The sequence below is a fragment of the Sphingopyxis sp. NFH-91 genome, assembly GCF_021401285.1.
In the GTDB taxonomy this organism is placed as follows: Bacteria; Pseudomonadota; Alphaproteobacteria; order Sphingomonadales; family Sphingomonadaceae; genus Sphingopyxis; species Sphingopyxis terrae_A.
In genome coordinates, this window is record NZ_JACBGA010000003.1 from 1 (window position 1) to 112,206 (window position 112,206).

The following is a 112,206-nucleotide window of genomic DNA, read 5'->3' on the forward strand; positions in this document are numbered from 1 at the left end:
CTACGCCCGCCCTCCGCCGCACGCAGCGCAAGGCCATCTTCAACAAACCAGCATCATATTATCCGAAAAGGGGGTCCCTCTTCGACGCCGATCGGGGGTCCCTTTTGAACGCCGTTTGACATGCACTCCCAATTTGACATGAAATATTGGCCATCGCTGAGCGATTTCATGTGGGTGATTGCGCACGATGCCCGCGATGCCGAGATCGATGCGACAGACCCTCTTACGGCCGCCGCCGCGACCGGCCCTCGCTCGTCGCAAGCTGATTTCCTGAAGGCGCTGTACGCGGCGATCGAAGATAACAGCGGCGGAAACTTTATCAAAATTCCCTCGGGCTTCAGGCTGACCGACAATAGCATCGCATCGCTGGCCACCTGCGCTCTCGACCTGGAGCCTGATCGTCCGATCGATGGTGCGCATATCAAGCGCTTCCGTCAGCGCGTGAGAAAGGCAGCAAAGCAGGGCTGAATTGGCGATTAGTGGAACGCTCGCGTGCGCCGCGGGCCGACGAGTTTGACTTGAAAACGCCGGGATGTGGCTCGCGGAGCCGCCATCCCGGCGGGAGAATCTTGTACCTTGGAAAGTGGTTATGGGCGCGCTAGCGACGGCTGAAGCAAAATGGCTACGGGGTAGGAAGCAAGTTGGATATTGCCGTCATCGGTCCTGAGAAATTCGCGTTCCAGGATATGGCATGCATCGAGCTAGCGTTAGGTTGTCGCCAGTTCGGCACTTTTGAGCTCGTGCCGGAACCCAAGGGCGGCGAAGACGCCAACCTCATTTGGAGCCTGCCGGAAATCCGAACTCTTGAGGTTCAGGTAAAGGGAGCCAGCGGCACAGTCGGCGTCGCTGAACTAGCGAGCTACCTTTCGCATTATCCCGCCCGCAAGTCGACCGGCTCGCTTCTGGAGCGCCTGTTCGACCAAGATACAAGGCACGCGCTTTTCATATTAACGGCTCGATGCAACGACGACATTGCTCCACTTCTAGAGCGGCTTCCGCTCGGTAAATTGTCACCCCCAAGGCCGGCACCTCGCGTGCTGGCGATAGCCCTGCGGAATGAACTAACTAGGATGGCGGCCGCGAAGCCGCCTGCACGCGCTACCAAATTGGTACTAGCGAGACTCAAGGACGTCGCCTCGCTCGCGGCGCACCCGATCGCTGATTTCGAGCGGGCTCTGTCCCGGACTTGGATCGCCGATCTGGAAACAGCAGAAACGGTCGAGGTGCGGCTGCACTCCATGATGCGCGCCGACAACTTCGATACTCTGTCAATTCGCGGTATGCTTGCTCGCCTCAGCGATCTCCTTGCCAACGCAAAGCGGACCCAGAAGGACGCATTCGTCCCGATGCTGCGCGAGCTTGCCGAGCACGCTCCACGCGCTGTCCGACCCAATGGTTACCTGGATCGCGGCATCGAAGCGGATCTGGAAATGCGGCTCCGCGAAGCCGGTGTCCTGCTGCTCGCCGGGCCGCCCCGCGCAGGCAAATCCTGGACTGCGCGGGCGATTGGCGGGCGGCTCCAAGCCGAAGGCTTCGAAGTCAGGCAGGGCGCGTTTGTCGAGGAAGCTGAACGCTTCCTCACGGAAATGGTGGGAGCTGAGAGGGCCTATGTGCTCGACGACCCACTGGGCGTGCGCGAGCCAGCGGTCGACGCCAGCGCGCGGCTCGCCGCGCTCCGCGCCTTGAGCGAGCGGATTCCGGCCAACCGACGCTTGATCGTCGCTCAGTCCGAGCATGTTCTGCTCCAGACCAGGGCGGCGTCGGAACTTGGCGCCTGTGCGCTTGGGGCTCAGCAATGGCTCCGTCTGGAACCCTTGACGATCGAGCGCGCCCAAGCGGTCTGGCGCGAGGCGGCCCTCCATCAGGAGATGCCAGCCGCAGCCGTTGCTCAAGTCGAGCAGTTTATCGCGCGCGAACCGGCGTTGCGCGATCCTGGCGCACTCGCTTATCTTGCCCAGACCTGGAGCGAGCTCGCGCAGCCAGCGCGCGACGAGGAAATATTGCTCCAAGCGCGACGGGATGCCACCGATTTTGCGCGGGCATTGACGATGCAGATGCCTGCGATCGGCGATCTCCTGACCGCCTCTGCGCTCGCAACGACCGCATCCGAAGGCGCTCACGATACGGAACTCGCGTTCATCATCAATGGCGGCGAAACACGCCCCGGGCTGGAGCGATCGTCGTTCATAATCGCTCTGGGGGGAGAGCGGCGCCCGCCGCCCAGCTATCCTATGCAACCACAATTGGACGACGGCCAGCGCTTCGCGCTTGAAACCCTGCAACGACGCCGGGTGATCGAAGAACGTGGAACTCGGCTAAATTTCTCGCATCCCTATCTTCGCGCCGGCGCGCAAACACTGATCACGCCCGATATTCCGTCCGATAGAAAGCGGATCCTAGAACAAGTTGAGCGCTCCATTGCCTGCGCGTCTCCCGGGACATCGCTCGCGGCGGCGCGCAATTTATGCTGGTTGCGTCTGTCATTGCCGGACGATCAATCCGGTGGCGTTTTCGCTATAGCGCGGAAAGGTATCCGCTCGCTTTTTCCAGCGACCCGCGATTGTTGTTTTCAGTTCCTCATAGAGTCCGCCGACCAGTTGCCGGATGCGCTCAGGGAAGAACTCCCGCGCTGGTCGGAACGGATGGTGATCGACCTGGACGATATCGACGTGGCGCATGGCATGGGATTCATATCCGATCAGCCGGACTGGCCCGCAGATGCCTCACCAATCGCGGTGATTCAGCCCTACTTGGAGGCACTCGACGCAGGTCAGCCGCTCGGATTGGATCTCTCGCTATCTCACCGTCTGCTGAAGACCCTCGACGAGAATTCCGAAGCGCTCACAGCAGTAGCGGCACGCCGTTTCCTTCGCGCGGACGAAGCGGTGATCCGCGCGGCAGCCGCCCGAATATGGTGCCGGTTGCCGCGCGATGACGATGCAGACATTCTCGATCGACTTGAGAATGACGTAACTCCTGCCGTCAGCCTCGGACTGCTAAAAGAGTTGGCCGGCGCCTGGACGGTATTGGACGCGTCGCGCCGCGAGCGCATCCTTGCCATCCTCATGATACATGCGCGTTCACCGGGCTGTGCAAGCGTTCTGTTCAGCAGACTGGTATTGTTCAATCGCGTCGAGCATTTTGGCGAGCGTCCCCCTTGGGACATTTTCCTGACCCTGATGCCGATCGTCATCGCGACCCTCCCTTTAAGCGTCGCTTTCGACGATGGGCGGTTCAATGCTGCTCTCGACGACGCGCTTGACGCGGTCCCAGCAAACAGTGTGTCACCCGTTATCGAGGCTTGGGCTTCACGCGTGTTGCAAAGGGTCGATCGCTACTTCCTCTGCGAATTCGAGCTCGCGATAGCCGAGCCGCTTATGCGGGGCATGACAGCAGAAGCGCGGTTGCCGATCCTGCGCCGTCTGTTCGGTGTAGCCGATACTGGCGTGCGCATTGTAACGATGAGTTGGCTCGTCACCGACTGGGATGCACTTAGCGCAGAGGAACAGTCCCTCCTTCAAGACGCGCTTGCCGAAGACCGCGTCGACCGCCACTGGTTGGCGGCAACAATGCTCACCCGGGCCACGCCGCCACCCGCGCTCGTCGCAACTCTTGTAGGCGATCCTGCAGTGCTCACGCTTGCTCCCGAGGAAATCGAGCGACGGCTGGGCGTGAAGCTGTTCGCAGCTTGCATTCATATGTTTGTCGGCTGGCCGCAGCCTCTGTGGTGGTATGCAACCCATCACTCGGATAGTCCGGCTTGGAGGCGGGTGATAACAGGTCTGGCACAATTACCGGATCATCCGCTCCATGCTGTCGCGTTCTATGAGATCGCGAATTTCGGCGAGGGCACCGAACTCGCCGATCTGATATCTGATCTTCCCGATGCGAAGTTGCCGAACGTTTTCGCGCTAATGCTCGACTTCAAGATTGCACATGTCGGTGATTGGCGCCGAGCCGCGTGGCAGGTCCTGCTTGACCGCGCCGAAGCGACCGGGTTGCTTGATGGTTTCGTTAAGCAGCTTGACGTTGAGCTCGAAGGCATCCTCGAGAACGTATCCGACATCCGGCATTGGGTGGGGGAAGAAGGGATGGGGATGCGCATCTTGAACCTCGTCCAATTCGACGCACGAGCGCTTCTGCGCGCCCGCAATCTTAGCAAGACGCGCGCAATGGTGGACGGGCAATTGGCGGCGACAACTAACAGGGATGTCGCCGACGAGGCTTTTGCGACATTGTGCGCCGACGAGCTGGTAACTCTTCAATCGGAGTTGCCCCGCCTTCACGGCACTTGGAGCCAGATCTGGGATATCTTCAAGAAGATCGGTGCAAGTGCCGAAGTGCTTGCCGCACTTGAAACGAGACGCCTCGAAGCCGTCGAACGTCATCAAGCATTCCGCAAGCGGTTCAAAGGAGCGCCGCCGGAGGAGCCCTTAGACGGCTGGATTGACCAGGCTAGAATCGGCGGCGTCCCATCTGTTTAAAGTGGTTCCGTCGAGAACGTCAGCTTTCTACCCTTGCTCGCCTGATAGCTGCCCGTCTCCAACCGGCCACCATCAGCACGACCGCGTAAGCCTCCAAGACAGCGACTGCAGAAATGTTGCAGCGCCGGCGAGCGCCAGCCCGATTGCCACGGTCCCTGGCCATCCGAAGGCGAGCCAGGCGGGGGCAGCAGCAGCTGAACCGGCCGCGCCGCCAAGAAACATGGTGCCCATGAAGATGGTGTTGAGACGTGCCCGGGCATCGGGGCGGAGCGCGTAAACGAGGTGCTGGTTGGAAACGAGCGAAACCTGCACCGCGAAATCGAGCAGGATCACTCCGACGATCAGCCCTGCCAGCGAGGTCCAGAGACCGAAGATCGCCCAGGAAGCGAATGTCAGCGCTGTGCCTGTCAAAATCATCCGGTGCGGTCCCTGCCGGTCGACGATGCGCCCGGCGAGCGGCGCTGCCAGTATACCGACGGCGCCGACAATACCGAATAGGCCAGCGACATCGGCACCAAGCCCGAAGCGCGGCTCTTCAAGACGAAAGGCCAGGATCGTCCAGAAAACAGTGAACGATCCGAATACGAGCGCCTGCGTCACGGCGGCGAGCCGCAAGGCCGGAAATTCGTTCCACAGATGGATCAGCGAGCGCATCAGCGAACCATAGGTCAGGCTGGTCTCGGGCCTGCTTATGGGCAGTTTGCGGGCCATCCAGGCGCCGCTCAGCAAGGCGACGGGCGCAGCAATCCAGAACATGGCTCGCCAGCCCGCAGTCGAGACGATGAAGCCGGCAATGGTCCGGCTGAGCAGGATGCCGCAAAGAAGGCCCGCCATGACCCGGCCGATGATCGCTCCGCGCCGCTCGGGCGGAGCGAGATGTGCAGCAAAAGGTACGATTTGCTGGGCGACCGTCGCCGCCGCGCCGAGAAACAGCGATGCGAGGACGAGCATGGCTGCTCCCGGTGCGATTGCAGCGGCGGCGAGCGCGAGAGCCAGGGCTCCAAACTGCATGGCGATAAGCCGCCTGCGCTCGACAAGGTCGCCGAGCGGTACGAGCAGGAAGAGGCCGGCGGCATAACCAAGTTGGGTCGCGGTCGGGACGAGTGCCGTAACCGGTCCGGGCAGATCGCGCTCCATTATCGCAAGCATCGGCTGGTTGTAATAGATGTTGGCAACCGCGATTCCGGCGGCAGCGGCCATCGAAAAGGTCAGCGCATTATCCATCGATGGACGAAGATCGTTGGTCATGGGGATCTCCTGTTCAGCAGGTTTGGTCATCTTCGCGGAACATGATCGGCCGGACATGGCGGGGTGCGGTCATGGTAGAATGCTTTCGCGATGAGGGAGAGGCGAAGGTCGCTCTCCGGATTGCTGCGGAGGCTAGGTGGGGGCGGACGAACCGCCAATCATACGAAGATATGCAAACCTTTGTTTGGATTGGATGGGGCCTTTTCGCCTGTATCTAAACCTCCGCCGGACGGCATAGGGCCGCCCCGACCAGGAGAATCAAGATGGCGGATCAACACCAGCGCTCCTCGCTAGCCGAGCGCTTTCTCGGCACACCCACAGATCTCGGCACCGATGCTACCCGCGATATTTCGGCGGGTCTTGCGGGTCTGCTTGCCGACGTCTTCGCGCTCTATCTCAAGACCAAGAATTTTCACTGGCATATGAGCGGGCCGAATTTCCGCGACTATCATCTCCTGCTCGATGAGCAGGGCGATCAGATTTTCGCGATGACCGACATGATCGCCGAACGCGCGCGCAAGATCGGCGGCACGACGATCCGCTCGATCTCCGACATCGCTGGCCGCCAGCGGATCCTCGACAATAACGCCGCCTACGTCGATCCCAAGGACATGCTCGCCGAACTGCACGGCGACAACAAGCAGCTCGTGGCGGAGATGCGCCGCGTTCATGAGCTATGCGACGAATATGCCGACGTCGCCACCGCGAGCCTGCTCGAAGTGTGGATCGACGAGACCGAACGGCGAAGCTGGTTCCTTTACGAGAGCTGCCGATCGCCGAAGATCCTCTGAGGACTTCGGCCGCGGCGACCCGCCTGCCTCCCGCTCTCCCCAGGCGGGTCGCCGCATCCTCCAATCGAGAAACCTGACAGACATATGCTCCCTGTTGCTGTCGGTCTCATCTTGTTGATCACCGGCTGCCGGAATACCAACGGCGCGGCGATCAGCGGCTTGCGCGCTTGCGATGCGGCGGCGGGTGCGAGCGATATCGCATATTTCCTGTTGCGGACGATCCTGCCGATGTGGCGAGGAAGCGCGCGATCACGGGGTTCCGCAAGGCCCCCAGTGCCGCCTTCCGCGTCCGGATTGACGCGCCGCTCGGCGACAAACAATCTCCCTTTTTAAAGCTTCGGCGTCGTCGCGGCTTCGGCGCCCCTCTATCTGATCGCGTCTTCGATCGCGTCGAGCAGGCGATCGGGGTCGACCGGCTTGGTCAGGAATCCGCAAGCGCCTGCCCTCGTCGCCTGGTCGCGGGCGGCGTCGGTTGGATAGGCGGTCACGAGAATGAAGGGCGTCCGCCAGCCGCGCGCGCCCATTTGGGCCTGCAACTCCAATCCTGTCATCCCGGGCATGTGCAGATCGGTCACGATGCAGGCGAGCTCCTCATGCCCGCCGCTCGCCAGCATCTCTTCGCCACCCGCATAGCAGCGCGGCGTCATGCCGGCCGAGCGGAGCAGACTGTCGAGGCTGCCACGGACATCGGGATCGTCGTCGACAATGGCTATGATGGGGGAAGAAGACACGAAAGCAATTCCAGTGAAATAGCGGCACGGGGGCACGGGGGACTTTCTGAATGCGCCCGCCCACGCCGTTTTTCCATCATACTCAGATGTTAAACCGGTGGATGCTGTCGTCGCGCACGCCGAGCTGTTCGGCCATGCGGACGAGGTCGGCGAGCGACTGCGCCGCCATCTTGCGCATCACATTGCCGCGGTGGATCTTGACCGTGATCTCGGACAGATTCAATCGCGCTGCGACCTGCTTGTTCATCAGGCCCGTAACGACCAGCGCCATGACCTCGCGCTCGCGCGGGGTGAGCCTGTCATGGGCCTCTTTCACGGCAATAGCTTTGGCGGCTTCGGCGCGCTGCGTCCGGCTGGCTTCGATCGCCGCCGCGACCGCCGTCAGCATCTGATCATCGCTGAACGGTTTGGGGAGGAAATCGACCGCGCCCGCCTTCATTCCCCGCACGGTCATTGGAATATCGCCATGTCCCGTCATCAGGATGACGGGTATCTGGATTCCCTGCTTGGCCAATCGCTCCTGGAAATCGAGACCGCTTTCGCCGCGGAGCCGGATGTCGAGGACCAGGCAGCAGGCCGTGTCGGGTTGCCCGGACGCGAGGAAATCCTCCGTTTCCTCATGAAGCGCAACGTCATGGCCGGCAGAGCGCAAAAGGCTCCCCAAGGCGCCGCGCACCTCGGCATCGTCGTCGATCACATGAACGCGGGCCGCATTGCTCATATCGCTTCGGCTCCCTCGCGCGCGATCGGCAGACGAAACCAGAATGTCGCGCCGCGATCGCCATTGTTCGCGGCACCGAGCGTGCCGCCATGCTGCTCGATAATCGAGCGACAGATCGAAAGGCCCATGCCGAGGCCAGTCGTCTTGGTGGTAAAGAAAGGCGCAAAAAGGCTTTCCGGATCGGCCGCGATACCCGTGCCCGCATCGCAGACGTCGATCCTCACCGCGTCGCCATCGCGGCGCGCTTTGAGGTCCAGTGTTCGACGCTCGACCGGAACCTCGCTCATGGCCTGCTCCGCATTCAGCATCAGGTTCATCAGCACCTGCTGGACCTGGACCCGGTCGCCCGCCACGCGGGGAAGATCGCCGGCAACAGTCAGCTTGATGGCGACCCCATGCGTTTGCAGGTCGCGCTGCAACAGGGCGACCGTTTCTTCGATCAACGGCGCAAGCGCTATTGCCTCCCGGCGCGGATCGGCCTTGCGCGCGACATCCCGGATGCGCGCGATCACATCGGCGGCGCGTGTGCCGTTGGCGGCAATATGATCGAGACAGTCGGACACCTCGGCGGCATCCGGCGCCTCGCGCGCGAGCCATCTCTTGCCCGACTTGGCATAGGTCACGACCGCCGACAGCGGCTGGTTGACCTCATGCGCAATCGAGGCGGCAAGCTGGCCGAGCGTGGTGAGACGCGAGACATGGGTCAACTCGGCCTGTGACTGCGCGAGCCGCGCCTGCGCGCGTTTGCGTTCGGTAATATCGAGCGCCATCACAAGAACCCGTCCCCAGCCATCGCTGCCGGGCGGAATAGTGACACGCAACAAGACGTCAACGGGCTCGCCGGATGCATCGAGGAACTGGGTTTCCTGCTCGATCGTCTGATCACCCGAGGTCAGCGCCCGCGCGATATCGCCAAAGGTCGCCTCGGCCGCGGGGGTGTGGTGCGGCGCGAGCGTCTGACCAACCAGTGCGTCACGGCCCTTCAAGCCGAACAGGCGCGCCGCTGCTTCATTTGCGTCGCGTATGACGGCCGCTCGGGCTGCGCGCTGGATCCTGGCTGGTTCCGGCTCATCGACGTCTGCCAGAAGGCTGTGAGCCGCCGACCAGTCGCTTTCCCAGATCGGGAGACCGGCAGCGTTGAAGATGGTGCGATACCGTGTTTCCGAGCGCCGGCGCGCTTCGGCCAATAGCTGATGTCGCACGCACAGCAAGGTCGTGATGCCGATCGCGACGAGGCTGACGCCGAGGCGCATCGCCGCCGAATCGAGCGGTTCGCCCCAATGGCTGATGTAATAGCCCGTTACCGCAAGCAGGATCGTCAGGCTCCCGGCCGCCCATATCAGCGCGCGCATCTGACTGCGCGATGCGACAAGTGCAACGGTCGTATAGAGCACCGCTACTGCACCCTGCAGCGGGCTCAGAATATCGAGGGCAAAAATAACGAGCGCGAGGGTCGCCGCCATCGCGCCGTGCAACTGCGCGCCCAGCCTCCTGGCGTCCGCATCCCCGCGCATCAAAGCCTCCCGCAGCTGGCCCGGCGAGGAGAGCCGGCCCCAGGGGAAGCTGGACGAGCCAGGGCGCAATCGCAACAGCGAAGGCGGCTCGAGACCGAAATTCAACGTGGTTCGACGCATAATGTGAACCGCGTTCCTGGCGCATTATCGTGCCACCTATGCGCCGCTCGCAGACGCTGCGCCATTATCGTTACGAGCTGCGAGCCTACACCGGTGCCTCGGGACGGCTGGCCGCGCTCCATGCCGCGGCCGCGGTCCGAAACCTCGAGCCAGTAGCCGCCGTGCGGCAGAGCGCGCAGAGCGATTCTGACGAGACCCGGCGCGCCCGGGGCATAGGCATATTTGAAGGCGTTGCCGACCAGTTCCGAGACGATGATCCCGACCGCGGTCGCATCTTCGGCGGGGACATCGACCGCAGCCGGCTCGACCCGGATCCGGCTTTCGCCTTCGATAGCGGCTGCCGCCGCATCAAGCTCTTCGGCTAGCTCGCAAAGATAGGCGCCGAGGTCCACGAAGGCCTTGTCAGGTGCAATATAGAGCTGGCGGTGAACATTGGCGATCGCGCCGATGCGCCGCTGCACTGTGGCGAACCAATCGCGCATCTCGGGGTCGGCTACCCGACGGGCGTCCAGGGAAATGAGCGCGCTCAGCAACTGGAGATTATTGGCGATGCGGTGATTGGCCTCGTCGGCACGGCTCGGTCCCCGCAGGGGCGGCAGGACCGCGACAGGGGACGGCGCAAAGATCGGGACTTGATGTTGCTGGGTCATCGGGCATCCTTTCGGTCCGCCGCCAAGCGGCATGCCCCCCTTGTTTCCCGATCGCGCGGGCAGGCGCCATCATACCTAGGTTTGCCGGCATCAACGGGCGACCCGAAACCTGCGTATAATATCGCCGCGGAGCCGCAGCGCCGATGGTTCGATCACCGGACGGACACGTCTTGCCGTCCGCTGCATTCACAGGAGACGATCATGGCTTTTGTTACCACGCCCGACGGCACCGAAATCTTCTACAAGGACTGGGGTCCGAAAGACGCTCAGCCGATCATGTTCCATCACGGCTGGCCGCTGTCCGCCGATGATTGGGACGCGCAGATGCTCTTTTTCCTTGCCCATGGCTATCGCGTGATCGCCCATGATCGCCGCGGACATGGCCGGTCATCGCAAACCGACATCGGCCATGATATCGATCATTATGCGGCGGACGCCTCGGCTGTCGTCGAGCATCTCGATCTTCGGGGCACGGTGCACATCGGGCACTCGACCGGCGGCGGCGAGGTCGCGCGCTATGTAGCGCGGTTCGGTCAGCCGCAGGGGCGCGTCGCCAAGGCCATTCTGGTGGCTGCGATTCCGCCGCTGATGCTGCGAACCGACGCGAACCCGGGGGGAACTCCGATCGAGGTTTTCGATGGTTTTCGCGAGGCGCTTGCAGCCAATCGTGCCGCCTTCTTCCTCGATGTCGCCGCCGGGCCCTTTTACGGCTTCAACCGTCCCGATGCCGTCGTGTCGGACGCGGTGATCCGCAACTGGTGGCGGCAGGGCATGATGGGCAGCGCGCTGGCGCATTATGAAGGCATCAAGGCATTCTCCGAAACCGACCAGACCGAGGATCTCAAGGCGATCACTGTGCCGACGCTGGCGGTGCAGGGCGATGACGACCAGGTGGTGCCCTACACCGACGCCGCACTGCTTCAGGTCAAGTTGTTGCAGAACGGAACGCTGAAGATATACCCGGGCTTCCCGCACGGCATGCTCACCACCCACGCCGATGTCATCAACCCCGACCTGCTCGCCTTCATCACGCAATGAGCTTTGCATGAAGGGGCGGCGCGCGGCGCCGCCCCTACCCATCCAGGGAGATGATCATGACCGACCCCGATACCCGCGCACCCCAGATGTTTCCCGTTCTGAGCCATGCGCAGATCGAGCTTGCGCGGCGTTTCGCCAGCGGTCCGGAGCATCGCTTTGCGCCCGGTGAGACCGTATATGCGATCGGCGAGCGCGGCGCGCCAGCCTGGCTCATTCTCGATGGCGAGATCAAGGTGACGCGCGGTGACGGGCTCGATCGCACGGCGCCGATCACCGTCCATGGCGCGGGGCAGTTCACCGGAGAGGTCAATCAGCTTGCCGGCCGTCCTTCGATTGCCGGGGGACACGCAGGCGACCTAGGATGTACAGCGCTCCCTTTCGATCCCGCGCATCTCCGGGCCTTGATGATAGGGTCTGCCGAGATCGGCGAAATCATCATGCGGGCGCTGATCCTTCGGCGCGTCCGGCTTATCGAACAAGGAGGCGCCGGCACGATCCTGATCGGTATTCCCGGGAGCGCCGAGATTATCGCGCTACAGGAGTTTCTGACCCGCAGCGGATTGCCCAATCTTGTTCTCGATGTTCGCGTCTATGGCGAGGGACGCGCGCTGGTCGAACAGGCTGGGGTTTCGTCTGACGAGCTTCCCCTCGTCGTCTGCCCCGGCGGGGCGCTTCTTCGCCGGCCGACGAGCGTGGAGCTTGCCGCCTGCCTGGGGATCATCCCGGACCTCGATCCCGATCACCTCTACGACGTCGCGGTCGTCGGTGCGGGCCCCGCAGGTCTCGCAACCGCGGTCTACGCCGCGTCGGAGGGGTTATCGGTTATCGTTCTCGATGCGCGCAGCATGGGCGGACAGGCGGGGGCCTCGGCCAGAATTGAAAATTATCTCGGCTTTCCCACCGGCATCTCGGGACAGGCGCTTGCCGGACGCGCCTTCAATCAGGCGCTCAAGTTCGGAGCCGAAATCGCGATCCCGGTCGCCGTCGAGCGGCTGGTCTGTGACGCAGGTCCGCTGACCCTGGTCTGCGCGGAGGAACGCCGTGTCAGCGCGCGCTCGGTGGTAATTGCCTCTGGCGCGCAATATCGCCGGCCCGACGTCCCCAATCTGGCGGCCTTCGAAGGAAAGGGTGTCGCCTATTGGGCGTCGGCGATCGAGGCACGGCTATGCGCAGGCGAAGACATCGCCCTTGTCGGCGGCGGCAATTCGGCGGGACAGGCAATCGTATTTCTCGCACCCTTTGTGCGTACGCTTCGCCTGTTCGTTCGGCGCGATCTTTCGGAGACTATGTCGCGCTATCTGATCGACCGCATCGCTGCGCTCCCGAATGTGGAAATCCATTCCGGCGAAGAATTGTCTGCACTTGAAGGAGATGAGGCCGGAAATCTTGCTGCGGCGACGTTTCGTAGAGCGGCCGACGGCAAGGCCCGCCGCTACGCGTTGCGACACCTTTTCCTGTTCATCGGTGCCGACCCCAATGCCGGCTGGGCACGCGATTGCGTGACCACCGATGCCGATGGGTTTATCGTAAGCGGTGTCGGCAGCCGATCGCTCGAAACGAGCCGCGCCGGCGTCTTTGCAATTGGCGATGTTCGTGCCGGATCGACGAAGCGCGTGGCCGCCGCGGTCGGCGAGGGCGCGGCGGTCGTTTCGCAGATTCATTCTTTGCTCGCACAATCCTGAAGGAATTCGCTGTGTCTGGATGTTCTCACCTGCCGCATGTTCACGACGTTACACCGAGTGCACGGGGCTGCGAGGAATGCCTCAAAATTGGCAGCCCATGGGTGCATCTGCGGCTCTGTCGCGAATGCGGACATGTCGGTTGCTGCGACCAATCGCCAAATCGCCATGCCCGCGCGCACTTCGAGCGTTCGGGCCATCCGATCATCGAGGGATATGATCCGCCTGAAGGTTGGGGCTGGTGCTATGTTGATGAGGTCCAGGTAGCGCTTCCTGATCAGACCAGCCAAATCGGGCCCATTCCTAGCTTTATCTAGCCCTTGTTTCTGACACCGGGATTGCGTTGCAACTGTCCACTGTTCTCGATTCTTCACTGAAATCTGCCAGTCCGAAACCGGCCACCTCAAGCCCAACGCAGCAAGAAGTTGGTCAAGGCGACGTGCGGATATCGGGCGTCGTCCCAAGGGATCGGGCGGTCGAGGGGATCTTCGTTCAGCGGACCATCGATATTCTGGAAATCGAGCGACAGTGCGGTGAGCGTCCGACCTGCTTGCATCATCGCGAGCAGCCGGTCGAAGGCGGCGGACGACAGATCGATCGAAACCACATAGTCGGGCGCGTCCGGGGTGCCTGTCCCGAATGCGCTCCTGCGGATGCTGCCGCTCCAGTCGGAGCCGTCCTCTTCGGCGTCGAGGACGACCAGCATTCCCTGAAGCGCGCCGAGTAGCCGCGGCGCGCTGGTGATCGGCTGGCCCGCGATTGCACTGAGCGGAGCGGTCATGCACCGCTCCAGCCGTTCATACTCGCCATGCGCACCGCCCAGCTCGAGGCCGATCGCGCCGACCTCGAAACGGAGGAAATCCGGAACGATGGCGTAGGTGGCCGGGTTCGTCATGCCATCGTCCGAGGGCCTGACGACGAGCTCTTTTCAGAGATCACGGACTTTTTTCCAGTAGAGCGCCGAAATCTGGCTTCCATCGTCGGCCGTATACCAATCGACGACCGCCTTGCTGTGCTCGACCCGAAAGACGCGGTACCCCTTCTCCGTCCGCAGATAGTCGACCTTTTGTACATAGCCATATCCAGCGACCATCTTGCTTTCTTCGGCGCGTTTGGGATCGACGATGCGGCGCAGCGACGCGGACATGTGGATCGTGGAAGGATAGTCGCTGCGGAGCCAGTAGAGGAGGATGGTATCCTCCAGCATCGCGCGAGACCGGGCGTTCGGATCAGCTGCAACGGGCGTGAACCGGATAGAGTCGTATATGCGCGTTGAATCGGCGGGAACGTCGCCGGCGTCACCCCATACCCAGTTGAATGTGTAAAGCTTGTTTCCTCGCGCCACGATCAGATAGCGGTGGGTTGCCGGGGTGTTGAAATAGTCGATGGTGAACGAGAAGATGACCTCGCGCGCCGGGAGACCCTGGAAGGTCAAGGGACGGTTTTTCAGGACCTTGAAATTGTTGAGGCCGCCGCTGGCGATCTGATCGGCCTGGTCCTTCAGAAGGCCGGCGACGTCGGAAATTTCATAAATGCCGAAATCCACGACCCCGAAGTTGAAGCTGCTGCAGCGGCCGCCGATCTCTTTCCCGGGCCGCGCGCGCTCGGTTACCTCGACATTGACGAAATCTTCGGCCCCCAGGCTATAGGTTTGATGCACATCGGTGCTGACGTCGAGCGTCACGCCGAGCCGCGGATCGGTGAAGCGTTGCCATTCCGGCCCGTAGCAATTCATCGTCGCGGCGGCTGGTGATGCGGCCAACACGCCCGCGAGAGCCACGAGGCCAAGGCGCCATTTCGTCATTTTCATTTCCCCAAAGCGCTTGCGATTAGCAAAAGCAGCAACCCCTTGGTCTGCATTGCCTATATCGTCGCCGTTCGCAACATGCCTGTCTCTCGAAGATGACGCTCTGCCTGCCGCGATCTTAGTCCGCTGCATCGGGCGGACGGTCGATGGCGGCTGTGGATCACGCCTTCCCCGGCCGATCAACCGGCATATCTTTGATTGGCTTCATAGGCCTCGAGTTCGAGTGGGGATTTGTCGTGGCCATATTGGATCAATTCCGAGACATATTGGCCCGCATAGGCCGCGAAGCTCGTGCTCCGCTCGATCTGCCACACATGAACGAGCTCATGTGCGAGGCGCGGCTGGTCGAGCGTGAAGCCCTTCCGCACCCAGATTGTGTATCCAAAGGCCTGGGCGTTGTTGACGATGCCCGGACCGATGAAACCGAACGTCTCGCCGGCAAGCGAGATCTCGGGATTCTCCCTCGGGAAGGGGATTTCGTCGACGAAAACGAGGCGCACTTTTTCGGGATGTTTTATGCCGATCTCTGCGGCGAGGCGCGCTTGGTCCGGATCGAGAGGGATGCCCGTCGCTTGGCCGCGCGCTTCAATTTCCTCCGCCCATTTGACATAATAGGCCATGAATTTGCTCAGAAACTCTTCCTGGTTGGCCGAGACCGCTTTCTGACCTGCCTGCACTTCGGCTGCCAGAAGTGTGGCTGAGGGGGGCAAGGTGCACCCAACAAGTGCCGCGACCATGATGGCTTGCCTCAGCACGGAATGACGCTCTGGCCGTCCTGCAAAAGCAAGATGGGTGCTGATATGCTGCAATTTTTCGGCCTCCTGTTATGGAATGGTCTTCAGTGTTTGCGGGCGGCGTAGGTGCCGCGCCGCCGTCGACTGATGGAGCCGGCTGCTACGGCTTATTCATCGCTTCGTCGAGACGGGAAGCGCGAATGGCTCGCAAAGTCATTCATGCCATTGCAGCTGCGAATCCGGCGAGCCTGCTTCAGTTCGCAAGCTGGACCGAGGGGTTGGTCTGCAATAACGGCTTTTCGCAATCCTGTGGCTTTCGCCCCCGCGCCTCTCCAAGCTTATCTAGAAAGTCACCCACGCGCGCCACGACCTTTTCTCTGCCCTCGGGCGCAATGGCCGTGAAGGTCAAGCCCGCTGCGGCCATGAACTTATACTCTAAAAACCTCCCGCACCGCCGGAGCCATTCCCAGCCAGCGCGCCACCCGCGGCAGGCGCGGCAGGATCAGCCGGTCGACGAGCCACAACAGGATCAGCGACGCCGCAAGCAGCGGCAGCAGCGCGGCAAGGCACAGCACGATCGCCGCCACACCCTTAAGCCGCGCCGGATCGCGCGGCATGGGCGGCGCGCCGATCGCATCATAGGGCTTGCGGCGGCGCCACATCAGGAAACCCGACACGGCAAGCGTGATCATCGCAAGCGTCGTTGCGACGCCGACGAGTTGATTGACGACACCGAATAGCTGCCCTTCGTGCCAGGCGATGCCATAGCCGACGGCGCGGTCGATCACATGCTTGTCGGCAAAACCGCTGCGTGCCACCTCGATCCCGGTCACCGGATCATAGCTGACCTTGCGCACGAGCGGGCGGTTCTGCGTCTGCGTCGTCAGCGTCCAGACATTGCCGTTGGGCGGCCCGAACATATTGGGCGCCCCCGGCGGCTGGATGATCGCCGGCGCGGGCATATGTTCGGCCTGCGCGCGCAGCACGATCCGATCGAGCTTGACCCGCGGCGCATCGTCCGCATTCGCCATCCGATGCGCCGGCGTCGCCCGGTTCATTGCCTTGGCCATCGCGCCATGATCATGCGCGGCGTGCGGATCGAGCCCCCCCTTCCAGTCCTGCACCCCCGACACCCAGCCCATCTCGGCGCGCACGGCGCGAAAGCCCGTTGCCCAGATGTCGGTCCACGGCAGCGCGGTGGTGAGGAGGACGAGCGCGAGGCCCGAAACCCAGAATCCCGTGACGGCGTGCAGATCGCGCAGCGCCGCGCGTCCGCCAAGGCGCAGCCGCGGCCAGACGACCCCGGCCAGTCCCCGCCCGCGCGGCCACCAGAGATAGAGGCCGGTCAGGATCATCACGATTGCCCAGCTTGCGGCAAGTTCGACCAGAATGCCGCCCCCCAGCCCAAGGAGCAGCTTGCCGTGCAACCGCGCGAGCCACGCCGTCCAGCGCAGCTCGGGATCGGCCGACCCGATGACGCGCCCCTGCGGCGACACCGCCACATCGCGCATTGTGCCGCCGGGCAGGCCGAGGTGGATCACCGCGGCGTCGCCCGGCGCTCCCGGGATGCGATAAGAGTGAAAGGCCGCGCCGGGAAAGGCGGCGAGCGCCGCCGCGACCTGCGCGTCGGCATCGACCGGCTGCGCGGCGGCGAGCCCGCGCCAGTCGCCCTCCTCCCACCGGTCGATCTGCGGCTTGAACAGATAGGCCGCGCCGGTCAGCGACAGGATCAGGATGAAGGGGATGACGAACAGCCCGGCATAGAAATGCCAGCGCCAGATCGTGCGATAGAGCGGCATGCGGCTGACGTCGGCCATCCCCTCCTCCCCCTCAGAACCGCGCGCGAAGGCCGGCCGAAATGGCACGGCGTTCGACGGGGTAGTAGATCGCCGACGCCGGTGCCGCGGTGATCGTCGCGCTGATATCGCCGATGGCCTTTTTGCCGGCGATGTTGCGCACATCGACGAACGCGTCGATGCCGTCGGTAATCCGCGCACCGCCGGTGATACCGATCAGCGCATAGCCCGGCGTCCGCACCAGATTGCGATAATCGGCAAAGGGGCCGTCGGGTACCCATTCGACATTCGGCGCGACGTGCAGCGCCTCGCTCCCCAGCCGCAATTCGGCGCGATAGACATGCTTCGGCACCACCGGCAGGCGGTTGTTGCCGAACTGGCTGTCGCCGCGGAAGCGGAAGTCGCTGTAGGTATAGATCTGGCGCAGCCGCACCCACGGCGCGAAATTGAGCTCGAGCGCCGCCTCTATCCCCTGATGCAGCGTCCGGTCAGCGTTGAAGGTCGCGGCCGGAATGCTGCTGTTCGTCGAGAATTGCAGCATCTCACCGGTCAGCGTCGAACGGTAGAGCGCCAGATCCCAATGCGCGATGCCGACGCTGCCGCGCGTACCGATCTCGGCCGTCCACGCACGCTGCGGGCGGATGGCGGAGACGACAGCGCTGGTCGGCGGGGTGCCGATCGTCTGGAACACCTCGCCGAAACCGGGGAATTCGGCCGAACGACTGTAGTTGGCGAAAATCTGGATGCGGCTCGATGGTTCGAACAGCAATCCGAATTTCGGCGAAAAGGCGTCGAGATCGACGCGCCCGTCGCTCGCCGGAGAGGCCGAAAAATTGACGTGCCGCTTGCGCCAGCCATCGGCATAGACGCCGCCCGCGATCAGCGAAAGCTGGGGCACCGGGCGCACGCGGACCTCGCCATAGAGGCTCGCCGTCTGCGCTTTCTGGTCGGCATCGAAGGTCAGCGCGCCGCGCGACCCGCTGATGTTGACGAACTGCTTCGCCTTGGTGCTGCCATGGCGAATTTCGCCGCCCAGCGTCAGTTCGACCGGCCCCGCCGCATAGTCGAGCCGCGCGAAGCTGCCGACATCGGTCGACTTCTGGTCGATCACCTGAAAGATCGGGTGGAACAGCGATTTGGCGTTGACGAAGCCGCCAACCTCCAGCGTCGCCGATCCGAAATCGAAGGTCGTGCGATTCTGCAGGCGCAGCGAATCGATGTCGCGCTGCTGATCGCCCGCCGCGCTGCCCGCGTTCGCCATTTTCGGCGTCGTGAGCGCCTGATCATAGGTCAGCGCGCCGGGAAGCTGCTGGTTGATATTGTTGAAGCTGGCGTAAAAGCGCGTCGAGACGGTATCGCTGAGCCGCAGGCCAACATTGGAATGAAAGCGAAAGCTCCGCCGCTTCGCATGATCCCGATCCCCGTCGGACGTGTCGGCGCTGACCGCGCCCCAGGCATCGACCGCATCGCTCGCCACCCCGGCCGAGACGAGGCCGCGCAGCATCGAAAAGCTGCCCGCGTCGGCGCGCAGATAGACGCCCTCGGCGGTGCGGCCGGTCGGCGTCACACCATTGATCGCGCCGCCCAGCGTGCCCGACCCGAAGCGCAGCGCATTGGCGCCGCGATAGACTTCGAGATGGTCGAAGAAGATCGGTTCGAGTTCCTGAAAGTCGCCATTGTCGTCGGCGAGATTGATGGGCACGCCGTCCTGGAGCAGCGTGATGCCGCGCATGTGGAAACCGCGCGACAGGCCCGAACCGCGGATCGACAGGCGCACTTCCTGCCCATAGCGCGGCTGGAGATAGACGCCGGGTGAAAAGGCCAGCGTGTCGCGCAGGCTGACGATCGATTTGTCGGCATAATCTTCATAGGAAACGACATCGGTGCCGCCGGGCGTCCTCGCGGCGCGCGCTTCGGCCGCGTCGGTAAGCTGCGGCGCGGTGACGATGATCGTCGACTGGTCTTCGGCGTCCGCGGCATGGGCGGCAGGCGCCAGGGAAATGGCGAGCGCCAGCAACGGCGCCGCACGGGTAACGTGACTCTTCATGGAAAATCCTTCGCTTGAACACAGGCAGAACCGCGCCGCGCGAGGTGCGCGGACGGTCATCAAACCGGGTCAGGCGAAGGCGGGTGGTCCGGTGCTTGGCGGTAGCGGCGACGCGATCCCGGGCGCATAGCCCAGCGCGGGAATCGCGACCGGCGCGGGATCGGCCGCGGCGAGCGCGACGGGGAGCACGGGCGTATCGGGAACGATCGGCGCGACCGCGAGCGCGCCCCACGGACAATGCTGCTGCCCCTTGCCGCTGTCGTGGTCGCCCGCCTTTTCAATGGGGATGGTCAGCGTCGCGCCGGGATTGGCGGGGTCCGAACAGACGCGCACCGTGATCGCGCCCTTTGCGTCGCTTTCGATCATCCAGCCGGGCGCGACGAAGACGCGCGCCGCCAGCGCCAGCAGCACGGGTAGCAGCAACAGGATGCCGGGACGGCGCAAGACGGCGAGAACCCCCACGCGCCGCGCCTTATGCCCGTCCACGCGCGCTGGCAAGCGGGCATAAGCCCTATTCGGCGGGCGCCTCGTCGATCTTCTTGCCCGTCCGCGTCCACGGATAGAGGAACTGGCTGCCATAGCTGCGCGGTACATCTTCCGGGATGCCATAATTTTCGGGCCAGCGATCCTTCGGCAGATGAAAGGTGCCGAACAGCTTGTCGAGAAAGGGAAAGTGGATCGCGAAATTGACGTCGAACGCCTCGCGTTCCAGCCCGTGGTGCCAATGGTGAAAGCGCGGCGTTGCGATCCAGTGCCCCAGACGGTTGAAATCGCCGCCGACATTGGCGTGGAGCAGCGACGACCAGACATAGACGAAGCCGATATAGGCCTGCATCACCGACGGGCTGAACCCGAGCGTGAACAGCGGCAGCGAGGTGATCGAACGCAGGAGGATGATCTCGACGAAATGCATCCGCGATCCCGCGAGCCAGTCCATCGATTTTGCGCTGTGATGGATCGCGTGGAATCCCCACAGAAAGGGGATTTTGTGGAACAGCCGGTGATACCAATATTGCGCGAGGTCGGAGACGAGAAGGACGATGGCGAACTGCGCGATCCACGGCAGCGCCGCGACCCCGGCGCGGAATGCCGCCCAGCTGCTCGTATGATCATTGACGAACGCCTGCGGGGCGAGCGCAAGAAAGCCCAATATCTGCACGAACATCGTGCTGACGAGATAATAGAAAAGATCCTCGCGCCACTCGGTACGGAACAATCGCTGCGCACGGCGGTGCGGAAAGGCGCGCTCGAGCGGCGCGAACATGAAGCCGGTGACGAGCAGGTTGACGACGAAAAAGTCGAGCCCGAAGAAAATGCCCCAGTCGCGCGTCTCGGCGGGCTGGACATTGGCGCCGCCCATCAACGCCGCCGCAAGCCCGATCATCAGCGCGGTCAGCCCCAGCACCTTGCGCGGCCGCAGCAGCAGGCTGAGCAGCGACAGGCCATAGCTAGCGAGCAAAGTCAGGTGGACCATCCCGCGAAATCCGGTCCAGCCCTTGACGATCTCGAGCTCGGGCGTCGCGAACCAGTCGGGAAAGCGCAGCGCGACGACCATGAAAAACCCGCTGATCGCAAACAGCAATCCGAAGAAGCCCGAAAGCCACCCGCTCCCGAACCGTCGCACCTCGGTATGCGATTCCAGATCGCGCATGAGGCTTTTCAGATAGTCGCTCTTCGCCATTTTGCCCCCCTCGCCCCCTCCGCATGACCATATGCGCCGCGGTGCTATCCCGCCGCCGCCACAATTTCCGCCCACGCCGCTTCGTCGATCACGCGGATGCCGAGCGCGGCCGCCTGCTTGAGCTTCGATCCCGCGCCCGGCCCGGCGACGACGAGGTCGGTCTTGGCACTCACCGATCCCGCCGCCTTGGCGCCGAGCGCCTCGGCCTGCGCCTTCGCTTCGTCACGGCTCATCGTCTCGAGTTTGCCGGTAAATACGACGGTCTTGCCCGACACCTCGCTCTCGCGGGTTTCGACGACATAAAGCGGCGGAGACACTTCGCTGAACAGATCGTCCCAGAGCGCGCGGTTGTGCGGCTCATGGAAGAAATCGCTCAGCGCCTCAGCGACCGCGGGACCGATGCCGTCGGCGCGCACCTCGAGGATGGCCTTGATTGCGTCGAGCTTGCGGCTTGCATATTTGCCGTCGGATTCGTCCGAATCTTGCGGGTTCGCCTCGGTCCAGGCCCGCAATTGCTCGGCCTTTTCGGGCAATCGCCGGATGTCGCCGATCCCCTTGAGCAGATCGCGCGCGGTTACTGCGCCGACATGACGGATCCCGAGCCCGAACAGCAGCCGCGCAGCATCGGGCTGCCGCTTTGCCTCGATTGCGGCAAACAGCTTGTCGACCGATGTTTCCTTCCACCCTTCGCGTCCGAGCAGTTCGTCCCGGTGCGCCTTCAGGCGGAAGATGTCGGCCGGGCCCTTGTCGAGCCAGCCGAGGTCCATGAATTCCTGAATGCTCTTCTCGCCCAGCCCCTCGATATCGAGCGCGCCGCGGCTGACGAAGTGGCGCAGCCGCTCGAACTTCTGCGCCGCGCAGATCAGCCCGCCGGTGCAGCGGACATCGACCTCGCCCTCCTCGGCAACCGCTTCGCTGCCGCAGACGGGGCAATGATCGGGGAAGATATAGGGGTCGCGCGCCGTGTCGCGGGTGAGATTGTCGACCACTTGCGGAATCACGTCGCCCGCCCGCTGGACAATGATGCGGTCCCCCGGCCGGACACCGAGCCGTTCGATCTCGTCGCGATTGTGCAATGTCACGTTCGAGACGACGACGCCGCCGACGGTAACGGGGGTGAGGCGCCCGACGGGCGTGAGCTTGCCCGTCCGGCCGACCTGGATGTCGATCGCCTCGAGCGTCGTCTGCGCGCGTTCGGCGGGGAATTTATGTGCAATCGCCCAGCGCGGCGCCTTGGCGACGAAGCCGAGCCGCGCCTGCCAATCGAGCCGGTCGACCTTGTAGACGACGCCGTCGATATCATAGGGCATCTCGGCGCGCTCGGCCTCGATCGTCCGGTAGTGCGTCAGCACGCCCTCGACGCTGTCGAAACGCTTCAACAGCGGCGATACGGGGACGCCCCACCCCGCGATACGCTTCATCATCGCATATTGCGTCGCCTCCGGCACCGCGCTGACGTCGCCCCAGCCATGTGCCAGGAAGCGCAGCGGGCGCGACGCGGTGACGCTGGCGTCCTTCTGACGCAATGATCCCGCCGCCGCGTTGCGCGGATTGGCGAACTGGCGCGCCTTTTCGGGATCGTCAGCCTCGGCAAGCAGGCGCGCGTTAAGCGCCGCGAAATCGGCCTTGGCCATATAGACCTCGCCGCGGATCTCGAACACGTCGGGTACTTCGCCGCTCAGCATTTCGGGAATGTCAGCGATGGTGCGGACATTGGCGGTGACATCCTCACCGACCGTACCGTCACCGCGCGTCGCCGCCTGAACCAGCTTGCCCATTTCATAGCGCAGCGAGCAGGACAATCCGTCGATCTTGTCCTCGGCGGTCAGCGCAATCGCCTCGTCCGCGTCCAGATTGAGGAAACGCCTTACGCGCGCGGCAAATTCTTCGACATCTTCCGCCGCGAAAGCATTGTCGAGGCTCATCATCCGCACCGCATGCGTCACCTTGGCGAGGGGCGACGCCTCGACTGCCGCGCCGACCAGCCGGTTCGGACTGTCGGCGCGGACGAGATGCGGGAACGCCGCTTCGATCGCATTGTTGCGGCGGACGAGCGCATCATAATCGGCGTCCGAAATCTCCGGACTATCCTCGGCATGATAGAGTTTATTGTGATGCGCGATCTGTTTCGCGAGGCGCATCAGTTCGTTGGCGGCGTCGGCTTCGGTCAGCGATTCAATGTCGATCATGGACGCGCTTTTGCCACCGGCACGAACTCGGCGCGAGCGCCAAATCCGGAAATCAGCGGTCGCCCCTTCGCAATCGCCGCCTGAACCGACGGCAATTGCAGCGAGGCGGCATGGGCATCCTTGTCAGCCCAGAGCTCGACGATCCACAGCGCATCCGGATTCGCGCTGTCCTCGCCGACCAGATAGGCGAAATTGCCGGGCATCGCGTCCGTATCCTCGGTCAGGATCGCAGCCAGCGCGGCGCGCTGGCCGGGCAGCGCGATCATCTGGCCGATCAGGCCGTAATGGGGCTGTTCTTCGTCCATGATCGTCTCCAAGGCCAGCAGGTCGCGCGGTGCCAGAACGGCTGCTGCGAACGTCGCGAGCGCGGCAAGATGGGTGCGTCTGCCGATCACCGTGCAATCACCAGCACATGCACCTGTCGCCGTTCCCGAAAGCCGAGCGATTCATACAGCGCGATCGCGCCTTCATTGTCGGCATAGCTGTGCAGAAAGGGCGTCTCGCCGCGCTGCGCCATCGCGCGCATGACATGGCCGATCAACGCGCGCGCCAGTCCGCGGCCGCGGCAATCGCCCAGGTCGCGACGCCGCTGACCTCCGCCATGCCGGGAACAAGCATGCGCTGCCCCGCCATCGCAAGCAGGCGCCCCTCTTCGCGTACGCCGAAGAAGGGGCCGTAGAGATGCGTCTTCGGCCCCCACGGCCCCGGCTTCGCATGCTCGGCGAGTGCGGTCATTTCAGCCGCATCGGCTTCGCCCAGCGGCACGATGAGGGGATCATCCGCGCGCGGTTCGGACGGTGCTCCTTCCGCAACCATCTGCGTCAGAATGGCGCGCTTCATCTCGCGGGTTCCCGGCGGCAGCGGCCAAGCCTCGCCTTCGACCAGCCACAGCTCGCCGTGCTCAGGAACAAGCGCCGCGAGCGCGGCTTGCGCCGCCGCGCCGGTGTCGGCGGCGGCACCGAACGGCCCGTAGTCCCCATCGATCCGCACCGCCCGCGCGTCGCCCTGTGCCAGATGTGCCTGTCGGCCGGTCAGGATGCTGAGGATCGGCCGGTCGAGGGGGTGCGCGCTCACCCCGCTACCTCGAGCAGGCGGTCTGCCTGTGCCCGCGCCTCCGCGGTCACTTCGACCCCCGACAGCATCCGGGCGATTTCTTCGCGGCGCCCCGCTTCGTCGAGCGCGCGTACGCCGGTGCGCGTCACCGTTCCTTCGCTCGACTTGGCGATCATGAAATGCGTCGCGCCCTTGGCGGCGACCTGCGGGCTGTGCGTCACCGCGAGCAATTGCTTGCCCCCGCCCTTTCCGCTTCCGCCGGCCAGCCGCGCCAGCCGCTCGCCGATCGCGCTCGCGACCGCACCGCCGACACCGCGGTCGATCTCGTCGAAGATGATCGTGTCAGCGCCGCCCTCTTCGGCAAGCGCAACCTTCAGCGCGAGGATGAAGCGCGACAATTCGCCGCCCGAGGCAATTTTGGCGAGCGGAGCAAAGGGTGCGCCGGGATTAGTCGCGATCAGAAATTCGACGCGGTCGATACCGTCCGCACCCCAACGCTCGGCAGGCAGGCGTTCGACGAGCGTGCGGAAGCGCGCCGCATCGAGCTTGAGCGGCGCCAGTTCGCCGGCGACCGCCGCATCGAGCCGCGCCGCGGCCTTCGTCCGCTGATCCGACAGCGCGGTCGCGGCATGAGTGTAGGCGGCGGCACCTTCGGCGACCGCTGCTTCGAGCCGGGCAAGCCCCGCGCTGCCGCCTTCGATCGCATCGAGCCGCGCGGCAAGGTCGTCGGTCAGCGCCGCCAGTTCGTCGGGCTGGACGCCATGCTTGCGCGCCATCGCGCGCAGTTCGAACAGCCGCGTCTCGGTCGCCTCGAGCCGATCGGGATCATATTCCAGGGCGCGTGCAGCCTCGTGCAGCTTGGCCTCGGCATCGTCGGCATCGATGATCGCGCGATCAAGGCTGGCGAGCGCTTCGGCAAGCAGCGGATGGTCGCCCGCCAGCCGGTCGAGCCGCCGCGCGGCACCGCGCAGCAGGGCGGGACCGCCGGCGCTGCCGTCGAATGCCTCCATGATCGTCGACAGGTCGCCCGCAATCCGCTCGCCCTTCTGCATCGCGGCGCGCGCCTCGGCGAGTTCGGCTTCTTCGCCCGGCTGCGGTGCCAGCGTTCGCAACTCGGCGACGCAATGTTCCAGCCATTCGCGGTCGCGCTCGGCCTCGGCAATCGCGGTCCGTGCAGCCGCCAGTCGCTCCTCGGCGCTGCGCCAACTCGCATGCGCCGCCGCCACCGCGCCGGCATCGGCGCGCGCATAGGCATCGAGCAGCGCGCGATGCCCCGCGGGCGCGAGCAGGCCGCGATCATCGTGCTGCCCATGAATTTCAACGAGATAGCTGCCGACTTCGCGCAGCAGCGCCGCCGAACAGGGCTGATCGTTGAGAAAGGCGCGGCTGCCGCCGTCGGCCTTGACGGTGCGGCGGATGAGCAGCGGTTCGCCATCCTCCAATATGACATCATTGTCGGCGAGCAGCGCGGCGAGCGGCGTGCCTGCTGCCGGCGGCGCAAAGCTGGCGGTGACCTGCGCGCGGTCGCTGCCCTGCCGCACCAGCGCCGTGTCGGCGCGCGCACCCAGCGCAAGTCCCAGCGCGTCGAGGAGGATCGACTTGCCGGCGCCGGTTTCGCCCGTGAGCACGCCCAGCCCGCCCTCGAAATCGAGGTCGAGCCGTTCGATCAGAACGATATTCGATATGGACAGCGCGGTCAGCATCCGGCCCCGCCTTACAATAGAACAAAGCGCGAATCTATCGCGCGATGCATCAGGCGCTGGGCGCGTGCTTTTCCATCAGCTTGTACGCGCGTTCGTACCATTTGCTGCCGGGATAATTGGCGCCGAGGACGGCCGCCGACTTCTTCGCCTCTTCGGGAACGCCGAGCGCGAGATAGCATTCGGTCAGCCGGAACAGCGCCTCGGGGGCGTGGCTGGTGGTCTGATATTTGTCGACGACTTCGCGGAAGCGGATCGAGGCCGCGAGCCAGTTCGAGCTGCGCTCGTAAAAGCGGCCGATTTCCATCTCCTTGCCCGCCAGATGGTCGCGGACAAGGTCAAGCTTCAACCGCGCATCGGCGGCGTAGCGGCTGTCGGGATAGCGGCGCACAATCTCGCCCAGCGCGGCCTGCGCCTGCTGCGTGATCTTCTGGTCGCGGGTCACGTCGCTGATCTGCTCATAATAGCTGAGCGCGATCAGATAATAGGCGTAAGGCGCATCCTTGTTGCCCGGGTGGATCGACAGGAAACGCTGCGCCGATTCGATCGACGGCGTATATTCGCGGTCCATATAATAGGAAAAGGCGCTCATCAGCTGCGCGCGGCGCGCCCAGGGCGAATAGGGGTGCTGACGCTCGACCTCGTCGAACAGCGCCGCGGCAATCTTGTACTGGCCGCGGTCGAGACGATCCTGCGCGGCGCGATAGAGCGTATTCACGTCACGCGCGACGTAGCGCGTGTCCTTCTTGACCCCACCCCCGCCGGCGCAGGCCGCGAGCAGCGGCGAAATCACGAGGGCGGCGGCGATCAGGCGCACGGCGGCGCGAGAGGAAGGGCGCTGAGTCATGGGCGCGGTATAGCCACAGCGCAGATGAACGCAAAATAAATGATCATGTCTTTCGTCGGCATCGCGAACCAAATCGTCCGGCGGCGCCCGGGGGCGTCACGGCGCCGGAACCGGGGGCGCCTTCACCACACAGCCCTTGGGTGCATCGGCAGGCGCCGGAACGCGGCGCGCCGACAGGATGGTCACGGCCGGATCGAGGATCTGGCCGCGCATCACGCCCTCGCCCGCGGTCTCGGAAACCGGCATCGCGAAGATTTTTTCGGCGACGTCGCGCCCCGAAGCAATCTCGCCGAATACCGCGAAACCCGCCCCATCGCCGCCGGGCGCGTCGGCGTCGAAGCCCTTGATGCCGGACAGCAGCAAAAAGAAATCGGTCGTCGCATCGCCCGGGCGCAAATGCGCCATCACCAGCGCACCATCGCAATTGGTAAGGCCGGTTTTCGTTGTCGGCTCATGCGCGATGGGTGGGAAGTTGGTCCGCGGGTCGCCGCGGTTGCCCGCCTGAATCAGCTTGTTTCCCTCGCCCCAGCTGCGCGTGGTGCGATAGAATTTGAAACCGTCCATCCGCTTGCTGTCGACATAGCGGAGGAAATTGGCGCTGGTGATCGGCGCCCGCTTGTCCTCCAGCCGAACGACGATCGTGCCCGCGTCGGTCTTGAGCGCGACATAAGGCCGCGTATCGGGCGCCGCGACTTCGACCGGGGGCGTCACGGCCGCCGGAACGGGCGGCGGCGGCGGGGGCAACTGCGTGGTCTGGGCTGGAACCGACTGTACCGCAAGGACGAGCGACAGGATCAGGGGAGCGAACATGGATCTCTCTGCGGACCTCTCTCTGGTTGGCGGGGGGTCAGGCTAGACGCCCCGGCAGCGAACGCCAAGCCTTTGCGCCGACACCTATTCGACGAAGGCCGCCGCCACGGTCACGCCCTCGGGGTTCCAGGCAGGAACCGCCTGCGCGGTCATCGGCACCATGAAGCGCTTCGGCTTGTGTCCCGCTTCGGCCGGACGTTCGATTTCCAATATGTCGCCGGCGCCGAAATTCTCGACCGCCACGACATGGCCGACAGCCTCGCCGTCGGTCGAAACGCAGGGCAGGCCGATCAGATCGTGATGATAATATTCCCCCGGCGCGAGCGACGGCAGCGCCGAGCGCGGGACTGTCAGCACCGTGCCGCGCAGCGCTTCGGCGGCGCTGCGATCGGCGATTTCGGCAAAGCTTGCCACCGCGCCCTGATTGGCGGGGCGTATCGATTTCAGCGTCAGCTTGCGGGCGCCGGCGTCGAAAACGGAAAAGGCGCGGAGAGCCTCCGCGCCTTCACCGAACAATTTGAGCCGCACCTCGCCCCGGACCCCGTGCGCGCCGGCAATGGCGGCCAGGGTGACGGGACGATCGGCGGCGGCCAAGGGTTTAGCCTTCGGCCTTTTCTTCGCCGGCTTCGGCGACGGGGCCGCCTTCGGCAACTTCTTCGGCGATCGCAGCCGCGTCGTCGGCGCTCGCGTCGGCCGGAACTTCCTCTGCAACTGCGTCGGCAACCGCTTCGGCGGTTTCTTCGCTCTTCACCGAGCCGGTCGCATCCGATTCAGCCGCTTCGGGAGCCGCTTCTTCGGCCGGAGCCGGAGCCGCAGCGGCGGCCGCCGCAGCTTCTTCGGCCTCGGCCAGCTTCGCGGCCTTTTCTTCGGCGCGTTCCTTGGCCTTTTCACCCGGGACAGCCTTGTTCGGGTTGTTGCGGGCCGAACGTTCCTTCACGCCTGCGGCGTCGAGGAAGCGGGCGACGCGGTCGGTCGGCTGCGCGCCAACCGAAACCCAATGCTTCGCACGTTCGGCGTCGAGCTTGACGCGGTCCGGATTATCCTTGCCGAGCAGCGGGTTGTAGCTGCCGATGCGTTCGATGAAACGGCCGTCGCGCGGGCTGCGCGAATCGGCAACGACGATCTTGTAATAGGGGCGCTTTTTCGAACCGCCGCGCGAAAGGCGAATGGTGGTAGCCATGATATTTTCCTTCTGACTTGCTAACTTTGACTTTGATTTTTAAGGGTTATTTCTTCTTGTTCAGCAGATTGGCGAGATCGGGCGGAAGTCCGGCACCGCCAAGGCCGGGCAGTCCGCCGGCACCGCCGCCGCCGCCCATGCCGCCGCCGCCCATTCCGGGGATACCGCCGCCGCGGCCGAGGAGAGCGCCAAGGCCCTTGAGGCCGCCCATCTTGCGAATCTTCTTCATCGCGGTGGACATTTCCTGATGCATTTTCAGCACCTTGTTCACCTGCTGCACCGTGGTACCCGACCCGTTGGCAATGCGGATCTTGCGCTTCGCATTGATGATTTCGGGTTTCGCGCGTTCCTTTGGCGTCATCGAGCCCATGATCGCGTCGAAATGGACGAGCACCTTGTCGTCGGTGCCGCTCTGCGCCATCGCCGCCTGTGCTTTTTTGAGGCCGGGGATCATGCCCGCCAGCGCACCCAGCCCGCCCATGCGGCGCATCTGGTTCAATTGCGTGCGAAGATCGTCGAGGTCGAACTGACCCTTCGCCATCTTCTTGGCCATCGCCTCGGCCTCTTCGGCCTGAATCGTCTCGGCGGCGCGTTCGACGAGGCTGACGACGTCGCCCATGCCGAGGATGCGGCCCGCGATGCGCGAGGGCTGGAAGACTTCAAGGCCGTCAAGCTTTTCGCCGGTGCCGGCGAATTTGATCGGCTTGCCGGTGACGGCGCGCATCGACAGCGCGGCGCCGCCGCGCGCATCGCCATCCATGCGGGTGAGCACGACGCCGGTCAGCGGCACCTGTTCGGTGAAGCGCTGCGCGACCTGCACCGCGTCCTGACCGGTCAGGCTGTCGACGACAAGCAGCGTTTCGGCCGGATTCGCCGTGCGCGACACCGCCTGCATTTCGTCCATCAATTGCTGATCGACGTGGAGGCGGCCCGCAGTATCGAGCATCAGCACGTCGAAGCCCTGAAGCTTGGCCGCCTGCATGGCGCGCTGCGCAATCTCGACCGGCTGCTGCCCGGCGATGATCGGCAAGGTCGCGACGTCGATCTGGCTACCGAGGACGGCGAGCTGTTCCTGCGCGGCGGGACGATTGACGTCGAGCGACGCCATCAGCACCTTCTTGCGCTCCTTGTCCTTCAGCCGCTTCGCGATCTTCGCGGTCGTCGTCGTCTTGCCCGACCCCTGAAGGCCGACCATCATGACAACGGCGGGCGGCGTGACGGCAAGGTCAAGTTCAGCAGCTTCGGAGCCGAGCATTTCGGTCAGCGCGTCGCTGACGATCTTGACGACCTGCTGCCCCGGCGTGACCGAGCGCAGGACATTCTGACCGACCGCAAGTTCGGTGACCTGGTCGACGAAGCTGCGCACCACGGGCAGCGCGACGTCGGCTTCGAGCAGTGCGATGCGCACTTCGCGCATCGCCGCGCGCACGTCGGCCTCGGTCAGCGCACCGCGGCCGCGGAGCTTCCCGAATACATCGCCTAGCCGATTGCTCAGACTGTCGAACATGCGCTTCCAAATCCTTCTCTCGATCCGCAACGCAAAAGACGCCGGTGAGCGAAACCTCGCCAACCAGCGGCTATCCGTGGACAGAAATTCCGTCGCGGATGTCGATATGCCCACCCGAATCCAATAGGCGGACAGCGGCTCCTTAGGCGAGATCGCCCGCAAAGGCAAGTCGGACCGCCCGCTGGCTTCGCGATCGCCACCAAGCCCCACTTAACGCAAATTTCACCGCTTTGCCGGCATATGCGAGGGAATGGTGGGGACTATAGCATGAATTCGACGATGAAGCCGCGAAACCGTAGCGAGGACGCCCGACGCGACATGATCGCAGGGGGAATCGTCGTCGCCGCGATAGTGATGTTCGTCGGCACCGGCGGCAATGTGATGCAGGCGGTGGTGCAGACGCTGATCGGCATCGGCGGCGGGCCGGACAAGGTCTTGTCGGCGGCGCTGATCCTGAATGTCGCGCTGATCCTGTTCGGCTGGCGCCGCTACGAAGACCTCAACCGCGAGATTCGCGAGCGCACCGAGGCCGAACAGCGCGCGCGCTATCTGGCCGACACCGATCCGCTGACCGGATTTCTGAACCGCCGCGCGCTGATCGTTGCGGGGCAGCAGCTCATCGCCAGCGCCGCGGCCGAAAAGCGCAATGTCGCCCTGTTCCTGCTCGACCTCGACCATTTCAAGACGGTCAACGATATTCACGGCCATGCCGCGGGCGACCGTGTGCTGCAGGTCGCGGCCGAGCGGATCACCGCCATCCTGCCGCCCAATGCGACCAAAGCGCGGCTCGGCGGCGACGAATTCGTCGCGATGATTCCGTTCGAGCCCGCCGCGCGCGCCAACATCGACGCGCTCGCCGCGGCACTGGTTTCGTCGCTCGAGGATTCGGTCGCCCATGATGCGCAGCATATCCGCATCGGCGCCTCGCTCGGCATCGCACTTGCCAATGATGCCAGCATGACGATGGAGACGATGATCCGCCAGGCGGACATCGCCATGTATCACTGCAAGGACGAGGGCCGGAACCGCTATTGCTGGTTCGAGCAGGGCATGGAAATGGCGGTCCAGGTCCGCAACCAGATCGAAAACGGCATCCGCGAAGGCATGCCGCGCGGCGAGTTCATTCCCTTTTTCGAGCCGCAGGTCGACATCGCGACCGGCCGCCTTGTCGGCTTCGAAATGCTGATGCGCTGGGATTCGCCCGAATATGGCATGATCCCGCCCGAACGCTTCATTCCAATCGCCGAGGAAAGCGGGCTGATCGGCGAATTGTCCCTGCTGGTCATTCGCCGCGCGATGGAAATCGCCAAAGGCTGGGATCCGTCGATCATTCTCGCGGTCAATATTTCTCCGCAACAGCTCAAGGATCCCTGGTTCAGCCAGAAGCTCACCAAGCTGCTGGTCGAAACGGGTTACCCCGCCAGCCAGCTCGAGGTCGAGATCACCGAAAGCTCGCTGTTCGAGAATCTGCCGCTGGTCCGCTCGATCGTCACCAGCCTCAAGAATCAGGGCGTTTCGCTCAGCCTCGACGATTTCGGCACCGGCTATAGTTCCTTGTCGCACCTGCGCGCGCTGCCCTTCGACCGCATCAAGATCGACCGCAGCTTCGTCGCCGCGATGCGGGGCAGCCCCGATGCGCAGGCGATTGTGGTGGCAATTGTCCGCCTCGGCGAAAGCCTGGCCATGCCGATCACTGCCGAGGGCGTCGAAGACGAAGCAACCGCCACCGAACTGACGCGGCTCGGCTGCGCGAAGGGTCAGGGCTGGTTCTACGGCCGCGCCGCATCGGCCGACGACACGGCGCGCATGCTTGCCGACCGCGGCCTTCTCCGCTCGCCCGCGCTGCCACAAACGCCGTCCCCCGACGTCGACGAGGAAGTGCTGCGCAAGACGGCCTGACGCCGCCACATCGCTAGACTTCGCCCGTCGGCGCCCTTACATGCGCGGACTATGGCGGACCGCTTCACCAAGATGCACGGCCTCGGCAACGACTTTGTCGTGATCGATGCGCGCGCGAACAGCGTCGAGATGACGCCGGCGCGGGCGCATGCGATTGCCGATCGCCGCCACGGCATCGGCTGCGACCAGCTGATCCTGCTCGAACCGTCGTCGAAGGCCGACGTCAAAATGCGGATATTCAACGCCGACGGCAGCGAGGTCGAGGCGTGCGGCAACGCGACGCGCTGCGTCGCCACGCTGATCGGCAAGCCCGCGGTCATCGAATCGCTGGGCGGGATGCTGCGCGTGACCCCCGCCGACGGCGGCGCCGAAGTCGTGCTGGGTGAACCCGTCTTCGATTGGGAGCATATTCCGCTCGCCATGCCGATGGACACCCGCGACATGCCCGTCGCGTGGGACGAACTGGAACATGGCGCGGCGGTCAATGTCGGCAATCCGCACATCATCTTCTTCGTCCCCGAAGCCGATGCAGTCGCACTGGGCGACCTCGGCCCGCGGATCGAGACCGACCCCCTGTTTCCCGAGCGGGTCAACGTCAATGTCGCGAGCCTCGACGGCGAAAATCAGCTCCAGCTTCGCGTCTGGGAACGCGGCGTCGGGCTGACGCAGGCGTGCGGCACGGGCGCGTGCGCGACCGCGGTCGCCGCAATCCGCGCCGGCATCGTCAAATCGCCCGTCACCGTGTCGCTTCCCGGCGGCGATCTGGTGATCCGTTGGTCGCCCGGCGAGCCGATCGTGATGAGCGGCGCGGCGACCCGCGTGTTCGAGGGCGAGACCGACTGGGCGCAATTCGGATGAGCGTTGCCGAAGCCGGCCGGGTCGAGGTCGTCAATTTCGGGTGCCGGCTGAATCTGGCCGAAGGCGAAGCGATCCGCGCCGCCGCAACGCGCGCCGCAGCGCCCGACACGATCGTGTTCAACAGCTGCGCGGTGACCGACGAAGCGGTGCGCCAAGCTCGCCAGGCCGTGCGCCGCGCGCTGCGCGAGCGCCCTGACACCGCGGTGGTCGTTACCGGCTGCGCCGCCGAACTGGAGGCCGAGCGCTTTGCCGATATGGGTGCGCGGGTGGTCGCCAACGATGCGAAGGGGCTAACGGCAAGCTACCAAGTCGAAAATATTGCTTCGTCAAGCTCGGCACGAGCAGAGATGGATGACGCAGCTCCTCCTCCACCCTTCGCCCTGAGCCTGCCGAAGGGCCGTTCTTCCCTCCCCTACCTGCCTGCTCTTTCCGGCGCTGACCACGCCCGCGCTTTCCTGGGCGTCCAGACGGGCTGTTCGCATAGCTGCACTTTCTGCGCGACGGTGCTGGCACGGGGAACCGCCCGCTCGGCCACGGTCGGTTCGATCCTGACGGCGGCCCGAACGGCGATAGACCGCGGCCAGCGCGAGATCGTGCTGACCGGGGTCGATCTTGCCAGCTATGGCGACGACAGCGGCACCAGCCTTGCTGCGCTCGTCGAAGCCTTGCTGCGCCTGCCCCTCGAACGCCTCCGCCTTTCGTCGCTCGATCCGGACCGCATAGACGATGCGCTGTTCGCGCTGCTGACGCAGGATGCGCGGCTCATGCCGCACGTTCATCTCTCGCTGCAGGCGGGCGACGACATGGTGCTGACGCGCATGAAGCGCCGCCACCGCCGCGCCGACGCGGTGCGGCTGGTCGAAAGGCTGAAGGCCGCGCGCCCGGAAATCGCGATCGGCGCCGACCTGATCGCCGGTTTTCCGACCGAGGATGCCGCCATGTTCGCGAACAGCCTGGCGCTGATCGACGATTGCGACATCGTTTTCGGTCACATCTTTCCTTACAGCGCGCGCAGCGGGACGCCCGCGGCGCGAATGCCGCAGGTCGGACGCAGCGCGGCGCGCGACCGGGCGGCGCGGCTGCGCGAGGCCAATGCGCGGCGGCGTCATGCCTGGCTGGACCGACTGACGGGATCGACAACAACCATGCTGGTCGAGCGCGACGGCCGAACCGGCCATGCCGAAAATTTCGCCGCGCTGATATTGGCCACGCCCGCCGAGCCGGGCGCCATCGTGCCGGTCCGTGCGGGCGCACGCGACGGCGACAGAATGACTGCGGAAAGGATATCGGGATGAGCGGACCGAGCTGGAGCGAGCGGCTGCTCGGCGGCTTTCGGCGCACGTCGGAACGGCTTGGCGAAAATCTGGCCGGGCTGACGGGCAAGTCGCGCCTCGACGAAGACGACCTCGACCGAATCGAGGAAGCGCTGATTACCGCCGACCTTGGCCCCGGCATGGCGGCGCGTATCCGCGACCGCCTGTCCGAACGCCGCGACATTGCCGCTAACGGCACCGACGAATTGCGCCGGGTCGTGGCCGAGGAGATTGCGGCGGTGCTGCGTCCGGTCGCCGAGCCGCTGGAAATCGATGCTTTCCCGCGCCCCCAGGTCATTTTGGTGATCGGGGTCAACGGGTCGGGCAAGACCACGACCATCGCGAAGCTCGCGCATCTGTTCCAGGAACAGGATTATGGCGTGATGCTGGTCGCCGGCGACACCTTCCGCGCTGCCGCGATCGGCCAGCTCAAGGTGTGGGCCGAACGGCTGGGCGTGCCGATCGTCACCGGACCCGAAGGCGGCGATGCGGCGGGCATCGTGTTCGATGCGGTCAAGCAGGCGACCGCGACGGGCATCGACGTGCTGATCGTCGACACCGCCGGGCGGCTTCAGAACAAGCGCGAACTGATGGACGAGCTTGCCAAGATCAAGCGCGTGCTCGGCCGCCTCAACCCCGCAGCACCGCACGACGTCGTGCTCGTTCTCGACGCGACCACCGGGCAGAATGCGCTATCGCAGATCGACGTGTTCCGTGACGTGGCGGGCGTGACCGGGCTCGTGATGACCAAGCTAGACGGCACCGCGCGCGGCGGCGTCCTCGTCGCCGCGGCCGAACGCCATGGCCTGCCCATCCACGCGATCGGCATCGGCGAAACGATCGACGATCTGCGCCCCTTCGACCCCGACGAGATCGCGGGCATCATTGCAGGAAATATCCGATGAGCGAACCGCTCGACCAGCTACCCGGCGGCCCCGAAGCCGTCCCCGCCGCGCCGCCCGCCAAGCATGGCTGGCTGAACTTCGCGATCGATTTCGGGCCGCTGCTGGTGTTTTTCCTGACCTACAAGTTCACCGCCGGCGGCCAGGGCGCCTTCGCGGCGACTGCGGGCGCGATCAAGGGCACGATCGCCTTCATGGTCGCGATCCTCGTTGCGATGGGCATCTCGAAATGGAAGCTCGGGCGGATTTCGCCGATGCTGTGGATGTCAGGTATCCTCGTCATCGGGTTCGGCGCGCTGACCGTCTATCTCCACGATCCCAAATTCATCGTGATGAAGCCGACGATCATCTATGCCGTCTTCGCGCTGATGCTGCTCGGCGGCTGGTGGTTCAAGAAACCGATGCTCAAATATCTGCTCCAGTCGGCGCTCGACGGGATGACCGAACGCGGCTGGCTGCTGCTGTCGCGCAACTGGGGCCTGTTCTTCGCCGCGCTCGGCATCGCAAACCATGTGATGTACGTGCTCATCGAAGCCGGGCGGATGAGTTTCGATACTTGGCTGACGATCAAGGTCTGGGGCGTGACCGCCCTGTCCTTCCTCTTCACGCTGACGCAGGTGCCGGTGATGCTGAAGAACGGGCTGGCGGTTCCGGAAAAAGATTAACTTCTCCCTCCCCTCCCGCAATCGGGAGGAGGGAAGATTCAGCCGTCGATCGCCGCCTTGTGCATCCGTCCGTTGAGGACATAGTGGGCAACGCCCATCTGCATTCCCGCCGCCTGCGCGTCGCCGATTTCGCGCACCCGGCGCGCGGGCGACCCGGCCCATAGTTCGCGGTCGGGAATCTCTTTATTCTCGGTCAGCAGCGCGCCCGCCGCGAGCATCGCGTCGCTGCCGATGCGGCAGCCGTTCATCACCGTCGCCTTCAATCCGACGAAGGCGCGGTCGGCGAGCGTACAGCCATGCACCATCGCCATATGACCGATCAGCACATCCTCGCCGATGATCGTCGGATAGCCTTCGGGGCGGCCCGGCATCGGGCCGTCGCAGTGCACGACGCTGCCGTCCTGAATATTCGACCGCGCGCCGATAACGATACGGCTGACGTCGGCGCGCAGCACGCAATTATACCAGATGCTGACATCGGCGCCGATCGTCACGTCGCCGATGATCCTGCAACCCGGCGCAATGAAGGCGCTCGGGTCGATCTGCGGCGACTTGCCGTTGACGCTGATGATGCTGACGTCGGTGTAGGTCATTCATGTTTCCCGATCAGATTGCCCCAGAGAAGTATCGGTAGCGTGGACGCATAATCGTCGGTCCAGCGCTCGAACCCCGCCTCGCTACGCAGCGCGACCCAGGTATCGTTCGCGGCGGCATTCTGACGGGGGCGCAGGCCGTGCGTCAACTGGCCAAGGCGGGCAGGCGTCGCCGTCAGCGCCACCCAGTTCGATCCGGTGAGATCACCGAACTCGCTATCCTCCGGGCCGGGGTCGAGCCGGATCGCCGCGCTCCACCCGCGGCCTCGCGCCTCGGCGGCGAGCACGGGTTCGAGATCGAAGAAGCGGTTCGAGATATGGACGAGCAGGATGCCGCCGGGGCGCAGCGCGCGCGTATAGGCGTCAAACGCCTCGCGCGTCAGCAGATGCAGCGGGATTGCGTCCGACGAAAAGGCGTCGATGACCAGCACATCGAAGCGCGCGGGCGGCAGCTTCGCGATCTGCAGGCGCGCGTCGCCGATCACGATCGGCGTATCGGCGGCGCAGCGCGACAGGAAGGTGAATTTGGTGGGATCGCGCGCGATATCGGCCATGACCGGGTCGATTTCGAAGATCGTCCAGTGCTGCCCCGCCTTGCGATAGCAGGACAAGGTTCCCGTCCCCAGGCCGACGATGCCGACCGCGGCATCGGGCCCGGCGAGTTCGGGCAGCCTGTCGAGCGTCAGGCCGACCCCCGACTGATGGCCATAATAGGTGGTCGGATCGAGTTCGTGGCCGGGCGTCGTGCGCTGGAGTCCGTGCAGCGTCGTGCCATGCGCGAGCCGCCGCTGCTGATGATAGCGATCGTCGGTGACGGTGTAGATGCCGAAATAGCTGCGCACCCGCATCCCGTCGCGCCCCTTTTCGAGCGTCTGGACGCCCCCGAATCCGAGCATCAAGAGGAAGAGCGCGGCAACATAGGCCCAGCGCCAGCGAATGACGAGCAGACCGACCGCCACGATGATCGCCGCCCAGACGACATGCGCGCCGTGCAGCGTCCCGTCCCAGCTCGCCACAAGCTTCCACGATGCGAAGGCGGCAATCGCGACCAATGCGACGACGACGGGTAGCGGGCGGCGCAGTCCCAGCCATTTTTCCCACGGCAGCAATGCAGGCAACGGCAAAAGCATCGCCGCGGCAAGCACGAGCACCGGATGCTCATAGACCCAGTTGAAGACGAGCGGCGCCACCAGCGCCGCGAAGGCGCCGCCAAGGACGCCCCCCGCCGACATGATCAGATAGAACAGGGTCAGATACCGCGGTCCCGGCCGCAGGAAATAGAGATAGCCGTGAAGCGCGGTCGCGACGACGAACAGCATGACGAGGCTCGCCAGCGCAACGAGCATCGTTCCGCCGCCCGTTCCGAGCAGCGCCTGTCCGCCGACGACCAGCAGCAGCGCCGGGGCGATCGTGACGATGACGTTGGTGAGCGACGTCCAGCTGGAAAAAGCGATCACGAAGCTGAACAGATACAGCCCGAGCGGCAATACCCAGAGCAAAGGCATCGCGACGATATCGGTCGTAAGATGCGTCGTCGTCGACAGCATCAGGCCCGACGGAACCGCGGCGATCAACAGCCAATGCACCTGTCGCCGCCAGTCCGGCCTGGCTTCGTCGCCGGCCGTGTCAGTCGGCTGGGCGCTTTCCGGGCCGCGCCCCCAGCGCGCCGCGGCGGCGGCCGCAACCAGCATGAACAGCAGAACATAGCCCAGCGTCCAGCCGATGCTCTGCTTCTCGAGCGGCAGCAGCGGTTCGACGAGCGCGGGATAACTGATCAGCCCGGCGAAGCTGCCCAGATTCGAAGCCGCATAGAGGAAATAGGGATCGCCGGCGCGCGGATCGGCGGCGAACCAACGCTGCATCAACGGCGCCTGCGCCGAAACCGCGAAAAAGACCGGTCCGATGGAGGCAAAGAGCAGGAGCGGCACCCACAGCGCCTCCTGCCCCGGCGCCGGCGGTGCGATCCGTGCAAGGCCGACCGGCAGCCACAGCGCGGCAACGAGCAGCAGGCCGAGATGGATCATCGCCTGCCGCCGCACCGCGAAACGCCCGAGCCAATGCGCATAGGCATAACCGCCAAGGAGCAGCGCCTGATAGACGAGCATCGCGCTGTTCCACACCGCCGGCGCCCCGCCGAGTCGCGGCAGCACCATGCGTGCGACCATCGGCTGAACGAGGAAGAGCAGGAAACTGCCGACCAATATGGTCAGAACGAACAGGAGCCGACGCGGCCCACGGTCGGCGACGGTCATACGCGAAGCCAATCTGCGCGAGAAAGCGAATAGGTAACATGGCGGCGCAATCGGTCGCCCGCGTCGAGCTTGGGATGATCGAAGTCGAGCCCGGTGCAATAGCCCATACCGAGCCGCTCCATCACCGCGCGGCTGCGACCATTGCCCTCCCACGTGATGGCCCGAATTTCGTCATCGTCACGATTGGCGAAACTCCACGCCGTTGCGGCCTTGGCAGCCTCGCTCGCATAGCCGGCGCCCCAACAATCGCGTGCCAGGCGCCAACCGATTTCGAGCTTGTCCCGCACCGGATCGATGTCGCCGCGGATCACGCCGCACCATCCGATCAGCCGCGCATCGTCGCGGCGTTCGAGCGCCCAGAAGCAATGGCCATGCTCGCTTTCGTGCCGCTGCATCCATTCGATCCGCGTCGCCGTAGCCGCCATGTCGAGCGGTGGCCCAAGCGTTGCCATCACATCGGGATCGCTGCAAATTTGCTGAAAGGGCGCGAGATCGCTTTCGCGCCAAGACCGCAAAACCAGTCGCTCGGTTTCGATCATGCAGCGAGGAGCCTCGCCGCGTGCAGTGCGTGATAGCTCAGAACCCCCGACGCGCCGGCGCGGCGGAAGGCGAGCAGGGTTTCGAGGACGAGCGCGTCGCGGTCGCCCGCGCCTGCCGCGGCGGCGGCCTCGATCATCGCATATTCGCCCGACACCTGATAGGCATAGACCGGCACCGCGAAAGCGTCCTTCACCGCGCGCACCACGTCGAGATACGGGAGGCCCGGCTTGACCATCACGCTGTCTGCGCCCTCGGCCAGATCCTGTTCGACCTCGCGCAGCGCCTCTTCGACGTTGGCGGGGTCCATCTGATAGGTTTTCTTGTCGCCCTTCAGCAACCCGCGCGACCCCACCGCATCGCGGAAGGGACCATAGAAGGCCGACGCATATTTGGCGGCATAGCTCATGATCTGGACATGACCGAAGCCCTCGATCTCCAGCGCTTCGCGGATCGCACCGATGCGACCGTCCATCATGTCACTGGGCGCGATGATGTCGGCGCCCGCGCGCGCCTGGTTGAGCGCCTGGCCGACCAGCACCTCGACCGTTTCATCGTTGAGGACATAGCCCGCCGCGTCGATGAGCCCGTCCTGCCCGTGGCTGGTATAGGGATCGAGCGCGACGTCGGTCAGCACGCCGATCGCATCGCCGAGCGCGTCCTTGATCGCCGCGGTTGCGCGGCACATCAGATTGTCGGGATTGAGCGCCTCGGCGCCGTCTTCGCTGCGCCGGTCGGGCTGCGTATAGGGAAAGAGGGCAAGACAGGGGATGCCCGCATCGACCGCATCGCGCGCGCGCGCCACGAGCAGGTCGACTGACCATCGCGAAACGCCGGGCAGGCTGGTGATCGGTTCTTCGACGCCGTCACCCTGACAGACGAATAGCGGCCAGATCAGATTGGCGGAAGTCAGCTGCGTCTCGCGCACCATTGCGCGGCTCCAGGCGGTTCGGCGGGTGCGGCGCAGGCGCAGGTCGGGGAAAGCGGCATGAGTCATGCCCGTGTGCATAGCGGCGCTTGGTCGCCGGGCAAATGGATATTGGATATCGGTGCGCCCCGCGCACCGACGGGAAAGCCCGACGTCAGATCCCTTCGCCGGCCCGCTTCGACGCAGTGTCGGCGAGCGAACCGAGCTTCCGTCCTTCGGCAGGCCGGGCGGCGACCGGCGCCAGCGCGGCGCCGACCGAGACCGAGGTGAGCTGGCGAATGCGGGCACGGAAGTCGGCGAGCGCCTTGCCTTCGAGCTGTGCGCGCGTCACGAAGCTGACCGACAGCGGGTTCACCGCGACGCCGTTGCGATAGACTTCATAGTGAAGATGCGGGCCGGTCGACAGGCCGCTCGACCCGATATAGCCGATGACCTGACCGCGATTGACATGCTGGCCGGGGCGCACCGCAATGCGGCTCATATGGCCATAACCGGTGCCGAGACCGGCGCCATGGTTCAGTTTCACATAATTGCCGAAACCGCCGGTCCGCCCCGCGATCGTCACCACGCCGTCGCTGACCGCATAGATGGGCGCGCCGTAACCGCCGCCGAAATCGACGCCGCTATGCATGCGCGTATAGCCGAGGATCGGATGGCGGCGCATGCCGAAGGTCGAGGTGATGCGGCCGTTCGTCGGACGGATCATGCCGCCGCGCTGCTGCCCGATGCCCGAGGCCTCATACCATTGGGTTCGGCCGTCGACGGTCCATTCGATCATCGACAGCTTCGGCTTTCCGCCGCGCACCAGCCCGGCATAGAGCAGCTTGCCAGTCTCGCTCTCGCCCGTTTCGGCGCGGCGATGGTCGAGGATGATGTCGAATTCGTCCGATGAGCGAATATCGCTGCCGACCGAAATCTGGCGGCTGATCACGCGCAGATAGGATTGGATCGCCTCGGGCGGCGCGCCGGCGGCGCGCGCCGAGCGATAGAGGCTGTCGCCGACCCGGCCGCGAATGCGCAGCGGCGTATTGTCGACCGCGATCGGGATGCGGCGCATCACCAACCGGCCGTCGATGCGCTCCATCTCGATCCGCAGATCGAAACGCGCCCGCATCGCAAGCGCATCGACCGGGCGCGGCATCGTGCGCGCGGCGCGGCGGCCGAGGATCAGGTCAATGCGCGTTCCCGCGGCAATATCGGCCAGCGGGACGGCGCCCGCGACCTGGCTGGCGATCGCCTGCGCATCGGGGCTGCCGACGCCCGAGCGTTCGAGTACGCGAGCGAAGCTGTCGCCTTGCCCCAGTGTCGCGGTGAGTTCGATCTGCGGCCGTTCGGGCGTCTGGGCCAGCGGGCGCACCGCGTCGGTTGCCGCCATATGGCGCCCGGTATCGCCGCCATAGGCGATCGGCACGATCATCTGCGCACGCGCTTCGTTGAAGTCCGATGCGTCGAGCGCCGGAGCGCCGCCGATCTCGAGCGGTTTCAGCCCCGGAAAGGTCGATATGGCCGTGCCGCAGAGCAAGGTGAGCGTGGCCAGCCCGCGCCACCATTCCGCCGATCCGATATTGTCGCCAAGGTCGGGGACGAGGTCGATATGCGCGAAACGGTCGCGCAGCGCGTCGATCCAGGACAGCGCGCGGGGCGGTTCGTCGGCAGCACGGCGCAGCGAAATCGCCTGCGACATCGACAGGGTCGCGGCATTGCCCGACATACCCGCGATGGGTTCGTGACGCTGAAACAAATCGCAATCCCCGCTCGACGGGCCCCCAAAGCCCGGCCGTCGATCATGTTTTCGACCCGAGGTCTGTAAACAAAGGCCGTTAAAGTCAATTTAACGGCCACGCGAACGCGCGGGCTTGCGGCCAGTCGTGGCGCGTGCGGGTTATAATGTGCCGCAATCGGGAAATCGACCGGATCGACCCGCCTTCGTCGATCCGCTGTTGCGCCGCCGCGCCGCCCGTGCCAGCGTTGCATCCAAGAAAATGCCGTCCCACTCCTCCCACCCGGTCAAGGCTGTCCTTGGCCCCACCAACACCGGCAAAACCCATTTGGCGGTCGAGCGCCTGACGGCGCACGCCAGCGGAATGATCGGCTTTCCGCTGCGCCTGCTGGCGCGCGAGGTCTATGACCGGGTTGTGGCAATCAAAGGGCCGGCGCAGGTCGCGCTCGTCACCGGCGAGGAACGCATCTGGCCCGCCGAAGCGCGCTATGTGCTGGGCACGATGGAGGCGCTGCCGGTCGACCGCGACGTCGCCTTCGTCGGCATCGACGAGGCGCAGCTCGGCGCCGACCCCGAGCGCGGCCATGTCTTCACCGACCGCGTGCTTCGCGCGCGCGGCCGCGAAGAGACGATGATCCTTGGTTCGGCGAGCATCAAGGGGCTGGTGCGCGATCTGGTTCCCGAAATCGAGGTGATCAGCCGGCCGCGCTTTTCGACGCTGAGCTATGCTGGCGCCGCGAAGCTGTCGCGCCTGCCCAAGCGATCGGCGATCGTCGCCTTCTCGGCCGAGGAGGTCTATGCGATCGCCGAGATGCTGCGCCGCTTCTCAGGCGGCGCCGCGGTGGTCATGGGGGCGCTCAGCCCCAAGACGCGCAACGCGCAGGTCGCGATGTTCGAAGCGGGCGAGGTCGACTATCTCGTCGCCACCGACGCGATCGGCATGGGGCTGAACCTCGACGTCCAGCATGTCGCTTTCGCGAGCTTGCAGAAATTCGACGGCCGCCGGGTCCGCCGTCTGACCATATCGGAAATGGCGCAGATCGCCGGACGCGCCGGGCGGCACCAGCAGGACGGCAGTTTCGGCACTGTCGGTCAGCCACAGGGCGGCTTCACGCCTGAAGAAATCGCCGCGATCGAAGGGCATCATTTCCCGCCGCTGACCAGCCTGTTCTGGCGCAATCCGGCGCCGCGCTTCGATACGCTCGACACGCTGATCGCCGACCTTGCGCGGCCGCCGGAGCACAAGGCGCTGCGCCCCGCCCCCGAGGCCGTGGATATTGCGGTGCTCAAGCATCTGGCGAGCGACATGGAGGTGCGTGCACGCGCTGGCGAAGCCGCTGCGGTTCAGCGCCTGTGGGACGTGTGCGGCCTCCCCGATTTCGAACAGCTCGGCCCCGAACATCATAGCCGCACCGTCCTCAAGCTGTGGCAGTGGCGCACGAGCGGCAACGGGATGATCGACCCCGACTGGTTCGCGCGCCGCCTCGCGCGGCTCGACCAGGTTGACGGCGATATCGACCAGCTCGCAAGCCGCATTGCCGCGGTCCGCACCTTATGCTTTATCGCCCAGCGCGGCGACTGGATCGAAGGCGGCGCCGGATGGACCGAGCGCACGCAGGACCTCGAATCGCGATTGTCCGACGCGCTGCATGCGGCGCTCGCGCAGCGCTTTGTTGATCGCCGCCTTGCGCTGCTGATCCGCGATGCGGGGCAGCGCCACGCCGCGCTGCCGGTCGCGGTCGGCGCCGACGGCACCGTCGCCGTCGACGGCGAAGCGATCGGGACGCTCAAAGGCTTTCAGTTCAAGGTCGACCCCGGCGCGCGCGCCAGCGATCACCGCCTGTTGCTCGCCGCCGCCGAGAAGCATCTGCGCGCCGAACTCGCGCGCCGCGCCGCGCTGCTCGCAAGCGGCGAGGACAAGGCGATCGAACTGGTCAGCGAAGCCGGCGCCCCGCCGCGGCTCGCCTGGCACGGCCAGACGATCGCGACACTCGCGCGCGGCCCGACGCTTGTACAGCCGGCAATCCAGATCGACCCGTCGCTGCGGCGGCTCGAACCGCAGCAGGTGCAGGCGATTGCCGAGCGGCTGCAGATTTTCGTCGCCGAACAGCTCGCGCGCCACGCCGCGCCGCTGGCCGCGATGGGCGAAGCGGCCGGCGACCTCTTCACCCCGCCGCACGTCCGCGCGCTGCTCGCCGCGCTCGTCGATGGCGGCGGCATGGCGCCGCGCGCGCAGGTCGAGGCGCAACTGGGCGCGATGAGCGCGGACGAACGCCCCTATTTGCGCAGGCTCGGGCTGACCGTCGGGTCGCTCGACCTATTTCATCACCTGCTGCTCAAGCCCGAAGCGGTGCGCTGGCGCGCCGCGCTGCTCGCGGCGCAACAAGGAAGCGCGCCAATCCCGGCGCTGCCGCCGCAGGGCGCGGTGCTGCAGAAGACCGGCAACCACGGCGGGCTGCGCATTGCAGGCTTTCGCCGCTGTGCTTCAGGCTGGCTGCGCATCGACATGGCCGAAAAGCTGGCGCGCCAGGCCCATGCCGCGCGCCTGAAGGCCGCGCACCCGCCGACCGAGCCCGTCGCGGGTGCAGCCGAACATCATGCCGACCATTCTGACGGCGCCGACGAAGGTCAGGGGGTTTCGGCCGCGCCGCCGCCCGGTTTCGTCATCGACCCGGCGCTCGCCACATCGCTCGGGCTTGACGAGGAAACGCGCCGCGCGCTGCTGCAGGCGTTCGGCTTTCGCAGCGTCGGCGATCCCGCGCTCCAGCGCTGGCGCTGGTCGGGGCTTAAGGCCGCCGACAAGCGCAAGCGGCGCAAGCACAAGGTGGGCGACAATCGGCCTGAAGCAAAGGCCGCGCCCTCTACCGACGGACACCCCGCGCGGCACCGAGCCAAGCCGGGCAAGACCGACAAGCCGACCACGGCAAAGGGTCAGCGGCCCCAAGGACAGCAGCAGGGCAAAGCCGGGGTGCGGCCACCACGAACCGACCGTCCCGAGCGCCCGGTCCGGCGCGGCCCGTCGCCGAACAGCCCCTTCGCCGGGCTGGCCGCGCTAATGGCAGAGGCGCGCAAGGACTGATGGCGAGCCCCGGCGCAGCAGGCAGCATCCGGCTCGACAAGCTGCTCTGGTATTTGCGCTTCGCGCGCTCGCGCAGCATCGCGCAGGCGATGGTCGCGGCGGGCCATATCCGTCTCGACGGCCGCCGTGTCAGCCGCGCGTCGGTCGCGGTCCATCCCGGCGCGACGATCGTGCTGCCGGTCGGCGAACGCATCGAGGTGATCCGCCTCCTGACCCTGCCGCCACGCCGCGGTCCCGCGCCCGAAGCGCAGGCTTGTTACGAACGACTGGCCCCTGCGCCGGCCTCCCGGGGAAATGAGAGTGATTCGCAACTGGCGGCGGACCATTGACGCATCGCCGCCACGCGGCATAGGAGGCGGGGAATCGCAACAAGGGGCGGCAGCAATCCGCCACGAAGGGAGCCCTTACCCATGACCTATGTCGTCACCGACGCCTGCATCCGCTGCAAATATATGGATTGCGTCGAGGTTTGCCCCGTGGACTGCTTCTATGAGGGCGAGAATATGCTCGTCATCAACCCCAATGAATGCATCGATTGCGGCGTGTGCGAACCCGAATGTCCCGCCGAGGCGATTCTGCCCGATACCGAGAGCGGCCTTGAAAAATGGCTGGAAGTGAACAGCAAGTTCAGTGCCGAATGGCCGAACATCACGACCAAGAAGGACAGCCCTGCGGACGCCGACGAATATAAGGGCGTCGACGACAAATATGAAAAATTCTTCTCGCCCGAACCGGGCGAAGGCGACTGAGACCCAGAACAGGGCGAATTGTTAAGTTAAGACTATGTGATTGAAATAATTTTTCAAATCACATCCGCGTAATTTCAGACCCACACGGCCCCACCGCGCATCTGAATTCACGATACAGTCCGTTCCGTTCAATTCCTCTGCTATTATTGTCTGAGATTGTCTATTCTACTCCATCGCGCAACGACAATAGGCCAAAGTATTTATCGCCATAAGATTTGAGGTCTGAAGTTGTCATGCGCAGCCTCGGGGGAGCGACCAGCGGGGAGGCGCGCGATGGGTAGGATTGGCCGATTGCGCTCGGGCGGCTTTCAGTGAGCAGACAACGAGAACGGACGTTCTGAGTTGCTGGAGAATGATTAGTCGAAAGCCGCCTCCCAAGTGCGACCGTCAATCAATCAACGCGCGGCGGGCAGCTCGGCCGTTGCCTCGCCGTTCAGCGCCCGTGTTACGAGGTCCGCGAGAAACTCGGCAAACGGCACAATATCCTGCTCGCTGCTCGCTGCTTCCAGTGCGACCATATAATCCTTGCGACGCTCGACCGGAATGACAGTCCAAGGGTAGCCGCCGGCCGCGAGCATGAGATTCATGAGGAAGCGGCCGGTTCGTCCGTTCCCGTCCATATATGGGTGAATATAGACGAATATGAAATGGCCGAGCACGACACGAACCGAGGCGTCTTTCTCCTCTCTCAAAAGCTCGAAGAACACTGGCATAGCATCACGCATCGCATCCGGACTCAGCGGTACATGAAGCGCTCCGCTCAGATAAACCTGTCCGCTGCGATATCCCGCAAGATCCTTCGCTTCGACCAGCCCCGCCTGAACGTTGGGGCTGAACATCGCCCGGTACCAGTCGCCATGATCCGCATCAGCGACTTCGCCGGGATTGGCACCGCCAAGCACATCGCGGACGCTATCCAGAACCGCTTGATAGGCGAGCCAGTAGCCGCGGGCTGCGAGGCCGTTCTTTAGCTCGCGGTCGGCGGCATCGGCATCGGGGTTCCAAGCGCCGCTGCGCACACGGTCGATAAGTTCGGGGCTTACGCGATATCCCTCGATCGACAGCGAGTGATAAGCGTCAGTAATATAATTGTCCTGAACGCTTTTGAGAAAGGCCTCGACGTCACCCGGAAGCCCGGGCGCCCTCGGAAAGCGCTCGATGATCGGGCCGCGCATCATATCCCACATGAGCCGAATGCGCCCGGCATAGGGCGAACGCTCGCGCGGCGGCATAACGGAAAGCTTTTGCTCGAACGGATCGGTTTCTCGAACCCGGTATCCCGCCCCGTCCATCGCCTTTAGAATATCGTCTGCAATCCGCCCGCGCCCGATGTTGCGGAATGCGCCGGCAAGCCGACCGGCAACGGTACTTTGCCCTTTATCCAGCAGGCGCTCGAGAAGCTCCGACGCGTCACGGATCGTCGCCAGCGCCGCGCGCGCGTCGATTGCATTGGCTTCGAAATAGCCCGGACTCGCCGCGATCAGCGCAGCGGGGATCGAAAAAAGCCTTAGCCCGTCCTGCACGACGAGGTCGTTTCCTTCAGGGATCGCAGCCCTCGTGTCGAAGAGCGATGTGCCGAGTAGTAGCCCGGTTGCCTTGTTACCGGCTTTCTTGGCCCGAACGAGCAACTGGCGGGGAATAGTCCGGTTGCCGGTCTGCAATGCGAGAGAAAGCTCGGGCGTAAGCGACCATGTTTCGCCGAACCGCTCGGCGAGATATTGGGCGCAGAAGCTCCAATAGGCGGTGTACCAGATACCGCTTTCGCCTTGCATGGTTTCCGGCGGGCTGGCGATGTACCAGCCTTTCATCACGGGCCTTAGAAACCCGCGCCGAATGAGGAGTTCACGCTGCGGCCTGTCGAGATCCTCGCTCCGAATTGCCACACGCCCATCATTTTGCAGCTGATGAAGCGCTTCGAGCGCGTTGGCCAATTTTTCCTGCGGGGTCGCCATTTGCATCTCTTGGAGTGATTTTAGGTTATTCGGTGGCACAGTTTTTAGGTTATTCAGATGTACGCTTTTTAGGTTATTATGCAAGACGAATTTTAGGTTTTCTTGTGGAGCGATTTTTAGGTAATTAAGATAGCCGCGAACAGCCGAGTCCACTACTCAGCTTGGCTGCAGGTCACGCTCATGGCTGCGCGGAAAGATGGCGCGCTGAGCGAGGAAGATTATCTGCGGGCCGTTCGGTGATCTTGCTTATATTCTGGCTCATCTGACACCCACCGGAGCAGATATCTTTTGGATCGAAAGCCCGGCTGGAGTGATATCGCACGATGACATAAGGACGGCTTACAAAGCAGGGCAGATTCATCGCGTAAATTAGCCAGTTGCTGACCACCTCGCGGGAAGCCGTCGCGCAACAACCGCGAGGATCGAGAGTGATGCGATAGGCCGAATTGGCGGCAGATACCCGAAACGCCTCTCGACCCCGCAGCAAAGCTGGAGTTCTGAAAAACAGTTCGGGACTATAGGAGATTAGAAGGCCGCGGACAGGGCGGATTTCCCCGCCCTTTTCTTTTGCAGTTCCCGCCGCTGATACGGGGAGTGCTGCAAGGCCGCGCACCGCCTGTCGTTGAAGCGCCGCGGCACGGCGGCACCGAACGGGCTTTGCGCCATGGCTATGCGCGCCTATATCATGCGCATGACAAGCCCCACCGATCCCCGCCGCTTCCTGTACCGCACCGATGCGCTCGACCCCGATCTGGCGCAGAAACTCGCGCGCGAGGCACTGGCGAAGGCCGACGATGGCGAGCTTTATCTGCAATATCGCGCGACCGAGAGCTTCGGCTTCGACGACGGGCGCCTGAAGACCGCCGACTATTCGACCGACGCCGGCTTCGGGCTGCGCGCCGTGTCGGGCGAAATGACGGGCTTTGCGCACGCCAGCGACGTCAGCGCCGGCGCGATCCGCCGCGCCGCCGAAACGCTCGCGTTGCTCGATCCCGCAAAGCAGGCACCCGCCGGCCCGCCGCCGCGCACCAACCGCCACCTCTATGACGAGGCGAACCCGCTCGACCTTATCCCCTTCGCGAAGAAGGTCGACCTCTGCCAGAAGATCGACGCCGCCGCGCGCGCGCGCGATCCGCGCATCGTCCAGGTCTCGGTCGCGCTCGCGGGCAGCTGGTCGGTGGTCGAGATCGTCCGCGCCGACGGTTTCCTCGCAACCGACATACGCCCGCTCGTCCGCCTCAACGTCTCGATCGTCGTCGAGGAAAACGGGCGGCGCGAGAGCGGCTATTTCGGCCTTGGTGGCCGCTACATGTACGATCATCTGTTCGAGGATGCGCAGTGGAACCGCGCGATCGACGAGGCGCTGAACCAGGCGCTCGTCAACCTGCGCGCGGTCGACGCCCCGGCGGGCGAGTTCACCGTTTTGCTCGGCCCCGGCTGGCCAGGCGTGCTGCTGCACGAAGCGGTCGGCCACGGGCTTGAGGGCGATTTCAACCGCAAGGGCACCAGCGCCTTTTCGGGCCGGATCGGCGAGCGCGTCGCAGCGGCGGGCGTCACGGTGGTCGATGACGGCGCGATGGAAAGCCCGGTCGGCGGCGGCCGCCGCGGGTCGCTCAGCATCGACGACGAGGGCACGCCGACCGGCGAGACGATCCTGATCGAGGACGGCATCCTCAAGGGCTATATGCAGGACCGCCTCAATGCCCGGCTGATGGGGGTCGAGCCCACCGGCAACGGCCGCCGCGAAAGCTTCGCGCACGCGCCGATGCCGCGAATGACCAACACCTTCATGCGGGGCGGCAACGACGATCCCGCCGAGCTGCTGAGCCGCGTCAAGAACGGCATCTTCGCCAAGAGCTTCGGCGGCGGACAGGTCGACATCGTGTCGGGCAAGTTCGTCTTCAGCTGCACCGAAGCCTACAAGATCGAGAACGGCAAGATCGGGGACCCGATCAAGGGCGCGACCCTGATCGGCGACGGGCCGAGCGTGCTGACCAAAGTCAGCGGCATCGGCAACGACATGGCGATCGACGAAGGCATCGGCATCTGCGGCAAGGGGGGCCAGAGCGTCCCTGCGGGCGTCGGCCAGCCGACGCTGCTCGTGAACGGCCTGACGGTGGGCGGGACGGCGTGACAATCGCCTGACTGCGAGGAAAAGTGAAGAAGCAATCTCGATCGGCTGGCCTTGCGTGGCGGCGATGACTGGAGATTGCGTCGCTTCGCGCGCAATGCCGAAGACTGTGACTGCCCTCACTTGGCGTTCGCCCGATCCGCGCATATAGAGGGGCAAACAGAATAGATTTCGGTCGCATCATCCGTGGGGCACCCCCACAACAGGGAGGTTTGCATGCGTTCGAGTCTGCGTTTCGTGTCCGTCGCCGCCGTTGCCGCGATGCTCGCCGCCGTTCCGGGATCGGCGCAAAAGACCACCGGCCCCAAGGAACGTTATGAAATGGACGTCGCGACGATGTCCGGTTTCGCCGCAATGGCCGGGGGCGGTCGCGGCGGCCTGGGCGGCGCGATGAGCATGATGTTCGGCGGCGACCCGTCGAGCCGCGTCGCCTACACGCTCAACCTTCGTCTCGGCTCCGATCAGTCGCCGACCGCGCCGCCGCCCAAGGGCGATCATTATTTCGAACCGCAGGCCAAGCTCGGCAAATCGGTGCCGCTGATCGCGCCGCCGCGCGCCGAAGGCAGCTACACCACCGAATTCGAACGGCCCAAGGGGCGACTGCTGCTCTATTGGGGCTGCGGCGCCAAGGCCGGTCCCGGCCAGCCCGTCATCATCGATTTCGCCAAGGTCGCGGCCGGACAGGTTCCGCCGGGCCTCTTCTCGAGCGCGGTGCCAATCATTCGCGAGGTCAGCCAGGCGAACAGCAAATCCTATGTCGACTGGCCGAACAGCAAGGGCGGCAAACAGCCGCAGGCGGGATCGTCGCTGATCGGGGCGCACCGGATCAACAGCAATGTCGGGTCGGACATCAATTTCAATCTGGCGCAGGATTATATGCCGGGACTCCAGGCGTCGACCGCGCAACAGGCCGACGGATCGGTGATGATCCGCTGGGGGTCACTCCAGCCCGCGACCGGTTACGTCGCATGGACGATCGGCGGCATGGACCGCGGTGGCGGCAGTGGCGACATGGTCTGGTGGACGAGCAGCGCATCGAAGGAATTCGGCGGCGGCCTGTGGGATTGGCTCCCCCCGTCGGTCGTCGCCAACCTGATCACGAAAAAGATCGTGATGCCGCCATCGCAGACGAGCTGCCAGATCCCGGCCGAGGTCAAGAAAGCGTCGGGCGAAATGATGATCGGCAACCTCAACGCCTTCGGCCCCGAAGCCAATTTCTCCTATCCGCCCAAACCCGCGGGCAATGCGGTGTGGAATATCGACTGGACCGCCAAGGTGCGCTTCCGGTCACACACCATGCTGCTCGTCGGCGCCGATATGGGCGGCATGGGCGCGATGGGCGGCAGCGCCAGCACCCCCGCCGAACCGCCCAAGAAAAAGAAGTGCAAAGGGCCGCTCGGTATCCCGCTGCCCGACGGCGCCTGCTGATTTCCCCCGGCGCTTTCAGGCTCGGTTCACGCGTCTCCGTCTATGGGGTGGGGAAGGGTAGGACAATTCGAACCGCAGGAGCCCTGTCATGCGTCCGCTGATTACCGCCATCATCGCCGCCGCCGCCGTAGCGGCGGTTCCCGCTGCCGCCACCGCGCGCGAAAAGCTCGCGCCCGAGGCGCAGCTTGCCAAGCTGCTCGAAGGCCGCGTCGCCGGCAAGGCGCGCGACTGCATCTCGCTCTCGGCGGTCACGAGCAGCCAGGTCATCGACAAGACCGCGATCATCTATCGCATCGGCGACACCCTCTGGGTCAATCGGCCCAAAAATGCCGACAGCCTCGACGAGGATGATATACTGGTGACCAAGACAACGACGTCGCAGCTCTGTTCGATCGACACCGTCGAACTGCACGACCGCAGCAGCCACATGTATAACGGTTTCGTCTCGCTCGGCGAATTTACCCCCTATCGACGCGCGGGATCGAACTGATAGATAAGGGGAATGTTCGACGACGACCTCCCCTCTCCCCCGCCGCCGCCCGCCGACTGGCCGCATCGGCTGCTCGCCTTCTGGTTCGACAGCCACGGAATGGACGACTGGTACGGCGGCGGGGCTGATTTCGATGTCGCAGTGCGCGATCTGGCAGCCGACTGGCTGGCGGCGCTGCGCAGCCAGCCTGCCGAAGTCTTCCTGACCGACCCCGACACCGCGCTCGCCGCGACCATCCTGTTCGACCAGGTGCCGCGCAACATTTTTCGCGGCAGCGCAGAAGCCTTTGCATCCGACGATCTGGCGCGCCAGATCGCGCGCGGCATCGTCGCGCAGGGCTGGGACCAGCACTGGCCCGACGCACGGCGTCAATTTGCCTATCTGCCCTTCGAACATAGCGAGGATATCGCCGATCAGCGCGAATCGCTGCGCCTGATGTCCGAACTCGCCGATCCCGTCTTCCACGACTATGCGCAGAAGCATTTCGACATCATCGACCGTTTCGGACGCTTCCCGCACCGCAATGCTGCCCTCGGCCGTGAAACGCGTGCCGATGAGAAGGGCGCGATAGAAGAGGGCAAGAATTGGTGATAGACCGGCGGCCGAACGGAGCTTTGCCATGGCCGAATTTTTCGACGCGCTGACCGAAAAGCACGTCGCTTTCATCGAGAAGCAGCCCATATTTTTCGTCGCGACCGCGGCCGCCGACGGGCGCGTCAACCTGTCGCCCAAGGGCTATGCCGACAGCTTCCGCATCCTGTCCGGCAGCCAGGTCGCCTATCTCGACCTCGGCGGGTCGGGGAACGAAACCCATGCGCATCTTGCGGCCGAACAAGCCGAGCGCGGACGCATCACGATCATGTTTTGCGCCTTCGACCGCAGCGCGCTGATCCTGCGCCTCTATGGCCGCGGCCGTGCGGTGCTGCCGCAGGATGAGGAATGGGATGCGCTCGCGGCGCATTTCAGTCTGCTCCCCGGCACGCGCCAGATCTTCGTCATCGATATCGACAGCGTGCAGACGAGCTGCGGCTGGGGCGTGCCGATGATGGAACTGCAGCACGAGCGCGACACGCTGCAGAAATATCATCGTCAGGCCGATCCGGTCGAATGGACCGAAAAGTTCAAGGGCCGCACGCGCAGCATCGACGGACTGCCAACCCGGCCGACCGACCGCTATATCGCGGGCGAAGCCTGAATGGCGCTGGTCGAACTGGTGCGGATGCCGAACGGTGCCGAGGCCGAATTGCTGCGCGGCCGCCTCGAAAGCGCCGGGGTTCCCGCTGTCTGCTTCGACGCGGGGATGAATATCGCCGAAAGCGTCGGCCTCGCGATTCCCGTCCGCGTCATGGTGCTCGACGAGGATCTCGCCGACGCGCGCGCCTTGATGGCGGAGTTCGGGATCGCTTAGGATGCGGATGACGGCTGCAACCCGGAGCCGCCGCCGTTCGTCTTTACCGCAATGAAAGCAGCCCGCCCTCTCCCATGATCCCGCCCCCTCCCACGATCAAGGTCGCCAGCTACAATATGCGCAAGGGCATCGGCCTCGACCGTCGCCGCGATCCGGGGCGGGTGCTGTCGGTACTCGGCGAACTCGATGCCGACATCGTCGCCTTGCAGGAGGCCGACCGCCGCTTCGGCACGCGCGCGAGTGCGATCCCGCCGCACATGTTCGAAGATCATAGTGACTATGTTCCCGTCGACCTGCTGGACGGCCGCCCCTATGCGATCGGCTGGCACGGCAATGCGCTGCTCGTGCGCAAGGGCGTCGTGGTCGAGGAGAGTCACGCGCTCCATCTGCCGACGCTCGAACCGCGCGGCGCGGTCGCCGCGACGGTGCGCGTCGGCGATACGCGGCTCCGCGTCGTGGGCATGCATCTCGACATTTCGGGGCTGCGTCGGCGCCAGCAGGCGCGCGCCATCCTCTCGCATGTCGCCGAGGGCGAAAAGCTGCCGACGGTGCTGATGGGCGACTGCAACGAATGGCGCAATCGCGGCGGCTGCCTCCATGATTTCGGCGAGCATCACCGCCTCGTCGACACCGGCCACAGCTTCCACAGCCGCAAGCCCGTCGCGCGCCTCGACCGCATCTTCGCCTCGCCCGATCTCGAAGCCCTGGATGCCGGCGTCCATCAGAGCGCGCTCGCCGCGCGCGCATCCGACCATCTGCCGATCTGGGCGCGGTTCAAGCCCGCCGGCTGACCGGCCGCGCCCTCCCAAGTCGGGCGGACAGGCATAAGCGCGAGGAGCGCATCGCTGCTCAAAATTTAGGCAAATGCCTGCCTCGCCTGCCCAGGTTGCGACCGATTGCACCTGCGGGGCGGTTGAAAATCGTCACAAAATGTTAACTTTCCCGCCCTCGCCGCAATTTGGCACGGCTGTTGCACCGCAACATGGTGCCATAAGCAAAAGGGGGCATCATGAAGCTGATCCTTGCTATCATTAAACCGTTCAAGCTCGACGAGGTGCGCGAAGCACTGACCGGGCTGGGCATCGCGGGAATGACCGTCACCGAGGTCAAGGGGTTCGGCCGGCAGAAGGGCCAGACCGAAATCTATCGCGGCGCCGAATATGCAACCAACATGGTGCCCAAGGTGAAGATCGAGCTCGTCTGCGACGATGCGCTCGCACCGCGGGTCGTCGAAACGCTTCAGCAAAGCGCCGGAACCGGGTCGATCGGCGACGGCAAGATTTTCGTCCTCGACGTCGGGCAAGCCGTGCGCATCCGCACCGGTGAGACCGGCGAGGCGGCGCTGTGATGACGAAGGGGGAAAATATGACGTTCGCAAAGAAAATGGGGGTCGGTAAGATCGCGGCGAGCGCCGCGGCTGGCGGCCTCGCGCTGTTCGCGGCGCTGCCCGCCTGGGCGCAGGAAGCGGCCGAAGCTGCACCCGTCGTCGACAAGGGCGACACCGCCTGGATGATGACCTCGACCGTGCTCGTCCTCGCGATGATCCTGCCCGGCCTTGCGCTTTTCTACGGCGGCCTGACCCGCAGCAAGAACATGCTTTCGACGATGACGCAGATCGGCGCGGTCGCCTGTCTCGCGATGATCGTCTGGGTTTGCTACGGCTATGGCCTTGCTTTCGGCCCCGAAGGCAATGCCTTCATCTCGTGGGGCAAATTCTTCCTCGCCGGCGTCACGCCCGACAGCCTTGCCGATACCTTCTCGGACGGCTTCAAGCTGCCCGAATATGTGTTCATCTGTTTCCAGATGACCTTCGCCGCGATCACGCTGGCGCTGGTCCTGGGCGCGACGGTTGAACGCATGAAATTTTCGGCGGCGCTCGTCTTCGGCGTCATCTGGCTGACGATCGTCTATTTCCCGATCGCGCACATGGTGTGGGCAGCCGGCGGCTTCCTTTTTGAAGGCAAGATGTTCGGCACCGACCTTCCGGCGGCACTCGACTTTGCCGGCGGCACCGTCGTCCACATCAACGCGGGTGTCTCGGCGCTCGTTGCGGCGATGATCCTCGGCAAGCGCATCGGCTATCAGAAGGAAATCATGGCGCCGCACTCGCTGACGCTGACGATGGTCGGCACCGGCCTGCTGTGGGTGGGCTGGTTCGGCTTCAACGCCGGCTCGGCGCTCGAAGCCAATGGTTCGGCGGCGCTCGCGATGATCAATACCTTCGTCGCCACCGCCTCGGCCGGTCTCGCCTGGATGCTCGCCGAAAAGCTGGGCGGTCACAAGCCGTCGGCCCTTGGCTTCTGCTCGGGCATCATCACCGGCCTCGTCGCTGTCACTCCCGCGGCGGGCAATTCGGGTCCGTTCGGCGCGATCGTCCTCGGCGCGGTTGCAGCGTTCATCTGCTTCTATGTCGTCACGGTCCTCAAGCCCAAGCTCGGCTATGACGACGCGCTCGATGCCTTCGGTATCCACGGCGTGGGCGGCATCGTCGGCGCCATCGGCACCGGCATCGTCTACGCGCCGAGCCTCGGTGGTCCCGGTGGCGAGGATTTCGCGATGGGGCCCCAGGTCGTTACCCAGATCGTCGCTGTCCTCGTCGCGATCGTCTGGGCCGCCATCGGTACCGTTATCGCGGTCTATGTCGCCAAGGCGCTCACTGGGCTCCGCGTCACCGAAGAAGTCGAACGCGAAGGCCTCGACCTCGGCGAACATGGGGAACGCGCCTACAATATGTAATCACGAGACAGGATACCCGCCGCCGCTCTCTCCTCTTTCAAACGGGCGGCGGGGTTCTAACCAGGTTCCTCCTGCGAACCACTCATGGCCGGGATGCGAAAGCGCCCCGGCCATTTTTTTGTGCGGATTGCGCTGCACAATAAAAGGGCAGCGCTGCCGCGAAATTAGGCCTTCCCATCATGACATTAATATGGCATTCAGCCTGTCAACAGTTTCAGGAGGGGAGAGCCTGAAAGGCTGGGCCAGGACGCAAGTCCTGGCCCTCTTTTTTTGCCCATTTCGCAGGCACCCCCGAAAAGCCGGGCTTTTTCAGGCCTCTCGAATAGTGAGATATCGCTGAGGGCTGCATGCCCCGGTCCGCCGAATCGGTCGCGCCCAGCGCCTCCGCCGCGAAAGACTCCGGCCGCCGCGATGCTTTTGCGCGCGGCGGCAAAGGCCGCTTATTGCAGCGCGGATTTGACGAAATCGGCGGCGCGTTCGCCGATCATGATGCTCGGCGCATTGGTGTTGCCGCTGACGAGGCGGGGCATGATGCTCGCATCGGCAACCCACAGGCCATCGACGCCATTCAGCTTCAGCGTCGGGTCGACAACCGCGTCGGCGTCGCTGCCCATGCGGCAGGTGCCCACCGGGTGATAGACGGTGTCGGCGCGGCTGCGGATCAGCGCGTCGAGCGCGGCGTCATCGTCGATATTCACCGGATGGCGATCGACCCCGGCATAGTCGGACAGCGGCGGCGCAGCGACGATGCGGTGCATCATCCGTACCCCGGCGCGCAGCGTTGCCATGTCGCGGTCGTCGGTCAGGAAGCCGGGATCGATCAAGGGCGCCGCCGCTGCATCGGGCGAGGCGAGCGTCACGCTGCCCCGGCTTTCGGGGCGCAGGACGCAGGCGTGGCACGAAAAGCCATGCCCCTTCACCTTGGTACGACCATGATCCTCCAGCATCGCGGGAACGAAGTGGAACTGGATATCGGGCGCGGCGACGTCGGGCCGCGACTTCCAGAAGCCGCCCGCCTCGGCGAAGGGCGTGGTCATGATGCCGGTACGCCCGGTGCGATGTTCAAAGATCGCCTTCAGCATTCGCCAGCTGCCCGCCAGACTATCGCCGAAGGGGTCGCCCGAGCGCGTTTCCCAGCTCGACACATAGTCGATATGATCCTGCAGATCGGCCCCCACCGCCGCACGGTCGGCGACCGGATCGATCCCCATCGCCTTCAGATGGGCGGCGGGTCCGATGCCCGACAGCATCAGCAGCTGCGGCGACCCGAAAGCACCGGCGGACAGGATCACCCCGCCCGCGGCGCGCAGCGTCTCGCGCGCTTTGCCGCGGCGGATCGCCACACCCGTCGCGCGGCCGTTTTCGACGATGATTTTTTCGACCAGCGCGCCGGTGCGAATGGCGAAATTGGCGCGCCCGCGCAGCGGTTCGACATAGGCGCGCGCCGCCGACCAGCGCTCGCCGCCCTTCTGCGTCACCTGATACAGGCCAAAGCCTTCCTGCTGCGCGCCATTGAAATCGGGGGTGCGCGGCAATTGCAGCGCCGCCGCGCTCTCGACGAAGCGGCGGCTCGTCACATTGGGCCAGCGCTGGTCCATCACGTTGAGCGGGCCGTCGCCGCCGTGCCATTGGTCGGCGCCGCGTTCATTGCCCTCGCTGCGCTTGAAATAGGGCAGCACGTCGGCATAGCTCCACCCGCTCGCGCCAAGCGCCGCCCATTGGTCGTAATCGAAAGCGTGCCCGCGAATATAGATCATCGCGTTGATCGCGCTTGATCCGCCCAGCCCGCGCCCGCGCGGCTGATATCCTGTGCGGCCGTTCAGCCCCTTTTGCGGGAGCGTATCATATTGATAATTCGACTTCTTGGGGATGAAGGGCATGAAACCGGGCGTCTTCACCCACATATTGTCGTTCGATCCGCCGGCCTCGATCAGGCAGATACGCCGCGTGCCGTCCTCGGCAAGCCGCCCCGCCGCCGCGCTTCCGGCGCTGCCGCCGCCGATGACGATGATGTCGAACTGATCCATAAAGCCGCTCCCCTCGCCACCCGATCGGTGGTCAATTGCGACTTACATGAATGTCATTAGCCCGCGAGGCAAGCGCGTTGTCGCGGCGGGCGAGGACTATTCCGCAGCCGGCTCCTCGGCGGGGCGCCCCCCTGCCCATCGCTCCTTGATCATGGCGCTGGTCATCCGGCTGCCGTCGTGGCTCCAGCCGGGTTCGCGCCAGATATAGGACAGCTTGTGCCGCCACGGCGCGCTCCACACGTCTTTGGCGATCCCGACCCATTCGTGGACCGCCGCCCACAAAAGGTTGAAGCTGCCGAGCTGTTTGACGATGCCATAGCGAACCGGATCGTCGTCGCGTTCGGGAACGAAGCTGCCGAACATCCTGTCCCACACGATGAAGACCCCGGCATAGTTGGCGTCGAGGTAGCGCGGGTTGACGCCGTGGTGGACGCGGTGGTGCGATGGCGTGTTCATCACCGCCTCGAACCAGCGCGGCATCCGCCCGATCGCCTCGGTGTGAATCCAGAACTGGTAGATCAGGTTAAGCCCGCCGCAGAAGAAGACCATCGCGGGTGGAAAGCCGATCAGGAACAGCGGCAGACGGAACAGGAAAGCCAGGCTGAAAAAGCCGGTCCAGGTCTGCCGCAGCGCGGTCGACAGATTATAATGCTGGCTCGAATGATGGATGACATGGCTCGCCCAGAACCAGCGGACGCGGTGCGCGCTGCGATGAAAGGCATAATAGGCCAGATCGTCGAGGACGAAGCAGAGGATCCACGCCCACCACCATTGTTTGAGCGCGATGCCGATGTCGAACAGGTGGAATTGATAGACCCACACCGCCATGCCGACGACCGCCGCGCCGACCGCTGCACCGGCCACTTGACTACCGGTACCAAGCAGAAGCGAGGTCAGCGTGTCGCGCGTTTCGTACCGGCTCTTGTCGCGGCGCAGCGACACGATCATCTCGGCGATCAGCAGCAGGATGAAGGCGGGCACCGCATAGGTCACCGGGTTGGGAAGATCATCCATGCGCCACATCCCGCATCCGCGCCGCCCAGACGCCCGCCTCTTTCCCGAGTTGCAGCGTCACCGACCCGAAGCTTCGCTCGGGCATCGTCAATGTCAGGAAATCCTTGTCGAGCCGCCCGACCACGGCGGCATCGACCGGCCGCGCCGCGAAATGATTGCCGTGCGCACGCACCAGCATCATCTGACCGGCGGCGTTGCGGACGATCGCCGCAAAGCCCGCGCGGTCGCGCGCGACCTCTACCCCTCCGAACCCCGTCTCGGCCTCGTCGGCAAGGCGGATCGCATGAGCGGCGTCGGCAATCCGCGGATCAGCGCCCAGACCCATGCGCTTGACCAGCCAGGCGACGAACAAGACCGCCACCAGCGATCCCGCGAGCTGGATGAGGTCGCTCACCGTCATGGCTAACCTGCGAGCGCGTCCATCATCGGCCGCAGCGCCGACAGATCATAGCCGCCGTTCGCGGCCGCATCGCACAGCATGTCGATATCGTCGCCGGCCCGCGCGCGCGTCAGCGCCCACAAATGCGTCGAGCGCGTGCCCGACCGGCAATAGGCGAGCACGGGCCCGGTTGCATCGCCCAGCAGCGTATCGAGCGCGTCGAGCTGCGGATGGCTGAACCCCGAATGGCCGATCGGGATGGCGGCATAGGCCATTCCCTCGGCGGCGCAGGCATGCGCGATGGCATCGCCCTGCGGCGCACCCGGGTCCTCGCCGTCGGGGCGGTTGTTGACGATCATCGCAAAGCCAGCCGCCTTCGCCGCGGCGACGTCCTCGATGCTGATTTGCGGCGCGACCGAATAGGTCGGGGTCAAGGCTCGAAAGTCGCTCATGCCGCGATCTATAAACCTGCGCCGATTGCTGACAAGCGTGAAGGTGGCAACAAGGTCGGGCGATAACGATCTTTCCTAGAACCGCCGGATCACCTCCAGAAAGGCATCGCCCCACGCTTCGAGCTTCTTGGCGCCGACGCCGGGAATTGACGCAAGGTCGCTGCGCGAGGCGGGACGCTCGCTCGCCATCGCGCGCAGCACCGCGTCGTGGAAGATCACATAGGGCGGCACGCCCGCCTCGCTCGCGAGATCGCGCCGCGTCGCACGCAGCGCATCGAACAGCGGGTCTCCGACCGGGTTCGCCGCCGCGCCGTCGCCGCGCCCGGCGCGCGACAGGCGGCGCGCGGGCGGCTCGGCCATCAGTACGGGCACCTCGCCCTTCATCACCGCGCGCCCGGTGGGGCCGAACATCAGCCCGCCATGTTCGGTCGCGGCCAGCGCCTCGCGCGCCATCAGGCTGCGCACCAGCGGTTTGATCAGCCGCGCATCCTCCCCCTCGACGATGCCGAACACCGACAATTTGTCATGGCCGCGCGCGGCGATGCGCTCGTCACGCCGCCCGGTGAGCACCGCCTCGACATGCCCCGCGCCATAGCTTTGCCCGGTTCGATAGACCGCCGACAAAAGCTTCTGCGCCAGCACCGTCGCATCGACCTGCTTCGGCGGGTCGATGCAATTGTCGCAATTGCCGCAGCGCAGCGGCGGGTTTTCGCCGAAGTGGCGCAGCAGCAGCGCGCGGCGGCACTCGACCGTCTCGACCAGCGCCGCGAGCGCATTGAGCCGGGCGCGCTCGCCCGCCAGCCGGCCTTCGGGCAAATCGCCCAGCCGCATCCGCGCCCGCGCGAAATCTTCGGCGCCCCACAGCATCAACGCCTCGGCGGGATCGCCGTCGCGCCCCGCGCGCCCGGTCTCCTGATAATAGCTCTCGATCGATTTCGGCAGCCCGGCATGCGCAACGAAGCGCACGTCGGGCTTGTCGATCCCCATGCCGAAGGCGACCGTCGCGGTGACGATGCCATCTTCCGAAGCGACGAAATCATGCTGCACCCGCGCGCGCCGTTCGGGATCGAGCCCGGCATGATAGGCGGCGACGCTGCGCCCGATGGCGGCGGCGAGCTTCGCGGCCATCCGTTCGGTCCCGTCGCGCGTCGGACAATAGACGATCCCGGGTCCCGGATTGGCGGCGATGAATTCGGTAAGCTGTTTTGCCGGCGCGCCGCGCGGCGCGATGCGATAGCGAATGTTCGGTCGGTCGAAACCCGCGAGAATCAGCCCTTCGGCGGGGATGCCGAGCTGGACCAATATATCCTCGCGCGTGTGCTTGTCGGCCGTCGCGGTCAGCGCGAGCCGCGGCACCGCTGGAAAGGCGTCGAGCAGCGGGCGGAGCAGGCGATAGTCGGGGCGGAAATCATGCCCCCATTCCGAAACACAATGCGCTTCGTCGATCGCGAACAGCGCGGGCGCACGCGCCGCCACCAGCGACCGAAACCCCTCCCCCGTTGCCCGTTCGGGCGCGATGTAGAGGAGGTCGAGCTGTCCGTCGCGATAGGCCTGACGCGTGTCGGCGAAATCGGCATCGACGCTGGTGAGACTGGCGGCGCGAATCCCCGCCGCACGCGCACCGCGCAGCTGATCGTGCATCAGCGCGATCAGCGGCGATACGACGACGACACAGCCGTCGAGGGCGACAGCTGGAAGCTGGTAGGTCAGCGACTTGCCGGCGCCCGTCGGCATCACCGCCAGCGTATGCGCGCCCGCCATCACCCGCGCAACGACATCGGCCTGTCGCCCGCGAAAGGCGTCGAAACCGAATGTGGATTTGAGCAGGGGGAGAAGAGCGTCGGGAGACATCGCTCGGGGCGATAGGGAAGATCGGGATCGAGGGAAACCCCAACCGCGCCTTTGCCGGCGCTCAGGCTCTGGCCAGCATCGCGCGTTCGGCCATCCGCGTCGCGGTTTCGCGTTCCGCCATCACCACATGGTCGGCGCCGCGGCGGACGAGATCGCCCACCTCCTCGTCCGAATGGGCTCGCGCTACGATGACCAGCTGTGGGTTGATCGCCCGCGCGCGCCGCACGATCGCGCCCGCCTCGACGCCTTCAGGGATGGCGATCAGCAGCGTCGCGGCGGTGTCGATCTTCGCTTGGCGCAGAACGCTTTCCTTGGTCGCGTCGCCGACGATCACCGTCGCCCCCGCGGCGCCGGCGGCGGCGGCCATATCCTTCTGATCTTCTATCACCACCAGCGCCTCGCCGCGCGAACAGAGCAGGGAACAGATATGGCTGCCGACGCGGCCGAAGCCGATCAGCACGGTGCGTGACGGCTCAGCCGCGGGCAACGCGGCCGCTTCTTCGGCAATATCGGGAAGATGCTCGGCGCGCACACGGCGAACGACGAGCGTGAAGAAGATCGGGTTGAACAGGATCGACAGAATCGACCCCGCCAGGATCAGGTCGCGCGCCATGTCAGGCATGACCTTGAGCCCCACCCCCAGCCCGGCGAGGATGAAGGAGAATTCGCCGATCTGCGCCAGGCTGACCGAGATCGACAGCGCGGTCTGCGTCGAATGACCGAAGGCGCGCACGATGGCAAAGGCCGCGAGCGATTTGCCCACGATGATGATCGCAACGGTCGCGAGCACCGGTACCGGATGCTCGATCAGCACCCAAGGGTCGAACAACATGCCGACCGAGACGAAGAAGAGGACCGCAAAGGCGTCGCGCAGCGGCAGCGTTTCCTCGGCAGCGCGCCGCGAAAGCTGCGTCTCGCCCAGAATCATTCCGGCAAAAAAGGCGCCCAGCGCGAAGCTGACATCGAAGATCACCGCAGCACCGAAGGCGACCCCGAGCGCGGTCGCCAGTACCGCGAGCCGGAACAGCTCGCGCGAGCCAGAATGGGCGACCCAGTGCAGTACCCACGGCAGGATACGGCGCCCGAGGACGAGCATCATCGCGACAAAACCCGCAACCTTCAGAAAGACGATCCCTGCCGACTGAAGCAAGGCGGCGCTGTCCCCCGCGCCGCCCTCGTCGCCGCGCGCGCCGAACATCGCGGGAAGCAGGACGAGCGCCAGCACCATTGCCAGATCCTCGACGATCAGCCAGCCGACCGCGATCCGCCCCTTTTCGGTCTCGACCATGTTGCGCGCCTGGAGGGCGCGCAGCAGAACAACGGTACTCGCCACCGACAGCGCCAGACCGAAGATCAGGCTGCCGGCGAACGACCAGCCGAGCCACAGACCCAGCGCGGTCCCGAGCGCGGTCGCGGCAGCAATCTGCACGATCGCTCCGGGCACCGCGATCCGGCGCACCGACAGGAGATCCTTGAGCGAGAAATGAAGGCCCACCCCGAACATGAGCAGGATCACGCCAATCTCCGCAAGCTGGAGCGCCAGCCCAGTGTCAGCGACGAAACCCGGCGTGAACGGCCCGACAAGCACGCCCGCCAGCAGATAGCCCGCAATTGGCGAAATGCGCAGCCGATGCGCCAGCGCCCCCATCAGAAATGCGACCACAAGGCCCGCGACGACGGTTCCGATCAAGCTTGTGTCATGCGGCATAGGGCAGCGTAAAAGCCGCGAATGCGCATGGTCAAGCAACTCAAGCGATTTTGTTGCATTTTAGGGCTTAGTCGCGTGTAGGAATGGCCGCTTTGAGGTGGGTTTCAGCCGGTCTGCTTTTCCGATAGCGATGCAGAAAGCTGACATAGACAAGCGTAAAAACGGAAGGATAGGCAATTGGAGTCGCGGAAGGACAAGTTGCCTAAGGGTCGCTCATATCCTTTGAAGCCATCAGAGCTTGAAAGGGCAGTCTTGGAGAGCGGGCTACAGCTAAGGGTGGAATTTACAAGATGGGACAAGTTCGAGGCCGTCCTACAAGCCAATTACTATCCTGATGGCAGTTGGTCCGGTCGGTCAGGAGACTTTATCTGGATTTACTGCAAAGCGGTGGAATCAGGCTCTGCAAACGCCATCAATGCCCGCCTGCTAACCAAAGCACTTCCACGGCTTCTAAAATGGGCAAAGCATATTGAGGGCTTGGATACGCGTTCGCCAGTTCGCCGAGAGAAGCAGAGCTTCAGCTTTCCGCTTGAGGTAACTACCAACTGAGCGTCCGCAATCGGTCGCTAGCCGTCGAACCTATTATCGCGTTCGTTTCGAGCGAAGCCGAGACACCCATCGGCGCGACGCCTAGCCCGAGGAGCATCTCGACTTCGGCCAAACGCCGAAGGCTGTGCTGAGCGCCTGCGAGGGCCGTCGAAGAGCTCGATGCGAACGGATCAGGATAGACCAGAAATTCCCCTCCCGCTCGAAAGCATCCGCCCGACTTCCATTCTCCCAGCCTAAACCGTGCCCTCTTCCTTTTCGGCCTGCTGACGCGCCCACATGTCGGCGTAGAGGCCGCGCATCGCGAGCAGTTGGTCGTGAGTTCCCGTTTCGGCGACGCGGCCGCGATCGAGAACGATGATGCGGTCGGCGCTCGTGACGGTCGACAGGCGATGCGCGATCACCAGCGTCGTGCGCCGTTCGGCGATCCGTTCGAGCGTGTCCTGAATCGCCGCCTCGGTCCGGCTGTCGAGAGCACTCGTCGCTTCGTCGAGGATCAGGACCGGCGGATTCTTGAGCAGGGTGCGCGCGATCGCGACGCGCTGCTTCTCGCCGCCCGACAATTTGAGCCCGCGCTCGCCGACTTCGGTCTCATAGCCCTGCGGCAGCATCGCGATAAAGCCATCGATCGCCGCGCCCTTCGCGGCCTCGGCGATCTCTTCGACGTGCGCATCGGCGCGGCCATAGGCGATATTATATCCGATGCTGTCGTTGAACAGCACCGTATCCTGCGGGACGATCCCGATTGCGGCGCGCAGGCTCTGCTGCGTTACCGCGCGGATGTCCTGCCCGTCGATCAGGATGCGGCCGCCCTGCGGATCGTAGAAGCGAAAGAGCAGCCGCGCGATCGTCGATTTGCCCGCGCCCGAAGGGCCGACAATAGCCAGCGTCTCGCCTGCGCCCACCGCAAAGCTGACGCCGTTCAAAATGGTGCGGTCGGCCTCATAGCCGAAGACGACATTCTCGAACGCCACGGCACCGCCCGCGACGTGCAGCGCGGGGGCGCCCGGCGCGTCGGTGATCTCGCTCGGCGTGTCGATCAGGCGGAACATCGCCTCCATGTCGATCAGCCCCTGGCGGATCGTGCGATAGACCATGCCGAGCATGTCGAGCGGACGGAAAAGCTGCGCGAGCAGCGTGTTGACGAGCACCACGTCGCCGACCGCGAAGATGCCGCGCGACCAGCCCCACACCGTGTAGCCCATCGCCCCCGCCATGGCGGCATTGGTGATGAAGCTCTGCCCGATATTGAGCCAGGCGAGGCTGTTCTCGCTTTTGACCGCGGCGCTCGCATATTGGCCCGCAACCTCGCGGTAGCGCGCCGTCTCGCGCTCCTCGGCGCCGAAATATTTGACCGTCTCGTAATTGAGCAAGCTGTCGACGCTGCGCCCGACGGTCAGCGTGTCGAGGTCGTTCATTCGCATCCTGAGCGCGGTGCGCCAGTCGGTCACCTTGCGCGTGAAGGCGATGTAGACGACGACCATCAGCGCAGTCGCCGCGGCAAGGCCGAGGCTGAATTTGGTCCAGAAGATGACGATGACCGCGGTCAGTTCGATGATTGTCGGCGCGATATTGAACAGCAGGAAATAGAGCATGGTGTCGATGCTCTTGGTTCCGCGCTCGATCACCTTGGTCACCTCGCCCGTCCGCCGCGCGAGGTGGAAACGCAGCGACAGTGCATGCAGGTGAGTGAAGGTGGCGATCGCGAGTTCGCGCGTCGCATCCTGCCCGACGCGTTCGAAAACAACATTGCGCAGATTGTCGAACAGCACCCCGGCAAAGCGCGCGCCGGCATAGGCGACGACCAGCCCGATGGTCAGCGCGATGCCTTCCTGCATCCCCGGCGCCATACGGTTGATCGCTGCGCCATAGACGAAGCCCATCGACAGTTGCACCGCCTTTGACGCCAGCACCAGCAGCCCGGCCCCGATAATGCGCAACTTGTGCTCGCGATGCCCCGCCGGCCAAAGATAGGGCAGGAAGCGCCGCAGCGTCGCCAGGATCGGCGGCTCGCTGCGCGGGCTGGCGGAAGAAGCGGTGTCAGGCGGCATGAGCGCTCCATGTAGGGCGCCGGTCCCGCTTCGCCAAGCATGGGCGAAGACAATGCTCCCTTTTGCGTGAAAGGCGCGTGATTCCGGTCCGCCGCCGCCCGATCACGGGAATCGGGCGAGCGGGCATCCTGTCAGCCGCCGTTGGCGCGAATCCATTTTTCGACGACCGGTGCAATCTCTTCCCGCCACTTGCGGCCGTTGAAGATGCCGTAGTGGCCGACGCCTTTTGCCATCAGATATTTCTTCTTGGCGGTCGGCAGTTCGGTGGCGAGGGTCAGCGCCGCCTTGGTCTGGCCGATCCCCGAAATATCGTCACGCTCGCCTTCGATCGCGAGCAGCGCAATATCGTCGATCTTGCCAAGGTCGACGATCTTGCCGCGATGCTCGAATTCGCGCTTGGGCAACAGATGGCGCTGGAAAACCGCATCGACCGTCTGGAGATAGAATTCGGCGGTCATGTCGCAGACGGCGCGATATTCGTCATAGAATTCCTTGGTCTTGTCCGCACTCTCGCCATCACCGTCGACCAGATGCTTGAACATTTCCCAATGGCTCATCATGTGATTGCCAAGGTTCATCGACATGAAGCCGGCAAGCTGCAGGAAGCCAGGATAGACGCGGCGCCCGGCGCCCGGATACCAGGCCGGAACCGTTGCGATCACATTTTCCTGGAACCATGCATAAGGCCGCGTCGTCGCATGCTGGTTCACCGCGGTCGGCGCCTTGCGCGTGTCGATCGGCCCGCCCATCATCGTCAGCGTGCGCGGGCGGCACTTGTGCTTGTCGGCCGCCATGACAGCTGCGGCGGCGAGGCTCGGAACCGAAGGCTGGCACACCGCGAGCATATGCGCACCCGGCCCGATATGCTCGAGCCAGCCGATCAGATAGTCGATATAGTCATCGAGATCGAATTTGCCCGCTTCGAGCGGGACATTGCGGGCATCGCGCCAGTCGGTGATCCACACATCATGGTCGGGGATCATCCGCTCGACCGTGCCGCGAAGCAGCGTCGCATAATGGCCCGACATCGGCGCGACGATCAGCAGCTTGGGCTTGCCGGCGCTTGCCGCGTGCCGGAAATGCTTGAGCTGGCCGAAGGGCTTGCGCGCCTCGATCGCTTCATCGACGCGCAGCGTCTCGCCATCGACGAGCGTCTCGTACAGTTCGAACCCCGGTTTGCCGCGCGGCGCCGAGGCGTGTGCAAAGACCTCGAGCGCCGAGGCGAACATCGGGCTCGCGCTGAAATAGCCGAGCGGATTGGCGGGATGCTGGATGACCTGCGCGCCCGCGGTCGCCAATGCGCTCGCGCCCGCGAGCCAGCTGCGCTGCATGTCAAAAGCGTGGTACAGCATAATCTGAATTCCTTGCGTCCGGTCGGGCGCTCTTCCGGCATCCCTGTTGGAGCACAGTCTAGGGCAACATCGCCATTGTGCAATGCATCAAAATCATTGCGCGGCGCCTGATGGATAATATTCCGGGACAGCGGCGGCCTCGGCCTGTTCGAGCACCTTCCGCCGCCGCGGCTTCATCGCTTCGCGCAGCGGCATGCCCTATCGCATCACGCAGGCGGGCCTGCGTGCGGTGCCGGCGCGCAACTCGACAATCACTGAGCCGCAGGGCACGCGGGCAATCCGGCCCCGCGCTCCCTTTACGCAGCCTGGCTTCATGGTCCTTGAAGCAGATCGCCATTCTGCATCGTTGAGCGGCATCGGCGCGGCTGCTAGGGCGATGATCAATGGCGACCAAATCCGATAAACCGAACCCACCCCGCAAGCTATCGAGCCTGCGCATGGTCTGGCATCATGCCAGCCGCTATCCGCTCCAGCTGCTGATCGCGGCGATCGCGCTCGGCATCGCGGCGATCGCAACGCTCGCGATCCCCTATCAATTCAAGGAGATGATCGATTCGGGCTTCGTCGCCGGCGGCGGCGATGTCAGCCCGCATTTCCGGTTCTTCTACGTGATCGTTCTCATCCTCGCGATTGCGACGGCGCTCCGCTTCTATTTCGTGAGCTGGCTCGGCGAACGCACCGTCGCCGATATCCGCGAGGCGGTGCAGCGTAACCTTCTGCGCCTGGCCCCCGGCTTCTTCGAAGAAAACCGCCCGTCAGAAATCGCCTCGCGCATGACGGCGGACACTGCGATCATCGAACAGACCGTCGGAACCACGGTTTCGGTCGCACTGCGCAATACCGTTATGGGGATCGGCGGGATTGCCTATCTCTTCTCGCTCTCGCCGAAACTTACGGGCGGGATTCTGCTCGGCATCCCGATCATCATCATGCCGATCGTGCTGCTCGGGCGCCGCCTGCAAAACGTCTCGCGCTCAAGTCAGGATCGCGTCGCCGACATCGGTGCGACCACGGCCGAACAGCTCGGCGCGATGAAGATCGTCCAGGCCTTCGGGCAGGAAACGCGCGAGGCCGAACGCTTCACCAGCGCCGTCGAAGCCAATTTCGCCACCGCCAAGCGCCGCATCCGGCTCCGCGCCACGATGACCGCGATTGTTATCGGGCTGCTGTTCGGAGCCATCACCACTTTGCTCTGGTACGGGGCCGAAGGCGTGGCCGCGGGCACGATCACGGGCGGCACCATTGCCGCCTTCGTCCTGACCGGCGGCCTTGTCGCGGGTGCGTTCGGCGCGCTGACCGAAGTCTATGGCGATCTGCTTCGCGCGGCCGGTGCCGCCGAACGCCTCAATGAACTGCTGATCGCCGAGCCGAGCATTGCCCCGCCGCCGGCCCCTCGCGCTCTGCCGGAGACCGCGACCGGTACGCTCGAATTTGATCATGTCGAATTCCGCTACCCGACGCGCCCCGACGCGCCCGCGCTGCACGATTTCAGCCTATCCATTCGCGCGCGCGAAACGGTCGCGATCGTGGGCCCCTCGGGTGCCGGCAAATCGACGCTCTTCCAGCTCGCCGAGCGCTTCTACGATCCGCAAGGCGGCGAAATCCGCCTCGACGGCGTCGCGCTGCCCGAGCTCGACCCCGCCGACCTGCGCGCCCGGATCGCGATGGTGCCGCAGGAAACGGTGATATTCGCGGCGTCGGCGCGCGACAATCTGCGCTATGGCAACTGGCTGGCCACCGACGACGAGCTATGGGCCGCCGCGCGCGCGGCCAATGCGGAAGAATTTCTGCGCAAGCTTCCCGATGGCCTTGATACTTTCATGGGCGAAGGGGGCGCCCGCCTGTCGGGCGGCCAGCGTCAGCGTGTTGCAATCGCCCGCGCGCTGCTCCGCCGCGCGCCGCTACTGCTACTCGACGAGGCCACCTCGGCGCTTGACGCCGAGTCCGAAAAACTCGTTCAGGATGCGCTCGAGGCGCTGATGCACGATCGCACCACCGTCGTCATCGCGCACCGCCTCGCGACCGTCCGCGCCGCCGATCGCATCATCGTGATGGACGAAGGCCGTATCGTCGAGGAAGGTCGCCACGACGATCTCGTCGCCGCCGACGGGCTCTATGCACGGCTCGCGCGCCTGCAGTTCCAGGATAATCTTGCCGCCGATCAGGCAGCCGTGATGGAGAAATAGCGATGTCGCTCTATGATCTGACCGTTCCCGCCTACGTCAATGCGCTCGGCGCGCTCTCGGCGCAGCTTGCAAAGGCGCAAACATGGGGTGCCGACAATGCCGTGGGTGAGCTGCAATTCGCCGCCGGCCGGCTGGCCCCCGACATGTTTCCCTTGCCGACGCAGATCCGTTTCGCCTGCGGCCAGGCCGTCAGCGGGCTTGCCCGGCTCGGCGCATCGGGCGGCCCCGATTTCCCCGATGACGCCGCGGACTTTGCGGAAATGCAGGATCAGATCGCGCGCACGCTGACTTTTCTCGATACGATCGACCCCGCGTCGCTCGGCGAGGACGATGATCGACCGGTCAGCTTCGATCTGCCCAACGGCATGGTCTTCGACCTTACCGCCGCGACCTATGTTCGCGACTGGGCGCTGCCGCAATTCTACTTCCACGTCGTCGCGGCCTATGCCGTCATGCGTCATCTTGGGGTACCGCTCGGCAAGGCCGATTATGCCGGCTATATGATGCAACATCTGCGCCCCGGCACAGCGCCGGCCGCCTGACCGGCGCGCCCGACATCGGATACCCGCGCAGGGGGCTGTAAGTCAGACCAGACCGCCGTACCGCTGAATGCCGGGAAACGCGATCTTGCTGCCCCCGTTGCGACGGATCGCGCCGATGGCCTGATCGACCCGCAGATAGCGCGCCTGCGCGTCGGGTTCGAACAGCAGCGTTGCCGGAACCGCCCGCTCGGACGCTGCCTTCACCAGTTGGCCCAGTTCGGCGAGGTCGACGGCGTTGCCGTTCCAGCGAATGATGTCGCTGGTGTCGATGCTGACGCGATTTTGGTCGCGAACTTCGAAAGGCGCCGGGCCGGAGGGCAGCGTGACATCGACCTTGTGCGTCGGCGGCGGAATGGTGATGACGAACATCACCAGCATCACGAGCATGACGTCGATCAGCGGCGTGGTGTTGATGTCGGGGCTGCCGTTCGGATCGGCGCGAAAGATGCTGCGGCGTCGACGCATTCTGTCTCTCCCTGTCCATCGGGAGCGCCAACATTTCATCCTCGCGTGCCAGCGCGCCCGCCTTGTCCGAGGCAAACCCGCTCATCGAGGCGCCTCACAGATATGATATATCATTTATCCTGAGGAGCAAGGCTCAAATTCTGCGTCGTCGCCCCGGCAAGCCCCGCCATCAGCCGCAGGTGTCATCGAAGAGCCCAAATAAAGAAAGGGCGGCACCTTGCGGTACCGCCCTTCTTTTTCGTCCAATCCCCGTCGGGGATGGAAACCGGTCTTACATGCCCGAGTTCGGACCGTAAGTGATTTCCACGCGACGGTTCTGGTCGTTGCGGACGCCATCGGCGGTTGCAACGGCCGGGCGGGTTTCGCCGAACGCCTGCGTCGTGATCGAGCCATCGGCGACACCACGAGCCGTCATGTACGACTTCACGGCATCGGCGCGACGCTGCGACAGACCGACGTTGTACTTGGCCGAACCCGAACGGTCGGCGTGACCGGCGAGCATGACCTGCTGGCCACTGCAGCCACGGTTGTAAGCGCTGATCGCGTTGTCCAGCGTTGCAGCCGCTTCCGGCGTGATCGCCGACTGATCCCAGTCGAAGTACACGATATACGGTCCGGGTTCGCAAACCGGCGGCGGCGGCGGCGGCGGCGGGGGAGCCGGCGGCGGCGGCGGCGGCGGCGGCGGCGGAGCCGGCGGCGGCGGCGGCGGAGCTTCTGCGCCACCGAAGTTGTAGGTCAGCGTTCCGAGCAGCGAGTGCGAACGGAAACGACCCGAAACGTCGCGGCCAAGCTGGTCGACCATCTTCAGATCGCTGACATTGAAGAAGCGATACTTCAGACCGGCATCCCAATGCTTGGTCAGCGGCGCGCGAACACCGGCGATTGCCTGCCACGCGAAGCGCGTGTCGGAATCGTCGAGGAAGTTGGTTGCGAAGACCGGCTGAACCGAAACGCGCGCAACACCGGCACCACCGCCGACGAAGCCCTGCAGACCATCGTCGTCACCGAAGTCGAACATACCGTTAGCCATGAAGCTCAACGCGTTCGAGTCGCCATTCAGCGGCGTATTGCCGGTGAAGAGCCCGCCCGTCGAGCTCGCCGGAATCCCGGGAGTCGAAAAACGACCACCGGTGATGTCGGCTTCACGATAGCCGACTTCGACTTCAGCGCGGAAACCGCCGAAGTCATAACCGACAGTGCCTTCGAAATCATAACCGGTACGATGATCGAGCGTTCCCGCATTAGCGACGGTGCCGATATCGAGGTCGATGTCCTCGACGATCATAACACCACCACCGACACCAACATACCACGAGTTGTCGCGCGCCACAGCAGGCGACGCAAGGGCAGTGGAGGCCAACGCCACAGCGACGGCAAGCTTCCTCATAATGGATTCCCCTTTCAATTGAGATTACGTCTCGACAGACGTCCTACTCGTGCCTTTGGTTCCACGCAAGTAAACAAATCGACAATCTGTTGCCAAAAAGTCGCACTTTCTGCGCGAACAGAAGCAAAATCAGTCAGCGATCATAATACCATGCGCCACCATAAGCGCAAGCAGCGCGTCTATTGCCGCACGCGCTTCCAGGTCGATCGTCGTGCCCCCATCGGGATTCGCAATAGCGATGGGTAGAGTCCATTTGGAGCCGCCGAAACGTAACGCGGCACCGTCGCTGATCCGTCTGACACGCATCCCGGACAAGGGCGCGACAATTCGCCATCCGCCCGCGGTCCAGAGCGCCAGCCGACCCGCCTCGCTGGCCCATGCACCGGTCGCGGCTCCATCCACGATCCAGCAATTGCCCGCGGCAGGGGCTTCGGGCGGGGTTGCCAGCGGCCCATCAACGGCGGCGGGGAAAGGCGGAAATCGCCGACCTGTTGAACGGAAAGCGCGCTTCCCGCCGGTATTGCTGCCAGCAGCGCGGCATCCAGGACCAGCTGGGATCCAGTGCAATCCCACGGGCCGAGCCCCGGCATCAAGGGCACCAGCATCGTCTGCCACAGCTCGCGGCCCTCGCCGGGCAGATCGACCTGGCCGCGCCAGCCGTTACTGGCGCGGCTACGCCGCACCCTATGCGCCTCGATCGCGCCATCGGCAGCCGCGCACACATCTCCATGCAGCGGCGACAGCGGCCGCAGCGCTCGCGCCGCCGATGGCACCGGCACATCGACCAGTTCGATGCCACCTTGCGCCGTTGCCGATCTGCAGCAGAAAGGCGCTCCCATTTTTAATAGCCATCGTCTACATCTCTTCGCACATAATCATCCGCAAACTGGGGAGTCGCAGGATGCTTGTTTTTTCCATTCTTCTCGCTGCCATGGCGCCGTCGCCCGCCGCCGCCGTCGACAATTCGCGTGCGGTCTTCACCAAATGCCTGCGCGATCACATGAAGAAGTCGCTCGAGGCAAAGATGGGCGAAGCCGAATATGAACTCGCGCTCAAGGAAACCTGCGGCACCGAACGCGATGCGTTCCGCAGCGCAATAGTCGCGCTCGATCGCGCCGATGGCGACACTGCCGCCGAAGCGGCCGAAGACGCCGATTCGCAGGTCGAGGATTACCACGCGACCTTCATCGACAAGTTCAAGGATTATACCGAAACCAAGACAATGCCCGCCGACTAGACGCGGGACGAGGCGGGCGGACCAATTCGGACCGTCCGGCCATCACCCGCCATGCGGTGGCGAACGACCCGACGGGTCTCGGCCGGTTGCGGAATTTCTGCCACCCTCCCGCAGGGGGGAGCGGTTGGCGGTGGGCTTGCGACTTTGAATATACCCACTGCGCTGCGGCTAGCGAGCAAGCTCGCAACGCTCACTGCCGCTCCCCTTTGCGGGAGGGGAGGACAGCGGACGCTTCAAGGCTCCGCTTCCCATCCCATCCCCGCCGCACTTGATTATTCCCTACCCTAACCATCCCCAAACAGGCAGCGGCATCGCAGCGCCATCTCGTGCCACCAGCCGCCGTCGCGCCCGAAGCGCGTTCGCGTCCGTTCGACCCGCGCCCCCGCCATCGCCCGGCCGTCGGCACCGCCGCGCAGCGCCCCCGCGATCGCCCCGCCGCGCCGGCAATCGTATAAGGGAAACATCTAGCGACAGGCTCGGCGCCCGCGAACCGGCGTTGGCCGGGCACCGCGCCGCTCGGCGTCAGCGAGCCGGTCCCGCCCTCGTTGCACAGCGCGCGCACCATATCGGCGAAAAAGGGGGTCGGCATGGCAGGACCATCCTGTCGAATATAGACCTAATTTTGGAGTGGAATGCCGGCCGGTAGGCGCCCGGCCCGTCCCGAAAGGGAAGGGAGCCGGGACCGGGCGCCCTCGCGCACCAGCCGCTTTAGCTGGCGGCGAACTTAAACAGCTTGATGGCGTTCGAATCGATGATCGCACCGCCCACCCTTTTGGTTGCATAGAAATGCACGAAAGGCTTGTTGCTTAACGGATCGCGCAAGATTCCCGTCACCCGCGCCGACGCCGCGACATTCGACGATTCTGCCAGCGATGCCAGAAAAATGTCCATCTGACTGCGAGCCGGACGTGGCCTGCCACCCGTCTCCCAAAACAAAGGGCCGGAACGCCCCTCCCGCATCGAAGGGTGCCAGCCCCAAACGCAGTTCTTCATGATGTGGCCTCGTGCCATAAGAGCGTGGTAATATCAATAGAAAATAACCTATATGGCTATTAGCTTGTCCGACCAGAAGATGGCGCCAAGGTCGCGCGCTGATTTCCCCTCCTGCAGGCGGGAGGGGAGGAGAAAATCACAACCCACCATCCCTTTCCCACCCGCTCGATTGACGCGCCGCGCCAGATGGTTACACCCTCAACCATCCACCGGAAAAAGGGGCACCCATATTATGCGCAAACTCGCCTTGCTCGGCGCGAGCCTTCTCACCCTCGCAGCGCAGCCGCTTCACGCGCAGCAAGGCGCCGTTTCCGAGCCCGCGAGCGCGCCCGCCGCAACCGCCTCCGCGCCGGATGACGCAACCGGCAGCGCACAGACCGGGCCGCAGCGCCGGTTCACCGGTGAGGATCTTTTCGGCCTCGCCGCCGCATCGGACCCGCAGATCAGCCCGGACGGGCGCCACATCGCCTATGTCCGCCGCGCGAACGACATCATGTCCGACCGCGCGGTCAGCACGATCTGGCTGGTCGACACCCAGACCGGCGCCGAAGTCCCCGCTGCGGGACGCGGCGGTGATGCCTTTTCGCCGCGCTGGTCGCCCGACGGCAAGCGGCTTGCCTATGCATCGACCGAGGGCGGCAGCGTCCAGCTCTGGGTGCGCTGGATGGACGGAGGCGAGGCGGTAAAGCTCACCGGCCTGCCGACCAGCCCGTCGAGCATCACCTGGTCGCCCGATGGCCGGTCGATCGCCTATACGATGCTCGTCAAGGACGATGCGCCGCGGTTCGGCAAGGCCCCCGCGAACAAGCCCGAAGGCGCCAAATGGGCCGCGCCGCTGGAGGTCCACGACCTGCTCACCTACCGCGCCGACGGCCAGGGCTATATCGAACCGGGGTTCGAAAAGATCTTCCTTGTCTCGGCGACCGGCGGCGCGCCGCGCCAGCTGACCTTCGGCCCCTATCATGACGGCGGTCCGCTCAGCTGGTCGCGCGACGGCGCGATGCTCTATTTCAGCGCCGACCGCCGCCCCGACTGGGAAAGCGATCCGCTCGAAAGCAACATCTATGCGCTCGACGTCGCAAGCGGCTCGATCACCCAGCTCACGACGCGCAAGGGCCCCGATGCCAATCCGCTGGTATCGCCCGACGGTCGGATGATCGCCTATCTCGGTTTCGACGACCGGCTGCGCGCCTATGAAAACACCGGCCTCTACGTGATGAACCGCGACGGATCGAACAGCCGCCGCATCGCCCCCGACTGGGATTTCAGCGTCGACGGCCTCGCGTGGGACGCCGACGGGCGGGGCCTCTATGCCCAATATGACGAGCATGGCGAAACCAAAGTGGCACGCATCGGCCTCGACGGATCGGTCCGCACCGTCGCCAGCGGATTGACGAGCAGCGGACTCGACCGGCCCTATTCGGGAGGCAGCTTTTCGGTCGCCGACAATGACGCGATCGCCTTCACCGGCGGCGGCCCGGCGCGGCCGGCCGAAGTCGAACTGGCGGCCGGCGGCAAAACGCGCGTCCTCACCGACCTCAACCGCACGCTGCGCGAGGTGAAGGCGCTGGGCGAGGTGCGCAAGATCACCGCCACGTCGAGCGTCGAGGGGCTGTCGATCGACGGCTGGCTCACCCTGCCGCCGGGCTATCGCGAGGGGCAGCGCGTACCGCTGATCCTCGAAATCCATGGCGGGCCGTTCGCCGCTTATGGGCCGCATTTTTCGACCGATAACCAGCTTTATGCCGCGGCGGGCTATGCCGTCCTCTCGGCAAACCCGCGCGGCTCGACCAGCTATGGCGCGGCCTTCGCCAATGCGATCGACAAAAATTATCCCGGCAATGATTATTTCGACCTGATGAGCATCGTCGATCGCGCGATCGACCTCGGCATCGCCGACCCCGACGCGCTCTTCGTCACCGGCGGGTCTGGGGGCGGCGTGCTGACGAGCTGGATCGTCGGCAAGACCGACCGCTTCAAGGCCGCGGTAGCCCAAAAGCCTGTGATCAACTGGACGACGCAGGCGCTCACTGCCGACGGTCCCGCCTTCTTCGGCCGTTACTGGATCGGCGCGATGCCGTGGGAGGATCAGACGCCGTTCTGGAGCCATTCGCCGCTGTCGCTGGTCGGCAACGTCAAGACCCCGACCATGGTCGTCGTCGGCAGCGAGGATTATCGCACCCCGGTCAGCGAGTCGGAGCAATATTATACCGCGCTGCGTCTGCGCGGCATCCCGACGGTGCTGGTCAAGGTGCCGGGCGCCAGCCACGGCGGCATCGCAGCCCGCCCGTCGCAGGCTGCCGCAAAGGCATCGGCGATCCTCGCCTGGTTCGAAAAATACAAGAAGGGGTGGACGCCGGCCGCCAAGGATTGAGCGCGGGCTGGCGCCCGCGCGAGACTTGCTTGGTCGGACAGGTGGGCGCCTCTCGCCCCCGCCGCTCTACGGCGGTTCCAATTGCCGCGCATCCTGCTAGGGTCGGCGCTTCCCCAACCAACGGAGCCCGCTCCCCTGATGTTTCTGCGCCCTCTCGCCGCCCTGCTCGCTGCCGCCTTTGCCGTCCCCGCGCTTGCGCAGGATATCAGCACCGCCAATCTGACCGAGACTGTCCGCACCCTCGCGTCGGACCAGTTTCAGGGCCGCGCCCCCGGAACGGTCGGCGAAGAGCGTACCGTCGGCTATCTGATCGGCCGGCTTCAGGCGCTCGGACTCGAACCCGCCGGCCCGAACGGCGAATGGACGCAGCCGGTGCCGCTGCTCCATACGCGCCTCGGCACCCCGACCGCGCTCGCCTTCGACCGGCAGGGCAGCGCCACCCCGCTCACCCTCGGCACCGACATCTATGTGTCGAGCCAGCAGGACAAGGATGTGGCGGCGATCGCCGATGCGCCGATGGTTTTCGTCGGCTATGGCGTCCACGCGCCCGAACGCGGCTGGGACGACTTCAAGGGCGTCGACCTCAAGGGCAAGGTCGCGGTCTTTCTGGTCAACGACCCCGATTTCGTCGCGACGAAGGGCGAAGACAGCTTCGGCAAATTCGGCGGCCGCACGATGACCTACTATGGCCGCTGGACCTACAAGTTCGAAGAAGCGGCCCGCCGCGGCGCCATCGCGGCGCTGATCGTCCACGACACCGACGGCGCAGGCTATGGCTGGAACGTCGTGAAAAGCCCCGGCGGCGAAAACTACAGCCTCGTCGTACCACCCGAAAAGGCGACCAGCCTTGCGCTTCAGGGCTGGATTTCGGGCGAGGCCTCGACCCGGCTGTTTGCATCAGCCGGTCAGGATCTCGCAAAGCTGCGCATTGCGGCCCGGCGCAAGGATTTTCGTCCCGTCGACCTCGGCACCGGCTTTCGGGCGTCGATTCCGGTCACGCATGAGGTCGTGCGCAGTCAGAATGTTCTCGCCAAAATCTCGGGCACCGACCGTGCTGACGAGGTCGTGATGTATGGCGCGCATTGGGATGCCTATGGCGAGGGCAAGCCCGACGAAAAGGGCCGCATCTACCGCGCCGGTGCGAACGACGACGCGCTCGGCGTTGCGGCGCTGATCGAAATCGCACGCGGCTTCAAGGCCGCACCGCCCACCGATCGCACGCTGCTTTTCGCCTTCTGGACCGCCGAAGAGCGCGGCCTTCTGGGGTCTGAGGCCTATGCACAGGCGCCCGTCTATCCGGTTGAAAAGACGGTCGCGAACCTTGGCATCGACATTCTTCAGACGGCAGGCAAGTCAAAGGACGTCATTCTCGTCGGCAAGGGCCAGGGCACGCTCGAGGATGATCTCGCCCGCGTCGCCGCGATGCAGGGCCGCACCGTATCGCCCGAAAGCCTTCCCGAACGCGGCCTCTTCTTCCGCGCCGATCATTTCAGCATGGCCAAGCGCGGCGTCCCCGTGTTGCTGCTCATGGGCATCGCCGGCGTGTCCGACCTTGTCGAAGGCGGCAAGGAAGCAGGGCAGAAATGGGTCGATGACTATACCGGCCGCTGTTACCATCAAGCTTGCGACGCATGGGACGAAAGCTGGAACTTGGCAGGCGCCGCGCAGGATATCGCGCTCTTCTACACGATCGGCGACGAGCTCGCGCGCTCGGGCAAATGGCCCGGCTGGAAGAGCGGCAGCGAGTTCAAGGCGCTGCGCGACCAGACCGCCGCTACCCGCAAATAGCATCTTGGCTGCGAGGCGGCCGGGCGGTCGGTAGAGAGAGAAGACGCCCCGTCGCCGCGCCTTGCCCGGCGCTTCGCCTGCGTATAACTCCGGCCCATGACCACCGACAAGATCTACATCAGCGCCAACGACCTTCTTGCCGATTCGTTGCGGCTCGGGATGCAGGTGATCGACAGCGGTTTTGCGCCGACACATCTCGTCGGCATCTGGCGCGGCGGGGCGCCCGTCGGCATCGCGGTCCAGGAATTGCTCGAATATCACGGCGTTCACAGCGACCATATCGCGATCCGCACCTCATCCTATCACGGCATCGACCGCCAGGACACGCAGGTGAAGGTCTTCGCGCTCGGCTATCTGATCGATACACTCGATCCCGAGGACCGGCTGCTCATCATCGACGATGTTTTCGATAGCGGTCGCAGCATTCGAGCCTTTCTCGCCGAACTCAGGGCGCGATGCCGCCACAACATGCCGCGCGATATCCGGATCGCGACCGTCTATTACAAACCGCGCCGCAACGTCACCGATCTCAAACCTGACTTCTTCGTCCATGAGACCGACCAATGGCTGATCTTCCCGCACGAAATCGACGGGCTGACGATCGACGAGATACGCCGCCACAAGCCCGAGGCGGCGATCATCCTGCGCGAAGAAACGGAGACGCCGCATGGCTGACGATTTTGCTACCCCGGCGGACCGGGCGGCCTTCATCGCCGCGCTCCCGAAGGCGGAGTTGCACCTTCATATCGAAGGGTCGCTCGAACCCGAACTGATGTTCGAACTCGCGCGGCGCAACGGCATCGCCATCCCGTTTGCGACGATCGATGATGTCCGCGCGGCCTATGCCTTTTCGAACCTGCAGGATTTTCTCGACATCTATTATCAGGGGATGGGCGTTCTGCAGACCGAACAGGATTTCTATGACCTGACGGCCGCCTATCTCGCGCGCGCGCATGCCGATGGCGTTCGCCACAGCGAGATCTTCTTCGATCCCCAGGGCCACACTGCGCGCGGCATCCCCTTCGCGACCGTCATCGGCGGTATCACCCGCGCGCTCGACGATGCGCAGGCCCGTTATGATATGAGCTCGCGGCTCATCATGTGCTTTCTTCGCCATCTCAGCGAGGAGGAGGCAGAGGCGACGCTCGACGAAGCGCGCCCATGGCTCGACCGGATCGACGGAGTCGGTCTCGATTCGTCCGAAGTCGGCCACCCGCCCGCCAAGTTCCAGCGCGTCTTCGCCCGCGCCCGCAACCTCGGCCTGCGCCTCGTTGCCCATGCCGGTGAGGAGGGGCCGCCCGAATATGTGCACGAAGCGCTCGATCTGCTGGGCGTCGATCGCATCGACCACGGCAATCGCAGCCTCGAGGACGAAGCCCTCGTCGCGCGGCTCGCCGATGACGCGATGTGTCTGACCGTGTGCCCGCTTTCCAATCTCAAGCTTTGCGTCGTCGACGACATGACCGCGCATCCCCTCAAGGCGATGCTGGATGCCGGGCTTCTTGCCACCGTGAACAGCGACGACCCAAGCTATTTCGGCGGCTATGTGAACGCCAACTACACCGTCGTCGCCGATGCGCTCGATCTGTCGCGGGACGAGCTTGTCACGCTCGCCCGCAACAGTTTTCTCGGCGCCTTCCTCGATGACGACGCCAAGGCGCGTCATCTCGCCGCGATCGACGCCTACGCGGCCTAGAATTTCCCGCGAACCGAGAAAGCGAAGATCGGCCCGATCAACCGGTCGCGCTTTTCGACGAAGGCAATCGGGCTTTCGTCGCGCAATCCCGTCCATACCGTGCGGTCGCGCTTCGACCTTGCATTGAGGATGTTCGCCACCGTCGCACGGACCGTCAGACCGAACACATCCTTGTTCTCGACAAAGATGTTGGCGAACACAGGCCCTTCCCACGCGGTGTCGATCTGGTTGCGGCGATAGACCGGCTGGTAATGCGAATGGTTGGCGCTTGCGCCCCAGGCCCAGTCGCTACCGGGAATATCGTGGCGCAGACTCAGCTCGACGACCCGGTCGGTGAAGCCGTTCCACTGGCGCGTCTCGCCGGTGAAGGGGTCGCGCAGCGAGCTTTTCTGAAGTAGCAGCCGGGTTTCGATCTTCATGCCCTTGATGCCGGCCGGATCGAGATTGATCGTCGAGGTCCAGTCGATCGCGCCGGCGCGCGCCTTGGCAATATTGCCGACGCCTTCGCCATCGCCGATCGGGATCACGTCGACCCGGTCTTCGACATCGCGGTACACGAAGAACAGCTTTGTCGATCCCCACGCCCCGAACCGCTTGTTGACTTCCAGTTCATAGCTCCAGTCCTGCTGCGGCCGCAGATCGGTGTTGCTGCCATTCTGGTTGTCGTCGTTCAGGAAGGCGCGCGCGAGGAAATCGTAGAAGCTCAACTGCAGCACGCGGCGTCGGATCTTGAGCGACATGTCGAAATCGGGCGCCGGTGCCCAGGCGATCGACAGCGATCCCTTCGGTCGGAAGAAGCTGCGGGTCAGGCCGTTCGCGCCGCTTTGCGTGATCGTTGATCGCTCGGCGCCCGCAACGATCTGCACGTTCAGCTTGTCGGTGATCTTGCGGCCAAAGCTCAACAGGCTTTCGTAGCGATCCTCCTTCACGCCCCCGGTACCGCCCGGGAACGGAAGCTCGACGAAAGCCCCTGTCGGATCGAGCGTATAAAGCGCCGCAACATTGTCGAGCGTGTTGAACGCCGCCTCCCCCGACAACTCCCAATCGCCCCCCAGCATCTTCCACTGATATTCGCCGCGCGCGATCGTCTCGCCGATATCGCCCGTCTGGGTGAAACGATCGCCGACTGCGGGCGATCCGTCCGAAAAGCTGGTGATTACTTCCTGCGAATAGGGTTCGTGGCTGAAGCGGCGCAGCCCGATCAGCTTCAGCTTTCCGGGGCCGACCCCGAACTGGTAATCGCCGTTGACTTCGTAATTCCAGCTGTTCGGATTTTCGCGAACGGTGCGATATTCGTCGGGGGCGCCATCGCGCGTCCGACGTCCGAATTCGACATAGGGATTATAGATGCGCTGATAATGGGCGCCCAGATGGCCTACCGTATCGGCGGGGCCGTCCCAGGTCAGCCGCCCTGAAAGCTTGGGCGTGTCATAGGGACTGCGCCAGACATCGTGGCGGCGCTCGATGATGTTGCCGTCGCCGTCGGTGATGATCGTCGGCCCACCCGCGGAACTGCGCGCCGAATCATTGTTATAGAGACCCAGTTCATATTCGATCGCTCCCTTGCGGCCGCGGACCGAAATGTCGCCGCGCGTGTAGAGCGGATGCGCATAATGAGCGCGAAACTCGGGCTTCCACGCAAATTGACCCGAAAAATCGTCGGCGCGATAAACGATATTGGCCACCTGACCCGATAGACCGGGGATATCGAGCGAGGCGCCGTCGACGATTTCGATGCGTTCGACATTCCCGGCGGGAATGCGCGACAGCAATGTCACCATATCGTCCGACTTCGTCGAGGGACGCTCGCCGTTGAACAGGACATTGCCTGTCGCCTGCCCGAGCCCGCGGAGCTGTTCATTGTCGCGGATCGAAAAGCCCGGAACCTGATTGAGCATGTCATAGGCGTTCTTGGGCGCGTAGCGGACGAAGTCGGCGGGGGTGAAGACCTGCCGCGCGCTGCCGCCACTCGCCGGAGCGGCGGCCGGAGCCGGGACCGGCGGCGGGGCTGCGCTGTCGACCGCCGCATCCTGCGCGCACGCAGTCGTCGCCGACATCGATGCGGCAAGGGCGGCCGCCAGCGCCATTGCGCTCGTCATCCGCATCACTGCGTGCCTCCGGCTGCCGCATTCATCGAGCGCGCATAGTCGGGGGTAATTCCCAACGCCTTCATGCTGATCACCTGGTCGGAGGTCAGCTTTGCGTATCCGGCCGCTGCCAGCCCGCGCACATAGTCGCGGTCGACGCCCAGCGCCTTGCACGCGATCGCATCGTTGATCGAGGTGAGCCGAAGCGCGCCCGATTGGAGGTCGCGGACATAGGCGGGCGTCACCTTCAACGCTGCCGCCGCGACAAGTTCGCCGGTGTGCGGACGAAGCCCCGCGTCGATCAGGCCGTCGGCCAGTTCCACCGTCGCATCGACCATCAACATGGCGAGTTGTTCCTTGCGCGTCGGCGTGCCGACACCGCGGCTCTCCAGCGCGGTCGCGAAGCCGGCATCGGGCGCAAAGCGGCATTGTCCCTCGCCCTCATAGGCTGCGTGCAGACTGCCCGTGCAATCGAGGCGGCCCGCCGCGTGCACCACGCTGAAGCTGACCGGGCCGCGCCCGCCGCCCAGCGTGTCCCGCGCCGCGGAAAATTCCGCGCGGGCACCGTCGAGAGCGACACTGCTGGTTGATTGCTTGGCGCGAAGCTGCAGGCGCGGATCGCCGTCGCCGTCGTCGGGCTGCGAGACATCCCAGCGGATCGCGCTGCTCTCCTGGGCCGAGGCCGCGGTCGGCTGCGCAGGGGCGGCGCAGGCGATCAAGGTCAACAGCACGCTGCCGGCGGCGACGAACAATGTCTTCGATTGCGGTTTCATTGGGGGCACTCCTCCTCCGTGCGCCGGGCGAGCATCATCGCTCGCCGCCGCAGCGGCGTTTCAAAATCAGGCTTCGATGAGCGGCGGCTTGGCTTCGGCCAGTGGCCGAAGGGTCAGTCCTGCGGCGCCGCGGGATTTTCGGGCGGCGCTGGCGGGCGCGGCGGACTTATCCGCGTGACCTTGCCGTCGGCGCTGCGCGCCTCGAGCGTTCCGTCCGAGCCGATGCGCGCGGTCGCGCCCGAACTGGACCGGACTTCGCTATAGGCCCCGCCCCAATTGCCCAGCGCGCGCGCCTCGATCGCGTCGTCGGGGTCGCGCATCGCGCGGCCCGCGGCACGCATCTGGCGGACATAGTCGCCGGTGACGCCCATGGCCCGCATCGCCGTCAGATCGTCGAGATTCACATCGGGGAAATAGCGGCGCATGTCGCGGGCATAGGCCGGGTCGATGCCCACCGCTTTCGCGCCAACCAGATCGCCGACGTCGGCGTTCGGAAAGACACGGCGCATCGCATTGATATAGGCCGGGTCGACGCCGGTCGCCTTGGCCGCGATAATGTCGTCGGCATCAGCATGGCCGCTTTCGCGCATCTTGCGGACATCGTCGGGTGTCACGCCGACCGCGCGCATGCCGACAAGATCGTCGGGCGACAGCGGCTTGCGGGCAGTAGCAGGGGCCGGCTTGTCGGTCCGCTCGCCCGCCGAACCCACGGCCGCGGCGGACTGCAATGCCGCGGCCGGGGCGGTTGCGACGGGGGTGTGGACAGGCCCCGACGCGGACGGTGTGGCAGTCGCGGAAAAGGCGGCGAGCGGCGCCGATACGCCGGCGAGCAGCACCAGGCTCATCAGAACCCAGCTCGCGCTGGCGGGTCCGCGCTTCAGGCTGCCGTCGAGGACGCGGGTGATCCGGCGCTTCAGGCTGTTCTGCGCCGGCGCGACCCCATGGGCGGCAAGCAGCGCGCCCTGATTGTCGTGACGCGCCGCGCCGACGAGCAGCGAGGCATAGTCGGGACCGTCGATGTCGGCGAGCAGCACGGCATCATCGGCCGCTTCCTCGCGCAATTGATGGCTCTCGCGCGCCAGCATCCAGACGAGCGGATTGAACCAGAACAGCGCGCAGGCAAGGCGCGCCGCGAGCAGCTTCGCCCAGTCGAGCCGCGCGACATGCGCCAGTTCGTGCGCGATGATCGCCTCGGCCTCGGCCACGGCATCGACGGCGGCCGGGTTAAGCACGATCGTCGGGCGGACCACGCCCCAACTGATCGGCGAGCGCAGTTCGTTGCTGACCAGCAGCGCTGTCCCATGCTTGAAGCCCATCCGCCGCTGCGCTTCGGCGAGCGCCGACAGCCACGAAGGCTGAACCAGCACATCGGCTCGGCCGCGCATCGCGAACAGCCGCACCACGGCAACCGTCATCAAAAGGGCAAGCAGGAACAGGGGAAAGCTGTACACCCAGATGGCGAGGTCGGCCATCGCGGGCAGCGTCCAACCGGCATCGGCTTTGCTATCCGCAGCCATGGCCGGCGCCGCAGCGCCGGGCTGAGCCGCCGCCGCGGGAGGCGCCTCGACAACCGCCGGTGGCGCCGACATTGCAGGCGCAGATGCTTCGACCCAGTCGGCGGGCAGCGGGGCCCATTCGGGAAGCGCCAGCGTCGCCACCGGCAGCAGCAGCAGCGCCGCCAGCCCGGCATGCGCGATAAGCGAACGCTCGCCTGCCGAACGCGACCGCGCGAGGCGCAGCAACAGCAGCGTCAGCCCGGCGATGATCGCCGATTTCCAGGCAAGACCCAGCAGGGTCGCGGCGGTGATCATCATTTTGTCCTCCCTTCGCGCGCTTCGGCGATCAGCTTTTCCAGCTCATCGAGATCGCCCGCACTCATCTTGTCCTGCATGCCGAGCAGCGCCGCGGCGGCGCTGGTCGCCGATCCGTTGAAAAAGACGCGCACCACCTGGGTCAGCGCCGATTTGCTCGCCGTCTTCTCCTCGACGCTCGGCGCATAGAGAAAGCCGCGATCCGATGCCTCGCGCACAACGAAGCCCTTGGCCTCGAGCCGCTTGAGCATCGCGCGGATCGCCGATCCGGACAGTTCGGCGGGCAAAGCCTCGCCGATTTCAGTCACGGTCGACGCGCCACGTTCGTAAAGAATATCGACAATTTCGCGTTCCCGCGGGGGCAAGCTCGACAACATGCGAATCACCTTTCGCGCTACATTTGTAGCGTGCTACATTTGTAGCGCATGCTTGGCAAGGGGTTTTATTCGACCAACACACATGCTTGCGGCAAAGCCCCCGAAACCATAGGGTCGCGGCATGATAGGAGAACAACCATGATCGATTTCGCACTGGATCGCCGGACGCTGCTGGCGGGCATGGGCATGGCATCGGCGGGGCTTGCGATGCCGGCATGGGGTGCGGACAGCGCCGACGCGCGCCTCGATGCACTGCTCACCCGCCAGTTCGATCAGGCGCTGATCGACGACCCGACCCGCGCCGCGAGCCTGGGCCTCGATATCGGTGCGCGCGCCGGGCTGCGAGCGCGATTTCCCGACTGGTCGGCCGCCGCGCGGACCGCACGCGACCGCCGGATCGACACCGACCTTGCCGCACTACGCGCGATCGATCGCGGTGCGCTCGGCGATAATGCGCGGGTGGCCTATGACAGCGCCGAATTCGATCTTGTGGCCCGCCAGCGACTGGCCCGCTTCCCCTATCACACCGGCGGCTTTGCGCACCGCGCCGGTCCCTATGCAGTCACGCAGCTCGGCGGCTTCTATACCGGCGTCAGCACCTTTCTCGACAGCCAGCATCCGGTGAAGACCAAGGCCGACGTCGATGCCTATATCGCGCGAATGGAGGCAACGCCGGCGCTCCTCGACGATGATAGCGCGATCGTGCGCGCCAATGCCGCGATGGGCGTCGTCGCGCCGCGCTTCATCATCGAACAGGCCCTGCAGCAGCTCGGCCGTTTGCGTGACGGCGATGCGGCGTCGAAGACGATCGTCGCCTCGCTCGCCCGCCGCGCCAACGCCATCGGCCTCACCGGCTATGATGCGCGCGCGCAGGTGATATTCGAAGGTCCGATCCGCGCTGCTCTGACGCGTCAGATCGAGGTGCTGACGGCGCTGCTGCCTAAGGCCGGTGACGAGGCGGGCGTATCGCGCCTTCCGGACGGTCCCGCCTATTATGCGGCGACGCTGGCGCAGCACACGACCACCGACATGACCGCCGAGCAGATCCATCAATTGGGGCTCGACCAGCTTGCCGATCTGCACGCGCGCATGGACAAGCTGCTCACCGCGCAGGGCTTCAAAGAGGGCAGCCTACGCCAGCGGCTCGACGCGCTGACCGCAACCGACGGCCAGTTGTTCGCCAATGACGATACGGGGCGCGCGGCGCTGCTCGCCTATCTCAACGATCGGCTCACCACCATTCGCGCCCGCCTGCCGCAAGTGTTCAGCCGGATGCCGCGCGCGCCCTATGAAATCCGCCGCGTCCCGCCCGAGATCGAGATCGGCGCTCCTGGCGGTTCGGCGCAGGCCGGCACCCCCGACGGGTCGCGCCCGGGCATTTTCTTCATCAACCTGCGCGATACGCACGAGTGGCCGCGCTACACGCTGCCGACGCTCGCCTTTCACGAGGGAGCGCCGGGGCATCTGTTCGAAAATGCCCTGAAGTTCGAGGACGCGGCATTGCCGCTTTACCGCCAATCCTCTTACGTCACGGCCTATGGCGAAGGCTGGGGGCTGTATGCCGAGCAGGTTGCCGCCGAGCTCGGGATGTACGGCGACGATCCGCTCGGCGAGATCGGCTATCTGGCGTCCTATGCGTTTCGCGCCTCACGCCTCGTCGTCGATACCGGGCTGCACGCCAAGGGCTGGAATCGCCAGCAGGCGATCGAATTCATGGTCGAAAACTCGTCCGAAACGCCAAGTTCGGCGCGAACCGAGATCGACCGCTACATCGTCTATCCGGGGCAAGCCTGTTCATACAAGGTCGGTCAGACCGCGATCAGCCGGCTGCGTGATGAGGTTTCGTCGCACCGGGATTATGACATCAAGCGCTTCCACGACGTCGTGCTCGGGGCCGGACGCATCCCGCTTGCGGTGCTCGAACGCCGCGTACGCGACGCCTTTCCGGCCTGAGTTATTTCCCTCGGCCGCCCGTGCCGCTATCTGCAGCGGGCAGTCGAGGGAGTTTGACGATGCCGATCAAGGCCGCCCGTCTCTATAATGATGGCAAGCTCGTGCGTGAGCTGGGCCCGAACGAGGCCATTCCCGATCATTGCGATCCGGGCGACTTTTTCTGGCTCGGCCTGTTCGAGCCGACCCCCGGCGAGCTGGAGGGGATCGCCAGGCGCTTCGGCCTGCATCCGCTGGCGGTCGAGGACGCGCTGAAGGCCAACCAGCTGCCAAAGGTCGAAGCCTATGGCGAGCAATTGTTCGTCGTCGCCAGCACCGGCAATCGCGATGGCGACACGATCCAGTCGGGCGAAACCGCCTTCTTCCTTGGTCGCCATTTCATCGTAAGTGTCCGTCACGGGTCGGCGCGGACGCACAGCGAGGTGCGCGCGCGGCTCGAATCCTTGCCGGCGAAACTGGCGCACGGCCCCGATTATGTACTTTATGCGATTCTCGATTTCATCGTCGACGGCTATTTCCCGGTGATCGACGCGATCGAGGACCGGCTGCTTACGGTCGAGGAAAGCGTCATGGACACGCCGCTCGACGCCGACGACATCCGGCATCTTTACGGCCAGCGGCACGAGATCATCCGCTTTCAACGCCTGGTCGGATTGATGAAGGATGTCGCATCACGCCTGACCAGCGATGCCGACCTGCCGTGCATCGACGATGCCGTGCGCCCCTTTTTCCGCGACATCTGGGACCATGTGCAGCGCGCCGAATTCCGCCTCGTCGGATTGCGTGATGTCGCGGCGTCGGTCGTCGACACCAACAATCTGCTCGAACAGCAGCGGCAGGGCGCGATCACGCGCCAGCTTGCGGCCTGGGCCGCCATTCTGGCCGTACCCACCGCGATCGCCGGCATTTACGGCATGAATTTCGAGCATATGCCCGAACTCGGCTGGACCTTCGGCTACCCCTTCGCGCTTGCCTTGATGGGCAGCGTGTGCGCGCTCCTCTATTGGCGCTTCAAGCGGATCGGCTGGCTCTAACGTCGGCCCGCTCTTGCCCGGTCGCCACCGGGACGTTATCTGTCATCCGTCATCTTTTTAAGGAGTCGGAGGATCATGGACCGCAACTGAACGCATCGCCCCTAGCCTTGCCTTCAGGAAAGCCTTTTCCATGTCTACGATCACCCTCTCCCGCCTCGGCTGGTCGCCCCCCGACGGTCGCCGCATATTTTCCGATCTCGACCTTCAGTTTCGCCCGGAACGCACGGGTATCGTCGGTCGCAATGGCGTCGGCAAGTCGACCCTGTTGCGCCTGATCGCGGGTGAGGCAACGCCGACAAACGGCGCGATCAGCCGCGGCGCGCGCATCGCCATGCTGCACCAGACGGTGCAGGTTGCCGCCGATGCGACAATTGCCGACCTGTTCGGCGCGCGCCCGGCGCTGGCCCTGCTCGCGCGCGCCGAAGCGGGGACGGCGTCGCTCGACGACATCGCAGAGGCCGACTGGACGCTGGCTTCGCGGATCGACGAGGCGCTGGCCGGTGTCGACCTGCCGCTCGATGTCGCGACGCCGCTTGTGCATCTTTCGGGTGGACAACGCACGCGCGCCGCGCTCGCCGGCGCGATATTCGAGCAGCCCGATTTTCTGCTGCTTGACGAACCGACCAACAATCTCGACCGGCAGGGCCGGGAGGCGGTGCGCGCGATCCTGCGCGACTGGCAGGGCGGCGCGATCGTCGTCAGTCACGACCGCCAACTGCTCGAGGAGATGGATGCGATCGTCGAACTGACCGCGACGGGCGCCGCGCGCTATGGCGGCGGCTGGAGCGCCTATTCCGCGCGCAAGGCGGTCGAACAGGCGGCCCTTGAGGCCGAGCTTGCCACCGCAGAGAAGCGCGTCGATCAGGCCCAGCGCCAAGCGCAGGCCGCCGCCGAGCGGCAGGATCGCCGCGATTCGCGGGGCCGGAAAAATGCGGCGCGCGGCGACATGCCGCGCATTGTGATGGGGGCAATGCAGCGCCGCGCCGAAGAATCACGCGCTGCCGCCGGGCGGCTGGCCGAACGCCAGCAGGGACAGGCCGAGCAGGCGCTCGCCGCGGCGCGCAGCCGGATCGAGATCGTCGATCCGCTGGCGATCGCGCTGCCGTCGACGGGTCTCCCGGCTTCGCGGACGGTCGTTGCGTTGGAGCATGTCCGCGCGGGCTATGACGGCGGCGCACCCGTCATCGATGATTTGTCGTTCACGATCACGGGACCCGAGCGATTGGCAATCACCGGCCCGAACGGATCGGGCAAATCGACGCTGCTCGCGCTGATCGCCGGAACACTGACGCCCTGGTCGGGGAGCGTGCGCGTCGGTGTGCCGTTCGCGCTGTTCGATCAGCGCGTCGCGCTGCTCGATCCGCTACTTTCGATCGCCGACAATTTCCTGCGGCGCAACCCCGGGGTCGGCAACAATGCCTGCCGCGCCGCGCTCGCACGCTTCCGCTTTCGCGCCGACGCCGCCGATCGCATCGTCGGCACGCTCAGCGGCGGGCAGGTGCTTCGCGCCGGGCTCGCCTGCGTCCTCGGCGCGCCGCAGCCACCGCAGATGCTGATCCTCGATGAACCCGGCAATCATCTCGATCTCGATTCGCTCGCCGCGATCGAAACCGGGCTCGCGGCCTATGACGGCGCGCTCATCGTCGTCAGCCACGATCCGGCCTTTCTGGATGCGATCGGGGTGAACCGCGAGCTGGCGCTGGGCGACGACTGCGGCCTGCCCTCACCCGGCTGACACGCCAGCGACTTGCCAGCGACGTCTGGCTGTGGCAGGGGCGCCGCTCCCACGGCGTGGGGCGCTTAGCTCAGTTGGTAGAGCATCTCGTTTACACGGCGATGGCGCAGTTATTCCAGCAAATTGAAATCGTTACGCTTTCTTGGCCGTACCCTGCTCCGGTTCGGGAATATTGCGGGACTCGCTGGCATCGAGGCCGGCGCGCACGTCGTCGTCGAGGACGTGGGCATATTTCAGCGTGGTGGCGATGTTGCGGTGGGCGAGCGCTCGCTTGGTCAGAGCGAGATCGCCTGTGTTGCGCAGGATCCGCGTCGCGCGAGTGTGTCGGAGGTCATGCAAGCGGAGATCCGGCAGCTCGATCGCCTTGCGAGCATCGTCATGGACTTCCCTCATGACGCTGGCGCTGATCGGATAGCGCTCGCCCTGCCGGCGCTGGGCGCGATCGCGGCGACCGCTGGCGGTGGCGCGCTGGCAGACATAGGTGAACACCTTCGGGCCGACCTTCGGCTGGTTGGCGATGATCAGAAGCATCGCCTGCGTTAGCGGCCGCTCGACCATCGCCCCGCCCTTCACGCGCGTCCACGCGGTGCGGTTCGGCAGATCAAGGTCATTCCATCCGAGACCGATCACCTCGCTGCGCCGCCAGCCGGAGAGAAGCAAAAACTCGAACGCGGGGCGAACGTCGGCCCGGACAGCGGCGAGATAAGCATCCTGTTGATCGCCGGCGCTGAGCAAGCGCCAACGCGTTCCCGCCGCCTTGAGCCGCAAGGCGTTCCAGTCGGGCATGTCGCCGATGTCATATTTCGCCTTATCGGCCCGGTGCCAGACGGCGCTCGCAACCTCGATCTCGCGGTTCACGCTGCTATTGGCGCGCATCTCGCCATTGTCGCGGATCCGGCGCGCCGCGAAGTGGTCGATCAGCATGCGCTGGGTGATTTCGGAGAGCAGGCGTCCACGGCCAAGACCCGACACCAAAGCCGCGAGAATATATTCGGTGGTTTTCCAGCTCGGCAGGGCCGAAGCATAGTCTTGGTAGAACCCCGCGGCATCGTCGAGCGTGATCGGCGGGCGGGTCCGCGTGGGAAGGAGCGCCTCGTGCAACCGCTGATCGATGATCTGCTGCGCTAAGCGCTTGTTGTCCGTTCCCGTCGAGCCATGAAACCGACGACCGCCCCTGACGAAGTCGTAGTGCCAGTGCGGCGATCCTTTCTTCGGGATGGGGCGGGGCATTGCGGCAAATCCTGATGGCGGGCAGCGACATGCTGGCGCGCGATATATTCGGCGATGTCATCCGGCGTGTGCCGAATCTTGCGGCCGTCGAGCCTGACGTAACCGATTTTCCCCGCCGCGCGCAAACGGCGCAGCGTGGGGACCGAGATCTGTAGCTCGGACGCGGTTTCCTCTATCGTCAGGAGCCGGGTCACCTATGCCGCCCTCTCCAGTTTCAGATCTTCGCTGCGACCAGGCGCGCGCGGCGGGATCCAGAAGGTGGGCGCGTGGGGCAGCGGCTCGGCCAGCAGATCCCACACGACCCACATGAAATCGACTTTGCCGCCGTCGTGGGCGCGCTTGCCGAGCTGCTCGATGACGTCGCCCGGCGGCATCGACGGGCGTTCGCACAGGATGTAGATCCCGCTCGGCCGATGATCGCGTTCGAAGAGGTTATAGCGGCCCTTGCTGGCGAGCCACTTCACTGGCAGCAACGCGGCCACCTTGTGCGTGGCGACCTCGATCGCGCGGCGTATGCACTTCTCTGCGAGACCGCGCACCAGCGCGCCGTTCTGGCGGCTGTAGGGTGGATTGAAGAAAATCGACAGCGCGTCGCTCGCTTCGAGCAAATGTCGCTGGTCGCCCATCCAATCGTGGACGCCGAGGAATCGCGCGCCGGCGTAGCGCTCGAAAAGGTCGGTTCCGAATGCCTGATGGCCGCGCTCGGCGAGCGCTTCCACAATGTTGCCGGATCCGCAGCATGGATCGAGATAGGTCACGCCTTCGTCGAGCGGCAGGAAGTCGGCGAGCCGGTGCGTCACCCAGCGCTCTTCGACGTACCAATCCCATGGGTGGCGACTGTTTGCAGAGGAAAGCTCGCCGCTCATGCCGCCAGCCTTTCCAAGCAATGCTCGGGCAGATTCGCGGAGGCCAGCACCTTCGACATTACCGGGCAGACGCTGTTGCCGATCTTCGCGATTTGATGGGTGATTGGCAGGCGTCCGAACTTGCGGTTTCCCTTTTCGGTCAGATACCAGCACTCGGGATCGAGAATATAATCTGGCGGGAAACCCTGCGCATTCGCCAGCTCGCGCGGCGTAAGCATGCGCATGCCGATATCGACGATGATATAGGTCAGTTCGTCGATCACAACCGTGACGACGGCGAAGCGAGGCTTCGCGGTGATCGTGTCGATGGGCGCATTGGCCGCCTGATGCTGGCCGACCTCCGAACCATAATATTTGACCAGAAATGCGGCGACCTTTACCGCGCAATCCATCATGTCGGGCGGCAAAGCGCCTTCCTCGACCAGCGTAACCGTCACGGGCTGCTGCTGCGTCCCACGTCCGGTGATCGTCGACAGGGGTTCCTTCATCGACTTGGGCGCGCAGCCTTTGCCGGCATTGTGCTGCGCCATGAAGGCGGCGACCGCGGCATGCTTCGCCCCACCGGCGACGACCGAGCCAAGAGGCTTGCAAAGGTGCGGAACACGCGGAGCCTGCCCTTCCCGCTCGCCGTAACCCGTCTGAATTAGCGTCGCAGCGGCGACACCGAAATGACCGCCTGTCGAAATAGTATTGATGGGCGCCCGGGCATCTTGCCCGATGCAGTTGTTTCGCAGCTTGAACAGGCTCGCCGCCGTCACCGCGATCTCGCCGCCCTTCGATGTCGTGATCGTGGGCAAAGTCGATCGAGGCGGGCGCACCTGATTGCCGCCCTTTGTGTGGGTGATCGGCACGACGCCCGGCGATATCACCGCGATTTCGCCCCGATGGGCGCCGGTGACAGTTGGCAAGGGGTTATGCCCCGGATAGACGCGACCGTCACCGCCCTGATGCGTCAGCGGCACGAAGAATGGTTTGGGATCATTGATGACATGGCGAACCACGCCTGTCGCGATCCGGCGACAGGTCGGATCTTTCAGGTCGCGCGCGCGGTCGAAGATCGACGGACAGGGAATCGACCAGTCGATGCACTCGGCCGCAGTCCGCCATGGCAAGAGCTTGCCCGTGCGGACCTCTACACTATCGGGGCGACCGTGCGTCGGTTGGGGCCAGACGATGGGTTGACCATCGCGCCGTGCGATCAGGAAAAGCCGCTTGCGACTGGTCGGCGCACCATAGTCGCAAGCGCGCAGCTCGCGATGCTCGACCTTGTAGCCGAGCTTGCGGATGCGCCGCACCCACAGGTTGAACTCTTCGCCCTTGCGTTCCTTGATCGGCTTGCCTTCGCTGTCGAGCGGTCCCCACTGGCGGAACTCTTCGACATTTTCGAGCATGATAACCATGGGCGCGCCGCCGCCCTCGATCGTCGACTTTTGCAGCCGTTCGATCCAGTGGGGAACCACCCACGCCATGTCGCGGATATTGCGGTCGCGCGGTTTGCCGCCCTTCGCCTTGCTGTGATGTTTGCAATCGGGGCTGAACCAAGCGAGGAGGACGGACGCGCCACCCGTTGCGTCAAGCGGATCGACCGAGAAGATCGACTGACAATAGTGCTTCGTCTCGGGATGATTGGCCGAATGAACAGCGATCGCCGCTTCATCGTGATTGATAGCAACGTCGACCGGACGGCCGAACGCCGCCTCTAGGCCGGTGCTGGCACCGCCGCCGCCGGCGAAATTGTCAATTATCAAAGGCAGTTTCATTGCGTGATCCCTTTCCGGGCTATTTCGCGGTCGATGGCGTCGATGAAGGCGATGGCGACGATGACGCCCTGCACGGCCTTTTTCCGGGCAGCGGGCAGGATGCGGCGTTCGTCGGGGCCTTCGGCGCGCTCGGTCGCGATCTGGAGGAAGGACGTGGCCTTCTGGCCGATGCTGTTCAGCGGCAGGGCGTCGTCGGCCGCGGCGTCGTGGCCGAAGACCATGACCGAGCGGGCGCGCTCGCGCATCAGCTCGTGCATGATCTCGATCAGCGCCGGGCTAAGCACCTGGTCGACGGGGAAGTCGGGCAGCGGCGCGCTCATGCGTCCCTCCGCAGGTAGCGGCGGATGCGGCGACGGATGCGGTGGATCCAATAGAGCTGCAGGATCTGCGTCCCGAGCAGCACGATCATGATCGTCGCGATGATGAAGACCTGATTATCGGTCATGCGGCCATTCCTTCGGTTAGAGCCGACAGGCGCGCCTGATTGCGCTCGATCGAGCGACGACGTGCCTTGATGCGGCAGGTTTCGATGTGGATGAGGCGCCAGAGGCGGTCGGCCTCGGCATCGGTGAGAGCGCGGGTACGGTTAATCGCCTGATAGGCGGCGATCTTGGCCTGCAGCTCGGCGTCGGACAGGCGGCTCATCGGCGCTCTCCGGTCGAACGAGGAGCAGACGCGGCGGCGATCTGATATCCGCGGTGCAACGCCATAGCGGCGATGACGAACGTGATATCCTCCAACTCGGCTTCCTTGCCGACGATCTTGGCGAAGGCGATGTTGACGATCGCGACGATCGCAATGGTGCCGAGTGTTTCCGCCCAAGGTTTCAGCCAGCTCTTCATGCCGGTATCTCCCGAATGATAGAAAGGGGCGCGCGTTCGCAGTCGAGCCAGAGGGCGCGGCGGCGCAGTTCGCGGTTGCGATCGGCGGCGGCTTCGCGCGAGCGGTTGCGGCTGGCGGCGATCGCGGGGGGCTGAGGCAGCACCGGCGCGTGTCCGCCACGTCCGCGACAGACGAAGGTCGGGGTGCCGACGATGCTGGTGCGGTGACCGTGCGGTTTCACAGGGCGCCTCCCGCGATCATGAGGGCGAGAAGCGCCGCAGGGAGGCCGATGACGAGGAAGGCCGCGCAGGCGATCGCCGCGAGGAAATCGGGCCAGCGGAAGAGCGAAGCGATTTCCTCGGCCGCGCGATCGGCCTCGGCCGCGCTGATCGGGAACATGGTCAGGAGGCGGCGCATTCCGCACCTCCCGCCGCCGGATAGGCGGTCATCAGCTTGCGGCGGACCAAGACGCTGTAGTCGGCGACGGTGCGGCATTCGGCGGCTTCGTCGTCGGTGATCTCGACGCCGAAGCAATCCTCGACCTTCATCACTATTTCGACGTGGTCGATGCTGTCGCAGCACAGATCATCGACCAGGCGGTGCGTCAGATCGACATGCGACACGCGCAGGCCGAGACAATGCTTGACCGTCGCGCAGAGCCGCTGCTCGACGAAGGTGGCGTGGTTGAATTCGGGTTTGGACATGCGGGATCCTCCCTTGCTGCTGGGATCAGGTGAGACCGATGGCGGAGCGGTAGACGTCGAGGATCGCGTCACGTTCGGCGCGATCGTGCGGACTCATGCGGCGCAGTTTGACGACTTCGCGCATGATCTTCGGGTCGTAACCCTGCGACTTGGCTTCGAGATAGACATCGCGCTTGTCGTCCTTGATGCCCTTTTCCTCCTCTTCGAGCCGCTCGACGCGCTCGATGAAGAGGCGGAGCTGGTCATCGGTCGCGCCGGCGTCGCCCGACCGGATCGTCTGGCCGCGCGATCCTTCGAGGCAGCCGCCGCAGACGGTGAGCGGGGCCTTCGTCATGCCGCTGGTGTGACGCTCCCAGCCCGCCGGGAGCAGGTCACCATCCATGAGGCCGGGTGCGTCGCATTTGGCGCAGAAGATGCGCTGCCCGCTCACTGGCGCGCCTCCGGGCGGGGCAAATCGCTGGCGCGCATCAAGGTGCCGGTGAAGCGGGCGGCGAGGATGCCGATCGCCATGCCCGCGGTCGGTCGATCGAGGGGCCGCGGCGCGCGCGAGTCGACATGGCGCTGTGCGATCTGATCGGCGCAGTTGCCGCAGCGCACCGCATCATGGCCGTTCGGAGCGGCGCAGCGGATCCAGCCGACCGGAAGGTTCTGCCGATCGCCATAATGTTCGACGTGGCAATCGGCGCAAATGTAGATGCCGGGTTGGAAGGGCTTCATTTTCAATCCTCCATGACTTCGTCGCGGCCATCCGGCTGGGCGAAGACCCAGCAGTGGATGACCTTGCTTTCGAGGCGGGTTTTCACGTTCTTCGCCGCGAGGAAGCGGCGGGATTTCGAGGAGCGGAGCAGCTGCTTGAGATCGTCCATCGGCGGCGCCTGAATGCCGCGCTGGCGGCACCGCTCCTCGAACATCGGAAGGCTGACGGCGATCAGCTTGTCGGCCTTGGTGTGCAGATTGATCGGGTTCGTCTGAACGACCTCGTTGGCCTCGAACCAATCGAACAGTTCCCAGAATTTCGCGACATGGGGGTGGTCGGCGCTGATCGCCTGATGCCGCTCGCGGATCATGCCGCGGATGAATTCATGTCCGCGCTCGCGCACGTCGTCGGGAATCGAAATCACGGTCGCGAGGGCGTCGAGGCCGGCGGCGAGCTGGGCGTGGTTCTTGACCAGGCGCTGGTGGCCGACGCCGCTGGCTTCGGGCAGCGCCTTTTCGTGCTTTTTATATGCGGCGAAGAAAGCCGCGAGCCACGCTTCTTCCTGCCGGATGACATGGACGATGAAGCCCGACAGGGTGTCGGTCGGCCAGCTTTCGATGGCCTCGGCCGCAACCTTGGTTTCCGGGCTCCAGCCTTCCTTGTTGATGGTCAGGCTCATGAGGCGTTCGAGCAGCGCCGCCGATGCCTTCACCGCGAAATTCTGCGCGATCACGACGCCGCCGCGGAAGGGCGGGTCGTAGGTTTCCATCCCGCCCGAGCGAACGCCGCGTGAACGAACCGCGCGCCCGTTGTAGGCGGTTTTAAGCTCGTCCCATTCGAAGCGCTTGCTGTGCGGGGTGCTTTCGTCGCGGTCGCCCTCGATCAGCACCACCGGCAGGTTGCCGACCTTTCCGAGGTTGCGCGCGATCGCGGCCGACGTTGCCTTGGTGGGGTCGAAGCCTTCGTAGGAATCGCGGCCGTAGAGCCGCCAGAGGAATTCCAGCAGGGTCGATTTACCCGATCCGGGTTCGCCGATGATCTGCAGGAAAGCGAGGCTCTTGTGCGCTTCGCGGATCTGTTCGGCGAAGAGGGTGATCTGCCAGAAGGTGAGCGCGATCAGGCCCTTGGCGCCATAGGCCGTCCACAGCTTGGGGAGCCAGTCGGTCCTGAAATTGTCGCGGTCGTAATCGATATCGAGCAGGCGCTCGGGCGAACGCAGCTTCACCGCCACCTTGCCGAAGTCGAAATAATCCTCGGCGTTCAGATCATAGACCCGACCGGCGCGCACGGCGATGTCGCCGAGGATCCACGCGCCATGGGCCTTGCTGTAACCGGTGAAGTCGATCGGCTCGACCGTCTTGAGGTCGCGCGTCTGGATCTGCATCAGGCGGTCGAGCTGGCCGGTCGTGCCGGTGAACATGCCGCCGAAGGCGAACAGGCGTTTCTTGAACTCGGGCGCGGCGGTGAGCTGAGCCGCCGAAAAGCGCCCTTTTGCGGTCGGCGTCTTGCCGGGGAAATCGACGCGCAGATAATAGGCAGTGTCGTCGATGACGTCGTCGCGCTCGCGGTACAGCGTCCGAAAGGCACAGTTGGCGATCTCGTCAACCTCGGCGCAGGCGCGGATCGCGGCTTTCTCGGTCAATCCCTCCTTGAGCCGCACCTCGGCGATGCGGGCCTGATTGAAGCTAGCCCACCACATGCGGTTGTCGAACGAGAAGCTGAACCCGTTCCAATGCTTGCGCTCATGAATGAGGCAGGCCTTTTCGAGCGCACTGGTCGCGATGGTGACGCGGCCATTCCAGAAATATTCGTCGAAGTCGGCGGGGGTGAGCCGCCCCAGCTCGAGAAGATCGTTCCAATCCTTTGCATCGCCCTCGACCAGGCTGGCCTGACAGGCGGTCGCGGACCAGCCCTCTTCCTCGGCGCGCTTGACGAAATCGCGCGACCATTTGACGCCGGCGGCGCCGACGTCGAACGCGAAGACCAGTTCGGGCCGATGGTTGGGGGTCGGGCCGTTGGCGATCGCGAGGCGCAGTTCCTGCAGCCAGTGTTCGGGCCAATTGTTGACCGTCATCGCCGACACGGCGGCATGCCCGGCCATCGTCAGCGCCCATGCGTTGAAGATGCCCTCTGCGATCAGGATCCGTTCGGCCGCGGCCTGCTTATCGATCGTCAGGGCGGGCGGCGCCCAGCAATAGCCCTTGTAGGATTTCCCGCCGGCGGCGCGCTTGGGCTGAAAGCGGGCCTTCATTTCGAAGCGGCCCGGCTGGTCGATCAGCCGTTCCCACCATGTCCCGCCGGGCAGCGGGAAGCGCACGGTGGCGGTGCCGATGTTGCGCTCGGGATCCTTGTAATATTCTTGGCTGTAGCAGCCGCGCATGCCGGTAAGATCGAGCTTTCGGCCATGCTGGAGGAAGGCGTCGGCGGCGGCGTTCGGATCGGCCTCGGTCGCCTTGAACCGCTTCGACCAATCGTCGAAGATTTCGGGGAAATAGGACTTTACCGACTTTTCATAGCCGCAGCGATTGAGCCGACCGCATTTAAGGACGAACGGCTTTTCGGCGTGAACATACAGCTCCTTCTTGTGGCACTCGGGGCATTTGCCCTTGCGGTACCATTCGCCCTCGCGCCGGAAGGCGAATTCCCGCTGCAGGGCGCGGTCCAATTCTTGGGCGAGGGCGTTGCTCATGAAGGAAGGGCGGCTTTCGCAGGCAAAGGGGTAGCGCCGCCGAAAGCGAGGTTCGGCGCGCGGTCTGTCGGTTCATGCGGATTTGGTCAGGTCAGGCAGGAACTGGCGCCGGCGGCGGCTCTCCATCGCGGCGCGCCCGGCGGTAGCGCTTGGGCGTCACAGGATATTTGATCTCAACGCCGACCGGGGTCGAAACGCTGTGAACGAAGCTCATTTGCGCTTTCCAACGGTGGCCGCAGCCATTGTTGGTGCAGTCGAAGTAGATATCGCGATGGAGGATCGAGACTTCCTCGCTATCGCGCGCGCGGCCCGGCGATTTGCAATAGGGACAGCGGGCCGAAACGCGGCGGCTCATTGACGATACTCCCGTTGAATCATGCGCGCTTCGGCGCGGATGGCGAGCGCGGTGGCGATCACCTGGTCGGCCGCGGTCTCGATCTGTTCGGCTTCGGCGCAATCGACATGATCGTCTTCGTGCGCCTCAAGGATCGCCTCGGCCAGTTCGCTGTTGCCCTTTGACTGCCGGGCGAAGAGCATCAGCAGGTCGCGGCCCGTCGCGGCGATGTTCGGCGTCGGCACCAGCTCACGCAGCCGCTGGCGCGCCAATACGGTCGTGACGTGCGGGTGGCCCGGATAGCCGACCGTTTCAGCCTCCAGCGTCGCGATTTCGTCGGCGCGTGGAAAGGCGTCGGTCGTCGTGCTGCAGCAATCGCTGATCCGCTGTTGCCGGGTGCCGAGCCGCTTGGCGACCGCATCCTGTCCGCCATAGGCTTTCACGAGGGCGCGGAACGCTTCCTTGATTTCCTGTTGCTCGGGCGGGAGCGTGATGTTGCGTTCGACGCTCATGCCAACGCCTCCTTGAGCATCGCCAAATGCTGTTGGGCGATGGCGAAATGTTCGCGGTGCATCGCAATGATGTCCGGCGTGTCATGATCGTCTGCGCCCGCTTCGCGACAGGAAATCGCTTCATCGGCCATCCCGATCGCCCATTCGAGTGATGCGGCGATATCTGCCAGCCGTGCTCCGAACGCGGGGTCGAATTTCATAACCGGGGCAGCGTGGATGGTCATATTGCGGAACGGCCCACACCGTTCGGCATTTCGCATCGCCGCGATCAGGTGATCCGTGTTCTGATCAGTGACCATGAAAATGCCGTAGGGGGTGCGTTTCATGTCGCTGCTCCCCTATGGGCGGTAAGGAACTGATTTTTACCGCCTATCGCGCCGCCGCAGATGCGGGCAGCTAGGGCCGCGCAGCAGCGACGAGCAGGGGTGCGGTCGCAGTTGGCGCAGGGGATGGACGGTGCGGAGTGCGAGGGCGAACAGGCTGCGACGTGCAGAGAGGGGAGAGCTGCCGCAGCCTGTTCGCCGAGCGGCAACGCGACCAGATCGCCGCCGATTGGTAAACGAAAATAGTGAATCCCCCCAAGGCACCTCACAGGCCGCGACCTCGATAGCTTGCGGCGCTGCTGCTCATGTCGGCCATATCCATCGGCGACGGATTGAAGCCGGGAGCGATTCTAGTGAACGAGATGCTGGATATGTGACGGTTGATGCGCAAATCGACGACGTGCGCTACCTGCCGGAAATAGGCGCAGATGCACCGCACCCAGCCATCCTGATCGCGAAAAGCGATCGCCTGCGTTGCCTCGCCGAAATATTCGGGCAATCGGAACGAGCGGAGGATAGCCATTGCTCCGGTCTCTCCTTCGACAGGCCAAATCTCGCGGATATGGCGCTTCAACAAACGGCGGGGATGGAAGATCGAAGGATCAAAGGCGTTCATGCGACCCTCCGATCGGCGCCTTTGTCGATGCCAATCCATCGTTCGGTCTGATCAGGTGCCGGGGGATAATTCCGCGGATAAATGTCGGGACGTAGGTCGTGTCGCGACACGCCAAATTCGCGCTCCGCGAGCAAAACATACTCTGCCGGAAGCCGCTTGGACGATTGCAGCCACTTCCAGAACGTCGGCTGTGGGACGGCGAGCCGACGCGCCGCCTCGCTTTGCGAGCCAGCGATTTCGACGATGCGATTCAGTGCTTCGAAGGGCGAGTTCGGCGTGTCCATGCGCCCAACTATTCTGAAAGTGATAGATACGTCAATGGGAAAAGTGTCAGTGCTTGCTATTCCAAATGGAATTATGCCGAGAAGCATGAAGCATGCCGTCGATACCGACCGTTTTCGTAAGCGTTTGCAGGAACGTGGAATGACGCAGTCGGGCTTGGCCCGGCAGCTTGAAATTTCGCAAGGCACGATTGCTAAGCTTGCGCTCGGTGAGAGCGCCGGGTCGAAGCACCTTCACCGAATCGCGCGGGCTCTCGGAACGACAGCCGAGTATCTGACTGGTGAGATCGACGACCCCGCGGAAGGCGCCACGCCTCCGCCATCGGCTGAAGAATTGGCCGATGAGCTTGGCCTGGTCGCGATCAAGGAAATCGACCTCACGCTGGGGCTGGGCGGGGCATATATCGGCGAAGGCGTGGTGAGCGAGGTTGAGCGCTATTTGCCGCTGGCATGGTTGCGCGAGTTCACGCGCGCGGATCCGCAATATTTGCGTGTCGCGCGAACCCGCGGCGATTCGATGAAGCCGACGCTGTCGGATGGCGATCTGGCAATCATCGACATCAAACAAAATTCGATCCGCGAGCAAGATGCGGTTTGGGCGATCGCCGTCGCCGATATCGGCATGATCAAGCGCATCTGGGCGAACCCGGATGGCAGCTACAAGATCAAGAGTGACAATCCGAATGTGGATCCAGAGACGGCAGTCGATGGCGAAATGTTCGTTTTGGGGCAAGTCGTCGGGAAGCTAGGGAAATTGTGATGCGTTGGTTTACGGCGGCTCTGATGGCGGCAACCCTAAGTGGCTGCTCGGCGCCGGCAGACGATAAAGCGGATGATCCTGCTGCTGCCGCCACAACCTACGCGTTTACAAAGGCTGATCTCTATCGTGCCCCCCCGAAAGACATTTGCCGCCGCCATGATCCAGATTTTCTGTTGCACCTGATGGGCAGAGTGGATGCAGCACTGCCGCTGGATGCAAAGGGGTCGGCCCAGTTCGACAGCTTCTTCGTTCAAGATCGCTTTGATGGAAAAGGAAAAGAGGCTGTTCTTCGCTTCACGGCCCGCCACGGCAATGCCGCGTCGGTCCCCATGTTTGCTCTCGCGCCATTTGCGCAAGAGTCATGCTCGATCGGGAAAATGACGGGTTCGGTTGGAACCGATCTGCTCAACGATGCCGGGAACGATGGTTTCGCAATAGATTAGCCGCGGCTCACCAATTCCAGCCGAGGCCCGCGATCCCGCGCAGGATGTTGACCATAATCAGGCCGATGATGACCGCGAAGGCCAGCCAGAAGGCGAACTCCGGCGCCTTGCTGGGCGGTGGCAGGGGGTCGCGCGGATCTTCCCATAGGTTCGGCATGGCGCGACGATAGCGCCGCCGGCGTCGTCAGTCGATGGCGCCGAGATCCAGCTTCAGTTCGGAGATGAAGCCGCCGCCCGCGCTGACGCGGTGCGTCACCTCCGCGATCTGCCACTTTGCGGCGTCGATCTCCGCCTTGAACCCCTGCAGCGTCACCGGGCGGTCGGGCATCAGGGTCGCGTCGCCATAGGCGAGCGTCAGAGTGAATTCGGCCGCGGTGCGGGCATCGCGCCGCCGCGCGCCCTCCGCCGCCGCCTTCGCGTCGCTCGCGCTCGCATAGGTGCGCTTCAGGCGGCGCGCGTTGCCGCTGTCGCCCACGGTCACGACGTGACGCTTGGCGCTGCCCTGATCGTGCCATTCGGCCTCGACCCCGTCATGTTCGTCGCGCTTTTGCCGCGTCCAGCTATAGCTGGAGCATTGTTCGCGCGCGATCGTCAGGCCGGGGATTGTCGAGCCTCCGGCGGTGGTCCCGGCACCGATGGGCGCGAGGATCAGCGTCCCGGCCTTGATCGTCGCCATCGCCTCGTATCGGCGGCCCAGCTCATTGATGAAGGCGATATCGCTTTTCGCCTTTTGCCGCGTCGCCGGAATTACCGCGCCGGCCAGCAGCGGGTGAACGCGCGGCGTCAGCCCGTGGCGCTTGGCGATCTTCGCGACGATCGAGGCCAAGGTCTGTTCGACCCAGCTTTCGTCGCGCCTTTTGCGCAGATCGGCGGTCAGGTCGGCGGCGCGCCCGGTGATCGAAAGGCCATCGGGCGGTCCCGACCAGGTGAGTTCATCGACGCGGAAATTGCCCTTGTCGATCAGGCCAGCGGTTACGCCGCTGCCCTTTGCCCAGCCGATGGCGACCGCGAGCGTTGCGGTCGGCGGCGGGAGGGCGAGCGTGCCGCTTTCGTCGCCCAGCGTGATGTCCAAACTGTCGGCCTCTTCGCCCCGCTTTTCGGTCAGGCTCAGCTCGCGGAGGATCGGACGCATCGCCTCGGTCAGATCCTGCCCGTCGAGCGTCACCTGCCATGCCGCCATGGGCATGATCCATTCGTCGCGGCTCGCGGGCTGCAGCGCGGTCGATGCGGGAGGCTGGCTTGCCATCAGTCGCCCGCGCGGGTCAGGTCGATGGCGAATTCGACGCGTCGCGCACCGCCGCCGGGCAGGAAGGTGCTGCGCCGTTCGTCGACCGCCTGAATGATGTAATTGCCAACGATCGTGCCGTCCGATTGCACCATGGGATAGGCGTCGCCGGTTTCGGCCATCGCGCGGATCTGCGCCAGCGACGTGTTCGGCCCGGTCAATTCGGGCATCAGGAGGCCGGGCAGCGTGATGGTCTCTGCGCCGGGGCCGAGGAACTGGAAGGCCGCGCGGGCGCCGAGGCGTTCGTTGGCGGCATGGCGCCAATCGCTGCGCCGGATGAATTCCTGATAGGCGATCGTATCGATGCCGAAGAGGAACAGGCCGAGCGACAGCATCGACAGGCGTTCGCCCCTCACGCCGCCGGCGGCGTCGATCTTTGCCAGCCCCTGCAGCTTGGCAGCGATGGTCGCCGCGGTCGCGATCGCGGGCATGTCGGGCAAGCCGATCAGGCGGCGCACGGTCGAAAGCTGCGACGTCGCGGCCGACAGGTTCAAATTGCCGCCGATATCACCGATCTTCATAGCTGCCCCTTGCCTCCTTCGCCAAAAGCCGGCGCAGCTCGGCCAGCACGCGCTTCGCGAACTGTTCGGCGTTCTCGCCGGGTTCCTGTTTCAGATTGATGGTGACGCTGCCGATCGTCAGGCTTGCGGGGCGCCCTCCCCCGCCGCCCGACGCCGCCAGCGCGGCCGCAGATGGCGATCCGGCGGCGAAGGGGGAGCGCGGCAGGCTAAACCCGCCCGCAACGCCCTGTGCCAGCCTGCGGGCGCTATCGACGGGGCGGCGCTGCCCGCGATCGATGCCGATGGCGAGGCCGTCGCTGACAAAGCCGCCCATCTGCATGAACAGGCGCGACGGCGAGTTGATGCCGAGATAGGCCTTCGCGCCTTTCCATGCCCCGGCGACGACCGATTTCAGCGCCGCCCATATCTTGCCCGGCGCCGCGCGGATCCCGGCGGCGATGCCATCGACGATCGAGCGGCCGACATTGACGAAGCTGGCGACGTAGCCGCGCGCCAGCGCGACGGCACGGCCGATCGCGGCGACGCCATTCCAGAAGGCGCCCTTGATCCGGTCCCAATTGCGATAAATCAGGTAGGCGGCACCGCCGATCGCCACCACGAGCAGCGTGATCGCCAATATCATCGGGTTGGCGAGCATCATGGCCCCGGCGCGGAGCAACCCGCGAGCGAGGAAGAGCGACGCGGTGCGGATGACGCCGAAGGCGCTGGCGACCATCGGCCCGGCGCGCGCGGCAACGCGGCCCAAGAAGGTAAGGCGGCGCCCGGCCTCGTCCACGGCGCGGAACTGCTTGAACAGACGATAGGCGGTCGAGAGCGGGCCGAGGATGGCGCCGACGCCGAACTGCACGATGCCAAAGCCGATTTTCAGCCCGACCAGGCCTGCCGCGATCTTCACGATCCCGGCGGCGAGCTGCGGATTGGCCTGCGTCCACGCGAGGACGTGCGTCATCACTCCCTGCACCGATCCCGCGACTTCGTTGAGGCCGGGAAGAAGTGCCGATCCGACCATGATGGCGACCTGCGATGCCGTCCCCATGAAGGCGCGCCATTGCACCGTCGCATCGCGCGCCACGCGCTGATTGAAAGCGCGATCAACGGTGCCTTCGCTCTTCAACGTCTGGTCGCGGATCTGGCGATAATCGTCGAGGTTCTGAATCAGCGCGCGGATGGCGCCCTGCGCCTGCATATCCTCGAACGCATAACCCAGCTTCTTGAGGTCGCCGCCCGTTGCCTTTTGGGTGATAAGGGCGATGGCCTCCAGCGTGTCGTAACCCTCGGCGCGCAGCTTCGCCATGGCTGCGGGAAGATCGACCCCGAAATTCTTCTGAAATGCCTTCACGGTCGAGGGCGAGTTGATCTTGGCGAACAGGTTCTGAAGATTGTTCGCCGCTTCGTCCGACGTGCCGGTGGTGCGCCGGGCGATCTGCAGCGCGGCCGACAGGTTGGCGACCGCGCCGAGGCCCGATTCGCCGAGCGCGTTGAGCTGGGCGGTGAGGCCGGGGAAGTGGCGCGCCATGTCGCGCACTTCGAACGCGCCGGCATTGCCCGCAGCAGCCATGATGTCGAGCGCGCGGCCCGTATCGTCGGCCGCGACCTTCAGGTTCTGCAGATTGGCAAAGGCGGCGGCAGCGCCATCGGCCATGTCGACCTTCATGGCGGTGGCGAGCCTGCCGATCGGCGTGATCATCGCGGCGGCGCGGCGCGGGTCGAGGCCGAAGCCCGCGAGGATATCGACGCCCTCGCGCGTCGCTTCGGGCAATTGCCGCGCGGCGGCGGCGGCGCGCAGGATGGTGCGGCCGAGCTGATCGGCCTGCCGGTCGGTCAGTTCCGCCTTTTGCTGCAGATCGACCAGGCCGGACGAGAAATTGCCCGCCTCACGCGCGGCAAGGAGGAAGGGCGCAGCCATCGCCGCCCCCTCGATCACATTGTCGCGCCCCCTCGATCGCAGTTCGCGACCGCGCGCGGCGATGCGGTCGGCGCGCGCGGCGATCGCGAGCAGGCGCTTCTGCCGGTCGATCTGGCGATTGGTGTCCTCGATCTGATCGGCGAGCGCGCGCTGGCGGTCGATCAGATGGGTGACATTGCCCGACGCACCGCGCAGTTCCTTGCCGGTAGCGGCCAGCTCGCGCTTGAGCCGACCGCTATCCTGTTGCAGCGCGCGCAGGGCGCTAGCCCCCGATTTGCTGAGGCCGACGATATTCTTGAGCCCGCCGTTCAGCTTGTCGAGGCCGGCGGAGCTGAACTGGACGATCAGGGCGAGCTTGTTGCCGCTCATCGTGCCGCCGCCATGATGTCCGCCTTCATCTTGAGCATCGCCTTCATTCGGTCATTCGCGCGGCCGTGCCATGCGATCAGTTCGTCGAGGTCGAGGGCCTCCAGTTCGGACAGCGGCCAGTGAAAGATGAAGGCGACGTCCGCGATCAGTTCGTCGACGTCAGCTTCTCGATCATCGCCCGCTGCGCCGAGTTGAAGAAAAAACCGGTGATGACGCCCCCCGCCTCGGCGATATCGTCGGCCTCAAGGCTTTCGGCGTCGGCGACGGTCATGATCGGGTCGGAGATGCGCGGCAGCACGGTGAGGATCGCGTTGACGTCCGCCGCCATCAGATCCTGCAGGTTAAGGCCGCGCAGTTCGCCGCCCTTCGGCTTGCGCAGGCGAATGTCGGTGATGACCTTGTCGCCGCGCACGAAGCCATGTTCGAACTTGCATTCTTTCCAGACCGGCTGCTTGGTCGCGCTGGGCGCGGGTGCGTCAGACATGCGGATTTCCTTGCTCTGTCATGCGGGAATGCGGTTTCTCCGCCCCGACGCGCCCGCATGTACGCGCCGGGGCGAAGCTGGTGGGCCTAGAGGCCGATGGCAGCGCGGATGGCGGCGAGGCGATCATCGCCGTTCACCTTGAAGACCATGCCGGGGATGTCGATTTCGACGACTTCGCGTCCGTTGACGATCAGCTTGTAATAGCTGCAGCTCGCCTTGAACTTGTGTTCGGTATCGGATCCGGGCTTGGCATTGCCCATGTCGATTTCCGAATAACGCCCGCGCACGACAGCTTCGACGGGGATCACGCCGCCGGTATCGTCGGCCTGATAGGCGCCGGCAAAGCGCAGCAGCTTGCCGTCATGAGTGATGGCGCCAAAGCCCGCGATCGCGCCCGCGACGATGCCGCCGAGCGTGAATTCCAGCTCAAGCTTTTCCTGCCCCATGTCGATATCCAGCTCGCCGTCCATGCCGGCGGCGCGAAAGCCCTCCATCTTGCGCGAGAGCTTGGGCAGCGTGACCTCGGTCGCGATGCCGAGATAGCTCGCGCCGTCGTCGAAGAGGTTCATATTCTTGAGCTTGGAGGCGAGGCCCATGGCCGGATCCTTTCAGTGCGAGAAACGGGGAAGCGGCATCAGGCGGCGTTGGCCAGATCGCCATAATAGCGGTCGGTGATGCGCTGGTTCAGCGTCAGCTCCTCCGCCGGGGCGCAGGGCGTATAGTCGTAATCGACCGTGATCTTGCCGGCGGCGAGCTGCGCCGCGGGGTTCAGTTCGGGGTCGATCCACGCGCGACCGCCGATCAGGCGCCCCTGCGCGACAAGCTGGCGCAGGCGGGCGTTGATCGTTTCCTCGATATCGCGGAACAGCGACTTGGTGATCGGCTTGTCGATCGCCCACAGCAGCCCGGCAGCGATCTCGTCCTGAATAACCTGCGCGGTGCGAACGGTGCTTTCGAACGCGAAGATCGGTTCGTCGGAGCAGGTGCGGTTGCCCCAGAAGCGGAAGCCATTGACGCGGATCACCGTCGTGATGTCGGCGGCGTTGAGCAGCCCGGCATCATTGTCGGCGCTGTGCAGATCGAAGAAGACCGGGACCGACAGGCCGGTGACGCCGTTCATCGCGACGTTCGACAGCGTCTTGTGCCAGCCGAATTCATTATCGATCAGGCAGCGCATGCCCATGGCGCGCGCGACCAGGTCGCCAGCGAAAGCCGCCGAGGTGTTCGGCCAGAGCAGCATCAACTCGCGCGCGCTGAAATTGGCGCGATACAGCACCGCCTCGGCCACGTCGTCGCCGATCGCGGCGGCATAGGCGAAGGCGCGCAGCTTGGCGGTGACCTCTTCCAGCTTCGTCGCGACGACCTGCGTATCGAGGCCGGGCGCCCCAAGGATGCGCGGGCGCACCCCGAGCTGGACTTCGGCGCCGAGCAGCTGATCGAGCGCGGCAGTGACCGCATCGTCGAGGTCTTCGGGTGCGGCGGGTTCGGCGATGCGGATCACGACGGCGACCGGATTGGTCTGATCGGCGATCGCGGCCAGCGCGGGAGCGAGCGTCCCGGTGCTGCCCGCCTTGGCGACGGCGGCGCGCACGTCGGTGACCAGCACCAGCTCGCCCTCGGGGAAAGCGGCGTCGAGCGCGTCTTCGGCAGGGCCGGCGACGGCGCCGGCGGTGGCGACAAGGCCGATTATGGCAAGGCTGGACGCGACGATGGCGCGGGTGCCGGTGACGGGTTCGTTGAGCTTGATTCCATGCATGGCGCGATTCCTATGCAGTCAGGGGGATGGCGAGGCGGGTGAAGCTGTTGGCGCCGGCGGGGCGGTCGGTTCGATATCCCTCGATATCGAGCGCGACCCGGCCATCGGCGCCGGTGGTCGAAAAGTTGACGCGGGTCAGGCGGATGCGCGGTTCCCAGCGCGCAATGGCATCGGCCGAGGCGGCGAGCATGAGCAGGCGGGTCGCGGCGTTGATCGGGCGGTCGATCAGTTCGAACAGCATCGACCCATAGTCGCGCAGCATGACGCGGGTGCCGACCGGCGTGGTCAGGATATCGCCGATCGACTGAGCCAGATGCGCGTCGCCGTCGAGCGGGGCGCCGGTGGAGCGATCCATGCCGAGCATGGCGGCGACACTGGCGCCGTCCGCGCGCGGCGCGCCAGTGGTTGCTCCTGTATATCGCGCTTATACAGGAGCGGTGCGTTGCAAAGGATCCTAGACGGGCGGTCCCGACTGCCCGCCGCCCGGCTGAACGGCGCTGTGCTTGTGGCTCTTGAGCGATTTGCCGCCGCCGATCACGTCGTCTTCGGCGGTCAGCTTGCCGGTCACGGTCACGTCGCCGTCGATAGCGACGTTGCCGGTGATGGTCACCTGGTCGGCGGTGATGTCAGCGGTCGATCCGCCGGGGAGCTGCGCGGTCAGGCGATGCGCCTCGGGGTCATAGGCGATGCGCGCGCCATCGGCGAATTCGATCAGCTCTTCGGCGCTGTTGCCCGCCGGCGCGAACGCATCGCTCGGGATCCCGCGCAGGACGAGGCCCCCGCCCAGCTCGCCGTCCATGCAGATCAGCAGCACCTGTTCGCCCGCGCTGGGCGGCGACCAGATGCGCGTCGCGCCCATACGCCCTTCGATCCAGCGCAGCGGCGGGGTTTCGATATCACCGGTTTCGACGATGCAGCGCGCGGCGGCGAGGTCGACCGACTTCACGGTGCCGATCTGGATCAGCCCCGACGGGTCGAAATCATCCTCGTCGGTGCGCGCGCGCATCATTCGGCGGCGCCTTCCTCTTCGACCGGGGGCGCAACGATCACGCCAAGGTCGATCTTGGCCGCGACGCCGCGCGCAACCTCTGCCACGCGCTCGGCCGTTTTCTTGCGGTCGCATTTGCCAGCGGCGGTCAGCACAGCGCGCACGTCGCGGCGGTGAACCATATCGCCCGAGGTGAAGGTAACGGGAACGGTGCCGGTCTTGGCGTTGAAGCGGCCAATGGAGCTGGTGAGTTCGGTCATCGTGCGGATCCTTTATGCGACGGGGGGAACAGGCCAGTCGGCGGGAGCGCCGTCTGCGATCGAGAGGGGCAGATCGCGCAGCGCCTGCCGATACTCGGCCCATCGCGCGCGCAGTTCCGCGTCCATGTCGACGTCGGGCAATTGCGTATAGTCGCTGTCGCGCAAGAGCTGGTCGCGGCGCGCGCGCACGAGCGCGAGCGCGATTTCGGGTTCGGGCGCAACCGGGGCGACCATGGGCTTGCCGTCCGGCCCGGCCACGATCGCCAAGCCCGGCTCCAGCGCGTCGAGTGCGGCGCCGCGTTCGGCCTCGCTGACCTCGATCGCGTCGGCGGGGATGCTGCTGTGAACGCGGCGATCGTAGAAGCCGCAGGTGGAGGGGGAGAATAGGAGCATGGTCGTTACTTCCCGATGACGTGGTAAGGGAGCGATCCGCTGATGTCGCCGGCCTGATAGATGGAGAAGCCGGAGATTGTGGAGCTGGCGAGCAGCGTATTCTGCTGCGACGCGGTGCCGATCTGGTCGATCGTCGGAAAGACGGGCGTCGGCACGGTATCGAAGCTGATCGGATAGGTGACGTTGCTGTAGCTATCCATGCTGACGCTCACCCGGCCCCAGATGATCTTGAGGCCATTCGAAAAGGCGATGTAGCCATTCTGCAGCACGCTCGCCGCCGCGATCTGCAGGAAGTCGCTCGCCTGCAGCCCGTCGAGCAGATCGGCATTGAGGCCACTGCCCGGACCATCGACCGTGAGCAGACGCGAGAGGATTTCAGCGGCCGAGAAGGTCGCGGCGGGCAGGAAATAGCTTGCGTGAAATCCGTCGAGCAGATCGGCGTCGAGACCGCTGCCCGAACCGTCGTTGCCGGCATGCCATGCGGCGTTGCCGGCGATCTGGACCGAGGTTCCGAAATGTCCTGACCGAATCCGCATGCCCGACGAACCGATATCGTAAGCCTCGCCTGCATTCGGCTCAAAGTCTCCAGATTGGCTGATCACCCATCGGAAGGCGCCGTTGGTACCGAAGCCCAACCTCCCGGCGACCTCGTTCATGATATGGAGGTCGTCGTTGTTGCCGCCATAGCCAAAGAAGGCTTTACGCCCCGTCGCGTCTGTGATGCCAAAATAGCTATTGCCAGTGCCGCGCGCATTAGCGTTTCCAAACGTCGCGAATTGCCCGGAACCGCCCACGACGTGCAGAGGCGTCCCCGGCATCGCCGTCCCGATGCCGACGTTACCCGCGCTGTTGATCGCGAAGCGAGTCGCTCCGGCAGTCAGATCTGCAATGTCGAAAATATTGGTCGCTGCGCCCCCGGACCGAATGGCCCAATTTCGCACCCCTGTTTCTAACAGGCTGATAACGCTGCTGCCGCCCGTTCCTGCAACTTGCAATCTCGCGCCGGGCGTCGTCGTTCCGATGCCAAAATTGCCGCTTGCGGCGAAACGAGCAATTTCGATTCCGTCCGCCGCTCCATTGCGTCCCCGGTAAAACGCGAATGCGTCAACACCAGGAGCTTGGCCGATGCACCAGTTGTTGATGGTGTTTTGGGTGAAAGAGAGCATCGCGCCGTTGAGGTCCGCGGCAGCGATATTTGCGACATCGGCAAGGATGCCACGCGCGGGATTCGAGCTAGCGGCATTGAATAGATAATTTGGCGTTGCGCCGTTCAAAGTGACCTTGCCGTCCGGCCCGATGCGCATGCGTTCGGCCCCGGCGGTTGCCACACCAAGCGCGTTTGCGCCCGCCCGGAAAAGGCCAACATCGGGATCGGCATTCCAGAACAGGCCCGGCGCGCCGGCCGTTCCGTCAACCACTCCGACCGATACGTTGCCCAAGGTTCCGCCGGTGATCGCTACGGCATTGGCGTTTTGCGTCGCCATGGTGCCATGCGTATGGCCCGCGAGGGCGAAGGCGCTGGCGTGAAGCCCGTCGAGCAGATCGGCGTCGAGGCCGCTGCCCGCGCCATCCTGCGACAGCAGCCAGCCCAGCACCGATTGCTTGCCCACATAGGGGGTGAGGACGCGGCTGTTGTCGCTGCCCGCCTGCCCCTCGGCCGTCGTTGCCAGCTCGACCAGGCCGAGGATCTCGGTCGTCGCGGGCGGCAAGATGAAATTGGTGTCGCCGAATTCGATCATCGTCGCGTCGATGTCGGCAAAGGCGATGTCGGCCGCGAGGAGCATCATCGATTCGGCGGTCTTGTTCAGGATCGCGCCCGCCTGCCCATAGAGGGCGAACAGGGTGCCATCGGCGAGATACAGCGCAAAGCCGCGCATCGTATAGGCGTCGGTCGTCACGTCGCTGGCGGTGACATGGATCGCATCGTCTGCGACGACGACCCCGGCGACCGAGGCGATGCGCTTGATTTCGCCGGGCAAGGCGACCTGCGCCGGATCGGCGGCAAAGGCGGTCGCCGTGATGCCGAGCTGCGTGATGGTGACGGCGTTGGTCCCGGTGTTGGCGGCATTGACCAGCGCGGCGCGCCCGGCGTTGGTGACGATGATGGTGATGGCCATGGCGAACCCTTCAGACGGCGGTGGCGGTAAGGCGGGTGAGCAGGGCGGGCCGCGCGACGGCGGCAAGGCGGACGCCGGCGGTGGCGCTGAGGCCCTGTGTGAAAGTGAAATGCGATCGCACCGGCTTGGTGCGCGTCACTTCGGCGATGATGTCGTCGATGTAGCTGGCGGGCAGCGGTCCCAGCCCGCCGCCAACCGTGAGCGTGATGGTGAAGGTATGCGGATCCGCGGGCGGATCATATTGCCACCATTCCTTCAGGACGAGCGAGCCGCCGAAACTGTCGACCACGTCGAAGACGCTCTTCGCC

The 112,206-nt window shown here is 64.9% G+C and carries 110 protein-coding genes and 2 pseudogenes (1 of these 112 only partly in view); 35 read left to right on the forward strand and 77 right to left on the reverse strand.

Annotated features, from left to right (window positions below; genetic code table 11):
- Positions 1-138 precede the first annotated feature (138 nt).
- Both L0963_RS08145 and L0963_RS08150 read left to right on the forward strand, forming a co-directional pair.
- Complete coding sequence (locus tag L0963_RS08145; protein WP_234179133.1) at positions 139-468, forward strand: hypothetical protein; 330 nt, start codon at positions 139-141, stop codon at positions 466-468.
- 173 nt (positions 469-641) lie between these two features.
- Positions 642-4,484 carry a hypothetical protein gene (locus L0963_RS08150; protein ID WP_234179135.1) on the forward strand — a complete coding sequence of 1,281 codons (3,843 nt, stop codon included), beginning with the start codon at positions 642-644 and terminating at the stop codon, positions 4,482-4,484.
- A 72-nt stretch (positions 4,485-4,556) separates the two neighbouring features.
- Here L0963_RS08150 and L0963_RS08155 read toward each other — a convergent pair whose 3' ends face one another.
- On the reverse strand, positions 4,557-5,732 hold the full coding sequence (locus L0963_RS08155; protein ID WP_234179137.1) for an MFS transporter: 1,176 nt from the start codon (positions 5,730-5,732) through the stop codon (positions 4,557-4,559).
- A 263-nt stretch (positions 5,733-5,995) separates the two neighbouring features.
- Between L0963_RS08155 and L0963_RS08160 the strand changes: the two genes are divergently transcribed.
- Positions 5,996-6,523: a Dps family protein gene (locus tag L0963_RS08160; RefSeq protein ID WP_234179139.1), complete on the forward strand. Its 528-nt coding sequence runs from the start codon at positions 5,996-5,998 to the stop codon at positions 6,521-6,523.
- A 365-nt stretch (positions 6,524-6,888) separates the two neighbouring features.
- On the opposite strand, the gene L0963_RS08165 is transcribed toward L0963_RS08160, so the two are convergent.
- The 4 genes from L0963_RS08165 to L0963_RS08180 all read right to left on the reverse strand — a co-directional run bounded on the left by L0963_RS08165 (position 6,889) and on the right by L0963_RS08180 (position 10,259).
- The gene (locus tag L0963_RS08165) at positions 6,889-7,254 is read right to left on the reverse strand and encodes a response regulator transcription factor (protein WP_234179141.1); all 366 of its coding nucleotides are present in this window, start codon (positions 7,252-7,254) and stop codon (positions 6,889-6,891) included.
- A gap of 82 nt (positions 7,255-7,336) precedes the next feature.
- The gene (locus L0963_RS08170) at positions 7,337-7,975 is read right to left on the reverse strand and encodes a response regulator transcription factor (protein ID WP_186401199.1); all 639 of its coding nucleotides are present in this window, start codon (positions 7,973-7,975) and stop codon (positions 7,337-7,339) included.
- Entirely contained in the window at positions 7,972-9,489 is a 1,518-nt protein-coding gene (locus tag L0963_RS08175) for a PAS domain-containing sensor histidine kinase (RefSeq protein ID WP_234179143.1), read from the reverse strand. The genes L0963_RS08170 and L0963_RS08175 overlap by 4 nt, the downstream gene beginning before the upstream one ends.
- A 101-nt stretch (positions 9,490-9,590) precedes the next feature.
- Complete coding sequence (locus tag L0963_RS08180) at positions 9,591-10,259, reverse strand: sensor histidine kinase (RefSeq protein WP_217373081.1); 669 nt, start codon at positions 10,257-10,259, stop codon at positions 9,591-9,593.
- Between the two features lie 201 nt (positions 10,260-10,460).
- Here L0963_RS08180 and L0963_RS08185 point away from each other — a divergent pair, with 201 nt between their 5' ends.
- Genes L0963_RS08185 through L0963_RS08195 form a run of 3 tightly spaced genes read left to right on the forward strand, consistent with a single transcriptional unit; the run spans position 10,461 to position 13,293 of the window.
- Positions 10,461-11,297, forward strand: coding sequence for an alpha/beta fold hydrolase (locus L0963_RS08185; RefSeq protein WP_234179145.1), 837 nt, complete (start codon positions 10,461-10,463; stop codon positions 11,295-11,297).
- Between the two features lie 56 nt (positions 11,298-11,353).
- Entirely contained in the window at positions 11,354-12,979 is a 1,626-nt protein-coding gene (locus L0963_RS08190; protein WP_234179146.1) for an FAD-dependent oxidoreductase, read from the forward strand.
- 11 nt (positions 12,980-12,990) lie between these two features.
- Entirely contained in the window at positions 12,991-13,293 is a 303-nt protein-coding gene (locus L0963_RS08195; protein ID WP_326490183.1) for a UBP-type zinc finger domain-containing protein, read from the forward strand.
- An 86-nt stretch (positions 13,294-13,379) separates the two neighbouring features.
- Here the strand turns inward: L0963_RS08195 and L0963_RS08200 are convergent, their stop codons facing one another.
- From L0963_RS08200 to ffh, 16 genes and pseudogenes are all read right to left on the reverse strand, one after another.
- Positions 13,380-13,871 carry a hypothetical protein gene (locus L0963_RS08200; RefSeq protein WP_234179148.1) on the reverse strand — a complete coding sequence of 164 codons (492 nt, stop codon included), beginning with the start codon at positions 13,869-13,871 and terminating at the stop codon, positions 13,380-13,382.
- Positions 13,872-13,904: 33 nt separating this feature from the next.
- Positions 13,905-14,915, reverse strand: a complete 1,011-nt coding sequence (locus tag L0963_RS08205) for a hypothetical protein (RefSeq protein WP_234179149.1) — start codon at positions 14,913-14,915, stop codon at positions 13,905-13,907.
- Between the two features lie 47 nt (positions 14,916-14,962).
- The gene (locus L0963_RS08210; protein ID WP_234179150.1) at positions 14,963-15,592 is read right to left on the reverse strand and encodes a hypothetical protein; all 630 of its coding nucleotides are present in this window, start codon (positions 15,590-15,592) and stop codon (positions 14,963-14,965) included.
- A gap of 353 nt (positions 15,593-15,945) precedes the next feature.
- Complete coding sequence (locus tag L0963_RS08215) at positions 15,946-17,334, reverse strand: PepSY-associated TM helix domain-containing protein (protein ID WP_234179151.1); 1,389 nt, start codon at positions 17,332-17,334, stop codon at positions 15,946-15,948.
- A gap of 13 nt (positions 17,335-17,347) precedes the next feature.
- Entirely contained in the window at positions 17,348-19,360 is a 2,013-nt protein-coding gene (locus L0963_RS08220; protein ID WP_234179152.1) for a TonB-dependent receptor family protein, read from the reverse strand.
- 69 nt (positions 19,361-19,429) lie between these two features.
- Entirely contained in the window at positions 19,430-19,822 is a 393-nt protein-coding gene (locus L0963_RS08225) for a DUF2946 family protein (protein WP_234179153.1), read from the reverse strand.
- A 49-nt stretch (positions 19,823-19,871) separates the two neighbouring features.
- Entirely contained in the window at positions 19,872-21,041 is a 1,170-nt protein-coding gene (locus tag L0963_RS08230; RefSeq protein WP_062901078.1) for a sterol desaturase family protein, read from the reverse strand.
- Between the two features lie 44 nt (positions 21,042-21,085).
- The gene (gene ligA, locus L0963_RS08235; RefSeq protein ID WP_234179155.1) at positions 21,086-23,230 is read right to left on the reverse strand and encodes an NAD-dependent DNA ligase LigA; all 2,145 of its coding nucleotides are present in this window, start codon (positions 23,228-23,230) and stop codon (positions 21,086-21,088) included.
- Positions 23,227-23,625: a putative quinol monooxygenase gene (locus L0963_RS08240; RefSeq protein ID WP_318153197.1), complete on the reverse strand. Its 399-nt coding sequence runs from the start codon at positions 23,623-23,625 to the stop codon at positions 23,227-23,229. The genes ligA and L0963_RS08240 overlap by 4 nt, the downstream gene beginning before the upstream one ends.
- Positions 23,622-24,304: pseudogene (locus L0963_RS08245) on the reverse strand (GNAT family N-acetyltransferase). Before L0963_RS08245 ends, L0963_RS08240 begins: the two are co-directional and overlap by 4 nt.
- The gene (recN, locus tag L0963_RS08250) at positions 24,301-25,986 is read right to left on the reverse strand and encodes a DNA repair protein RecN (RefSeq protein WP_234179156.1); all 1,686 of its coding nucleotides are present in this window, start codon (positions 25,984-25,986) and stop codon (positions 24,301-24,303) included. Before recN ends, L0963_RS08245 begins: the two are co-directional and overlap by 4 nt.
- A 49-nt stretch (positions 25,987-26,035) precedes the next feature.
- Positions 26,036-26,830: an outer membrane protein assembly factor BamD gene (locus L0963_RS08255; protein ID WP_040589805.1), complete on the reverse strand. Its 795-nt coding sequence runs from the start codon at positions 26,828-26,830 to the stop codon at positions 26,036-26,038.
- Between the two features lie 96 nt (positions 26,831-26,926).
- Positions 26,927-27,640: a peptidylprolyl isomerase gene (locus L0963_RS08260; protein WP_062901083.1), complete on the reverse strand. Its 714-nt coding sequence runs from the start codon at positions 27,638-27,640 to the stop codon at positions 26,927-26,929.
- Between the two features lie 84 nt (positions 27,641-27,724).
- Entirely contained in the window at positions 27,725-28,234 is a 510-nt protein-coding gene (gene rimM, locus L0963_RS08265; protein WP_062901084.1) for a ribosome maturation factor RimM, read from the reverse strand.
- A 4-nt stretch (positions 28,235-28,238) separates the two neighbouring features.
- Positions 28,239-28,820, reverse strand: a complete 582-nt coding sequence (gene rpsP, locus L0963_RS08270; protein WP_003043030.1) for a 30S ribosomal protein S16 — start codon at positions 28,818-28,820, stop codon at positions 28,239-28,241.
- 46 nt (positions 28,821-28,866) lie between these two features.
- Positions 28,867-30,327 (reverse strand): signal recognition particle protein, encoded by a 1,461-nt coding sequence (gene ffh, locus L0963_RS08275; RefSeq protein ID WP_186401215.1) that lies wholly within the window; start codon positions 30,325-30,327, stop codon positions 28,867-28,869.
- A gap of 267 nt (positions 30,328-30,594) precedes the next feature.
- On the opposite strand from ffh, the gene L0963_RS08280 reads away from it, so the two are divergent.
- The 5 genes from L0963_RS08280 to L0963_RS08300 are packed head-to-tail and all read left to right on the forward strand — an operon-like array spanning position 30,595 to position 35,964.
- Positions 30,595-32,226, forward strand: a complete 1,632-nt coding sequence (locus tag L0963_RS08280; protein ID WP_234179157.1) for a putative bifunctional diguanylate cyclase/phosphodiesterase — start codon at positions 30,595-30,597, stop codon at positions 32,224-32,226.
- A 51-nt stretch (positions 32,227-32,277) separates the two neighbouring features.
- The gene (gene dapF / locus L0963_RS08285; protein ID WP_234179158.1) at positions 32,278-33,084 is read left to right on the forward strand and encodes a diaminopimelate epimerase; all 807 of its coding nucleotides are present in this window, start codon (positions 32,278-32,280) and stop codon (positions 33,082-33,084) included.
- Entirely contained in the window at positions 33,081-34,379 is a 1,299-nt protein-coding gene (locus L0963_RS08290) for a MiaB/RimO family radical SAM methylthiotransferase (protein ID WP_234179159.1), read from the forward strand. The genes dapF and L0963_RS08290 overlap by 4 nt, the downstream gene beginning before the upstream one ends.
- Complete coding sequence (ftsY, locus tag L0963_RS08295) at positions 34,376-35,302, forward strand: signal recognition particle-docking protein FtsY (RefSeq protein WP_062764286.1); 927 nt, start codon at positions 34,376-34,378, stop codon at positions 35,300-35,302. Before L0963_RS08290 ends, ftsY begins: the two co-directional genes overlap by 4 nt.
- A complete protein-coding gene (locus L0963_RS08300; RefSeq protein WP_234179160.1) occupies positions 35,299-35,964 on the forward strand; it encodes an inner membrane-spanning protein YciB in 666 nt (221 codons plus the stop codon). The genes ftsY and L0963_RS08300 overlap by 4 nt, the downstream gene beginning before the upstream one ends.
- 38 nt (positions 35,965-36,002) lie before the next feature.
- On the opposite strand, the gene L0963_RS08305 is transcribed toward L0963_RS08300, so the two are convergent.
- The 5 genes from L0963_RS08305 to L0963_RS08325 form a co-directional block, all read right to left on the reverse strand.
- Positions 36,003-36,557, reverse strand: coding sequence for a gamma carbonic anhydrase family protein (locus tag L0963_RS08305; protein WP_234179161.1), 555 nt, complete (start codon positions 36,555-36,557; stop codon positions 36,003-36,005).
- Positions 36,554-38,809, reverse strand: coding sequence for a spermidine synthase (locus L0963_RS08310; RefSeq protein WP_234179162.1), 2,256 nt, complete (start codon positions 38,807-38,809; stop codon positions 36,554-36,556). Before L0963_RS08310 ends, L0963_RS08305 begins: the two co-directional genes overlap by 4 nt.
- The gene (locus L0963_RS08315) at positions 38,806-39,348 is read right to left on the reverse strand and encodes a GNAT family N-acetyltransferase (RefSeq protein ID WP_217373067.1); all 543 of its coding nucleotides are present in this window, start codon (positions 39,346-39,348) and stop codon (positions 38,806-38,808) included. The genes L0963_RS08310 and L0963_RS08315 overlap by 4 nt, the downstream gene beginning before the upstream one ends.
- A complete protein-coding gene (gene hemB, locus L0963_RS08320; protein ID WP_234179163.1) occupies positions 39,345-40,343 on the reverse strand; it encodes a porphobilinogen synthase in 999 nt (332 codons plus the stop codon). Before hemB ends, L0963_RS08315 begins: the two co-directional genes overlap by 4 nt.
- Positions 40,344-40,428: 85 nt before the next feature.
- A complete protein-coding gene (locus tag L0963_RS08325; protein WP_234179164.1) occupies positions 40,429-41,985 on the reverse strand; it encodes a M23 family metallopeptidase in 1,557 nt (518 codons plus the stop codon).
- A gap of 271 nt (positions 41,986-42,256) precedes the next feature.
- Between L0963_RS08325 and L0963_RS08330 the strand changes: the two genes are divergently transcribed.
- The 3 genes from L0963_RS08330 to fdxA all read left to right on the forward strand — a co-directional run bounded on the left by L0963_RS08330 (position 42,257) and on the right by fdxA (position 45,822).
- Positions 42,257-45,073, forward strand: coding sequence for a helicase-related protein (locus L0963_RS08330; protein WP_234179367.1), 2,817 nt, complete (start codon positions 42,257-42,259; stop codon positions 45,071-45,073).
- Entirely contained in the window at positions 45,073-45,402 is a 330-nt protein-coding gene (locus L0963_RS08335; RefSeq protein ID WP_062901092.1) for an RNA-binding S4 domain-containing protein, read from the forward strand. Before L0963_RS08330 ends, L0963_RS08335 begins: the two co-directional genes overlap by 1 nt.
- 81 nt (positions 45,403-45,483) lie before the next feature.
- Entirely contained in the window at positions 45,484-45,822 is a 339-nt protein-coding gene (gene fdxA / locus L0963_RS08340) for a ferredoxin FdxA (protein WP_003043060.1), read from the forward strand.
- 395 nt (positions 45,823-46,217) lie between these two features.
- Here the strand turns inward: fdxA and L0963_RS08345 are convergent, their stop codons facing one another.
- A complete protein-coding gene (locus L0963_RS08345) occupies positions 46,218-47,774 on the reverse strand; it encodes a Fic family protein (RefSeq protein WP_234179165.1) in 1,557 nt (518 codons plus the stop codon).
- 691 nt (positions 47,775-48,465) lie between these two features.
- Here L0963_RS08345 and tldD point away from each other — a divergent pair.
- From tldD to L0963_RS08390, 9 genes are all read left to right on the forward strand, one after another.
- A complete protein-coding gene (gene tldD / locus L0963_RS08350) occupies positions 48,466-49,908 on the forward strand; it encodes a metalloprotease TldD (protein WP_234179166.1) in 1,443 nt (480 codons plus the stop codon).
- A gap of 213 nt (positions 49,909-50,121) precedes the next feature.
- Positions 50,122-51,333 carry a hypothetical protein gene (locus L0963_RS08355; RefSeq protein WP_234179167.1) on the forward strand — a complete coding sequence of 404 codons (1,212 nt, stop codon included), beginning with the start codon at positions 50,122-50,124 and terminating at the stop codon, positions 51,331-51,333.
- 88 nt (positions 51,334-51,421) lie between these two features.
- Positions 51,422-51,823 (forward strand): hypothetical protein, encoded by a 402-nt coding sequence (locus tag L0963_RS08360; protein ID WP_234179168.1) that lies wholly within the window; start codon positions 51,422-51,424, stop codon positions 51,821-51,823.
- 12 nt (positions 51,824-51,835) lie between these two features.
- Positions 51,836-52,414, forward strand: coding sequence for a DUF924 family protein (locus L0963_RS08365; protein WP_234179169.1), 579 nt, complete (start codon positions 51,836-51,838; stop codon positions 52,412-52,414).
- A gap of 28 nt (positions 52,415-52,442) precedes the next feature.
- Positions 52,443-53,018, forward strand: a complete 576-nt coding sequence (locus L0963_RS08370; RefSeq protein ID WP_186401229.1) for a pyridoxamine 5'-phosphate oxidase family protein — start codon at positions 52,443-52,445, stop codon at positions 53,016-53,018.
- Positions 53,019-53,231 carry a putative signal transducing protein gene (locus tag L0963_RS08375; protein ID WP_003043073.1) on the forward strand — a complete coding sequence of 71 codons (213 nt, stop codon included), beginning with the start codon at positions 53,019-53,021 and terminating at the stop codon, positions 53,229-53,231. It abuts the gene before it with no gap.
- 74 nt (positions 53,232-53,305) lie between these two features.
- A complete protein-coding gene (locus tag L0963_RS08380) occupies positions 53,306-54,022 on the forward strand; it encodes an endonuclease/exonuclease/phosphatase family protein (RefSeq protein WP_062901098.1) in 717 nt (238 codons plus the stop codon).
- A 218-nt stretch (positions 54,023-54,240) separates the two neighbouring features.
- Positions 54,241-54,579 carry a P-II family nitrogen regulator gene (locus L0963_RS08385; protein WP_003043080.1) on the forward strand — a complete coding sequence of 113 codons (339 nt, stop codon included), beginning with the start codon at positions 54,241-54,243 and terminating at the stop codon, positions 54,577-54,579.
- Positions 54,580-54,596: 17 nt separating this feature from the next.
- Positions 54,597-55,967 carry an ammonium transporter gene (locus L0963_RS08390; RefSeq protein WP_062903029.1) on the forward strand — a complete coding sequence of 457 codons (1,371 nt, stop codon included), beginning with the start codon at positions 54,597-54,599 and terminating at the stop codon, positions 55,965-55,967.
- A 440-nt stretch (positions 55,968-56,407) separates the two neighbouring features.
- On the opposite strand, the gene L0963_RS08395 is transcribed toward L0963_RS08390, so the two are convergent.
- The 8 genes from L0963_RS08395 to L0963_RS08430 all read right to left on the reverse strand — a co-directional run bounded on the left by L0963_RS08395 (position 56,408) and on the right by L0963_RS08430 (position 67,347).
- The gene (locus tag L0963_RS08395) at positions 56,408-57,994 is read right to left on the reverse strand and encodes a GMC family oxidoreductase (protein WP_234179171.1); all 1,587 of its coding nucleotides are present in this window, start codon (positions 57,992-57,994) and stop codon (positions 56,408-56,410) included.
- 96 nt (positions 57,995-58,090) lie between these two features.
- A complete protein-coding gene (locus L0963_RS08400) occupies positions 58,091-59,008 on the reverse strand; it encodes a sterol desaturase family protein (protein ID WP_062903030.1) in 918 nt (305 codons plus the stop codon).
- A complete protein-coding gene (locus tag L0963_RS08405) occupies positions 59,001-59,408 on the reverse strand; it encodes a hypothetical protein (protein ID WP_062901100.1) in 408 nt (135 codons plus the stop codon). The genes L0963_RS08400 and L0963_RS08405 overlap by 8 nt, the downstream gene beginning before the upstream one ends.
- A 2-nt stretch (positions 59,409-59,410) precedes the next feature.
- Positions 59,411-59,839: a TIGR01244 family sulfur transferase gene (locus L0963_RS08410; protein ID WP_003043089.1), complete on the reverse strand. Its 429-nt coding sequence runs from the start codon at positions 59,837-59,839 to the stop codon at positions 59,411-59,413.
- Between the two features lie 75 nt (positions 59,840-59,914).
- On the reverse strand, positions 59,915-61,690 hold the full coding sequence (gene recQ / locus L0963_RS08415) for a DNA helicase RecQ (protein ID WP_234179172.1): 1,776 nt from the start codon (positions 61,688-61,690) through the stop codon (positions 59,915-59,917).
- A gap of 61 nt (positions 61,691-61,751) precedes the next feature.
- Positions 61,752-63,398: a YbaL family putative K(+) efflux transporter gene (gene ybaL, locus L0963_RS08420; protein WP_234179173.1), complete on the reverse strand. Its 1,647-nt coding sequence runs from the start codon at positions 63,396-63,398 to the stop codon at positions 61,752-61,754.
- A 782-nt stretch (positions 63,399-64,180) separates the two neighbouring features.
- A complete protein-coding gene (locus L0963_RS08425) occupies positions 64,181-65,995 on the reverse strand; it encodes an ABCB family ABC transporter ATP-binding protein/permease (protein WP_234179174.1) in 1,815 nt (604 codons plus the stop codon).
- 131 nt (positions 65,996-66,126) lie between these two features.
- Positions 66,127-67,347 carry a polyhydroxyalkanoate depolymerase gene (locus L0963_RS08430; protein WP_062901104.1) on the reverse strand — a complete coding sequence of 407 codons (1,221 nt, stop codon included), beginning with the start codon at positions 67,345-67,347 and terminating at the stop codon, positions 66,127-66,129.
- A gap of 383 nt (positions 67,348-67,730) precedes the next feature.
- Here L0963_RS08430 and L0963_RS08435 point away from each other — a divergent pair, with 383 nt between their 5' ends.
- A complete protein-coding gene (locus tag L0963_RS08435; protein WP_062901105.1) occupies positions 67,731-69,533 on the forward strand; it encodes an ABC transporter transmembrane domain-containing protein in 1,803 nt (600 codons plus the stop codon).
- Positions 69,534-69,535: 2 nt separating this feature from the next.
- Positions 69,536-70,075: a DUF1993 domain-containing protein gene (locus L0963_RS08440; protein WP_186401235.1), complete on the forward strand. Its 540-nt coding sequence runs from the start codon at positions 69,536-69,538 to the stop codon at positions 70,073-70,075.
- Between the two features lie 42 nt (positions 70,076-70,117).
- On the opposite strand, the gene L0963_RS08445 is transcribed toward L0963_RS08440, so the two are convergent.
- The 3 genes from L0963_RS08445 to L0963_RS19675 all read right to left on the reverse strand — a co-directional run bounded on the left by L0963_RS08445 (position 70,118) and on the right by L0963_RS19675 (position 72,542).
- Positions 70,118-70,540, reverse strand: a complete 423-nt coding sequence (locus tag L0963_RS08445) for an ExbD/TolR family protein (protein WP_186401236.1) — start codon at positions 70,538-70,540, stop codon at positions 70,118-70,120.
- A gap of 271 nt (positions 70,541-70,811) precedes the next feature.
- Positions 70,812-71,927: an OmpA family protein gene (locus L0963_RS08450; RefSeq protein WP_234179175.1), complete on the reverse strand. Its 1,116-nt coding sequence runs from the start codon at positions 71,925-71,927 to the stop codon at positions 70,812-70,814.
- A gap of 129 nt (positions 71,928-72,056) precedes the next feature.
- Positions 72,057-72,542, reverse strand: coding sequence for a DUF2793 domain-containing protein (locus L0963_RS19675; RefSeq protein WP_313906778.1), 486 nt, complete (start codon positions 72,540-72,542; stop codon positions 72,057-72,059).
- Positions 72,543-72,828: 286 nt separating this feature from the next.
- On the opposite strand from L0963_RS19675, the gene L0963_RS08460 reads away from it, so the two are divergent.
- Positions 72,829-73,164 carry a hypothetical protein gene (locus tag L0963_RS08460; RefSeq protein WP_062901109.1) on the forward strand — a complete coding sequence of 112 codons (336 nt, stop codon included), beginning with the start codon at positions 72,829-72,831 and terminating at the stop codon, positions 73,162-73,164.
- Between the two features lie 284 nt (positions 73,165-73,448).
- On the opposite strand, the gene L0963_RS08465 is transcribed toward L0963_RS08460, so the two are convergent.
- Together L0963_RS08465 and L0963_RS19880 are read right to left on the reverse strand one after the other, a co-directional pair.
- Positions 73,449-73,628 carry a hypothetical protein gene (locus L0963_RS08465; RefSeq protein ID WP_062901110.1) on the reverse strand — a complete coding sequence of 60 codons (180 nt, stop codon included), beginning with the start codon at positions 73,626-73,628 and terminating at the stop codon, positions 73,449-73,451.
- A gap of 244 nt (positions 73,629-73,872) precedes the next feature.
- Positions 73,873-73,995: pseudogene (locus L0963_RS19880) on the reverse strand (phage major capsid protein); the annotation flags it as partial.
- 394 nt (positions 73,996-74,389) lie between these two features.
- Here L0963_RS19880 and L0963_RS08475 point away from each other — a divergent pair.
- The 4 genes from L0963_RS08475 to L0963_RS08490 all read left to right on the forward strand — a co-directional run bounded on the left by L0963_RS08475 (position 74,390) and on the right by L0963_RS08490 (position 80,015).
- On the forward strand, positions 74,390-76,531 hold the full coding sequence (locus L0963_RS08475; RefSeq protein ID WP_234179177.1) for a S9 family peptidase: 2,142 nt from the start codon (positions 74,390-74,392) through the stop codon (positions 76,529-76,531).
- Between the two features lie 138 nt (positions 76,532-76,669).
- Entirely contained in the window at positions 76,670-78,319 is a 1,650-nt protein-coding gene (locus tag L0963_RS08480; RefSeq protein WP_186401239.1) for a M28 family metallopeptidase, read from the forward strand.
- A gap of 96 nt (positions 78,320-78,415) precedes the next feature.
- Positions 78,416-78,994 carry a phosphoribosyltransferase gene (locus L0963_RS08485; RefSeq protein ID WP_186401240.1) on the forward strand — a complete coding sequence of 193 codons (579 nt, stop codon included), beginning with the start codon at positions 78,416-78,418 and terminating at the stop codon, positions 78,992-78,994.
- On the forward strand, positions 78,987-80,015 hold the full coding sequence (locus L0963_RS08490) for an adenosine deaminase (RefSeq protein WP_234179178.1): 1,029 nt from the start codon (positions 78,987-78,989) through the stop codon (positions 80,013-80,015). Before L0963_RS08485 ends, L0963_RS08490 begins: the two co-directional genes overlap by 8 nt.
- Here L0963_RS08490 and L0963_RS08495 read toward each other — a convergent pair.
- From L0963_RS08495 to L0963_RS08510, 4 genes are all read right to left on the reverse strand, one after another.
- The gene (locus tag L0963_RS08495) at positions 80,012-82,120 is read right to left on the reverse strand and encodes a TonB-dependent receptor plug domain-containing protein (protein WP_234179179.1); all 2,109 of its coding nucleotides are present in this window, start codon (positions 82,118-82,120) and stop codon (positions 80,012-80,014) included. The genes L0963_RS08490 and L0963_RS08495 overlap by 4 nt on opposite strands.
- A complete protein-coding gene (locus L0963_RS08500) occupies positions 82,120-82,875 on the reverse strand; it encodes a hypothetical protein (protein WP_186401242.1) in 756 nt (251 codons plus the stop codon). Before L0963_RS08500 ends, L0963_RS08495 begins: the two co-directional genes overlap by 1 nt.
- 113 nt (positions 82,876-82,988) lie before the next feature.
- Positions 82,989-84,689 (reverse strand): M56 family metallopeptidase, encoded by a 1,701-nt coding sequence (locus L0963_RS08505; protein WP_062901118.1) that lies wholly within the window; start codon positions 84,687-84,689, stop codon positions 82,989-82,991.
- A complete protein-coding gene (locus L0963_RS08510; RefSeq protein ID WP_003043189.1) occupies positions 84,686-85,063 on the reverse strand; it encodes a BlaI/MecI/CopY family transcriptional regulator in 378 nt (125 codons plus the stop codon). Before L0963_RS08510 ends, L0963_RS08505 begins: the two co-directional genes overlap by 4 nt.
- 138 nt (positions 85,064-85,201) lie before the next feature.
- Between L0963_RS08510 and L0963_RS08515 the strand changes: the two genes are divergently transcribed.
- The 3 genes from L0963_RS08515 to L0963_RS08525 all read left to right on the forward strand — a co-directional run bounded on the left by L0963_RS08515 (position 85,202) and on the right by L0963_RS08525 (position 89,782).
- On the forward strand, positions 85,202-87,016 hold the full coding sequence (locus L0963_RS08515; protein WP_234179181.1) for a DUF885 domain-containing protein: 1,815 nt from the start codon (positions 85,202-85,204) through the stop codon (positions 87,014-87,016).
- A gap of 59 nt (positions 87,017-87,075) precedes the next feature.
- The gene (locus L0963_RS08520; RefSeq protein ID WP_062901120.1) at positions 87,076-88,047 is read left to right on the forward strand and encodes a magnesium and cobalt transport protein CorA; all 972 of its coding nucleotides are present in this window, start codon (positions 87,076-87,078) and stop codon (positions 88,045-88,047) included.
- A gap of 130 nt (positions 88,048-88,177) precedes the next feature.
- Positions 88,178-89,782 carry an ABC-F family ATP-binding cassette domain-containing protein gene (locus tag L0963_RS08525; RefSeq protein WP_234179182.1) on the forward strand — a complete coding sequence of 535 codons (1,605 nt, stop codon included), beginning with the start codon at positions 88,178-88,180 and terminating at the stop codon, positions 89,780-89,782.
- A gap of 132 nt (positions 89,783-89,914) precedes the next feature.
- Here the strand turns inward: L0963_RS08525 and L0963_RS08530 are convergent, their stop codons facing one another.
- From L0963_RS08530 to L0963_RS08615, 19 genes are all read right to left on the reverse strand, one after another.
- Positions 89,915-91,012: a tyrosine-type recombinase/integrase gene (locus tag L0963_RS08530; protein WP_234179183.1), complete on the reverse strand. Its 1,098-nt coding sequence runs from the start codon at positions 91,010-91,012 to the stop codon at positions 89,915-89,917.
- Positions 90,907-91,206 carry a helix-turn-helix domain-containing protein gene (locus L0963_RS19885; protein ID WP_442800555.1) on the reverse strand — a complete coding sequence of 100 codons (300 nt, stop codon included), beginning with the start codon at positions 91,204-91,206 and terminating at the stop codon, positions 90,907-90,909. The genes L0963_RS08530 and L0963_RS19885 overlap by 106 nt, the downstream gene beginning before the upstream one ends.
- Positions 91,207-91,878, reverse strand: coding sequence for a hypothetical protein (locus L0963_RS08540; protein ID WP_234179185.1), 672 nt, complete (start codon positions 91,876-91,878; stop codon positions 91,207-91,209). It abuts the gene before it with no gap.
- Complete coding sequence (locus L0963_RS08545; protein WP_234179186.1) at positions 91,875-93,638, reverse strand: DNA cytosine methyltransferase; 1,764 nt, start codon at positions 93,636-93,638, stop codon at positions 91,875-91,877. The genes L0963_RS08540 and L0963_RS08545 overlap by 4 nt, the downstream gene beginning before the upstream one ends.
- Positions 93,635-93,958: a hypothetical protein gene (locus L0963_RS08550; protein ID WP_234179187.1), complete on the reverse strand. Its 324-nt coding sequence runs from the start codon at positions 93,956-93,958 to the stop codon at positions 93,635-93,637. Before L0963_RS08550 ends, L0963_RS08545 begins: the two co-directional genes overlap by 4 nt.
- Positions 93,955-94,083, reverse strand: coding sequence for a hypothetical protein (locus tag L0963_RS19680; protein ID WP_267960589.1), 129 nt, complete (start codon positions 94,081-94,083; stop codon positions 93,955-93,957). The genes L0963_RS08550 and L0963_RS19680 overlap by 4 nt, the downstream gene beginning before the upstream one ends.
- Positions 94,080-94,283, reverse strand: a complete 204-nt coding sequence (locus L0963_RS08555; RefSeq protein WP_003043213.1) for a hypothetical protein — start codon at positions 94,281-94,283, stop codon at positions 94,080-94,082. The genes L0963_RS19680 and L0963_RS08555 overlap by 4 nt, the downstream gene beginning before the upstream one ends.
- Entirely contained in the window at positions 94,280-94,480 is a 201-nt protein-coding gene (locus L0963_RS08560) for a hypothetical protein (RefSeq protein ID WP_234179188.1), read from the reverse strand. The genes L0963_RS08555 and L0963_RS08560 overlap by 4 nt, the downstream gene beginning before the upstream one ends.
- Positions 94,477-94,701 carry a hypothetical protein gene (locus L0963_RS08565; protein WP_003043220.1) on the reverse strand — a complete coding sequence of 75 codons (225 nt, stop codon included), beginning with the start codon at positions 94,699-94,701 and terminating at the stop codon, positions 94,477-94,479. The genes L0963_RS08560 and L0963_RS08565 overlap by 4 nt, the downstream gene beginning before the upstream one ends.
- Complete coding sequence (locus L0963_RS08570; protein WP_234179189.1) at positions 94,698-94,877, reverse strand: hypothetical protein; 180 nt, start codon at positions 94,875-94,877, stop codon at positions 94,698-94,700. Before L0963_RS08570 ends, L0963_RS08565 begins: the two co-directional genes overlap by 4 nt.
- On the reverse strand, positions 94,862-95,164 hold the full coding sequence (locus tag L0963_RS08575; protein WP_234179190.1) for an acyl carrier protein: 303 nt from the start codon (positions 95,162-95,164) through the stop codon (positions 94,862-94,864). The genes L0963_RS08570 and L0963_RS08575 overlap by 16 nt, the downstream gene beginning before the upstream one ends.
- A gap of 25 nt (positions 95,165-95,189) precedes the next feature.
- Positions 95,190-95,438 (reverse strand): DUF2312 domain-containing protein, encoded by a 249-nt coding sequence (locus tag L0963_RS08580; protein WP_040589916.1) that lies wholly within the window; start codon positions 95,436-95,438, stop codon positions 95,190-95,192.
- 152 nt (positions 95,439-95,590) lie between these two features.
- On the reverse strand, positions 95,591-95,881 hold the full coding sequence (locus L0963_RS08585) for a hypothetical protein (protein ID WP_234179191.1): 291 nt from the start codon (positions 95,879-95,881) through the stop codon (positions 95,591-95,593).
- Between the two features lie 2 nt (positions 95,882-95,883).
- Positions 95,884-98,550 carry a bifunctional DNA primase/helicase gene (locus L0963_RS08590; protein WP_234179192.1) on the reverse strand — a complete coding sequence of 889 codons (2,667 nt, stop codon included), beginning with the start codon at positions 98,548-98,550 and terminating at the stop codon, positions 95,884-95,886.
- Positions 98,551-98,641: 91 nt separating this feature from the next.
- Positions 98,642-98,905, reverse strand: a complete 264-nt coding sequence (locus tag L0963_RS08595; RefSeq protein WP_003043231.1) for an ogr/Delta-like zinc finger family protein — start codon at positions 98,903-98,905, stop codon at positions 98,642-98,644.
- Complete coding sequence (locus L0963_RS08600) at positions 98,902-99,396, reverse strand: phage regulatory CII family protein (protein WP_234179193.1); 495 nt, start codon at positions 99,394-99,396, stop codon at positions 98,902-98,904. The genes L0963_RS08595 and L0963_RS08600 overlap by 4 nt, the downstream gene beginning before the upstream one ends.
- A complete protein-coding gene (locus L0963_RS08605) occupies positions 99,393-99,722 on the reverse strand; it encodes a hypothetical protein (RefSeq protein ID WP_234179194.1) in 330 nt (109 codons plus the stop codon). Before L0963_RS08605 ends, L0963_RS08600 begins: the two co-directional genes overlap by 4 nt.
- Positions 99,723-99,984: 262 nt before the next feature.
- Positions 99,985-100,242, reverse strand: a complete 258-nt coding sequence (locus L0963_RS08610; RefSeq protein ID WP_234179195.1) for a hypothetical protein — start codon at positions 100,240-100,242, stop codon at positions 99,985-99,987.
- A gap of 89 nt (positions 100,243-100,331) precedes the next feature.
- Positions 100,332-100,619, reverse strand: a complete 288-nt coding sequence (locus tag L0963_RS08615) for a transcriptional regulator (RefSeq protein WP_234179196.1) — start codon at positions 100,617-100,619, stop codon at positions 100,332-100,334.
- An 85-nt stretch (positions 100,620-100,704) separates the two neighbouring features.
- Between L0963_RS08615 and L0963_RS08620 the strand changes: the two genes are divergently transcribed.
- Both L0963_RS08620 and L0963_RS08625 read left to right on the forward strand, forming a co-directional pair.
- A complete protein-coding gene (locus L0963_RS08620) occupies positions 100,705-101,376 on the forward strand; it encodes an XRE family transcriptional regulator (protein ID WP_234179197.1) in 672 nt (223 codons plus the stop codon).
- Positions 101,376-101,819, forward strand: coding sequence for a hypothetical protein (locus tag L0963_RS08625; protein WP_234179199.1), 444 nt, complete (start codon positions 101,376-101,378; stop codon positions 101,817-101,819). Before L0963_RS08620 ends, L0963_RS08625 begins: the two co-directional genes overlap by 1 nt.
- Before the next feature lie 7 nt (positions 101,820-101,826).
- Here L0963_RS08625 and L0963_RS08630 read toward each other — a convergent pair whose 3' ends face one another.
- The 14 genes from L0963_RS08630 to L0963_RS08695 form a co-directional block, all read right to left on the reverse strand.
- Positions 101,827-101,976 (reverse strand): hypothetical protein, encoded by a 150-nt coding sequence (locus L0963_RS08630; protein ID WP_234179201.1) that lies wholly within the window; start codon positions 101,974-101,976, stop codon positions 101,827-101,829.
- Positions 101,977-102,003: 27 nt separating this feature from the next.
- Entirely contained in the window at positions 102,004-103,065 is a 1,062-nt protein-coding gene (locus L0963_RS08635) for a contractile injection system protein, VgrG/Pvc8 family (RefSeq protein WP_234179203.1), read from the reverse strand.
- Entirely contained in the window at positions 103,065-103,625 is a 561-nt protein-coding gene (locus L0963_RS08640; RefSeq protein ID WP_234179204.1) for a phage tail protein, read from the reverse strand. The genes L0963_RS08635 and L0963_RS08640 overlap by 1 nt, the downstream gene beginning before the upstream one ends.
- A complete protein-coding gene (locus L0963_RS08645) occupies positions 103,612-105,900 on the reverse strand; it encodes a phage tail tape measure protein (protein ID WP_234179205.1) in 2,289 nt (762 codons plus the stop codon). Before L0963_RS08645 ends, L0963_RS08640 begins: the two co-directional genes overlap by 14 nt.
- Positions 105,897-106,049: a GpE family phage tail protein gene (locus L0963_RS08650; RefSeq protein ID WP_267960609.1), complete on the reverse strand. Its 153-nt coding sequence runs from the start codon at positions 106,047-106,049 to the stop codon at positions 105,897-105,899. Before L0963_RS08650 ends, L0963_RS08645 begins: the two co-directional genes overlap by 4 nt.
- Entirely contained in the window at positions 106,046-106,384 is a 339-nt protein-coding gene (locus L0963_RS08655; protein WP_234179207.1) for a phage tail assembly protein, read from the reverse strand. The genes L0963_RS08650 and L0963_RS08655 overlap by 4 nt, the downstream gene beginning before the upstream one ends.
- A gap of 86 nt (positions 106,385-106,470) precedes the next feature.
- On the reverse strand, positions 106,471-106,980 hold the full coding sequence (locus tag L0963_RS08660) for a phage major tail tube protein (protein ID WP_003043253.1): 510 nt from the start codon (positions 106,978-106,980) through the stop codon (positions 106,471-106,473).
- Positions 106,981-107,018: 38 nt separating this feature from the next.
- On the reverse strand, positions 107,019-108,140 hold the full coding sequence (locus L0963_RS08665; RefSeq protein WP_234179210.1) for a phage tail sheath C-terminal domain-containing protein: 1,122 nt from the start codon (positions 108,138-108,140) through the stop codon (positions 107,019-107,021).
- Between the two features lie 10 nt (positions 108,141-108,150).
- Positions 108,151-108,504 (reverse strand): GPW/gp25 family protein, encoded by a 354-nt coding sequence (locus L0963_RS08670; protein WP_003043258.1) that lies wholly within the window; start codon positions 108,502-108,504, stop codon positions 108,151-108,153.
- A 90-nt stretch (positions 108,505-108,594) separates the two neighbouring features.
- Complete coding sequence (locus L0963_RS08675; RefSeq protein WP_003043261.1) at positions 108,595-109,149, reverse strand: phage baseplate assembly protein V; 555 nt, start codon at positions 109,147-109,149, stop codon at positions 108,595-108,597.
- Positions 109,146-109,388 (reverse strand): hypothetical protein, encoded by a 243-nt coding sequence (locus L0963_RS08680; protein ID WP_234179212.1) that lies wholly within the window; start codon positions 109,386-109,388, stop codon positions 109,146-109,148. The genes L0963_RS08675 and L0963_RS08680 overlap by 4 nt, the downstream gene beginning before the upstream one ends.
- A 12-nt stretch (positions 109,389-109,400) precedes the next feature.
- Positions 109,401-109,781 carry a tail fiber assembly protein gene (locus tag L0963_RS08685; protein WP_234179214.1) on the reverse strand — a complete coding sequence of 127 codons (381 nt, stop codon included), beginning with the start codon at positions 109,779-109,781 and terminating at the stop codon, positions 109,401-109,403.
- Between the two features lie 5 nt (positions 109,782-109,786).
- A complete protein-coding gene (locus tag L0963_RS08690; RefSeq protein ID WP_234179215.1) occupies positions 109,787-111,898 on the reverse strand; it encodes a phage tail protein in 2,112 nt (703 codons plus the stop codon).
- Between the two features lie 10 nt (positions 111,899-111,908).
- A protein-coding gene (locus L0963_RS08695) for a phage tail protein I (RefSeq protein WP_003043273.1) crosses the window boundary here: on the reverse strand, positions 111,909-112,206 show its 3' portion. It continues 254 nt past the right edge of the window; 298 of the gene's 552 nt are visible here — the last part of the coding sequence; the start codon falls outside the window, past its right edge; its stop codon occupies positions 111,909-111,911.

Bases quoted from the DNA above. Each gene is read 5' to 3' on its own strand.
- L0963_RS08145 (WP_234179133.1), top strand. From the start codon at position 139: ATGAAATATTGGCCATCGCTGAGCGATTTCATGTGGGTGATTGCGCAC.
- L0963_RS08155 (WP_234179137.1), bottom strand. From the start codon at position 5,732: ATGACCAACGATCTTCGTCCATCGATGGATAATGCGCTGACCTTTTCG.
- L0963_RS08160 (WP_234179139.1), top strand. From the start codon at position 5,996: ATGGCGGATCAACACCAGCGCTCCTCGCTAGCCGAGCGCTTTCTCGGC.
- L0963_RS08170 (WP_186401199.1), bottom strand. From the start codon at position 7,975: ATGAGCAATGCGGCCCGCGTTCATGTGATCGACGACGATGCCGAGGTG.
- L0963_RS08175 (WP_234179143.1), bottom strand. From the start codon at position 9,489: ATGCGCGGGGATGCGGACGCCAGGAGGCTGGGCGCGCAGTTGCACGGC.
- L0963_RS08180 (WP_217373081.1), bottom strand. From the start codon at position 10,259: ATGACCCAGCAACATCAAGTCCCGATCTTTGCGCCGTCCCCTGTCGCG.
- L0963_RS08185 (WP_234179145.1), top strand. From the start codon at position 10,461: ATGGCTTTTGTTACCACGCCCGACGGCACCGAAATCTTCTACAAGGAC.
- L0963_RS08190 (WP_234179146.1), top strand. From the start codon at position 11,354: ATGACCGACCCCGATACCCGCGCACCCCAGATGTTTCCCGTTCTGAGC.
- L0963_RS08200 (WP_234179148.1), bottom strand. From the start codon at position 13,871: ATGACGAACCCGGCCACCTACGCCATCGTTCCGGATTTCCTCCGTTTC.
- L0963_RS08205 (WP_234179149.1), bottom strand. From the start codon at position 14,915: ATGCAGCGGACTAAGATCGCGGCAGGCAGAGCGTCATCTTCGAGAGAC.
- L0963_RS08215 (WP_234179151.1), bottom strand. From the start codon at position 17,334: ATGGCCGACGTCAGCCGCATGCCGCTCTATCGCACGATCTGGCGCTGG.
- L0963_RS08220 (WP_234179152.1), bottom strand. From the start codon at position 19,360: ATGAAGAGTCACGTTACCCGTGCGGCGCCGTTGCTGGCGCTCGCCATT.
- L0963_RS08230 (WP_062901078.1), bottom strand. From the start codon at position 21,041: ATGGCGAAGAGCGACTATCTGAAAAGCCTCATGCGCGATCTGGAATCG.
- ligA (WP_234179155.1), bottom strand. From the start codon at position 23,230: ATGATCGACATTGAATCGCTGACCGAAGCCGACGCCGCCAACGAACTG.
- recN (WP_234179156.1), bottom strand. From the start codon at position 25,986: ATGCTGACCGCGCTGTCCATATCGAATATCGTTCTGATCGAACGGCTC.
- L0963_RS08255 (WP_040589805.1), bottom strand. From the start codon at position 26,830: ATGACTCAGCGCCCTTCCTCTCGCGCCGCCGTGCGCCTGATCGCCGCC.
- L0963_RS08260 (WP_062901083.1), bottom strand. From the start codon at position 27,640: ATGTTCGCTCCCCTGATCCTGTCGCTCGTCCTTGCGGTACAGTCGGTT.
- rpsP (WP_003043030.1), bottom strand. From the start codon at position 28,820: ATGGCTACCACCATTCGCCTTTCGCGCGGCGGTTCGAAAAAGCGCCCC.
- ffh (WP_186401215.1), bottom strand. From the start codon at position 30,327: ATGTTCGACAGTCTGAGCAATCGGCTAGGCGATGTATTCGGGAAGCTC.
- L0963_RS08280 (WP_234179157.1), top strand. From the start codon at position 30,595: ATGAATTCGACGATGAAGCCGCGAAACCGTAGCGAGGACGCCCGACGC.
- dapF (WP_234179158.1), top strand. From the start codon at position 32,278: ATGGCGGACCGCTTCACCAAGATGCACGGCCTCGGCAACGACTTTGTC.
- L0963_RS08290 (WP_234179159.1), top strand. From the start codon at position 33,081: ATGAGCGTTGCCGAAGCCGGCCGGGTCGAGGTCGTCAATTTCGGGTGC.
- ftsY (WP_062764286.1), top strand. From the start codon at position 34,376: ATGAGCGGACCGAGCTGGAGCGAGCGGCTGCTCGGCGGCTTTCGGCGC.
- L0963_RS08300 (WP_234179160.1), top strand. From the start codon at position 35,299: ATGAGCGAACCGCTCGACCAGCTACCCGGCGGCCCCGAAGCCGTCCCC.
- L0963_RS08305 (WP_234179161.1), bottom strand. From the start codon at position 36,557: ATGACCTACACCGACGTCAGCATCATCAGCGTCAACGGCAAGTCGCCG.
- L0963_RS08310 (WP_234179162.1), bottom strand. From the start codon at position 38,809: ATGACCGTCGCCGACCGTGGGCCGCGTCGGCTCCTGTTCGTTCTGACC.
- L0963_RS08315 (WP_217373067.1), bottom strand. From the start codon at position 39,348: ATGATCGAAACCGAGCGACTGGTTTTGCGGTCTTGGCGCGAAAGCGAT.
- hemB (WP_234179163.1), bottom strand. From the start codon at position 40,343: ATGACTCATGCCGCTTTCCCCGACCTGCGCCTGCGCCGCACCCGCCGA.
- L0963_RS08325 (WP_234179164.1), bottom strand. From the start codon at position 41,985: ATGTCGGGCAATGCCGCGACCCTGTCGATGTCGCAGGCGATTTCGCTG.
- L0963_RS08330 (WP_234179367.1), top strand. From the start codon at position 42,257: ATGCCGTCCCACTCCTCCCACCCGGTCAAGGCTGTCCTTGGCCCCACC.
- L0963_RS08335 (WP_062901092.1), top strand. From the start codon at position 45,073: ATGGCGAGCCCCGGCGCAGCAGGCAGCATCCGGCTCGACAAGCTGCTC.
- fdxA (WP_003043060.1), top strand. From the start codon at position 45,484: ATGACCTATGTCGTCACCGACGCCTGCATCCGCTGCAAATATATGGAT.
- L0963_RS08345 (WP_234179165.1), bottom strand. From the start codon at position 47,774: ATGGCGACCCCGCAGGAAAAATTGGCCAACGCGCTCGAAGCGCTTCAT.
- tldD (WP_234179166.1), top strand. From the start codon at position 48,466: ATGACAAGCCCCACCGATCCCCGCCGCTTCCTGTACCGCACCGATGCG.
- L0963_RS08355 (WP_234179167.1), top strand. From the start codon at position 50,122: ATGCGTTCGAGTCTGCGTTTCGTGTCCGTCGCCGCCGTTGCCGCGATG.
- L0963_RS08360 (WP_234179168.1), top strand. From the start codon at position 51,422: ATGCGTCCGCTGATTACCGCCATCATCGCCGCCGCCGCCGTAGCGGCG.
- L0963_RS08365 (WP_234179169.1), top strand. From the start codon at position 51,836: ATGTTCGACGACGACCTCCCCTCTCCCCCGCCGCCGCCCGCCGACTGG.
- L0963_RS08370 (WP_186401229.1), top strand. From the start codon at position 52,443: ATGGCCGAATTTTTCGACGCGCTGACCGAAAAGCACGTCGCTTTCATC.
- L0963_RS08375 (WP_003043073.1), top strand. From the start codon at position 53,019: ATGGCGCTGGTCGAACTGGTGCGGATGCCGAACGGTGCCGAGGCCGAA.
- L0963_RS08380 (WP_062901098.1), top strand. From the start codon at position 53,306: ATGATCCCGCCCCCTCCCACGATCAAGGTCGCCAGCTACAATATGCGC.
- L0963_RS08385 (WP_003043080.1), top strand. From the start codon at position 54,241: ATGAAGCTGATCCTTGCTATCATTAAACCGTTCAAGCTCGACGAGGTG.
- L0963_RS08390 (WP_062903029.1), top strand. From the start codon at position 54,597: ATGACGTTCGCAAAGAAAATGGGGGTCGGTAAGATCGCGGCGAGCGCC.
- L0963_RS08395 (WP_234179171.1), bottom strand. From the start codon at position 57,994: ATGGATCAGTTCGACATCATCGTCATCGGCGGCGGCAGCGCCGGAAGC.
- L0963_RS08400 (WP_062903030.1), bottom strand. From the start codon at position 59,008: ATGGATGATCTTCCCAACCCGGTGACCTATGCGGTGCCCGCCTTCATC.
- L0963_RS08405 (WP_062901100.1), bottom strand. From the start codon at position 59,408: ATGACGGTGAGCGACCTCATCCAGCTCGCGGGATCGCTGGTGGCGGTC.
- L0963_RS08410 (WP_003043089.1), bottom strand. From the start codon at position 59,839: ATGAGCGACTTTCGAGCCTTGACCCCGACCTATTCGGTCGCGCCGCAA.
- recQ (WP_234179172.1), bottom strand. From the start codon at position 61,690: ATGTCTCCCGACGCTCTTCTCCCCCTGCTCAAATCCACATTCGGTTTC.
- ybaL (WP_234179173.1), bottom strand. From the start codon at position 63,398: ATGCCGCATGACACAAGCTTGATCGGAACCGTCGTCGCGGGCCTTGTG.
- L0963_RS08425 (WP_234179174.1), bottom strand. From the start codon at position 65,995: ATGCCGCCTGACACCGCTTCTTCCGCCAGCCCGCGCAGCGAGCCGCCG.
- L0963_RS08430 (WP_062901104.1), bottom strand. From the start codon at position 67,347: ATGCTGTACCACGCTTTTGACATGCAGCGCAGCTGGCTCGCGGGCGCG.
- L0963_RS08435 (WP_062901105.1), top strand. From the start codon at position 67,731: ATGGCGACCAAATCCGATAAACCGAACCCACCCCGCAAGCTATCGAGC.
- L0963_RS08440 (WP_186401235.1), top strand. From the start codon at position 69,536: ATGTCGCTCTATGATCTGACCGTTCCCGCCTACGTCAATGCGCTCGGC.
- L0963_RS08445 (WP_186401236.1), bottom strand. From the start codon at position 70,540: ATGCGTCGACGCCGCAGCATCTTTCGCGCCGATCCGAACGGCAGCCCC.
- L0963_RS08450 (WP_234179175.1), bottom strand. From the start codon at position 71,927: ATGAGGAAGCTTGCCGTCGCTGTGGCGTTGGCCTCCACTGCCCTTGCG.
- L0963_RS08460 (WP_062901109.1), top strand. From the start codon at position 72,829: ATGCTTGTTTTTTCCATTCTTCTCGCTGCCATGGCGCCGTCGCCCGCC.
- L0963_RS08465 (WP_062901110.1), bottom strand. From the start codon at position 73,628: ATGTTTCCCTTATACGATTGCCGGCGCGGCGGGGCGATCGCGGGGGCG.
- L0963_RS08475 (WP_234179177.1), top strand. From the start codon at position 74,390: ATGCGCAAACTCGCCTTGCTCGGCGCGAGCCTTCTCACCCTCGCAGCG.
- L0963_RS08480 (WP_186401239.1), top strand. From the start codon at position 76,670: ATGTTTCTGCGCCCTCTCGCCGCCCTGCTCGCTGCCGCCTTTGCCGTC.
- L0963_RS08485 (WP_186401240.1), top strand. From the start codon at position 78,416: ATGACCACCGACAAGATCTACATCAGCGCCAACGACCTTCTTGCCGAT.
- L0963_RS08490 (WP_234179178.1), top strand. From the start codon at position 78,987: ATGGCTGACGATTTTGCTACCCCGGCGGACCGGGCGGCCTTCATCGCC.
- L0963_RS08495 (WP_234179179.1), bottom strand. From the start codon at position 82,120: ATGCGGATGACGAGCGCAATGGCGCTGGCGGCCGCCCTTGCCGCATCG.
- L0963_RS08500 (WP_186401242.1), bottom strand. From the start codon at position 82,875: ATGAAACCGCAATCGAAGACATTGTTCGTCGCCGCCGGCAGCGTGCTG.
- L0963_RS08505 (WP_062901118.1), bottom strand. From the start codon at position 84,689: ATGATGATCACCGCCGCGACCCTGCTGGGTCTTGCCTGGAAATCGGCG.
- L0963_RS08510 (WP_003043189.1), bottom strand. From the start codon at position 85,063: ATGTTGTCGAGCTTGCCCCCGCGGGAACGCGAAATTGTCGATATTCTT.
- L0963_RS08515 (WP_234179181.1), top strand. From the start codon at position 85,202: ATGATCGATTTCGCACTGGATCGCCGGACGCTGCTGGCGGGCATGGGC.
- L0963_RS08520 (WP_062901120.1), top strand. From the start codon at position 87,076: ATGCCGATCAAGGCCGCCCGTCTCTATAATGATGGCAAGCTCGTGCGT.
- L0963_RS08525 (WP_234179182.1), top strand. From the start codon at position 88,178: ATGTCTACGATCACCCTCTCCCGCCTCGGCTGGTCGCCCCCCGACGGT.
- L0963_RS08530 (WP_234179183.1), bottom strand. From the start codon at position 91,012: ATGCCCCGCCCCATCCCGAAGAAAGGATCGCCGCACTGGCACTACGAC.
- L0963_RS08540 (WP_234179185.1), bottom strand. From the start codon at position 91,878: ATGAGCGGCGAGCTTTCCTCTGCAAACAGTCGCCACCCATGGGATTGG.
- L0963_RS08545 (WP_234179186.1), bottom strand. From the start codon at position 93,638: ATGAAACTGCCTTTGATAATTGACAATTTCGCCGGCGGCGGCGGTGCC.
- L0963_RS08550 (WP_234179187.1), bottom strand. From the start codon at position 93,958: ATGAGCGCGCCGCTGCCCGACTTCCCCGTCGACCAGGTGCTTAGCCCG.
- L0963_RS19680 (WP_267960589.1), bottom strand. From the start codon at position 94,083: ATGACCGATAATCAGGTCTTCATCATCGCGACGATCATGATCGTGCTG.
- L0963_RS08555 (WP_003043213.1), bottom strand. From the start codon at position 94,283: ATGAGCCGCCTGTCCGACGCCGAGCTGCAGGCCAAGATCGCCGCCTAT.
- L0963_RS08560 (WP_234179188.1), bottom strand. From the start codon at position 94,480: ATGAAGAGCTGGCTGAAACCTTGGGCGGAAACACTCGGCACCATTGCG.
- L0963_RS08570 (WP_234179189.1), bottom strand. From the start codon at position 94,877: ATGCGCCGCCTCCTGACCATGTTCCCGATCAGCGCGGCCGAGGCCGAT.
- L0963_RS08575 (WP_234179190.1), bottom strand. From the start codon at position 95,164: ATGTCCAAACCCGAATTCAACCACGCCACCTTCGTCGAGCAGCGGCTC.
- L0963_RS08585 (WP_234179191.1), bottom strand. From the start codon at position 95,881: ATGAAGCCCTTCCAACCCGGCATCTACATTTGCGCCGATTGCCACGTC.
- L0963_RS08590 (WP_234179192.1), bottom strand. From the start codon at position 98,550: ATGAGCAACGCCCTCGCCCAAGAATTGGACCGCGCCCTGCAGCGGGAA.
- L0963_RS08595 (WP_003043231.1), bottom strand. From the start codon at position 98,905: ATGAGCCGCCGCGTTTCGGCCCGCTGTCCCTATTGCAAATCGCCGGGC.
- L0963_RS08600 (WP_234179193.1), bottom strand. From the start codon at position 99,396: ATGAGCGTCGAACGCAACATCACGCTCCCGCCCGAGCAACAGGAAATC.
- L0963_RS08605 (WP_234179194.1), bottom strand. From the start codon at position 99,722: ATGAAACGCACCCCCTACGGCATTTTCATGGTCACTGATCAGAACACG.
- L0963_RS08610 (WP_234179195.1), bottom strand. From the start codon at position 100,242: ATGGCTATCCTCCGCTCGTTCCGATTGCCCGAATATTTCGGCGAGGCA.
- L0963_RS08615 (WP_234179196.1), bottom strand. From the start codon at position 100,619: ATGGACACGCCGAACTCGCCCTTCGAAGCACTGAATCGCATCGTCGAA.
- L0963_RS08620 (WP_234179197.1), top strand. From the start codon at position 100,705: ATGAAGCATGCCGTCGATACCGACCGTTTTCGTAAGCGTTTGCAGGAA.
- L0963_RS08625 (WP_234179199.1), top strand. From the start codon at position 101,376: ATGCGTTGGTTTACGGCGGCTCTGATGGCGGCAACCCTAAGTGGCTGC.
- L0963_RS08630 (WP_234179201.1), bottom strand. From the start codon at position 101,976: ATGCCGAACCTATGGGAAGATCCGCGCGACCCCCTGCCACCGCCCAGC.
- L0963_RS08635 (WP_234179203.1), bottom strand. From the start codon at position 103,065: ATGGCAAGCCAGCCTCCCGCATCGACCGCGCTGCAGCCCGCGAGCCGC.
- L0963_RS08640 (WP_234179204.1), bottom strand. From the start codon at position 103,625: ATGAAGATCGGTGATATCGGCGGCAATTTGAACCTGTCGGCCGCGACG.
- L0963_RS08645 (WP_234179205.1), bottom strand. From the start codon at position 105,900: ATGAGCGGCAACAAGCTCGCCCTGATCGTCCAGTTCAGCTCCGCCGGC.
- L0963_RS08655 (WP_234179207.1), bottom strand. From the start codon at position 106,384: ATGTCTGACGCACCCGCGCCCAGCGCGACCAAGCAGCCGGTCTGGAAA.
- L0963_RS08660 (WP_003043253.1), bottom strand. From the start codon at position 106,980: ATGGGCCTCGCCTCCAAGCTCAAGAATATGAACCTCTTCGACGACGGC.
- L0963_RS08665 (WP_234179210.1), bottom strand. From the start codon at position 108,140: ATGCATGGAATCAAGCTCAACGAACCCGTCACCGGCACCCGCGCCATC.
- L0963_RS08670 (WP_003043258.1), bottom strand. From the start codon at position 108,504: ATGCTCGGCATGGATCGCTCCACCGGCGCCCCGCTCGACGGCGACGCG.
- L0963_RS08675 (WP_003043261.1), bottom strand. From the start codon at position 109,149: ATGATGCGCGCGCGCACCGACGAGGATGATTTCGACCCGTCGGGGCTG.
- L0963_RS08680 (WP_234179212.1), bottom strand. From the start codon at position 109,388: ATGACCGAACTCACCAGCTCCATTGGCCGCTTCAACGCCAAGACCGGC.
- L0963_RS08685 (WP_234179214.1), bottom strand. From the start codon at position 109,781: ATGCTCCTATTCTCCCCCTCCACCTGCGGCTTCTACGATCGCCGCGTT.
- L0963_RS08690 (WP_234179215.1), bottom strand. From the start codon at position 111,898: ATGGCCATCACCATCATCGTCACCAACGCCGGGCGCGCCGCGCTGGTC.